95 protein-coding genes and 8 pseudogenes (2 of these 103 cut by a window edge) are annotated in these 115,343 nt (G+C 64.6%); 48 read left to right on the forward strand and 55 right to left on the reverse strand.

Annotated features, from left to right (window positions below):
- Both JWS14_RS41280 and JWS14_RS41285 read left to right on the forward strand, forming a co-directional pair.
- Positions 1 to 90: the end of a roadblock/LC7 domain-containing protein gene (locus tag JWS14_RS41280; protein WP_095869895.1), read on the forward strand. It extends 330 nt beyond the left edge of the window; the window shows 90 of its 420 coding nt (coding positions 331-420); its start codon lies beyond the left edge, outside the window; it ends in the stop codon at positions 88 to 90.
- A complete protein-coding gene (locus JWS14_RS41285; RefSeq protein WP_095869894.1) occupies positions 87 to 701 on the forward strand; it encodes a GTP-binding protein in 615 nt (204 codons plus the stop codon). The genes JWS14_RS41280 and JWS14_RS41285 overlap by 4 nt, the downstream gene beginning before the upstream one ends.
- A gap of 12 nt (positions 702 to 713) precedes the next feature.
- On the opposite strand, the gene JWS14_RS41290 is transcribed toward JWS14_RS41285, so the two are convergent.
- On the reverse strand, positions 714 to 4,187 hold the full coding sequence (locus JWS14_RS41290; protein ID WP_206016344.1) for a serine/threonine-protein kinase: 3,474 nt from the start codon (positions 4,185 to 4,187) through the stop codon (positions 714 to 716).
- A 703-nt stretch (positions 4,188 to 4,890) separates the two neighbouring features.
- Here JWS14_RS41290 and JWS14_RS41295 point away from each other — a divergent pair.
- Positions 4,891 to 5,883, forward strand: coding sequence for a hypothetical protein (locus tag JWS14_RS41295; protein WP_143548765.1), 993 nt, complete (start codon positions 4,891 to 4,893; stop codon positions 5,881 to 5,883).
- A 154-nt stretch (positions 5,884 to 6,037) separates the two neighbouring features.
- Complete coding sequence (locus JWS14_RS41300) at positions 6,038 to 6,844, forward strand: IclR family transcriptional regulator (protein WP_095869890.1); 807 nt, start codon at positions 6,038 to 6,040, stop codon at positions 6,842 to 6,844.
- Between the two features lie 6 nt (positions 6,845 to 6,850).
- On the opposite strand, the gene JWS14_RS41305 is transcribed toward JWS14_RS41300, so the two are convergent.
- Entirely contained in the window at positions 6,851 to 7,645 is a 795-nt protein-coding gene (locus tag JWS14_RS41305) for an IclR family transcriptional regulator (RefSeq protein WP_095869889.1), read from the reverse strand.
- Positions 7,646 to 7,751: 106 nt separating this feature from the next.
- On the opposite strand from JWS14_RS41305, the gene JWS14_RS41310 reads away from it, so the two are divergent.
- The 4 genes from JWS14_RS41310 (at position 7,752) to JWS14_RS41325 (ending at position 10,943) form a co-directional block, all read left to right on the forward strand.
- Positions 7,752 to 8,549: a 2-keto-4-pentenoate hydratase gene (locus JWS14_RS41310; RefSeq protein ID WP_206016345.1), complete on the forward strand. Its 798-nt coding sequence runs from the start codon at positions 7,752 to 7,754 to the stop codon at positions 8,547 to 8,549.
- Positions 8,546 to 9,352 (forward strand): 2-keto-4-pentenoate hydratase, encoded by an 807-nt coding sequence (locus JWS14_RS41315; protein WP_095869887.1) that lies wholly within the window; start codon positions 8,546 to 8,548, stop codon positions 9,350 to 9,352. Before JWS14_RS41310 ends, JWS14_RS41315 begins: the two co-directional genes overlap by 4 nt.
- A gap of 4 nt (positions 9,353 to 9,356) precedes the next feature.
- The gene (locus tag JWS14_RS41320; RefSeq protein ID WP_095869886.1) at positions 9,357 to 9,554 is read left to right on the forward strand and encodes a tautomerase family protein; all 198 of its coding nucleotides are present in this window, start codon (positions 9,357 to 9,359) and stop codon (positions 9,552 to 9,554) included.
- A 126-nt stretch (positions 9,555 to 9,680) separates the two neighbouring features.
- Entirely contained in the window at positions 9,681 to 10,943 is a 1,263-nt protein-coding gene (locus JWS14_RS41325) for an acyl-CoA dehydrogenase family protein (RefSeq protein WP_095869885.1), read from the forward strand.
- A 218-nt stretch (positions 10,944 to 11,161) separates the two neighbouring features.
- On the opposite strand, the gene JWS14_RS41330 is transcribed toward JWS14_RS41325, so the two are convergent.
- Positions 11,162 to 11,965, reverse strand: coding sequence for an alpha/beta hydrolase (locus tag JWS14_RS41330; protein ID WP_241031733.1), 804 nt, complete (start codon positions 11,963 to 11,965; stop codon positions 11,162 to 11,164).
- Between the two features lie 341 nt (positions 11,966 to 12,306).
- Here JWS14_RS41330 and JWS14_RS41335 point away from each other — a divergent pair, with 341 nt between their 5' ends.
- The 5 genes from JWS14_RS41335 to JWS14_RS41355 all read left to right on the forward strand — a co-directional run bounded on the left by JWS14_RS41335 (position 12,307) and on the right by JWS14_RS41355 (position 17,100).
- Entirely contained in the window at positions 12,307 to 13,185 is an 879-nt protein-coding gene (locus JWS14_RS41335) for an acetaldehyde dehydrogenase (acetylating) (protein WP_095869883.1), read from the forward strand.
- Positions 13,182 to 14,213, forward strand: coding sequence for a 4-hydroxy-2-oxovalerate aldolase (dmpG, locus tag JWS14_RS41340; RefSeq protein WP_095869882.1), 1,032 nt, complete (start codon positions 13,182 to 13,184; stop codon positions 14,211 to 14,213). Before JWS14_RS41335 ends, dmpG begins: the two co-directional genes overlap by 4 nt.
- A gap of 129 nt (positions 14,214 to 14,342) precedes the next feature.
- A complete protein-coding gene (locus JWS14_RS41345; protein WP_095869881.1) occupies positions 14,343 to 15,812 on the forward strand; it encodes an aldehyde dehydrogenase in 1,470 nt (489 codons plus the stop codon).
- Positions 15,813 to 15,889: 77 nt separating this feature from the next.
- On the forward strand, positions 15,890 to 16,642 hold the full coding sequence (locus tag JWS14_RS41350; protein WP_095869880.1) for an SDR family NAD(P)-dependent oxidoreductase: 753 nt from the start codon (positions 15,890 to 15,892) through the stop codon (positions 16,640 to 16,642).
- Between the two features lie 29 nt (positions 16,643 to 16,671).
- Positions 16,672 to 17,100, forward strand: a complete 429-nt coding sequence (locus JWS14_RS41355; protein WP_095869879.1) for a tautomerase family protein — start codon at positions 16,672 to 16,674, stop codon at positions 17,098 to 17,100.
- Here the strand turns inward: JWS14_RS41355 and JWS14_RS41360 are convergent.
- Both JWS14_RS41360 and JWS14_RS41365 read right to left on the reverse strand, forming a co-directional pair.
- Entirely contained in the window at positions 17,097 to 17,243 is a 147-nt protein-coding gene (locus JWS14_RS41360) for a hypothetical protein (RefSeq protein WP_179443365.1), read from the reverse strand. The genes JWS14_RS41355 and JWS14_RS41360 overlap by 4 nt on opposite strands.
- A gap of 82 nt (positions 17,244 to 17,325) precedes the next feature.
- Positions 17,326 to 18,360, reverse strand: coding sequence for a porin PorA family protein (locus tag JWS14_RS41365; RefSeq protein ID WP_241031734.1), 1,035 nt, complete (start codon positions 18,358 to 18,360; stop codon positions 17,326 to 17,328).
- A gap of 731 nt (positions 18,361 to 19,091) precedes the next feature.
- Between JWS14_RS41365 and JWS14_RS41370 the strand changes: the two genes are divergently transcribed.
- The 4 genes from JWS14_RS41370 to JWS14_RS41385 all read left to right on the forward strand — a co-directional run bounded on the left by JWS14_RS41370 (position 19,092) and on the right by JWS14_RS41385 (position 24,486).
- A complete protein-coding gene (locus JWS14_RS41370) occupies positions 19,092 to 20,273 on the forward strand; it encodes a thiolase family protein (protein WP_095869876.1) in 1,182 nt (393 codons plus the stop codon).
- 524 nt (positions 20,274 to 20,797) lie between these two features.
- On the forward strand, positions 20,798 to 21,883 hold the full coding sequence (locus tag JWS14_RS41375; protein WP_095869875.1) for a VOC family protein: 1,086 nt from the start codon (positions 20,798 to 20,800) through the stop codon (positions 21,881 to 21,883).
- Between the two features lie 254 nt (positions 21,884 to 22,137).
- A complete protein-coding gene (locus JWS14_RS41380) occupies positions 22,138 to 23,352 on the forward strand; it encodes a cytochrome P450 (protein WP_095869874.1) in 1,215 nt (404 codons plus the stop codon).
- A gap of 96 nt (positions 23,353 to 23,448) precedes the next feature.
- On the forward strand, positions 23,449 to 24,486 hold the full coding sequence (locus tag JWS14_RS41385) for an NADH:ubiquinone reductase (Na(+)-transporting) subunit F (protein ID WP_095869873.1): 1,038 nt from the start codon (positions 23,449 to 23,451) through the stop codon (positions 24,484 to 24,486).
- Positions 24,487 to 24,598: 112 nt separating this feature from the next.
- On the opposite strand, the gene JWS14_RS41390 is transcribed toward JWS14_RS41385, so the two are convergent.
- Positions 24,599 to 25,597: an AraC family transcriptional regulator gene (locus JWS14_RS41390; RefSeq protein WP_206016346.1), complete on the reverse strand. Its 999-nt coding sequence runs from the start codon at positions 25,595 to 25,597 to the stop codon at positions 24,599 to 24,601.
- 162 nt (positions 25,598 to 25,759) lie between these two features.
- Here JWS14_RS41390 and JWS14_RS41395 point away from each other — a divergent pair, with 162 nt between their 5' ends.
- From JWS14_RS41395 to JWS14_RS41425, 7 genes and pseudogenes are all read left to right on the forward strand, one after another.
- Positions 25,760 to 27,073, forward strand: a complete 1,314-nt coding sequence (locus JWS14_RS41395) for a cytochrome P450 (protein WP_095869872.1) — start codon at positions 25,760 to 25,762, stop codon at positions 27,071 to 27,073.
- Between the two features lie 24 nt (positions 27,074 to 27,097).
- Positions 27,098 to 27,409, forward strand: coding sequence for an EthD family reductase (locus tag JWS14_RS41400; protein ID WP_095869871.1), 312 nt, complete (start codon positions 27,098 to 27,100; stop codon positions 27,407 to 27,409).
- 82 nt (positions 27,410 to 27,491) lie between these two features.
- Entirely contained in the window at positions 27,492 to 27,815 is a 324-nt protein-coding gene (locus JWS14_RS41405) for a 2Fe-2S iron-sulfur cluster-binding protein (RefSeq protein ID WP_095869870.1), read from the forward strand.
- Positions 27,812 to 29,092, forward strand: a complete 1,281-nt coding sequence (locus tag JWS14_RS41410) for an NAD(P)/FAD-dependent oxidoreductase (RefSeq protein WP_206016347.1) — start codon at positions 27,812 to 27,814, stop codon at positions 29,090 to 29,092. Before JWS14_RS41405 ends, JWS14_RS41410 begins: the two co-directional genes overlap by 4 nt.
- A pseudogene (locus tag JWS14_RS41415) lies at positions 29,089 to 29,720 on the forward strand (MBL fold metallo-hydrolase). The gene JWS14_RS41410 and the pseudogene JWS14_RS41415 overlap by 4 nt, the downstream one beginning before the upstream one ends.
- 71 nt (positions 29,721 to 29,791) lie before the next feature.
- The gene (locus JWS14_RS41420) at positions 29,792 to 30,019 is read left to right on the forward strand and encodes a DUF3263 domain-containing protein (protein ID WP_095869868.1); all 228 of its coding nucleotides are present in this window, start codon (positions 29,792 to 29,794) and stop codon (positions 30,017 to 30,019) included.
- Positions 30,020 to 30,239: 220 nt separating this feature from the next.
- Entirely contained in the window at positions 30,240 to 30,611 is a 372-nt protein-coding gene (locus JWS14_RS41425) for a MarR family winged helix-turn-helix transcriptional regulator (RefSeq protein ID WP_241031843.1), read from the forward strand.
- A 774-nt stretch (positions 30,612 to 31,385) separates the two neighbouring features.
- Here JWS14_RS41425 and acnA read toward each other — a convergent pair.
- The 4 genes from acnA to JWS14_RS41445 are packed head-to-tail and all read right to left on the reverse strand — an operon-like array spanning position 31,386 to position 36,881.
- The gene (gene acnA / locus JWS14_RS41430) at positions 31,386 to 34,049 is read right to left on the reverse strand and encodes an aconitate hydratase AcnA (protein ID WP_095869865.1); all 2,664 of its coding nucleotides are present in this window, start codon (positions 34,047 to 34,049) and stop codon (positions 31,386 to 31,388) included.
- Positions 34,046 to 34,906, reverse strand: a complete 861-nt coding sequence (locus JWS14_RS41435) for a citryl-CoA lyase (RefSeq protein WP_095869864.1) — start codon at positions 34,904 to 34,906, stop codon at positions 34,046 to 34,048. The genes acnA and JWS14_RS41435 overlap by 4 nt, the downstream gene beginning before the upstream one ends.
- Complete coding sequence (locus JWS14_RS41440; protein ID WP_095869863.1) at positions 34,903 to 36,108, reverse strand: CaiB/BaiF CoA transferase family protein; 1,206 nt, start codon at positions 36,106 to 36,108, stop codon at positions 34,903 to 34,905. The genes JWS14_RS41435 and JWS14_RS41440 overlap by 4 nt, the downstream gene beginning before the upstream one ends.
- Positions 36,105 to 36,881, reverse strand: a complete 777-nt coding sequence (locus tag JWS14_RS41445) for an IclR family transcriptional regulator (RefSeq protein ID WP_095869862.1) — start codon at positions 36,879 to 36,881, stop codon at positions 36,105 to 36,107. Before JWS14_RS41445 ends, JWS14_RS41440 begins: the two co-directional genes overlap by 4 nt.
- A 164-nt stretch (positions 36,882 to 37,045) precedes the next feature.
- On the opposite strand from JWS14_RS41445, the gene JWS14_RS41450 reads away from it, so the two are divergent.
- The 6 genes and pseudogenes from JWS14_RS41450 to JWS14_RS51560 all read left to right on the forward strand — a co-directional run bounded on the left by JWS14_RS41450 (position 37,046) and on the right by JWS14_RS51560 (position 44,915).
- Entirely contained in the window at positions 37,046 to 38,449 is a 1,404-nt protein-coding gene (locus tag JWS14_RS41450) for an FAD-binding protein (protein ID WP_095869861.1), read from the forward strand.
- Between the two features lie 26 nt (positions 38,450 to 38,475).
- Complete coding sequence (locus JWS14_RS41455; RefSeq protein ID WP_095869860.1) at positions 38,476 to 39,822, forward strand: MFS transporter; 1,347 nt, start codon at positions 38,476 to 38,478, stop codon at positions 39,820 to 39,822.
- 30 nt (positions 39,823 to 39,852) lie between these two features.
- Complete coding sequence (locus tag JWS14_RS41460; protein ID WP_095869859.1) at positions 39,853 to 41,376, forward strand: aldehyde dehydrogenase; 1,524 nt, start codon at positions 39,853 to 39,855, stop codon at positions 41,374 to 41,376.
- Positions 41,377 to 41,664: 288 nt separating this feature from the next.
- Positions 41,665 to 42,857 (forward strand): annotated as a pseudogene (locus JWS14_RS41465) (thiolase family protein).
- Between the two features lie 236 nt (positions 42,858 to 43,093).
- On the forward strand, positions 43,094 to 44,251 hold the full coding sequence (locus tag JWS14_RS41470; protein WP_095869858.1) for an acyl-CoA dehydrogenase family protein: 1,158 nt from the start codon (positions 43,094 to 43,096) through the stop codon (positions 44,249 to 44,251).
- A gap of 286 nt (positions 44,252 to 44,537) precedes the next feature.
- Positions 44,538 to 44,915: an acyl-CoA thioesterase gene (locus tag JWS14_RS51560; RefSeq protein ID WP_338051777.1), complete on the forward strand. Its 378-nt coding sequence runs from the start codon at positions 44,538 to 44,540 to the stop codon at positions 44,913 to 44,915.
- A gap of 22 nt (positions 44,916 to 44,937) precedes the next feature.
- Here JWS14_RS51560 and JWS14_RS41475 read toward each other — a convergent pair whose 3' ends face one another.
- Positions 44,938 to 45,534: a TetR/AcrR family transcriptional regulator gene (locus JWS14_RS41475; protein ID WP_241031735.1), complete on the reverse strand. Its 597-nt coding sequence runs from the start codon at positions 45,532 to 45,534 to the stop codon at positions 44,938 to 44,940.
- A 69-nt stretch (positions 45,535 to 45,603) separates the two neighbouring features.
- Here JWS14_RS41475 and JWS14_RS41480 point away from each other — a divergent pair, with 69 nt between their 5' ends.
- The 3 genes from JWS14_RS41480 (at position 45,604) to JWS14_RS41490 (ending at position 49,801) form a co-directional block, all read left to right on the forward strand.
- A complete protein-coding gene (locus tag JWS14_RS41480; protein ID WP_373560072.1) occupies positions 45,604 to 46,512 on the forward strand; it encodes an oxygenase MpaB family protein in 909 nt (302 codons plus the stop codon).
- Between the two features lie 37 nt (positions 46,513 to 46,549).
- Positions 46,550 to 47,989: an aldehyde dehydrogenase gene (locus tag JWS14_RS41485; RefSeq protein WP_206016348.1), complete on the forward strand. Its 1,440-nt coding sequence runs from the start codon at positions 46,550 to 46,552 to the stop codon at positions 47,987 to 47,989.
- A gap of 285 nt (positions 47,990 to 48,274) precedes the next feature.
- The gene (locus tag JWS14_RS41490; protein ID WP_095870002.1) at positions 48,275 to 49,801 is read left to right on the forward strand and encodes an AMP-binding protein; all 1,527 of its coding nucleotides are present in this window, start codon (positions 48,275 to 48,277) and stop codon (positions 49,799 to 49,801) included.
- Positions 49,802 to 49,946: 145 nt separating this feature from the next.
- Here JWS14_RS41490 and JWS14_RS51565 read toward each other — a convergent pair.
- Positions 49,947 to 50,939, reverse strand: a pseudogene (locus JWS14_RS51565) (ATP-binding protein); the annotation flags it as partial.
- A gap of 9 nt (positions 50,940 to 50,948) precedes the next feature.
- A pseudogene (locus JWS14_RS51965) lies at positions 50,949 to 51,152 on the reverse strand (aminotransferase class I/II-fold pyridoxal phosphate-dependent enzyme); the annotation flags it as partial.
- A 26-nt stretch (positions 51,153 to 51,178) separates the two neighbouring features.
- On the opposite strand from JWS14_RS51965, the pseudogene JWS14_RS41505 reads away from it, so the two are divergent.
- Positions 51,179 to 52,200 (forward strand): annotated as a pseudogene (locus tag JWS14_RS41505) (IS481 family transposase).
- 632 nt (positions 52,201 to 52,832) lie between these two features.
- Here the strand turns inward: JWS14_RS41505 and JWS14_RS41510 are convergent.
- The 10 genes and pseudogenes from JWS14_RS41510 to JWS14_RS41555 form a co-directional block, all read right to left on the reverse strand.
- Positions 52,833 to 53,852: a dihydrodipicolinate synthase family protein gene (locus JWS14_RS41510; protein ID WP_095869855.1), complete on the reverse strand. Its 1,020-nt coding sequence runs from the start codon at positions 53,850 to 53,852 to the stop codon at positions 52,833 to 52,835.
- 65 nt (positions 53,853 to 53,917) lie between these two features.
- Positions 53,918 to 55,402 (reverse strand): NAD-dependent succinate-semialdehyde dehydrogenase, encoded by a 1,485-nt coding sequence (locus JWS14_RS41515; protein ID WP_095869854.1) that lies wholly within the window; start codon positions 55,400 to 55,402, stop codon positions 53,918 to 53,920.
- 10 nt (positions 55,403 to 55,412) lie between these two features.
- A complete protein-coding gene (locus tag JWS14_RS41520; protein WP_095869853.1) occupies positions 55,413 to 56,393 on the reverse strand; it encodes an ornithine cyclodeaminase family protein in 981 nt (326 codons plus the stop codon).
- Between the two features lie 243 nt (positions 56,394 to 56,636).
- Positions 56,637 to 57,829: pseudogene (locus JWS14_RS41525) on the reverse strand (thiolase family protein).
- A gap of 172 nt (positions 57,830 to 58,001) precedes the next feature.
- On the reverse strand, positions 58,002 to 59,021 hold the full coding sequence (locus JWS14_RS41530) for a fumarylacetoacetate hydrolase family protein (protein WP_206016349.1): 1,020 nt from the start codon (positions 59,019 to 59,021) through the stop codon (positions 58,002 to 58,004).
- A gap of 70 nt (positions 59,022 to 59,091) precedes the next feature.
- Positions 59,092 to 59,733 carry an MFS transporter gene (locus JWS14_RS51290; RefSeq protein ID WP_259376145.1) on the reverse strand — a complete coding sequence of 214 codons (642 nt, stop codon included), beginning with the start codon at positions 59,731 to 59,733 and terminating at the stop codon, positions 59,092 to 59,094.
- Positions 59,661 to 60,368: an MFS transporter gene (locus tag JWS14_RS51295; protein WP_206016350.1), complete on the reverse strand. Its 708-nt coding sequence runs from the start codon at positions 60,366 to 60,368 to the stop codon at positions 59,661 to 59,663. Before JWS14_RS51295 ends, JWS14_RS51290 begins: the two co-directional genes overlap by 73 nt.
- A 428-nt stretch (positions 60,369 to 60,796) precedes the next feature.
- Positions 60,797 to 62,035 carry an NAD(P)/FAD-dependent oxidoreductase gene (locus tag JWS14_RS41545; protein ID WP_095869850.1) on the reverse strand — a complete coding sequence of 413 codons (1,239 nt, stop codon included), beginning with the start codon at positions 62,033 to 62,035 and terminating at the stop codon, positions 60,797 to 60,799.
- A 1-nt stretch (position 62,036) separates the two neighbouring features.
- On the reverse strand, positions 62,037 to 62,363 hold the full coding sequence (locus tag JWS14_RS41550) for a 2Fe-2S iron-sulfur cluster-binding protein (RefSeq protein ID WP_095869849.1): 327 nt from the start codon (positions 62,361 to 62,363) through the stop codon (positions 62,037 to 62,039).
- Positions 62,364 to 62,381: 18 nt separating this feature from the next.
- Positions 62,382 to 63,680 (reverse strand): cytochrome P450, encoded by a 1,299-nt coding sequence (locus JWS14_RS41555; protein WP_241031736.1) that lies wholly within the window; start codon positions 63,678 to 63,680, stop codon positions 62,382 to 62,384.
- A 122-nt stretch (positions 63,681 to 63,802) separates the two neighbouring features.
- On the opposite strand from JWS14_RS41555, the gene JWS14_RS41560 reads away from it, so the two are divergent.
- Positions 63,803 to 64,768, forward strand: coding sequence for a LysR substrate-binding domain-containing protein (locus JWS14_RS41560; RefSeq protein WP_095869848.1), 966 nt, complete (start codon positions 63,803 to 63,805; stop codon positions 64,766 to 64,768).
- A 263-nt stretch (positions 64,769 to 65,031) separates the two neighbouring features.
- Here JWS14_RS41560 and JWS14_RS41565 read toward each other — a convergent pair whose 3' ends face one another.
- Positions 65,032 to 65,931 carry an ABC transporter substrate-binding protein gene (locus JWS14_RS41565; protein WP_166680756.1) on the reverse strand — a complete coding sequence of 300 codons (900 nt, stop codon included), beginning with the start codon at positions 65,929 to 65,931 and terminating at the stop codon, positions 65,032 to 65,034.
- A 130-nt stretch (positions 65,932 to 66,061) separates the two neighbouring features.
- Here JWS14_RS41565 and JWS14_RS50640 point away from each other — a divergent pair, with 130 nt between their 5' ends.
- The 4 genes and pseudogenes from JWS14_RS50640 to JWS14_RS41580 form a co-directional block, all read left to right on the forward strand.
- Positions 66,062 to 67,582 carry a bifunctional 3-(3-hydroxy-phenyl)propionate/3-hydroxycinnamic acid hydroxylase gene (locus JWS14_RS50640; RefSeq protein WP_218835159.1) on the forward strand — a complete coding sequence of 507 codons (1,521 nt, stop codon included), beginning with the start codon at positions 66,062 to 66,064 and terminating at the stop codon, positions 67,580 to 67,582.
- A 49-nt stretch (positions 67,583 to 67,631) separates the two neighbouring features.
- Positions 67,632 to 68,570: a VOC family protein gene (locus JWS14_RS41570; protein WP_095869999.1), complete on the forward strand. Its 939-nt coding sequence runs from the start codon at positions 67,632 to 67,634 to the stop codon at positions 68,568 to 68,570.
- 78 nt (positions 68,571 to 68,648) lie between these two features.
- Entirely contained in the window at positions 68,649 to 69,509 is an 861-nt protein-coding gene (locus JWS14_RS41575; RefSeq protein WP_095869845.1) for an oxidoreductase, read from the forward strand.
- Positions 69,510 to 69,931: 422 nt separating this feature from the next.
- A pseudogene (locus JWS14_RS41580) lies at positions 69,932 to 70,744 on the forward strand (IS481-like element ISRhosp6 family transposase); the annotation flags it as partial.
- Here JWS14_RS41580 and JWS14_RS41585 read toward each other — a convergent pair.
- Genes JWS14_RS41585 through JWS14_RS41600 form a run of 4 tightly spaced genes read right to left on the reverse strand, consistent with a single transcriptional unit; the run spans position 70,741 to position 74,718 of the window.
- Positions 70,741 to 71,694, reverse strand: a complete 954-nt coding sequence (locus JWS14_RS41585) for a fumarylacetoacetate hydrolase family protein (RefSeq protein WP_179443364.1) — start codon at positions 71,692 to 71,694, stop codon at positions 70,741 to 70,743. The pseudogene JWS14_RS41580 and the gene JWS14_RS41585 sit on opposite strands and share 4 nt — an antisense overlap.
- Positions 71,695 to 71,696: 2 nt before the next feature.
- A complete protein-coding gene (locus JWS14_RS41590; RefSeq protein WP_206016351.1) occupies positions 71,697 to 72,140 on the reverse strand; it encodes a hotdog fold thioesterase in 444 nt (147 codons plus the stop codon).
- Positions 72,137 to 74,116 carry an acetoacetate--CoA ligase gene (locus tag JWS14_RS41595; protein ID WP_095869842.1) on the reverse strand — a complete coding sequence of 660 codons (1,980 nt, stop codon included), beginning with the start codon at positions 74,114 to 74,116 and terminating at the stop codon, positions 72,137 to 72,139. The genes JWS14_RS41590 and JWS14_RS41595 overlap by 4 nt, the downstream gene beginning before the upstream one ends.
- Positions 74,113 to 74,718, reverse strand: coding sequence for a cupin domain-containing protein (locus tag JWS14_RS41600; RefSeq protein ID WP_143548761.1), 606 nt, complete (start codon positions 74,716 to 74,718; stop codon positions 74,113 to 74,115). The genes JWS14_RS41595 and JWS14_RS41600 overlap by 4 nt, the downstream gene beginning before the upstream one ends.
- Before the next feature lie 230 nt (positions 74,719 to 74,948).
- Between JWS14_RS41600 and JWS14_RS41605 the strand changes: the two genes are divergently transcribed.
- From JWS14_RS41605 to JWS14_RS41625, 5 genes are all read left to right on the forward strand, one after another.
- Positions 74,949 to 75,614: a TetR/AcrR family transcriptional regulator gene (locus JWS14_RS41605; protein WP_164060999.1), complete on the forward strand. Its 666-nt coding sequence runs from the start codon at positions 74,949 to 74,951 to the stop codon at positions 75,612 to 75,614.
- Positions 75,615 to 75,633: 19 nt separating this feature from the next.
- Positions 75,634 to 75,780: a hypothetical protein gene (locus JWS14_RS41610; protein WP_167114292.1), complete on the forward strand. Its 147-nt coding sequence runs from the start codon at positions 75,634 to 75,636 to the stop codon at positions 75,778 to 75,780.
- A gap of 10 nt (positions 75,781 to 75,790) precedes the next feature.
- Positions 75,791 to 78,109, forward strand: a complete 2,319-nt coding sequence (locus tag JWS14_RS41615; protein WP_095869998.1) for an ATP-binding protein — start codon at positions 75,791 to 75,793, stop codon at positions 78,107 to 78,109.
- A 226-nt stretch (positions 78,110 to 78,335) separates the two neighbouring features.
- Positions 78,336 to 79,301, forward strand: coding sequence for a LysR family transcriptional regulator (locus JWS14_RS41620; RefSeq protein WP_095869839.1), 966 nt, complete (start codon positions 78,336 to 78,338; stop codon positions 79,299 to 79,301).
- 666 nt (positions 79,302 to 79,967) lie between these two features.
- The gene (locus JWS14_RS41625) at positions 79,968 to 80,945 is read left to right on the forward strand and encodes a LysR family transcriptional regulator (protein WP_241031738.1); all 978 of its coding nucleotides are present in this window, start codon (positions 79,968 to 79,970) and stop codon (positions 80,943 to 80,945) included.
- A gap of 9 nt (positions 80,946 to 80,954) precedes the next feature.
- On the opposite strand, the gene JWS14_RS41630 is transcribed toward JWS14_RS41625, so the two are convergent.
- From JWS14_RS41630 to JWS14_RS41660, 8 genes and pseudogenes are all read right to left on the reverse strand, one after another.
- The gene (locus JWS14_RS41630) at positions 80,955 to 81,863 is read right to left on the reverse strand and encodes a dioxygenase family protein (RefSeq protein ID WP_095869837.1); all 909 of its coding nucleotides are present in this window, start codon (positions 81,861 to 81,863) and stop codon (positions 80,955 to 80,957) included.
- On the reverse strand, positions 81,860 to 82,933 hold the full coding sequence (locus tag JWS14_RS41635; protein ID WP_095869836.1) for a maleylacetate reductase: 1,074 nt from the start codon (positions 82,931 to 82,933) through the stop codon (positions 81,860 to 81,862). The genes JWS14_RS41630 and JWS14_RS41635 overlap by 4 nt, the downstream gene beginning before the upstream one ends.
- Positions 82,930 to 83,649, reverse strand: coding sequence for an alpha/beta fold hydrolase (locus tag JWS14_RS41640; RefSeq protein ID WP_241031739.1), 720 nt, complete (start codon positions 83,647 to 83,649; stop codon positions 82,930 to 82,932). Before JWS14_RS41640 ends, JWS14_RS41635 begins: the two co-directional genes overlap by 4 nt.
- Positions 83,646 to 84,443: an SDR family NAD(P)-dependent oxidoreductase gene (locus JWS14_RS41645; protein WP_095869835.1), complete on the reverse strand. Its 798-nt coding sequence runs from the start codon at positions 84,441 to 84,443 to the stop codon at positions 83,646 to 83,648. The genes JWS14_RS41640 and JWS14_RS41645 overlap by 4 nt, the downstream gene beginning before the upstream one ends.
- 51 nt (positions 84,444 to 84,494) lie before the next feature.
- Complete coding sequence (locus JWS14_RS41650) at positions 84,495 to 85,700, reverse strand: VOC family protein (protein WP_095869834.1); 1,206 nt, start codon at positions 85,698 to 85,700, stop codon at positions 84,495 to 84,497.
- Between the two features lie 2 nt (positions 85,701 to 85,702).
- The gene (locus JWS14_RS41655) at positions 85,703 to 86,722 is read right to left on the reverse strand and encodes a fumarylacetoacetate hydrolase family protein (protein WP_095869833.1); all 1,020 of its coding nucleotides are present in this window, start codon (positions 86,720 to 86,722) and stop codon (positions 85,703 to 85,705) included.
- A gap of 67 nt (positions 86,723 to 86,789) precedes the next feature.
- The gene (locus tag JWS14_RS50645) at positions 86,790 to 87,236 is read right to left on the reverse strand and encodes a nuclear transport factor 2 family protein (protein WP_420855174.1); all 447 of its coding nucleotides are present in this window, start codon (positions 87,234 to 87,236) and stop codon (positions 86,790 to 86,792) included.
- Positions 87,210 to 88,682 (reverse strand): annotated as a pseudogene (locus tag JWS14_RS41660) (aldehyde dehydrogenase); the annotation flags it as partial. The pseudogene JWS14_RS41660 and the gene JWS14_RS50645, both read right to left, overlap by 27 nt.
- Before the next feature lie 277 nt (positions 88,683 to 88,959).
- On the opposite strand from JWS14_RS41660, the gene JWS14_RS41665 reads away from it, so the two are divergent.
- Positions 88,960 to 89,070, forward strand: coding sequence for a DUF1059 domain-containing protein (locus tag JWS14_RS41665; RefSeq protein WP_241031740.1), 111 nt, complete (start codon positions 88,960 to 88,962; stop codon positions 89,068 to 89,070).
- A gap of 26 nt (positions 89,071 to 89,096) precedes the next feature.
- Here the strand turns inward: JWS14_RS41665 and JWS14_RS41670 are convergent, their stop codons facing one another.
- From JWS14_RS41670 to JWS14_RS41680, 3 genes are read right to left on the reverse strand one after another with little or no spacing between them, the layout of a single operon-like run.
- Positions 89,097 to 89,951, reverse strand: a complete 855-nt coding sequence (locus JWS14_RS41670; protein ID WP_241031741.1) for an HpcH/HpaI aldolase/citrate lyase family protein — start codon at positions 89,949 to 89,951, stop codon at positions 89,097 to 89,099.
- A 2-nt stretch (positions 89,952 to 89,953) separates the two neighbouring features.
- Positions 89,954 to 91,117, reverse strand: coding sequence for a CaiB/BaiF CoA transferase family protein (locus JWS14_RS41675; RefSeq protein WP_206016352.1), 1,164 nt, complete (start codon positions 91,115 to 91,117; stop codon positions 89,954 to 89,956).
- A gap of 43 nt (positions 91,118 to 91,160) precedes the next feature.
- Positions 91,161 to 92,369 carry an FAD-dependent oxidoreductase gene (locus JWS14_RS41680; RefSeq protein ID WP_095869830.1) on the reverse strand — a complete coding sequence of 403 codons (1,209 nt, stop codon included), beginning with the start codon at positions 92,367 to 92,369 and terminating at the stop codon, positions 91,161 to 91,163.
- A 115-nt stretch (positions 92,370 to 92,484) separates the two neighbouring features.
- Here JWS14_RS41680 and JWS14_RS41685 point away from each other — a divergent pair, with 115 nt between their 5' ends.
- Positions 92,485 to 93,444: a LysR family transcriptional regulator gene (locus tag JWS14_RS41685; RefSeq protein ID WP_095869829.1), complete on the forward strand. Its 960-nt coding sequence runs from the start codon at positions 92,485 to 92,487 to the stop codon at positions 93,442 to 93,444.
- Here the strand turns inward: JWS14_RS41685 and JWS14_RS41690 are convergent.
- The 8 genes from JWS14_RS41690 to JWS14_RS41725 form a co-directional block, all read right to left on the reverse strand.
- Positions 93,408 to 94,622, reverse strand: coding sequence for an NAD(P)/FAD-dependent oxidoreductase (locus tag JWS14_RS41690; RefSeq protein ID WP_095869995.1), 1,215 nt, complete (start codon positions 94,620 to 94,622; stop codon positions 93,408 to 93,410). The genes JWS14_RS41685 and JWS14_RS41690 overlap by 37 nt on opposite strands.
- A gap of 5 nt (positions 94,623 to 94,627) precedes the next feature.
- Positions 94,628 to 95,440, reverse strand: coding sequence for an HTD2 family dehydratase (locus tag JWS14_RS41695; protein ID WP_095869828.1), 813 nt, complete (start codon positions 95,438 to 95,440; stop codon positions 94,628 to 94,630).
- Positions 95,437 to 96,828 (reverse strand): MmgE/PrpD family protein, encoded by a 1,392-nt coding sequence (locus JWS14_RS41700; RefSeq protein WP_095869827.1) that lies wholly within the window; start codon positions 96,826 to 96,828, stop codon positions 95,437 to 95,439. The genes JWS14_RS41695 and JWS14_RS41700 overlap by 4 nt, the downstream gene beginning before the upstream one ends.
- Positions 96,825 to 98,021, reverse strand: coding sequence for a cytochrome P450 (locus JWS14_RS41705; RefSeq protein ID WP_095869826.1), 1,197 nt, complete (start codon positions 98,019 to 98,021; stop codon positions 96,825 to 96,827). Before JWS14_RS41705 ends, JWS14_RS41700 begins: the two co-directional genes overlap by 4 nt.
- Positions 98,018 to 98,209 (reverse strand): ferredoxin, encoded by a 192-nt coding sequence (locus JWS14_RS41710; protein WP_095869825.1) that lies wholly within the window; start codon positions 98,207 to 98,209, stop codon positions 98,018 to 98,020. The genes JWS14_RS41705 and JWS14_RS41710 overlap by 4 nt, the downstream gene beginning before the upstream one ends.
- Before the next feature lie 185 nt (positions 98,210 to 98,394).
- Entirely contained in the window at positions 98,395 to 98,679 is a 285-nt protein-coding gene (locus JWS14_RS41715) for an antibiotic biosynthesis monooxygenase family protein (RefSeq protein WP_095869824.1), read from the reverse strand.
- Positions 98,676 to 99,143: a flavin reductase family protein gene (locus JWS14_RS41720; RefSeq protein ID WP_240960373.1), complete on the reverse strand. Its 468-nt coding sequence runs from the start codon at positions 99,141 to 99,143 to the stop codon at positions 98,676 to 98,678. Before JWS14_RS41720 ends, JWS14_RS41715 begins: the two co-directional genes overlap by 4 nt.
- Positions 99,144 to 99,213: 70 nt before the next feature.
- Positions 99,214 to 100,413 (reverse strand): acyl-CoA dehydrogenase family protein, encoded by a 1,200-nt coding sequence (locus tag JWS14_RS41725; protein ID WP_095869822.1) that lies wholly within the window; start codon positions 100,411 to 100,413, stop codon positions 99,214 to 99,216.
- A 288-nt stretch (positions 100,414 to 100,701) separates the two neighbouring features.
- Between JWS14_RS41725 and JWS14_RS41730 the strand changes: the two genes are divergently transcribed.
- Complete coding sequence (locus JWS14_RS41730; RefSeq protein WP_095869821.1) at positions 100,702 to 101,643, forward strand: NAD(P)H-binding protein; 942 nt, start codon at positions 100,702 to 100,704, stop codon at positions 101,641 to 101,643.
- A gap of 237 nt (positions 101,644 to 101,880) precedes the next feature.
- Positions 101,881 to 103,221: an MFS transporter gene (locus JWS14_RS41735; RefSeq protein ID WP_241031845.1), complete on the forward strand. Its 1,341-nt coding sequence runs from the start codon at positions 101,881 to 101,883 to the stop codon at positions 103,219 to 103,221.
- Positions 103,222 to 103,663: 442 nt separating this feature from the next.
- Here JWS14_RS41735 and JWS14_RS41740 read toward each other — a convergent pair whose 3' ends face one another.
- From JWS14_RS41740 to JWS14_RS41775, 8 genes are all read right to left on the reverse strand, one after another.
- Positions 103,664 to 106,942, reverse strand: a complete 3,279-nt coding sequence (locus tag JWS14_RS41740; RefSeq protein WP_095869819.1) for a protein kinase domain-containing protein — start codon at positions 106,940 to 106,942, stop codon at positions 103,664 to 103,666.
- A gap of 358 nt (positions 106,943 to 107,300) precedes the next feature.
- Positions 107,301 to 108,143 (reverse strand): bifunctional 5,10-methylenetetrahydrofolate dehydrogenase/5,10-methenyltetrahydrofolate cyclohydrolase, encoded by an 843-nt coding sequence (locus tag JWS14_RS41745; RefSeq protein WP_095869818.1) that lies wholly within the window; start codon positions 108,141 to 108,143, stop codon positions 107,301 to 107,303.
- A 34-nt stretch (positions 108,144 to 108,177) separates the two neighbouring features.
- A complete protein-coding gene (gene purU / locus JWS14_RS41750; RefSeq protein ID WP_095869994.1) occupies positions 108,178 to 109,050 on the reverse strand; it encodes a formyltetrahydrofolate deformylase in 873 nt (290 codons plus the stop codon).
- Positions 109,051 to 109,132: 82 nt separating this feature from the next.
- On the reverse strand, positions 109,133 to 110,503 hold the full coding sequence (locus JWS14_RS41755) for an aminomethyltransferase family protein (RefSeq protein ID WP_206016353.1): 1,371 nt from the start codon (positions 110,501 to 110,503) through the stop codon (positions 109,133 to 109,135).
- 64 nt (positions 110,504 to 110,567) lie between these two features.
- On the reverse strand, positions 110,568 to 111,566 hold the full coding sequence (locus tag JWS14_RS41760; RefSeq protein ID WP_241031742.1) for an NAD(P)H-binding protein: 999 nt from the start codon (positions 111,564 to 111,566) through the stop codon (positions 110,568 to 110,570).
- 897 nt (positions 111,567 to 112,463) lie between these two features.
- On the reverse strand, positions 112,464 to 112,994 hold the full coding sequence (locus JWS14_RS41765) for a winged helix-turn-helix transcriptional regulator (RefSeq protein ID WP_241031743.1): 531 nt from the start codon (positions 112,992 to 112,994) through the stop codon (positions 112,464 to 112,466).
- Between the two features lie 154 nt (positions 112,995 to 113,148).
- Positions 113,149 to 114,885, reverse strand: a complete 1,737-nt coding sequence (locus tag JWS14_RS41770; protein WP_095869815.1) for an FAD-dependent oxidoreductase — start codon at positions 114,883 to 114,885, stop codon at positions 113,149 to 113,151.
- 47 nt (positions 114,886 to 114,932) lie between these two features.
- A protein-coding gene (locus tag JWS14_RS41775; protein WP_095869814.1) for an oxidoreductase crosses the window boundary here: on the reverse strand, positions 114,933 to 115,343 show its 3' portion. Its footprint extends 804 nt past the window's final position; the window shows 411 of its 1,215 coding nt (coding positions 805-1,215); the start codon falls outside the window, past its right edge — the gene reads right to left on this strand; its stop codon occupies positions 114,933 to 114,935.

Below are 115,343 nucleotides of genomic sequence, written 5' to 3' on the forward strand. Positions count from 1 at the left end.
ATCGGACAGGTCGGTTACGAGATGGCGGTCCTGGTCGAACGCGTCGGGTCCGAGGTCGAGGCCAGGCCCCGTTCGGCAGCGCGGTCATGATCCCAGCGGCACTACCGCCGGCCGGTACTCGTGGGCCGAATCCCTTACCTGCGCGTGTCACCTCGGCCAAGATCGTCATCACCGGCGGATTCGGTGTCGGGAAGACCACGCTGGTCGGATCGGTGTCCGAGATCGTTCCCTTGCGGACCGAGGCGATGGTCACCGACACGAGTACCGGGATCGACAGCGTCACGGCAACCCCGCAGAAGGTCACCACCACCGTCGCGATGGATTTCGGGCGCCTCACGCTGGCAGAGGATTTGATCCTCTATCTGTTCGGAACGCCGGGCCAGCACCGGTTTTGGTTCATGTGGGACGATCTGGTGCGCGGAGCGATCGGAGCGATCGTTCTGATCGACACCCGTCGACTCGACGACAGTTTCGCCACTGTCGACTATTTCGAATCGCGTGGACTTCCCTTTCTGGTGGCGGTCAACGAGTTCGACGAGGCCCCGCGATACCCCCTGGACGACATCCGGGCCGCGTTGGCGGTCACGGCCGACGTGCCGATCATCTACGTTGACGCACGAAGCCGCGCTTCGGTCCGGAACGCCCTTCTCTCGATTTCGGCATATGCCCTGCAGGCGTTGACCAATCCCGTGTCCTTCTGACCACTCGTTCGGTCAGGTCGGCTGTTTCCCCAGGTCGGCGAGATACTCATCCAACTCGGGTGACACGACGGTGCCCGCGCTGTCCTGGAGATGTGTCCGGAGACGTCGTGCCAACCGGCTCACCGCCGGTCCGGCATCGAGCAGAGGCCGGATCAGCCCGAGTCGAGCGCACTGCTCGGCGAGCGGCAGCAGTTCCGCCCGCGCGGTGTCCTCTCGTCCCGCGGCGGCCAAGGTTTCCACTTGCAACAGGGCGGCGTTGAGGAATGCCCTCGGGCGGGCTCGTCGGTCGATCGACTCGACGAGGGCGTGCGCCCTGTCGTATACGGGCCCGAGGTCCTGCACGTGGGGGTGTGAGGCCAGTGCCTCCCGGATCGCCGAGTCCTCCGCCATTTCCGAGGTGAGGACGGCGATGCCGTTGTCCCGGCTGCGGTGGTGTCGACTCTCGCGGTCGAGGTCCGGGGTACGGGACGCAGACTTTCCGATCCCGGCTCGGACGCGTTCGTTGTCGATCCGCGCGGCTAGTCGGGGAAGGCGCAGTTGTTGTGCCAGTCGGGCGCCCTCGTCGAGACGCGACTTTGCCGCGTCGTTCTGTCCGAGCAGGTACTTCAGTCGTGCACCCGTGCCATAGGTGGCCAGCATGAAGTCGACGGTGCCGCCCTCGGCACCCAAGGTGTGACTGCGGTCGAGGAGACGGTCCGCCTCCGCGAGGTGTCCCTGTTCGTACAGCAGGTCACCGAGTAGGGCTGCGGTGAGCCGGGTGCCGTAGCCGAGACCCTCTTCGGCTGCCAGATCCATGGCGTGCCGGAAGCTGGCCTCCGCGGCCGGTAGATCGAGTTGTTCTCGGGCGGCGACGCCGGCCATGCAGTATCCGTAGATGACGCTGAACGGACCGTTGGAGCGCCGATGGTAGGGCAGCGCCCATTTCTGCCATCGCCGAGCTTCGTCGAAGTCGAATCGGTAGATCGCGTGGAAGGATGCGACGTCGGCGGCTCCGCACAACACCCAGGGTCGCAGTGTGCTCGCGCGTGCAATGCATCCCTCGACTGCCTCGTCGAGCCCGTCGATCTCGTCGTCGAAGACGGTGACGGTGGCTCGGATGAAGGCGGCCTCGACGCACATATCCGCTACCGCGCTGTCGTCGCCTCCGCTGGTCAGTGCGGCCTCCGCGACGGAGAGAAATTGCTCGGCGTCGCGGGGGTGATGCAGCAGCGCATGCGCCCAGGCGAGTGCGATCTGCAGTCGGGGGTGATCGGTGGTCTTCTTCGTCGGCAGTTTCGCGGCGAGACCGAGTAGTGTTCCCATTTGCGACCGCTCGAGCAGGTCCATCGCCGCGTTCTCGACGAGTCCGATGGCGTCGTGCTCGTCACCGGCGAGGAGGTAGTGGTCGACTGCCTGGCTGAGAAGATCCCGGCCCGCGAACCATCCGCCTGCTTTCCGATGGAGTTCGACCACACGATCGGGGTCGTCGCGCGCGAGGCGGCGTTGGAGAAACTCGGCGAACAGGTGGTGATAACGGAACCACTCCCCCTCGTCGTCGAGTCGGCGCAGGAACAGATCACGTGCCTCGACGTCCTCGAGGGCGGCTTGCCCGTCCTGGTCGCCGGTGAGTGCCCGCGCCAGTCCGCCGCAGGTCTTCTCGGTGATCGAGGTCGTGAGCACGAAGTCGAGCGTGTGTCGATCGAGACTGCCGAGGACATTCTCGGCGAGGTACTCGCCGATGGCCCGGTTCCCCCCGGACAGGTGGTCGATCAGCTCGCGGGGGTGCGGGTGATCGCGCAGTGCCAGCGAGACCAGTTGCAGAGCCGCCGCCCACCCATCCGTCGACTGTTCGAGTTCGACGATATCGGGTTCGCCCAGATCGAGACCGGTCCGGTCGACAAGCAGCTGTGTCGACTCGCGGACATCGAACCGCAGTGCTGCGGAATCTATTTCGACGAGCTCGTTGTGCACACTCATCGTGCTGAGAGGAAGGCCGAGCCGGGTGCGGCTGGTGACGATCAGGTGCAGGTGGTGGCAACCGTGTTCGAGTAAGAACTCCAGTGCCGACCGCGTGTCGTCGTTGCTCACGCGGTGCCAGTCGTCGATGACGAGGGCCACGTGTTGGTCGGCCGAGTGCAGCTTGTCGATCAACGAGGTGAGCACGTACCGCTCGCGGCCGGCGCCGTGGACTTCGAGTTCGCGTACCAGTTCCCGACCGAAGGCCGGTTGTGCGACGGCGATGGACTCGATCAGGTGGGTGAGGAACCAGATGAGCGTGTTGTCGTCATTGTCGATCGTCAGCCAGGCGGTCGCCACACCGTCACTCCGCAATGCCTCCAGGCGTTGGGCGGCCAGTGTGCTCTTGCCGAATCCCGCGGGTGCATGAATCAGCACCAGGCGCCGGCGACCGCTGCCGCGCAGTCGCTCGAGCAGGTGCGTACGCGCCACCGCTGCCCCCGGTGTAACCGGCGGGCGGTACTTGGTGGAAGCGCTCGGTGGTGGGGGGAGATCTCGACGCGTCCCGTTACTGCGGCGGTATCGAAGATAGTCCGACACACCGACCTTGATCTCGTCCGTGGGTCGGAAGGGACGGTCGTCGTCACCGACGAGTGGAAGCGGAATGTCCGCCATGGCGAGGCCGATGTGTTCGCCCGCCTCCCGCAGCGCCCCGCCCAGGTTCGCAGCGGTCCTGGGGCGTTCAGCTGGGTCCCGGGCCATGGCCGACTCGATCACCTCGCACACGGCCTCGGGAACTCCCTGCTCGCGCAGATCGGGCAACGGCTCCGAGCCGATGCGCAGGAGCTGGGCGAAGACCTGTTCCCCGCGGCGTCGGGCATAGGCCGGCCGGCCGGCGAGTGCGGTGAACAGTGTCGCACCGAGTCCGTAGACGTCGGTGACGGTGGACGCGTCGGCGCCGCTGAGCAGTTCCGGGGCGGTGTAGGCGGGGGATCCGGCGACCAGGCCCTGCGTGGTCTCCTCACCTCCGGTGATGCGGGCGATGCCGAAGTCGGTCAATTGCGGTTCAGCGTATTCGGTCAGCAGGATGTTGGCCGGTTTGACGTCGCGATGCAGCACTCCCCCGCGGTGCGCGGTTTCGAGGGCGCCGGCGAGTTTGACGCCGACGGCCAGTGTCTCGGCGGTCGTCAAGGCACCGTGGTGGGTGATCCAGGAGTCCAGGGAGTCGCGGCGGTGGAACGGCATCACGATGTAGGGGCGTCCGGTGTAGGTGATGCCGGCTTGCAGGACGTGGACGATGTTCGGGTGCCCGGACAGTCTCCCCATGGCCTGCTGCTCGCGCAGAAAACGTGCGCGATCCATGTGGTCCGGATCGGGGCTGAGCACCTTGACGGCAACCAACCGGTCGAGCGCTGGTTGGCGGCATCGGTACACGATGCCGAACCCGCCGCGGCCGGCGATGCTGGCGTCCTCGAAGCCTTCGGCCGCCAGCTCCGCGACGATGTCCGCATCGACCTGGCGTTGGGTGTTGTCGGTGGGGTCGTCCGGCATGGCTGGCCCTCAGCGCGCCGTGACCGGTTCGTCGATGCGCCGCGCCCCGGCTGACCAGCTCCTGCCCATGGGGTCTCCTCGCGATGCGACTACCCCATTCTAGATACCGCCGACCTCGTTGGCGCCGAAAAACGCCTGGTGATGCCGAGAGATAGCGATGCGGCAGTATGCGCACCCGAGGACAACCGCGGCGGTTCCGGTGACGCCGTAGGCACAGTCCGGAGAACGAAGACCGTCGTGCGACAACGACGCGGACACATCCGACCTGCACAGAAGGCTGAGCTGGAGCAGTGTGGTTCCGCTGAGCACCAGGTATGGCCCCATAATCCGTCGCGGGGGGATTCGGGCGGACACTACTACGAAGGTGAGCAGGCTGAACACCACCAGACCGAGGCTGATCAGTCGGCCGGTCGTGACCGTGCCGAGCAGTCCCGCCGCTGCCGCGGCGGATGCAAATGCCGTGCAGATCACCTGGGCCGGCGACCAGATTGGAGGAATCAGTCGATCCGGAACGTCGTGTGCTTCCACTGTCTGGTCCCTCCCGGCGCGATAGAGGTCGTAGGTCTGGTCACGCTACGAAGGTGGTCCGGTGATCGGCACGCCCGAGTGGCTTTGCCGGCTTTTTCGGTGTGATTGGGCGCAGTTGTCCTGGATAGCCGAATCCAGGCCCGAGATGTCGGAGCAACGACACAGAGTGTGTGGCATGCAACACTCTTCGGTAGTTCTGATGAGCGGCTGCGGTTCGCAGCGGCGAGCGCCCTCGGAGTACCGCCGCGTGGCGGTGCTCGGTGGTTATGGGGGACGGGACTTCGTCGAAAGCCTCGCCGATCGGTGCGGGGGCGGGTTGACGGTCGACGTTGTGGTGTCGAACCTCGCCGAGTCCGACCTGCGGTGCCACGGCGTGCCGCGCGCGGATGTTCGCACCCTCGTCGTTCCGGATGTGAGGTCGATCAGTCGGGGTGATCTGATCGCCCGATATGACGCCGTGGTGTATGCGTTCGAGTCGTTCCGTGAGCGTGTGTTGCCGATTTCCGGCGCCGAGTTGCCCGGCAGTGTGTGGGCCGGTGATATCGCCAATGATGCTGCGCAGCTGATGGTGTGGGAGCAGGCGGTGGTGGTCGGCTCGGGTGAGCGGGCGTGCGCCGCAGTCCGAGGTCTCGCCCGGGCAGCGGAGCGCGGCGCTGCCCGCGACATCCTCGTACTCGGCGGTGCCTCGCGTAACCACCGGACCGTGGTCGACGACGTGCCTACTCGTTTGGACGGAGTCTCGATCACCGTACGCAGCCACGACCAGTTGCTGGGTATCCGAGGACGCGACCGCGTGGAGGAGGTACTTGCCGGCGCCCTCGACGGGGCCACACGACGTCGTCCGGCTCAGCTGGTGGTCAATGCGACCGGCGAGCTTCCAGCGGTGCTGGCGGGGCTGCGAGTGAACTCCTCCGGACTCATCGCGAACGAAGCGGGTTGTGTCTCGGCGACCTGGCACGAATTCGTTCTCGGACCGTTGCAGCATCCGGGGGTGTCAGGCGGCGCAGACGCGGTGACCCCGAGGATGCTGGCACGCACGGTCGCCGAGCGACTCGGCGACTGCCGCGGCCCCTGGTCCGCGGTCGACCCGTTCGAGTGGCTCGAGTTCCGGCATGGTGCAGGGAAGATCGCTGCACCCACGCGACGGCATTCCGCACTCGCGAGCTGAACTGGCCAGATTGCGACGCCAGCAAGTCCGATTTACGCAAAACCCTCGGCATGTGCCGGTCACCGGCACATTCGGTTGGACCTGCGTGTGAGCTGCCACACATACTCGGGATGCGACGGCACCCCATGCGGTCGTGACAGTGAAAGGAAATGTTGTGGCGCCTCTCCAAACGGTTCAGAAGATCGGTCCCGTGCTGGATTTGTTCACCGTGTCCCGTCCTGAATGGGGTGCGTCCGAAGTCGCCGAGGCCATCAACGTGCCACGCTCGAGCGCACACGCACTGCTGTCTTCTCTGGTCGAGACCGGTCTGTTGCAGTGCCGTAACCGCGGCCGCTACCGCATCGGCTGGCGGGTGGTGGAGCTGAGTCAGACACTCAAGGGCACCGTCGACGTCCGCTCCTGCGCCTCCCCGATTCTGCAGGATCTGGCGCACAAGTACGGCGAGACCACCCACCTGGCTGTCATGGAGCGGTATCGGGTGCTCTACGTCGACAAGGTGCTCGGCAACCATGTCATCAACGTCGCCGGCGCCCGGGTCGGTGCCCACCTCGAACCGCACTGCAGCGCAGTCGGCAAAGTTCTTCTCGCTCAGTGCGACCCCGGTGAAGTCGAACGCAACATCACCAACAAGCCACTGCGGCGACTGACCCCGTCAACGATCATCAACCCGGCCTCCCTGGCACAGGAGTTGCGGTCGGTGCTGCGGTCCGGGTGCGCCTTCGACGCCGGCGAGGCGGTCCAGGAAGTTCACTGTGTCGCGGCCCCTGTCCGGGACGAGATGGGACTGGTGGTCGCGGCGGTGAGCATGAGCGTGCCGGCCAGCCGGTTCGTGCCGGCTCAGGCCGAGTTCAAGAGTGCGGTTATCGCTGCCGGCGCCGAGATCTCCCGGGCGATCGCGAACTCCACGGACCCCGTGGTGCGCACCGAGCGCGACGATCCGACGGTCGCGGCGGCGAGCTGACCTATCTCAGCCCGACCGCATCGACAGGTACCGCGACAAACTCAGGGCGGCGGTCCGCACGGCGGCGGCCGAATGGTCGAGGTTGATGCGAGTGTGCCACCCGGACACCGAGATTCCGGCTACGACCTGGCCTCTGAGCCCGAAGACCGGGCTGGCCACACACGCGACCCCGGCCCGCGATTCCTCCAGGTCGTAGGCCACTCCGCGCTCGCGGATTCGGGCCAGTTCGGCGGTGAACAGCCCTGGGGTGATGATGGTCCGTTCGCTGAGCCGGGGCAGGCCCGTGTCAAGGATGTGCTCGACGACGGTCTGGTCGGAGAAGGCGAGGATGGCCTTGCCGATTCCGGTGCCGTGTGCGGGCCACCGGCCACCCATCCGGGTCGGCAGGGGTGGGGAGTTCGGGCTGTGCAGCACCTCGAGGTACACCACGCAGTCATCGTCGAGCACCGCGAAGTGGACGGAGTGGCCCGTCGCCTCCTGCAGGTCGGCCATGAACGGGCGGGCCGCCTCGCGGAGGTCGCGTTGGCGGGGAACGTGCTGACCGAGTTCGAACAGTTTGAGCCCGAGCCGGTAGCGGGTGCCCTCGCGCTCGAGCAGTTTCACCGCATGCAGCGCCTTGAGCATTCGCTGCACGCTGGACTTGGGCAGGCCGCAGCGGCGGGCGATCTCCGAGACACCGAGGGCGGTGTCGGCGGCGCCGAGGGTGTCGAGCACCGCGACCGCACGGACGATGGAACCGGCGTCGCCGGCGGGGATCCTCCCGGAGGTTCTGTGCCGTTCATCGGCACAATCGTCTTGCATAACGGCCCATAGTGCCCGAGGGTGGGAGTTCAGTGCAACAGGTCACATCCCCCGCGGAGCTGCGACAAGCGACGCGGGGCGCTTCCGAGGAAAGCCCGAGGTCTTCATGTCTTCCGACCAGGTACAAGGCGCCGCGCAGCGGCTGCTGGAGGCGTACCGCAGCGGTACGCCGATCGATCCGCTGACACCCGAGTTCGCGCCGGCGGAATTGCCTACCGCCTATCGCATTGCGCAGGCACAGGTCGAGCAGTGGGAGAAGGACGGGGACACCGTCAAGGGGCACAAGGTCGGGCTCGCGTCCGCCGCGATCCAACGGCAGATGGGGGTGGATCAGCCTGACTTCGGCCACCTGACGGCGAGCATGTTCCACCTCGAGCACCAGCCTATTCCGGCCGCGACCTACATCCAGCCGCGGATCGAGCCGGAGACCGCGTTCGTCCTCGGCCGGCCGCTGACCGGGCCGGGAGTCACTATCGCGGACGCTGTCCGGGCCGTGGAGTTCGTCCTTCCCGCCCTCGAGATCGTCGACTCCCGGATCCGGGACTGGAAGATCGGCATCTTCGACACCATCGCCGACAACGCCTCCTCCGGTGGGGTCGTCCTCGGGAGTCGTCCGGTGCTGCTGCGGGACGTCGATCTGCGCCTGACCGGCTGCACACTGCACATCAATGGCGAGCTGGTGGCGACCGGCGCCGGTGGCGCGGTGCTCGGCTCCCCGCTGAATTCGCTGGTGTGGCTGGCCAACACAGTCGGCCCGCTCGGGGTGACCCTCGAACCCGGCCACGTGGTGCTGCCGGGGTCGATGACCAAGGCCTTCCCCATTTCGCCGGGCGATTCCATCGTGGCCAACATGAGCGGACTCGGCAGCGTGTCCGCCATCCTCGGAGAGCGAGCAGAACAGTGACCAGCAACCAGCAGACCAGCGAACAGCGCTGGAGCGCCGGCCGCATCGCCGACATCCTTCTCGACGCCGAGGCCACCACCACCTCACGGACCTCGCTGTCCGCCGAGTGGCCCGGCCTCACATTGCCCGTGGCCTACCAGGCGCAGGACATCGCCCTCGCCGCCCGCAAGGCCCGCGGCGAGCTCGTCACCGGGATCAAGCTGGGGCTGACCTCCCGGGCGAAACAGCGGCAGATGGGGGTCGACGCTCCCTCCGTGGCCTGGCTGACCGATGTCATGGCGTTACCCGCCGGTGACCCGGTCCCCCGCAACCGCCTGATCCACCCGCGCGCGGAGCCGGAAATCGCGTTCGTGATGGGCCGTCGGCTGGCCGGACCCGGAGTCACCGCAGCCCAGGCGTTGACGGCGGTCGATCATGTATTCGGGGCGATCGAGATCATCGACAGCCGCTACGCCGGGTTCAAGTTCACCCTCGAAGACGCTGTCGCAGACAATAACTCGTCCGGCGTGTACGTCACCGGACCGGTGCTGCGGCGACCTGAGGATCTCGACCTCGCCCTCGAGGCGTGCTTGCTCGAGATCGACGGACAGATCGTCGACACCGCGACCGGCGCCGCCGTGCAGGGTCACCCGGCCGAAGCACTCGCGTTCGCGGCCAACACGCTGGCCGAGCGGGGGCACGCCATCGAAGCCGGATGGGTCGTGCTGACAGGCGGAATGACGGACGCCGTCGCGGTCGAACCGGGCGCTCGCGTCGCCGCCCACTTCACCTCGCTCGGTTCGATCACCATTTCGGGAGGATAACCGCATGCCGTTCATCGACGTGACCATCGGACTGGGCCGTTCCCCGGAGCAGATCCGGTCACTGATCCACGAATTGACAGAGGCCGCGCACCGGGCGATCGAGGCGCCGAAGGAGAACATTCGGGTCGTGGTCCGCGAAGTCCCGGAGACGCACTGGGCCGCCGGTGATGTGACCATCGCCGAACGGCGCGCGGCACCCTGATCGGAGTGGCTGGACAATGCTGATCGCCGGACGGGCGTCGATCAGCATTGCCGACACTGCGTTGTCCGCGGCGGCCGGGAACCGTAGACCAGTAGAGACACCACCGTCTTTCCTCTGGGAGCCCCCGTGACCACAATTCATGCCGTCGACGCTGACACCGACCTCGACATCTTCGATCCTCCGCGCATCGCCGACCGGCTTTACCACGACCTGCTCTCCCCACCCGAAGTCCAGCAGGTTCGGCGGCGGGTACGACGGATCGCCGCGGACACCATCGCCCCGATCGCGAGCCGCATTGCCCGCGGCGACGAACGGATCGACGGCTTCCCCCGCGACGCCTTCGACTCGCTCGCCTCGGCCGGAGTGTTCCGGATCCCCTTCGACGGCGACGTCGGCGGCGACGACCTCACCCACCGCGCCACCGCGACCGCCGTCGCGGTCGAGGAACTCGCGTACTACTCCAACAGCGTCGCCGCGATCTTCGACGTGCACTGCATCCTCGCCGGCAACGCCGTCAATCAGGGCACCGCCGCGCAGCGGCAACGTTGGCTCGCCCCAGTGGTCGCCGGTGAGATCGTCGGATCGTTCGCCACCAGTGAGCCCGGTGCCTCGAGCGACCTGTCCCCGGCCGCCGTCACCACCGAGGCCACCCCGACGGCCACCGGCTGGGTGCTGCACGGCCGCAAGCGGTGGATCACCAACTCCGCCGTCGCCTCGTTCGTGGTGGTACTCGCCCGCACCGGCAATCGGCTCAGCACCTTCATCGTGCCCACCGATACTCCGGGCGTCACCATCGGCACCCCGGACCGCAAGCTCGGCAACAAGGGACAAATCACCGCGGACGTCATCCTCGACCAGGTGCACCTCGACGCCGAGGCGCTGCTCGGCGAGGAGGGCTGCGGACTCAAGATCGCGTTGCAGACCCTCACCTACGGCCGGATCGGTATCGCCGCGGCCGGGGTCGGAATGGCCCAGGCGGCGTTCGACCACACCGCTCAGCACCTCGCTCGGCGACACGCATTCGGCGGACCACTAGCGAGCAAACAGCACTGGCAGTTCCTGATGGCGGACCGGGCAACGGCCATCGAAGCCGCCCGCGACCTGTACCTCAAGGCGGCGCTGCGGCTCGACTCCGGGATTGCCTTTCCCGAACCGGAGGCCGCGATGGCCAAACTGCGCGGGACCGAGATCTCCGTCGACATGGCCCGCGACGCCGTGCAGGCCTTCGGCGGGCTCGGATTCACCCAGTCCCTCGGCGCGGACGACACCGACGGACCGGTAGAGGCGTTCTACCGTGACAGCAAGATCGGCGAGATCTACGAGGGCGCGAACGAGGTCCAGAAGTGGGTGCTCGCCCGGCAGATCTTCGGACGCGAGATCACCGGCTGACCACGACCCGACGGTGCCGACCCCGGTCGGCATCGTCGAGGTCGCATCCGAACATGCCTGGGCGACTCCGACAATCGGTGCCGAGTGAACCCGACGCCCCTCCACCGGGAACGAGGGTGCTGGTGTAGTCGCCACGGCGTCGGCCGGGTGAGGTCACATCTCGGTGTAGTCGGTACCCGGTCGCGGGCTTCCTCACCTCACGGTGTGCGAGCGAGCCTTCAACTGCGGAGGTGGGCGTTCAGAAACGCCGCGGTGATGCCGAGGTGGTCCGCCTGGTCGAACTCAGGGCCCTCGTGACCGGCACCGCCAAGGACGAGAAGGGTCGAGCGTGCGCCGGTACTGACGAGCGCATCATGCAGCGCGTGACTCTGTGCGGACAGCGTGATCCGGTCGCGGTCTCCGTGCGCGATCAGGAAGGGCGGCGCAAGCGCCGTCACCCGGCTGAGCGGGCTGGCGTTCCAGGAGGCATCCGACGGTGACGAGACCTCGGCTTCCCCCAGCAGGGCGCTCTCGAATGGGGGTGGCAGAAGGTGACTTTCGATCCAACTTCGTCCGGCGTTGGCGGCGAGATCGGACGGGCCGAACCAGTGGACGACAGCGTCGACGCGGCTGGACTGATCCAGATCGTCGCCGACAACTCCTTCAAGTTCCACATCTCCGTGGGTCAGACCGACCATCGTGGCCAGATAGGCACCCGCTGACGCTCCCCACGCCCCGATTCGCTCGGTGGACAGCCCCAGCTCCGTTCCGTGCGCACGTAACCACCGCACGACCGCCTTGACGTCGTGAATGGGATTCGGGTACGAGCCGTGGGGCGCAAGCCGATAGTTCGCGGAGACGACGGCGATACCGTACGAAGCCAGCCGGGACAGACGCTCGTCGGCACCGTCCTTTTTGTCACCGAGCTGCCACCCTCCGCCGTGCAGGTAGATCACTGCCGGCGGATTGTCGATCTCGGGCCGGTACACATCGACGGCGATCTCGAAACCGTCCACTTCGGCGACTCGCAGATTGGATCGCACTCGCACATCGTTCATGAAGGCCCTTCCAGGGTCAGGTCGGCAACTCGCACACCGAGTCCCTCACAACGCGATCGGATACTCGATGTCTGCCTGCTGGGTCTCTATTTCACGCCCGCCGCCGCTCGCTCTCGCCAGGTCTCTCGTTTAACCGACTCGACCGCCGCTCGAGAAGGGGTGCTGTTCGGTTATTCCGACCATGCACGCCCGCACCCGGGTTTCAGTGGTTACCTCGAGGAGGACTTCGGTGAAGTACGCGCGCAGAACGCCACGCGCGGTATGCCACCGCGTTGACAACGCACCAAGTTCTGTCCCTATAGGCAGATATGAGCGAGAGGCACACAATGAGTCGCAAGAGCGCCGCGATTATCGGCTCCGGCAACATCGGTACAGACTTGATGTACAAGCTGCTGCGGTCGCAGACGATCGAACCCCGATACATGATCGGTATCGACCCGGACAGCGAAGGATTGGCCCGGGCCCGACAGGAAGGCCTCGAAGCCTCCGCCGGCGGACTCGACTGGCTGCTCGCTCAGCCGGAACTGCCGGACTTCGTCTTCGAAGCGACCTCGGCGAAGATCCACGCCGCCGCGGCGCCCCGCTACGCCGAGGCCGGGATCACCGCGATCGACCTCACCCCGGCCTCCGTCGGCCCGTATGTGGTCCCCGCGGTCAACCTCGACGCGCACCTGAGCGCCCCCAACGTGAACATGGTCAGCTGCGCCGGCCAGGCCACCATCCCCATCCTCTACGCCATCAACGAGGTCGCCGACGCCTCCTACGGCGAGATCGTCGCCGCCATCGCCTCCCACAGCGCCGGTCCCGGCACCCGCCAGAACCTCAGCGAATTCAGCGAAAAGACCGGGAAGGCCCTCGCCCAGGTGGCCGGCGCCGACCATGCCAAGGCGATCTCGGTGATCAACCCGGCCGAGCCGCCGATGAACATGCGCGACACCGTCTACGCCAAGGTCCGCAACCCCGACCCGGCCGCCATCGAGCGTGCCGTCATCGACATGGTCGCCAAGGTCCAGCAGTACGTCCCCGGCTACTCGCTACGTCTGGTCGACGTCGACGGCGACCTGGTCACCGTCATGCTCGAGGTCGTCGGCGCCGGCGACTACCTGCCCACCTACGCCGGCAACCTCGACATCATCACCGCCGCCGCCGTCCAGGTCGCCGACGTCATGGCCCAGCAGAACCTCGTCCAGGGAGCAGCACAGTGAGTAAGAAAGTCACGATCGTCGACACCACCTTGCGGGACGGCATGTCCTCCGTCTCGCACCAGTTCACCCCGCAGAACGTGGCCGACATCGCCCGCGGGCTCGACAAGGCCGGAGTGTCGACCATCGAAGTCGCGCACGGGATCGGTCTCGGCGCCTCGTCCATCCAGTACGGGTTCGCCGCCGCCACCGACCCGGACTACGTCCGCGCCGCCGTCGACGCCGTCGAGAACGCCGACATCGCCGCCCTGTACGTCCCCGGCATCGCGACCCTCGCCGAACTGCAGAAAGCCATCGACGCCGGCATCAAGACCGTCCGCATCGCGGTGCACTGCACCGAGGCCGACTGCGGGCAGCAACCCGTCGAGTGGGCCAAAGAACAGGGCCTGAACGTGATGACGTTCCTGATGATGAGCCACAAACTCGAAGCCGAGCCGCTGGCCGAGCAGGCCGCCAAACTCGACTCCTACGGCGCCGACGTCGTCTACGTCGTCGACTCCGCCGGCGCTATGGTGCCCCGGCACGCCGGAGACCGGGTTGCCGCCCTGCGGCAGGCGATCACCGCGGACATCGGGTTCCACGCCCACAACAACCTCGGCGTCGGCATCGCGAATGCGCTCACCGCCGCCGAAAACGGGGCTACCTTCATCGACGGGTCCCTGCGCGGGCTCGGCGCGAGTGCCGGCAACGCGCAGACCGAGGTCCTCGCCGCCGCCTTCGAACGGGCGGGCTGGGACACCGGGGTCGACCTGTTCACGCTGATCGACACCGCCGAACACGTCGTCGCACCGCTGATGAAAGAACCGCAGATCGTCGACGAGACCGCCCTGATCCTCGGATACGCCGGTGTGTACTCCACGTTCTTCCACCCCACCAAGCGGGCCGCCAAGAAGTTCGGAGTCCCCGCCCGCGACATCCTCATGGAACTCGGACGTCGCGGGGTCATCGGCGGTCAGGAAGACATGATCATCGACGTCGCCTCCGAACTCGCCGGCCGCACCTACGAGACCCCGGCACTGGCTCGTTTATGACATGGCCCATGGCAAACACCGGTCGTAGGCTCGTAGGTCACAGGAGCCGGAATATGACACCGCACATCGCTGCGCCGACGGCAGGTCGAGAAATCAACGCCGTCCCGACCTGATCCCACAGGAGAAGACATGACTGCAGTACCCGGAATAAGCGACGTCAAACACCTCATCGGTGGTGACTGGCGTCCCGCCTCGGACGGTGCGACGTTCGAAACCCGCGACCCGCACGACGACTCGCTTCTCGGCAACGTTGCCCGAGGAACTGCCGCCGACGGCGCCGACGCCATCACCGCGGCGCGCAAGGCGTTCGACGAAGGTCCCTGGCCGCGGATGTCGCCGAAAGAACGGGCGAAGATCCTGCACGCCGTCGCCGACAAGGTCGACGAACATCGTGAGGAACTGTCCCTGCTCGAAACGCGGGACGGCGGCAAGGGAATCAACCAGGCACAACACGCCGAGATCCCCCGAGTCGCGCACAACCTTCGGTTCTTCGCCGACTACGTGGCGATGGCCGCCAACGAGGCGTACCCGGACGGCGACCTACTGTCCTACACCCTGTATCCACCGGCCGGTGTCGTCTCCGCGATCAGCCCCTGGAATGCACCCTTGATGCTCGCGACGTGGAAGATTGCACCCGCGTTGGCGTTCGGCAACACCACGGTCCTCAAACCCGCACCCCAGACACCACTGACCGCCAACCGGTTCGCGCAACTCGCCCTCGAAGCCGGCCTGCCCGAGGGCGTGCTCAATGTGGTGCACGGATTCGGCGGCGAGGCCGTCGCAGGCCCGCTCACCTCGGATCCACGTGTCGATCGGATCACCTTCACCGGTTCGAGCGCCACCGGGGTGAGGATTCTGCAAGCAGCCGCACCCAACCACACCCCCGTGTCCGCGGAAATGGGCGGCAAGTCCGCGAACATCGTCTTCGCCGACGCCGACCTCGACGTGGCTGTGCCGATGTCGATCCGGGCGATCTTCGGCGGCAACGGGCAGGTGTGCCTGTCCGGGTCGCGTCTGCTGGTACAGAATTCGATCATGGGCGAGTTCCTCGACCGGTTCACCGAGGAGGCGAAGAAACTCACTGTCGGAGACCCGAAAGACCCGGCCAACTTCCTCGGCCCGCTGATCGAGCAGAAGCACCTCGAGAAGGTGCACGGCTACGTCGAACTGGCGCAGGAGGAGGGCGGCAAGGTCGTCACCGGTGGGTCGCGGCTCACCGACGATGCGCGGGCGAAAGGATTCTACTACCCGCCGACGGTGATCACCGGGCTCACCAACGACTCGCGCACCGCGCGCGAGGAAATCTTCGGTCCCGTCGAGACCGTGCTCGGATTCGACACCGAAGACGAGGCACTGCGCATCGCCAACGACTCGCCGTACGGTCTGGCAGGAATTCTGTTCACCGATAACCTCAACCGCGCGCACCGCATGGCGGCACGGTGGAAGGCCGGCACGGTGTGGATCAACACGTTCTTCGAACGTGACCTTCGGTTGCCGTTCGGTGGTGAAGGCAGCAGCGGTCTCGGCCGTGAGGGCGGCCAGTACTCCCGCGAATTCTTCACCGAGCCACGGGCCGTCACCATCCGCCTGCGAAGCTGATCACCTGTCGACCACGTGCGGCCGGAGCGGAATCCCACCGCTCCGGCCGCACGTCTTTCCCCGAGGAGAGCCCTGCCGTGACTACACCCGATCTGTGCGTCGTCGTCGGCGCGACCGGTGCGATGGGCACCGATATCACCCTGCGCTTGGCCCGCCGCGGGCTGCGCGTCCTCGCGGTCGCCCGCAGCGGCGACGACCTCGAGAAACTTACCGCAGCCGACGAGCGCATCATTCCCTGCATTGCTGACATCGCCGACGACAGCGCGATCGAATCGATCTCCGCGCAGGTAGATTCGCCTGTGCGTATGGCGCTGTTCGCCGCCGGCCTGCCGGTGCGAGGATCCGCCGACACCATCCAACCCGGCGACCTGGCCATGGCGACGAACATCAAGGTGGGCGGTCTCGTCCGTCTGTTGCACGCGGTCCGCGGCCATCTCGTGGACGGTTCCCGCTTCGTCACCATCGCCGGCTCCCTGGGTCTCGAACCCGGTCCGCTCGATGCCGTGCCCGGTACGGCGAACGCGGCCGTCCTCAACCTGATGCGCCAACTCAGTGCACTGTACGGGCCCAGAGGCGTCACCACACATACGATCGCGCCCGGACCGGTGGACACGCCACGGCTCCGTGCCTTCATCGACACCGAGGCCACGGAAACCGGACGGGATCCGGAACAGATCTGGGAGCGGTACCGCGCCAAGACCACCCTCGGACGGTTGCCCACCCTGGAAGAGATCGGCTGGGTCGTCGAAACGCTGCTCGCTCCCGAGGCCGCGGTCCTGCACGGCTCGGTGATCAATGTCGACGCCGGAACCCGCCACGGAATCGCCTGACCACCACCCACTGAAAGGACCCGCAACCCATGCCTGTCGCACACTTTCATCTCGCCGACGGCGCCTACCCCGCCGAGCAGCACCGAGAACTGCTCACCGCGGCGAGTCGGTGCTATTCCGAGGCCCTCGACTCCCCGATTGAACGGGTCCGCGTCTTCATCGTCCGCTACCGTCCCGACGATGTCGCGGTCGCGGGGACCACCGTTGCAGAGGGTGCCCCTGCAGCGCCGTACTTCACGGCGATCGTGCTCGCCGGCCGCCCCGCCCGTCAGCGACAGGAACTTGCCGTGCGGTTCACCGATCTGATCGTCGATGTTCTCGGCGCCCAGCGCTCGCTCGTGCGGGGGCAGGTCATCGAGGTGGACCCGGCGAACTGGACGATCGCGGGTAACCCTGCCGCTACGATCCGCGCCGGGGAGATCGCTAGGCGCGCCGGCGGGGCGCAGACTCCGAACTAGCCGATCTCCCACCCTGCCCGAGCGGCGAGACGGTCATCGGCGCCGAACACGAGGTGATCGATTTCGCGGGTCGCCTCCACCGCCTGCACCGCCTGCGAATGGAGCGCCTGGGTACGGCAGTGCTGTACCCAGGCGCTCCGCATGGCTCAGGAGACTGACCGTTGCGGGCCGAATTACCAGGTCGGTCGGATCTTCCGGCCCTCTGCATGGCCCCATCTCGGGTGGCTAGCGGACTGGCGTCTCCTCGTGTGAGACGGGCGCCAGGGCGGCCGGACGTGGACCGCGGCGGAGGAAGCCGGCTGCGAGCGCCAGCACTCCCAGCACCAGCAGGACGAGGGGTGCGATCACGCTGATCAGATTGAGCTGAGTACTTGTTTTCTCCGCTGCCGCCGCGGCATCCGCGATCGACTGGTCGGTGAGCGCGGTGTCGATCGACATGACCGGCGTGAGGGGAAGCAACCGGCCGTTGACGTCGATGTTGGCGATGATCTGCTGGCTGAGGTTCGCGTCGATCGGCGTGCCCAGGGTTTGGTCCGCGGCGAGGTTGATCCGGTTGACCGCGGTGTAGCTGAACGGGACGGGATCGGGAAGCTGCTCGAGTGCGCCACCGAGGCTTTGCTGCACGTCCGGCGGCAGCAGTGGCGTAAGAGAGCTGACCAGCGCCTTGGGCAGTGCTGGCGGTAGCGTGCCCGCTATGGCGGGATCGCTCAGCGCCCCCTTTACCTCGACCGTGTAGTTGAGAACGTCACGCCCGGACACTGTGCCCGAGTCGACGTACGTCATGGGGACTGTCGTCTTCGTGGCTGAATCGTAGTAGCGGTAACTCGCCGACGGGTCGGGGTGCAGTGGCAGGGCGATGGTCATTCCGCTGTGTGGTTCCACACCGTCTTGCGGTTGCCCGGTCGCCGCGTCCATCGTCTTTCGATCGACGGCGTAGGTGTGGTTGGACGGGACCGCCTGGCCGGCCACCTCGAGGGTGACGTCGTCGTGTGCCACTGCGGTGTCACCATCGGTGCTGGATACGTAGATGTGACGGTTGATGGTCACGGGAACACCCGAGGCAATGACGTTGGGGATGTCCCCGGCTTGTAGCGCTTGAGCATTGAGCAATGTGCCGGTGCCTTCGTACACCGGGTTGACGTCGAGGTCACCGGGCAGCTTCGAGAGTGAGGGCACCAGCACGAACCGTAGAAGGGCTGCTAGGGCGATGAACGCTACTCCTAGTGCCACAAGAATTTTCGAAGATCGTCTGACAAGCATCGACCGTTCCTTCGTGTACTCGTTCGGTAGATGAGGGGCGTATTCAAGAAGGCGTTGGACGGACGCGGCAAACACGTGCGACCCCATTCGATCGTGTTGCAGCTGCGGACCGCGTTCTGTCGGTACGCCGGGATACCTCACCCGTGATGGTCACCGCGGAACACTGCCGAGGATCGGCCGATGTCGTCCAGGGTCGTTCGCATATTCCGATCAAATCGGCACAGCGCGACAGCCATTGCTGTGATGCCGGACACAACAACTCGATGTTTGTGATCGAGCGAACAGCGGTCAGGCGTACATGCCCGATCGTTTCCACGGTGCGAACAACCGGGGCCCTTACCGATGCTGTTGTTCCGATATCCCGACTCAGGCACTTCCCGCCCGGTTCGCGCCGCACACTGAGCGACCGGTAGCTAGGTAATCCTGAGTTCGCCAGTGAGGGGAGGCCGTTCGTGGACAGGTTCGATACAGCGATCATCGAGTTCGCGTGCCAGTGGTTGCCGTATGGCACCCCACCATCCGACGAGCTCATCACCCGGTTCGGAATGACGACTGGGAGGTACGAACAACAGCTCGCGCGGATCCTCGACGACTATCCATTCCAGTTGCCTGTCGAAGACAGACGACGACTCTGGCTGCAGTTGGCCGAAACCCGACAATACCCATAGCGGCAGGGGCCCCGATCCCCCGACGAATCCCTCATCCAATCCATTTGAAAGAACAGGTTTTCCATGAATTCTGTTGAACCGATCGTCGTTGTCGACGGCGCGAGGACCCCGATCGGCAGCTTCGGTGGCGCGTTCAAGGACGTGCCCGCCCACGAACTCGGTGCCACCGCCGTCAAGGCCGCGCTGGAGCGTGCCGGCGTGCCGGGCGGCGATATCGACGAGGTGGTGATGGGCTGCATCGGTCAGGTCGGACCGGACGCCTACAACGCCCGCCGCGTCGCCCTCGCCGCCGGACTTCCCGAGAAGACCCCCGCATATACCGTCAACCGGCTGTGCGGGTCCGGTCTGCAGGCCGTGTGGTCGGCGGCGCAGCAGATGCGCTGGGGTGGGGTGGACTTCGCCCTCGCCGGCGGCGACGAGAGCATGTCGCGGATGCCGTTCTACGACTTCTCCGCCCGCTCCGGCTACAAGCTCGGCGACCGCACGCTCGTCGACGGCACGGTCGCGATTCTGACCGACCCGTTCGGTGGGGTGCACATGGGCCGCACCGCGGAGGCCGTCGCCCGCAAGTACGACGTGAGCCGCCGGCAGCAGGACGAGTTCGCCGTCGAATCCCAGCGCCGCGCCGCCTCCGAGGCCGCGAAGGCCGCGTTCGCCGAGGAAATCACCCCGGTCGAGATCGGGGGCCGCCGCCCGAAGACGATCGACGTCGACGAGCACCCCAAGCCCGACACCACCCTCGAGACCCTGGCGAAGCTGCGGCCGGCGTTCGAGGAGGGCGGCTCGGTGACCGCGGGCAACGCGTCCGGGATCAACGACGGCGCCGCGGCCCTGGTTCTGGCGACGCAGTCCGCCGCGCAGGAGAAGGGTCTGACCGGGCTGGTCACGCTGGAGGCCGTCGCGACCGCGGCGATGGACCCGAGCCTGATGGGGTACGCCCCCGTTTTGGCGCTGGCGAACCTGTTCGAGCAGACCGGCACCACCCCCGGCGACATCGACGTGATCGAGCTGAACGAGGCGTTCGCGTCGCAGGCGGTCGCGGTGATCCGGGACGCGAAGCTGAACCCGGAGAAGACCAACCCGTACGGCGGCGCGATCGCGCTGGGTCACCCGGTCGGCGCGACCGGAGCCATCCTGAGCCTGCGCCTCGCGAAGGACCTCGTGCGCCGCGACCTCGAACTCGGCATCGTCACCATGTGCATCGGCGGCGGCCAGGCCCTCGCCGCACTCTTCCGGCGCATCTAGAACCAGTGCGGGAGGGCATACGCCCCCGAACTCCTGAGCGCGAGGATACGGGCCACGGACTTCAATCCGCGATGGGCGATGGGCGGAGAAACCTCGGCGAGGCGCGCGAGCGCCTCAGCCCTTCCTCGCCCGCGTAGCGAACTCGGTGGACAACCGGAACCAGGCTCGGCTGTACGCGCGGACTGCTGTTGCGAGTGGGGTCATCTGTGCTACCGGGCCCGGGAGGCCAGAAAACGCAATCTAGCGCCGCGGACATCCGCGCTACGCAGAGTTGCCCAATCTCCGAACTATGACGAGGTGATTTTCGTCGCTTGTTCGGCAATTCTGGATTGTGTAGCGGACAGCGGGTGATTCGGATCATGCTCGTGACATCGGACACAAGCTGATACCTAATCGGCAAGCACCCGAAGCGCCAGACAACGCCACTCCGCACTGGTCCCGGTCGCCGGTGGGGCACCCCACCTCACGGCGCGGGCGGTCAGCGGACACTGCCGATCTCAGGCAGGCAACAAAGGAGACGACCTATGAGTGACCCTCGGTTCGAGATTTCCCATCTCGCCCGTGCCGAACTGCTGAGCCCCAAGCCGCAGGAGACGGTGGACTTCTTCACCAAGTTCCTCGGGATGTACATCACCCACACCGAGGGGCAGTCGGTCTACCTGCGCGCCTATGAAGACCCCTATCAGTGGAGCCTGAAGGTCACCGAATCCACCCAGGCCGGACTCGGCCACGCCGCGCTGCGCACCAGCTCCCCGGAAGCGCTCGAACGCCGGGCAGCCTCGCTCAAGGACGCCAACGTCGACGGAGCGTGGCGCGAGAGCGACTTCGGGTACGGCAAGACCTTCACCTACCAGTCCCCGGACGGGCACAACCTGGAATTGCTGTGGGAGGTCGAGAAGTACCAGGCCCCGCCGGAGCTGCAGTCCAAGATCCTTACCCGCCCGTCGAAGAGACCGCTGCAGGGCATCCCCGTCAAGCGCATCGACCACCTGAACTTGCTCGCCAGCGACGTCAGCGCGGTGAAGAACTCCTTCGAGCGCCACCTCGGGTTCCGGACCACCGAACGCGTCGTCGACGGTGACACCGAAATCGGTGCGTGGATGAGTTCGAACATCCTCGGCCATGAGGTGGCATGTTTGCGGGACGCGCAGGGTGAACGGGGCAAGATGCACCACCTCGCGTTCTATTACGGCACCGGCCAGCACAACATCGATGCGGTGGAGATGTTCCGCGACTACGACATTCGGATCGAAGCCGGCCCCGACAAGCATGGCATCACCCAGGCGCAGTTCCTCTACGTCTTCGAACCCGGCGGCAACCGCATCGAGCTGTTCGGTGAGGTCGGGTACCTGCATCTCGATCCCGACGGTGAGACCAAGACCTGGCAGATGTCCGACATCGGCACCGGGCTGGCGATCGGCGGGACGAAGCTTCCGTGGGAGACCTACTTCACCTACGGCACCCCGAGCCCGCTCTCGCTCGATCAGCACATCGAGAAGTATGCGCACTTCGGCCCCGGCGGCCCCGGCCCCGACGCGGCGGCAGCTGAGCAGGCGGTCCCGGACGAGATCGACCAGTCCCGCGCCGTCGCCGGCGCTCCGGCGTCCTGATACGCACGTGGGTGTGACCGGAGTTCTGGTCACACCCACGTGATCCACCTCGGTGTGCCGATAAGCGGCACAACTTCTTTGGACTCGCGAGGGCTGGATCACACACTGTTCGGCGGGGCTGTGCAGGTCGGGATCGTCGATCGACGCCACCGCACCTCACACCTGAACCCATCCACTTTCGCTCGGTCGTCGGTTCACACGAGTGAATCAGCGCGAGTCCCCACTGCACGCGGGCCCGAAGCAGAAGGAGCACCATGACTTCCACCCAGAGTTTTATCGACGAGATCACGATCGAAGAGCTCGAGACCGACCCCTATCCGTTCTACGAGCGTCTGAGGAAAGAGGCCCCTGTAGCCTTCGTCCCGGCGCTGGGCATGTACATCGTGTCGACGAAGGAACTGTGCGCCGACATCGCCAAGGACGCCGAGAACTGGCCGGCCGTCATCTCTGCGGCCGGAGGCCGCACCTTCGGACCCGGCGCACTGCTCAACACGAACGGCGACGAACACCGCAAGCTGCGGGACATGGTCGAACCGCACCTGCAGCCCTCAGCGGTCGACAAGTACATCGATAATCTGGTGCGCCCCTTCGCACGTCAGCGACTCGCCGAGATCGAGAACGACGGAAGCGCCGACATCGTGGCTGCGTACTGTGAGCCGGTCAGTGTTCGTGCTCTCGGCGATCTCCTCGGACTCGATGACGTCAGCACCGACAAGCTTCGCGAATGGTTCCACAAGCTGAGCGTGTCCTTCACCAACGCCGCGGTCGACGAGAACGGCGAATTCGCCAACCCGGACGGGTTCATCCCCGGCGACGAGGCCAAGGCCGAGATCATCGCCCACGTCGATCCGAAGATCGACAAGTGGATCAAGGAACCCGATCACACCGCGATCTCCCACTGGCTGCACGACGGTATGCCCGAAGGGCAGACCCGCAGCCGCGATGTCATCTACCCCAACCTGTACGTCTTCCTCCTCGGAGCGATGCAGGAGCCGGGGCACGCGATGGCGACCACGCTGGCAGGACTGTTCACCAAGCCCGAACAGCTCGAACGTGTCGTCGACGACCCGGCGTTGATCCCCCGGGCGGTCTCGGAAGGCATGCGCTGGGTGGCGCCGATCTGGTCTGCCGTGGTCAAGCGCGCCGCGCACGAGGTCGAGGTCGGTGGCGTGACACTGCCGGAGGGGTCGATCGTGATGCTCTCCTATGGCTCGGCCAACCAGGACGAGAACGCCTACAACGCCCCGACTGAATTCGATATCGATCGGGCCCTGCTTCCGAACATGACATTCGGTGGCGGAAAGCACGCCTGCGCGGGTACCTATTTCGCTAACTCGGTTATCCGGATCGGCCTGGAGGAACTGCTCGAGTCCATTCCGAACCTGGAACGCGACGAGGCTCACGAGGTCGATTTCTGGGGTTGGGGTTTCCGTGGACCGAAGCAGTTGTTCGTTAAATGGGAAGTGTAACGGAATCATATTTCCCGAGGTCCGAAGTGTCCGGTCCGGAGATTAATGGATCGGGCACTTCGGGAGCATTTTTATTGGATTGGAGCACTGCCGGAAATGGCTAATAACTACACGGTCCGTATCCAGGGTAAGAATTCGGACATCACCGTTGCCGAAGACCAATCCATCCTCGATGCGGCGCTGCGGGCGAACGAATGGCTTCCGCACTCGTGCACCCAGGGCACCTGCGGCACCTGCAAGCTCAAGGTGCTGTGCGGGGAGGTACGCCACAACGAATCCCCCGAGTACACCCTGACCAAGGACGAGCGCGCCGAAGGTTTGGCTCTCGGCTGTATGGCGACCCCCTGCTCCGATCTGACGGTCGAACCGATCGGCGGAGCCGGGGACGACGGAATCCCGCACTTCCCACTGCGTGATTACGAGGGGACGGTGTCGGTACTCGAGGACATCGCTGCGAATACCCGGCGGCTGGTGGTCGAGGTGGATACGCCGATGCTGTTCAATGCCGGTCAGTACGTCGAGTTGATCGTCCCCGGGCACAACGTCGGCCGGCAGTACTCGCTGGCCAATCCGCCGACGGAGACGCGGAACCTGGAATTCCACGTCAAACTCACGACCGGGGGTCTGGCCACGGATGGGTGGATTTTCGGGCCGATGCAGGTCGGTGACCGCATCTCTCTGCGTGGGCCGTTGGGCCAGTTCAACCTGGTCAAACAGCAGGACGAGGCCGCGATCTTGATCGGCGGTGGGACCGGATTGGCGCCGTTGAAGTCGATCGTCCAGCATGCGCTGGCCGAGCGCCTGGTTCCGGAGTTGTATCTCTACCACGGCGGACGCCGCCAGGAGGATCTGTACGACGTCGACTTCTTCCGTGGCCTCGCACAGGAGCATGAGCACTTTCACTACCGCCCCGCGCTGAGCGAGGAACAGTGGGACGGGGCCATGGGCATGGTGACCGATGTGGTGCTTGACGACTTCTCGTCGTGCAAGGGCATGAGCGCCTACCTGTGCGGACCGCCGGCAATGGTCGAGGCTGCGGTCAAGGCCCTCAAGCGACGTCGGATGGCGCCCCGGCTGATCTTCCGTGAAGAGTTCACGATCGCCGCACCGAACCTGGCCGCCGTGGGGCAGTAGCCACGACGCGCCCTACCCCTCCGGATCAAGACGTTGGCGCTGACGGATCCGGACGGCACCGATCCCGCGGAAGTGAATGGACACGATCACTTCCGCGGGATCGTCGTCTCTGCTACCGGAACGGCACCGTGCGCAGGTCCTCCGACGGACTCACTCCGAAGGTCTCCTTATACTCTCCGGCGAACCGGCCGACGTGCAGGAACCCCCACCGCTGTGCGATCTCGGTGACACCTTCGTTCGCCGGGTCCGCCTTGAGCAGGTCTTTGCGCGCCTTCTGCATGCGGATGATCTTCAGCTGCCGCATCGGCGTCGTACCCAACGAGTTCTGGAACCCGACCTGCAGGGACCGCACACTCACCCCGACGTTCTTGGCGACCTGCGCCACCGTTAGGGGCTGCTGCGCGTGCGCCTCGAGGTAGTCGACGGCGAGCCGGACAATTCCTGGCAGGGCGGGCTTGGGTTCGTACAGCCTTGCCCTGTAGTCGTGTTCGGCCGCGACGAGAAGCCCGCTCATCAAGCACTCGGCCATCGGCGTCGAGACGATGGGATGCAGCGCCAACGCCTCGGGACTGTCGAGTTGATGAGACAGACCTTCGACCAGTGAGAGCCATTGACGGCCGACGACGGTGTCCAGATCGAGGTCCATGCCGAAGACGATCGGGTCGACGATCTCCGTCCCCAACCGTGCCGCGAGTTGATCCTCGAGTGCCCGGCGATCGATCTTCAGGGCCAGCACCGGGGTCGGATAGGGCGAGGCCCACCCACGCAGCAGGGTCCGTTGGTCGCACCGGTAGACCGCGGCGCGGTGGGGGGTCGCCACGGTCCGGGCACGACCCGACCCGGTGACCAACTCCCCCCGCATCGGGATGTTCACCTGATAGGAGTCGCGCAACTCGTTGGTGAAGATTTCCACCTCGGTCGAATAATCCAGCCGGCCGAGCGTGACGGGACCGAACGAGGCTGCAGTCATTCGCATCTGAAAAATATGCTCGTCCCCGAGGACGCGAACCTCATGGGGATAGTAGAGATCGCTGCCGATGGCCCGCGCCTCGTCGATATCGTCGGAAAGAAACGTCTTTGTGCCGTTTCCGCGATCCGGGTCTTCGCTCATCTACTTTGTCGGTCTCTCTGGTCTGACTAAATCGAGAACGATTCAGTTATTGCGCCAATTGGCTATATTGTTGCGCTCACAGGATAGCGCGTCATGTGACCTGAATCATACGCTCATGAGGAATCACTCAACAGCTCCTATATCCAAATTTGGAGGAGACGAATGACCGTCGATCACGCGCCGGAAGGCGTGAAAAGCCCGACCGGATGCCCCGTTTCAGGTATGGCGGCAGGCTTCGATCCGTTCCAGGGCGCCTACCAGGTCGATCCATCCTCGTCGCTGCGGGACGCCCGCAAAGAAGAGCCGGTGTTCTACAGTCCACTGCTCGACTACTGGGTGGTCACGCGCTATGAGGACATCAAGCAGATCTTCAAGACACCGTCGGTGTTCTCCCCGTCGATCACTCTCGACCAGATCACCCCGATCAGTGACGAGGCGCTGCAGATCCTCGGCAGCTATCAGTTCGCTCCCGGCCCGACCATCGTGAACGAGGACGAGCCGATCCACACCGAACGTCGCCGACTGCTGCTGCAGCCGTTCGAAGCCGAAAACGTCGCCACCCTCGAACCGAAGATCCGCGAGGTCGTCAACACCTACCTGGACCGGGTCATCAAGGATGGCCGGGCCGACCTGATCGGCGATCTGCTCTACGAAGTTCCCTGCATCGTCGCGCTCATCTTCCTCGGCGTGCCCGACGAGGACATCGAGACCTGCCGCCACTTCGGGATGCAGCAGACCCTGTTCACCTGGGGACACCCCACCGGAGACGAACAAACTCGAGTCGCTACCGGGATGGGGAAGTTCTGGGAATTCGCCGGCGGCCTGGTCGACAAACTCAAGGCCGACCCGAATGCGAAGGGGTGGATCCCCCATGCGATCGAGATGCAGCGGCAGCACCCCGACCTCTTCGACGACAACTACCTGCAGAACATCATGATGAGTGGTGTGGTGGCCGCGCACGAAACCACCACCAACGCCACCGGTAACGCGTTCCGCACCCTGCTCGAGAACCGCAGCTCCTGGGAAGAAATCTGCGCCGACCCCACGCTGATCCCCAAGGCTATCGAGGAATGCCTCCGCTACAGCGGATCCGTCGTTGCCTGGCGCCGCAAGGCCGTGGTGGACACCACTGTCGGCGGAGTCGATATCCCGGCCGGCGGTCGACTGCTGATCGTCATGGCGTCGGCGAACCGCGACGACTCGATGTTCCCCGAGCCCGACGACTTCGACATCCATCGAGGAAACGCACGGCGCCACTTGACGTTCGGCATCGGCAGCCACACCTGCCTGGGCGCGACGCTGGCTCGGTTGGAGATGAAGGTCTTCCTCGAAGAGGTCTCGCGACGCCTGCCGCACATGTCACTCGTTGCTGGACAGGAGTTCTCCTATCTTCCCAACACCTCGTTCCGGGGGCCCGAGCACGTGTTGGTCGAGTGGGATCCCCAGCAGAATCCTGTGCCCGTCGACCGGCCCTGACCGACCCCAACGAAACGAGACTCCATGTACCGCGTCACCATCGTCTACAACCAGCCCGCCGACCCGGCCGCCTTCGACGAGCACTACAGCTCCAAGCATTTGCCTCTGGTGCAGCAGATCCCGAGCGTCAAGCGGTTCGCCGCAGGCAAGTGTGAATCTCTCGACGGCAATCCCCCCTCGGCGTATGCGCTCGCGCAGCTGTACTTCGAGAGCAAAGAAGAGGCCGGGCAGGCATTCGCCTCCCCTGAGGGACAGAATGCCGCCGCCGACGTCGCGAACTTCGCCTCCGGCGGAGTGACGATGCTGTTCAGCGACGAAGAGACTGTTCTGCCGTGAGTCGGCGGTGGGGTGCCGGCTCGACTGCCGGCACCCCACCTGAGTTCGTCATTACTGCACTATCCGTGAAAGAGAGATAGACGTGCCTACCGTCACCTACGTTCACCCTGATGGAACCAAGCATGAGGTCGAGGTTGCTACCGGCAAAAGGGTCATGCACGGCGCCATCGGCGCCGGAATCGACGGCATCGTCGCCGAATGCGGCGGCCAGGCCATGTGCGCGACGTGTCACGTCTACGTGGAGAGCCCCTGGGCGGACAAGTTTCCCTCGATCTCCGAGGAAGAAGACGAGATGCTCGACGACACCGTCAGCCCCCGCACCGATGCCAGTCGCCTGTCCTGCCAGCTCGTGGTCGGCGACGACGTCGACGGCCTGATCGTCCGGCTTCCGGAGGAGCAGGTATGAGTGTCGACCGCATCGTCATCATCGGTTCCGGGCAGGCCGGATTCGAGGCAGCCGTCAGTCTGCGCAGTCACGGATTTGCCGGATCGATCACCCTGGTCGGTGACGAGCCGGGTGTGCCCTATCAGAGGCCACCGTTGTCGAAGGCGTACCTGCACTGTGACCCTGATCGGGATTCCCTTGCGCTGCGTCCGGCCCAGTACTTCGAGGACCACCGGATCACGCTCGCGTGCGGTAAGCCCGTCGTCCGCGTCGATCGGGATGCGCAACTGGTGGAGCTGATCGATGCCACCGTCATCGAGTACGACCATCTGATCCTGGCGACCGGTGCCCGCAACCGGCTCCTGCCGGTCCCCGGTGCCGACCTTCCCGGTGTGCACTACCTGCGTACCGCCGGCGAAGCAGAGTCCCTCACCTCGAGCATGGCCTCGTGCTCGTCGCTGGTCGTGATCGGGGCCGGCTTCATCGGTCTCGAGGTTGCCGCAGCGGCCCGTAAGAAGGGCCTCGACGTGACCGTCGTCGAGGCGATGGATCGGCCGATGGCCCGCGCACTGTCGCCGGTGATGTCGGACTACTTCTCCGCGGCGCACACCGAACACGGTGTGCACATGCGGCTGTCGACAGGCGCGAAGACGGTCTTCGAAGCCGACGGCCGAGCAGCGGGGGTCACCACTACGTCCGGCGACGTCATACCCGCCGACGCAGTCGTCGTGGGTATCGGTGTCGTACCCAACATCGAGCTCGCCGTCCTGGCGGGCCTGCCCGTCAACAACGGCATCGTCGTCGACGAGTACCTTCGCACACCCGACGAGAACATCTCTGCGATCGGTGACTGCGCCGCCTACCCGATTCCGGGAACAGCCCGTTTGGTGCGACTCGAATCCGTACAGAATGCGGTCGATCAGGCCCGCTGCCTCGCCGCTCAGCTCACCGGAACCAGCATCAACTACCGGAGTGTGCCGTGGTTCTGGTCCGAGCAGTACGAATCGAAACTGCAGATGGCTGGGCTGACCGCGGGCGCGGACACCCACGTGGTTCGCGGTTCCGTCGACAGCGGGGCGTTTTCCATCTTCTGCTTCCTCGGCACCCGGTTGCTCGGAGTCGAGTCGGTCAACAAGCCCCGCGACCACATGACGGCACGAAAGATCCTTTCCAGCGGTATGCCGCTCACCCTGGAACAGGCAGCCGACACGGACTTCGATCTCAAACTGGCGATCGCCCGACACAAGGACGAGGTTGCTTCGGCCGAAGTCGGCGAGCGTCAGGTGGTGGCCTCATGAGCGGAAGGTTTCGGATACAGCGGGTCGTCACCGAGGGAACATTCGCCCTCGACGGCGGAGAGTGGAACGTCGACAACAACATCTGGCTGATCGGTGACGACCCCGACGTCGTGATCGTCGACGCCGCCCACGCCGCGCAGCCGATCATCGATGCGGTCGGGGACCGGCACGTGAACGCCGTGATCTGCACGCACGGTCACAACGACCACGTCACCGTCGCCCCCGAACTGGCCGAGCGCGTGCACGCCCCGGTGCTGCTGCACCCCGGCGACGACGTGCTGTGGAAGATGAGCCACCCCGACGCCAATTACTGGCATCTCGAGGACGAACAGCGATCGCCATCGCGGGCACCGAGATCCAGGTGATCCACTCGCCCGGTCACTCGCCCGGGTCGGTGTGCCTGTACCTGCCCGAGGCCGGGGCACTGTTCTCCGGCGACACCCTGTTCTCGGGTGGCCCCGGCGCCACGGGCCGGTCGTACTCGGATTTCCCGACCATCATCGGGTCGATCCGCGACCGGCTGTTCACTCTTCCCGAAGAAACACTCGTCCATACCGGTCACGGTGACGGAACCACGATCGGCACCGAGGCCCCACACCTCGCCGAATGGATCGCGCGAGGACAGTAAGCAAACCGGAGTTCCCATGGTGTGCCGCATCACGACGCACTCTGTCATCCACCTCTCAAGCAGGAGACGTTATGAATTCGGAAGAGGCAGCCATGCTCGAACTGGCCCGAATTTGGGCACCCTACGGGGGTGCTCAACCGGGCGACATCCTCGTCGAGTTCGGCATCAGCCCAGCAACATTCTACGCGAGGATCACCCGAATCCTGCGCACCATCGCGCTACGGAACATGCCGCTCGCCGAGCGACATCTGATCCAGGAGAACGCGGCACGCTACTCCGTTAGTCCTGTCTCCGTGTAGGAGCGGGAAGATGGAGACACGTCACCACCCGTCGCGGTTGGACCGCCGCAACAATCCCGGGTTCGCACGCGGCGCGCGCGAAGGGCGTTCAGCGGACGCGGAAGAGGCACCACCGGTGAAGCACCAGTCAAATTCGGAACGCGGCAGCGGTGACGGACAGGACCTCGGTCCGAGTCTCCTTTACGCGATCAAACAGTTGGAGTTGGCCATACGGTCACGGATGGACACGATCCTGCGCCCGGCCGGCATCACGGCGCTCCAATACACCGCCCTGACGGTCTTACGTCGCTGCGATGGACTCTCTTCCGCCGAGCTGGCCCGCAATTCCTTTGTCACAGCGCAAACTATGGGCGAGATGATCATCGCGCTCGAGAGTCGAGGTCTGGTCAGTCGGCGGGTCGACCCCAGCAACCGCCGGCAAATGCTGACGAGTGTCACGGCGACCGGAGTGGGGCTGCTCGATTGCTATCACGGGGAAGTCTCGGCACTCGAGGAACAGATGGTCAGTCAGCTCACCCCCCGTCAGCGTGGAACGCTTCGTGAATACCTCATCTCTTGCCGTGCTGGATTGACCAGAACTGAAGCGCATTGATCGATGCACTGAGCATCCGCGGACAGAGGACTTTGATGACAACAACCCGAACGGAGCGACATGCTCCGTCGTCACCCTGTTCTGGTTGACGGGTCGCGATTCTCTGTATAGCGCAGATCCGCAGCCCGCACGGGACAGGCCGGCGCAGCTCACGCCCATGCCACCGATGCGCCGTTGATCATTCGGCGGATTGCATCAGTAGCCAATCGCGGTGCGCGGCGACGAAGCTGGAGATCGCGCCGAGGACCGCACTGAGGTCAGGCCGGCCGCAAGAAACGGGATGGGTGTCACCGATCCCATCCGCCCGGGAGCTCCGTCGGCGCCGAGAGGCGAATCAGACCCGGGCCGGAGACCCCGAGTGGACAGAGGTCGAGGACATCCTCGAGCAGCAGATCTGGCGGCAGATCTGGTTGACGGTTTGTCCGGACGTGGGCCCCATGGCGGCGCGCCCGAAGAGAAAATCTTCGTACGGTTTGGGATGTCACCGTCACGGGTTCAAGGAAGAACTCTGCGAAATTGTTGATCAAATCGAGAGGAAGATCGATGAGCAACCTTAACCCTGGAGTGCGATGTCGTGTCCGATTCCGGCGACGACTGATCTGCCCTGCGACTCCCTCACCCGTCCACTCGCCCAGAATGACCTGCGGGAACTGTTTGATTGAGGGCTTCTTACCTGCACAAATCTACGACAAACGACACAACGTGCAGGTTCCCGGCGATTCATGATTGGAACTTGTCTCATCGACCAGGTAGCTCCACCATGACCGTGCCACCTTAGCTCTCAGACAAACCGGTCCAGGGAGTGTTGGCTGCGACCGTGTCGAGAGAATGGATCGCGGGCGTGAGTAAATGCGCGATCAATCCGCCTGCACGGATCCAGTCGGCCTCGACTGCCGTGTCGATTCGTGCTCGGCCCGAAAACTGCTGCACGCCAGTCGTGGCACGGGCGATCACGCGCACCGCGGGCTGAGTATGCGTGCAGCCCGCGAGGCCGGTGATGTCGAATTCCGCGGTGCCGTCGAGCTCGTCTGGAGACAAATCCGGACATTCGATGGGCAGAACGCCCATGGCGACCAGATTGGTACGGTGGATTCGTTCGAAGCTCTGCGCGATCACCGCCTGGATTCCCAGGAGTCTGGTCGCTTTCGCCGCCCAGTCACGGGCGGACCCGGCCCCGTAGGAGTGCCCAGCGACCACGATTGTAGAAACGCCGCGATCAGCGTAGATCGCCGCTGCCTGATGGACCGGAACGATGTCACCATCAGGAAGCACGCGGGTCCACGCGCCTTGCCTGTCGGGGACGAGTTTGTTCTCGAGCCTCGGGTTCGCGAAGCCCCCTCGCAGCATTACGTCGTGGTTGAGTCGGCGGGCGCTGTAGCTGCCAAATTTCTCGGGCGGAACACCATGGCGGGCGAGCCATCGACCAGCCGGCGAATCCGAAGTGATGCGGGCGACCGGTGAAATGTGATCGGTGGTGATGCCGTCGCCGAGCAACAGCAGCGGGCGAGCAGCCACGACGTCCCCGGTTCTGACGGGTCGGGTTAGTGCGGCGTCAGCGAACGGTGGGCGTCGGATCGAACCGGCATCGCCGTCCCACTCGTAGTCGTCTCCGCCCGCGGGTGGCAGGGACTCCCATTCGGTGGTGGTGAGCGGCACGGGTCGGGCGGGGCCGAGCGAGAGCGACCTGCTGTCGTTGGCATTGACAAGTAGGTCGATGTCCTCGTCCGATGGCCAGATCTCGTCCAGGAAAACGGGGCGCCCGGCGCGGTCGGTGGCCAGTGGTTCGTCAGTGGGGTTGATCGTTGTTCGTCCGGCGATCGCCATCGCCACGACCATCGGCGGCGAGGCGAGGTACGAATGCGCGACGTCGGGGTGAATGCGGCCCGGAAAGTTTCGATTGCCCGAGAGCACGGCGGCGACCGACAGGGACTGCTGACGTATCTGCTCGGTGATCGCCGGGGCGAGGGGTCCGGAGTTGCCCATGCAGGTTCCACAACCGAAACCGGCTATGTGGAAGCCGAGTTCGTCGAGCGCTGTCTGCAGTCCCGCGGACTGGAGCAGTTCTGCGGTCGCGCGCGATCCCGGGGTCAGCGAAGTCTTGGTCCAGGGTGCTCGTGTGAGGCCGCGCTCGACCGCGTTTCGGGCCAGTAGCCCCGCCGCGACCATGGCCTTCGGGTTGGAGGTGTTGGTGCAGCTGGTGATGGCGGCGATGACGATGTCCCCGTGGTGCAGCGTGCCGGTGCCGTTCGCGCCCGTCGAGCCCTCGGGGGGCACTGTGTGCGCCAGTTCGCTTGCAGTGAATGTCTGATGCGGGCGGGAGGGGCCGGCCATGGTGCGGTCCACCTGTGCCAGGTCCAGCTCGAGTACCTCATGGTAGTCGGGCGTTGGCAGATCTGGTGTGTAGAGCATGTTCTGGGCGGTCAGGTAGGTCCGGGCCAAGGACACGGTTGCCTCGGGTCGCCCTGTGGTGGCGAGGTAGGTGAGGGTGCGGTCGTCGGCGGGGAAGTACGCCATCGTGGCCCCATATTCCGGTGCCATGTTCGCGATGGTGGCCCGGTCGGGCACCGACAGGCGAGTGAGCCCGGGACCGTGGAATTCGACGACTCGTTGCACCACACCGTGGGCTCTGAGCATGGAAGCGAGGGTGAGCGCGACGTCGGTGGCGAGGACGCCGGGCTTCAGTGCACCGCTGAGGCGAACACCCACGACGGCGGGGACCGGTATCAGGATTGGCTGGCCCAGTGCGGCGGCGATTGCTTCGATGCCGCCGACTCCCCAACCGGTGACGGACAGCGCGTTGATCATGGTGGTGTGGCTGTCGGTACCGACGACGGAGTCGAACCGTGCGAGCGCGATGCCGTCGTGGGTGCCGACCGAGATGACGTCGGCGAGGACTTCCAGGTTGAGTTGGTGGCAGATTCCGATACCCGGGGGCACCACCCTCAGCGTGGGAAAGCGGGTCTGTGCCCACCGCAGGAACCGGTATCGGTCACCGTGACGGTGGTATTCGAGTGCGAGGTTGGTGGCACCGGCGTCGGCGGTTCCGGCGGCGTCGAGTTCGAGGGCGTGGTCGACTACGAGATCCATGCGCCGCCGAGGCGAGACGGTGGCGGGGTCGAGGCCGAGTGCCGTTGCACGCTCGTGCAGGGTGATCATGTCGGCGAGTACCGGAATTCCCGAGGCGTCTTGAAGCAGAACGCGTTCGGGGGTGAACGGAATCGACGTGGAGTGATCGCCGGCCACGAGCGCTCGGACATGATCGGCGATGACGGTGCGGCCGTCCTCATGCCGCAGCACGTTTTCGACGAGCACCCTGGTGGCGTAGGGAAGGCGGTGCAGGGCACCCGCACCGCCTCGTTCTGCGGCGGTGAGATCGATGAACTGTGTGGCGGGGGCGCCGGGTAGGTCGCGGAGTGCGTCGAAGGAGTCGAGGGTCATCCGTGTGCCACCGGTGCCCGCTCGGGAACGCTCCTCGGCGGTGCACCGGTGTAGGTCGGCAGCAAAGGTGGGGGGATCGGCCCTTTGATCCGGCGCCCACCTTCGCGTTCTTCCCATGAGTGCGAGAGGATCCCGACGGAGCGGGACAGGATGAACAGGCCTCTGCCGAGTTCGGGGGCGAAGCCGAGTTCGGCGTAGATCACGGCGGTCGCCCCGTCGATGTTCATCGGGACGGGCCGAGCTCGCCCTGCTGCCAGTTGTCGCTCCAGTTCTTCGGCGATCTGGAGGTAGTGGCCGTCGATCACGCCGGCCTCGACCTGGGTGTGGACTGCAGACAACAGCGGGTCCCGGCGTGGGTCGCGCGGATGGAAGCGGTGGCCGAATCCCGGGATGTATCGGCCTGTTGCGCGGTGGTCGGCGATCGTCTGCGCGGCCACTTCTTCGAGGTCGCCATCGGTGGACCGAGTCCGGATCTGTTCGAGTAGTTGCATGCATTGTTGGCCGGCGCCGCCGTGGATGTCGCCGAGGAGACCGACACCGGTGGAGATGGCCCCGTGTAACCCGACACCGCAGGTGGCGGCCATTCGGGCCGCGGCGATCGACGGTGCTTGTGGACCGTGGTCCACGGCGGCGACGAGGGCGTGCTCGAGCAGTTCGGCTTGGCCGGCACTGGGGAGGTCACCGCGGACCATCAGCCAGATCATCTCGGGGAAACTCACCTGGCCGATCATCTGCTCGATGGGGTATCCCCGCAGCCGGATGATCCCGGGCTCGATGTCGGAGACGGCGGTCGACCACCAGTCGGTGACCTCCCGGCTCGACGTCCGCTCGAGGGCGCTTTGTCGGGCGGTGCTCATATCGCGTTCTCTTCCCGCAGGCGGGTGATGTCCGCCGGCCTGTAGCCCAGCTCGGTGAGAATCTCGTCGGTGTGCTGCCCGAGGGTGGGGGGCGGAGACTCGGGTGAGACGCGGCGGCCGTCGACATGCGTCGGCAGACCCAGTACCCGCACCGCACCGCCGGAGGCTGCGGGTGAGTCGATCGTGGTGACCAGCTCGCGGTGTGCGACCTGATCGGATTGCAGTGCCGTCGGCACCGAGACGACCGGGGCGGCGGGGACTCCCGTGTCGAGCAGGATCGCGTCCCACTCGGCTGCCGTTTTCGCTTTCAGCGAGGTTTCCAGTTCTTCCCGCAGCACGTCGCGGTGGCGTTTGCGGTCCTCACGGGTGCGGAACCGCGGATCGTCGATGAGCTCTTCACGGTCGAGAACCTTGCACAACGTCTCGTACTGTTCCTGCTTGTTCGCGGCGATGTTGAGCGCCCCGTCGGCGGTGCGGAAGGTGCCCGACGGGGCCGAGGTGATGTTCTCGTTGGCCATCGGGGCGGGCTCGCGGCCGGCGATGAGATGGTCGGAGACCACCCATCCCATCGAGGTGAGTGCGGCGTCGAGCATGGAGGTGTCGAGGAAGGCACCTTCGCCGGTCCGGCGTTGCCGCAGCAGCGCAGCGGTGATCGCGAACGCCGCTGCCAGGCCACCGAAGCTGTCGCACACCGGGAATCCGACACGCAGGGGCGCGACCTCCGCCGTGCCGGTCACGCTCATGATGCCGGACAGGCCCTGGACGACCTGGTCGTAGGCGGGTCGTCCGCGCATCGGGCCGGTCGATCCGAATCCGGACACTGCACAGTAGACGAGTTTGGGGTTGAGCTGGCGTAGCCGCTGCCACCCGAACCCGAGCCGTTCGAGCACCCCTGGCCGGAAGTTCTCGACCAGCACGTCCGCGTCGGCGACCAGCTTCTCGAAGACTTCCTTTCCCCCAGTTGTCTTGAGATTGACCGTGACGGAGCGTTTTTCCGAATTCTGGGCGAGGAACGAGACGCCGAGGTGTTCGGCGCTCAGATGAGAGTCCGCGCCGAGTTGCCTTGCCAGATCACCGGTTCCCGGCGTTTCGATCTTGATCACGTCGGCCCCCATCAGGGCCAACTGGTAGCCGGCGTACGGTCCCGCGAGCACATTGGTCAGGTCGAGGACACGGACGCCTTCGAGCAGGTTCGCGGTCACAGGAATACCTCCACGCTGCCGAGTCCGACGGCACTGATTTCGGCGGCCGCGGCGGTTACCGCGTCCACGTACCGGCCCACCCGGTCGGCGGTGAACCGGGAGGTGGGTCCGCTCGCCGACAGCGCGGCTATCACCCGGCCGTCCGAGGAGACGATCGGGGCCGCGACCGCGGACGCGCCGAGTTCGCGTTCGCCGTGGGTGACCGAGTACCCCGCCTCCCGGATACCGGAGATTTCCCGCTGCAGCGGCTCGAGCTGCAGGTCCGGCCGTGCGTCGACGAGGCTGCGCACCACCTGGTCGGGGGCGCCGGTGAGCAGGATCTTGGCGGCCGCGCCCGTGGCGAGCGCGTACGGCACGCCGACTTCCACGACGCTGCGCACGGTGGTCGTTCCTTCGACCTGCGCGATGGACACGCGGTTCAGATCCTGACGGATGTAGATGTTGACCGTTTCGCCGCAGGAATCGACCAGCCGCGTCATGATTTTGCGTGTTTCCGTGCTGACCTCCCACATGGACTGCGCCAGGGTCACCCAGCGCAGGAACCCGGCCCCCACGCCGAAGGTCGAGTCACCGCGGTCCGCGATGAGTCCTAACGAGTCCAATGTCGAGAGCAGACGCACCACGGTGGTTTTCGGCAATCCCGTGGAGGCCACGAGCTCGCGCAGGGTGCGAGTGGGGTGTTCTACGTCAAACAGTTCCAGCACCTCGACGGCGCGGGCGATGCTGCGCACGCCTCCGTCGGCTCGTGTGGATGCGGTCTCAGTGTCAGCCATGCCACTCACGCTAAACCATTCTATGGTTTGTGTAAACCGAATAGCGGGTTGACTCCGGTTTATCTTCGTGCTTCGATCGGTGACACAGCACACAAACGCTGCCTAGCGGGTTTCGTGAACCGCGCAGTGGTCGATCGCGACAGTCGTAGAAAGAAGGAAAGTCCGTGAGTGGAGAACAGGTAGACCTCGTCGTGGTGGGCTGCGGAGCCGGTGGCCTGGCAACCGCGCTGCAATTCCTGCAGTCCGCTCCGAGCGGGCGGGTCCTCGTTCTCGAACGCACCCCGAAGAGCCAGCGAGGCGGAAACACCGCCTGGACCGGTTCCTTCTTCCGGCTCGAGGAGGACGGCGCCCCCGCGGCCGACTTCACCTCCCGGATGCTCGAACTCAGCAAAGGCAAGACCGACGAGGCCATCATCGCTCGACTCGCCGAACTCGCCCAACCGACCATGCACTGGCTCAACGACAACGGTGTTCCCACGAAATCGGACATCACCTATTTCCTGACGTCGAAAGGTCCCCGCTTGATGCCCGCTGGGGGCGGCGCGGCCATCGTCGAAAACCTCGCGGCAAGGCTGGAAGAACTCGGAGGCACGATCGCCTATGAGACGACCGCGCAGAGCCTGATCCAGGACGAGCACGGCGCGGTCATCGGAGTCGAGGCGGTCGACGGTGCGGGCGAACTGCGGCGCGTGCTGGCGAGCACCGTGGTCCTGGCCTCCGGCGGTTTCGAGGGAAGCGCGGCCCTGCTCGACCGGTATCTCGGCGACCGCGGACACGAACTCTCCCCCATCGCACCGGGCGGCCGCTCCAACCAGGGCGAAGGCCTGGAGATGGGGATTCGGGCCGGTGCACTAACGGACGGGCAGTTCGATCGCTTCCACGGCGAACCCGTCGATGCGCGCACCCGATCCGCGGAAGCCCTCGTCATGGTCTACCCCTACGGAATTCTGGTCGACCACCACGGTCGGCGGTTCGTCGACGAAGGCTCGGACACCCCGGACAACACCTTCGAGTCGGTCGCCTACCGCATCTGGGCCGACGCCGACCAGTTCGCCTACGTCATCGCAGACCAGAAACTCATGCGCCACAACATCGCCCGGGCCGTTCTCACCGACCGCGAGCCCGAATCGGCACCGACGCTCGAAGCCCTCGCCCGCCGACTCGACCTCGACCCCGACGTCCTCGCCGACACCGTCAGCACGTACAACGCCGCCGCGACACCCGGGCCCCTGGACGTGACCTTCCTCGACGGGGTGGCAACACGGGACCTCGACCCACCGAAATCGAACTGGGCGCGCCCGATCGACGAACCCCCGTATGCGGCATGGCCGGTGACCTGCGCGATCACCTTCACCTTCGGCGGACTCAAAACCGACGACAAGGCTCGGGTGATCGGCCGGTCCGGCCAGCCCATCCCCGGATTGTTCGCCGTCGGCGAGGTCGCCGGGATCTACCACCACAAGTATCCCGGGGCCACCTCCGTGCTCCGGGCACTGGTCTTCGGCCGGATCGCCGGCACCAGCGCCGCGCACCGGATCGCCGCACCCGCACCCGCTACCCACCAGTGAACGCACCTACCCCAGCAAGAGGAATCATGGCCACAACCTCACCAGCTAAGACCGGTTCGAGCAGCACCCCCAGGCGAGCGGCGATCGCGAGCCTGGTCGGCACCACGATCGAGTGGTACGAGTTCTTCATCTACGGGCTCGCTGCGGCGCTGGTCTTCGGCGACCTGTTCTTCCCCGGGGTCGACGAACACAGCGGCCGCCTCGCCTCCTTTGCCACTCTCGGTGTGGCATTCGTCGCCCGACCCCTCGGCGCCGCCATCTTCGGGCATCTCGGCGATCGCCTCGGTCGCAAATCCACCCTCATCGCCACCCTCGGAATCATGGGTACCGCCACCGGTCTGATCGGTCTGCTCCCCTCCTACGACTCGATCGGGATCTGGGCGCCCATCCTGCTCATCGTGCTGCGTTTGTTCCAAGGGCTCGCAGTCGGTGGGGAATGGGGTGGCGCCGTCCTGATGTCCGTCGAGCACGCACCGGCCTCGAAGGTGCGCCTGTACGGCTGCGCCCCGCAGATGGGTAGCCCCCTCGGTTTGGTCCTCGCCACCGCGGTGATGTCGGCCGTCTCCACCCTCCCCGACGACCAACTCCTCGACTGGGGCTGGCGAATCCCCTTCCTGGCCGGGTTCGTCCTGGTCCTCATCGGTCTCGCCATCCGCCTCGGAGTAGAAGAGTCCGAGCAGTTCCGGGAGATCAAGGCAACAGGCGAGACCGCCCGGCTGCCGATCGGCGACATAGTCGCTCGCGCCAAGAAGAGCCTGGCGATCGGTATCGGACTGCAGGCCTCGGTCAACGTCGTCTTCTACATCATCTCTGTGTACTTCCTCAGCTACGCCACCAAATCACTTGACCTCGACCGCAACACCGCACTGCTGATGGTGATGGCCGCGGCGGTGATAGACCTGGCAGCACTGCCGTTCATGGCATCGCTGAGCGACAGGATCGGGGCACATCGCGTGTTCTTCGCCGGTGCTCTCTTCACGATCGCCGCGGCCTTCCCGTTCTTCTGGTTCCTGCGCGCAGAACAGGTCCTGCTGACCAGCGTCGTCGTCATCGTCATGATGGTCGGCGCGCACGCCACCACCTACTCGGTGGTCTCGAGCCTCATCGCGGACCAGTTCGATACCAAGGTCCGCTACAGCGGCACGGCCCTGAGCAACGCGCTCGGCGGACTGATCTTCAGCGCGCCGACCCCGTTCATCGCCGAAGCCGTCGTCGGGAACGGAGGAAGCCGATGGTGGCCCCTGGCTCTGATGACCGTCGCCGCCGCCCTCGTCTCCCTCGTCGCCATCGCAGCGGCCCCCCGACACCGCCTGGTCGCCGAGACCGACGAACCGGGAACACCGGTACCGGCGCGGACCACCACCCCTGCCTGACCAACGATGATCCATCCGGAAGGACCCCACATGACTGCCACCGATGCGAACGCTGTGACCACCGCAGGCGGTGAGACCGAGCGATACGACATGCTCATCGACGGGGCCTGGCGGGCCGCCGCCGACCACGCCACCTTCGACTCGATCAATCCGTTTGACGGCCAGCCGTGGGCGCAGGTGCCCACCGCCACCACCGCCGATATCGACGCCGCCGTGGCCGCAGCCCGCCGAGCGTTCGACGGCGGCCCCTGGTCACAGTCCACACCACTGCAGCGGGCAACACTGCTGCGCAAGTTCGGCGACCTGATCCGCGACAACGCCGACGAACTCGCCCGCATCCAGGTCCTCGAGAACGGCAAGCTGATTCGCGAAGTCGCCGGGCAAACGCTCGCCCTCGCCAACCACTGCTACTTCTTCGCCGGGGTCGCCGAAAGCCCCACGGGGGAAACCCTCGCCAGCAGTGTGCCCAACATGCAGGTCTACACCGTCCGCGAACCGATCGGCGTCATCGCCGCCATCACCCCCTGGAACAGTCCCCTCGCACTGCTGCTGTGGAAGCTGTGCCCAGCACTGGCCGCCGGCAACACCGTCGTGATCAAGCCCTCCGAAGTCACCCCCGTCTCTACTCTCGTTCTCGCCCGCATCGCTCAGGAAGCCGGCTTCCCCGACGGAGTGATCAACGTGGTCACCGGAGCCGGACCGGCGGGCGCCGCATTGGCAGCGCACCACGGCGTCGACAAGATCGCCTTCACCGGATCCACCGCAGTCGGCAAGAAGATCGCCGTCACCGCCGCCGAACGCCTCGCCCGCGTCTCCCTGGAACTCGGCGGCAAATCTCCCAACATCGTCTTCCCCGACGCCGACCTCCCCAACGCCGTCAACGGCGTGATCTCAGGAATCTTCGCGGCCACCGGCCAAACATGTATGGCCGGCTCGCGCGTCCTCGTCCACGAAGACATCTACGACCAATTCACCCAAGCCCTCACCGAGCGCACCTCGCAGATCAAGCTCGGCAACCCCCTCGACCCGGACACCGAAATGGGCACCGTCGCATCGAAAACCCAATTCGACAAGGTGCTGCACTACATCGAAGTCGCCAAGGAAGACGGCGCCCACCTGGCGACCGGCGGCGCCCGCCCCACCGACCCGGCCTTGAGCCGCGGCTTGTTCATACAACCAACCGTGTTCACCCACGTCACCAACGACATGCGCATTGCCCGCGAAGAAGTCTTCGGCCCTGTGGCCGTCGTCATCAAATTCACCGACGAAGACGACGCCGTCCGCATCGCCAACGACACCGAATTCGGACTCGCCGCAGGCGTATGGACCCGCGACGTCGCACGCGCACACCGCATGGTCAAACGACTCCGCGCCGGAACCGTCTGGGTCAACAACTACCGCAAGACCAACTACGTAGCCCCCTTCGGCGGCTTCCAGGAAAGCGGACTCGGCCGCGAGAACGGATCCCACGCCATCGAGGAGTACACCGAGCTGAAAACCGTGTGGATCGACACCGGAAACACCATCACCGACCCGTTCAACCCACGGGCATAAGAATCCAATAATTCGAATGTGGAATACACGGTTCGACAACGGCAGTGCCGCGAATGTTCGCATGCACTAGGGGGAGTCGGCGGAGGCCCCACAACGCTCTGACCGTCTGAAGCGGCATCGACGCTCATGATCTGCATCGAAATTACCACCGCATCCGCTGATCAAAGGGCTGACGCGAGCGACCCGATCTCGAGACGGCACTGGCCTGTACCACCCCATTGCGATCCGGTGTTCGATCGACCCGGCCACCTGACCGCAACCACTTCCTCCTCCTCGAAAGGGAACATCATGACCAACGCTGTCATCGTGGACGTCGTCCGCCTCGCCTCCGGTAAGGGCAAGCCGGGTGGTGCGCTGTCGGGCACGCACCCGGTCGAACTGCTCGCGCACGTGCTCCGCAGCATCGTCGAACGCAACGGCATCGACCCCGCACAGGTCGACGACGTCATCGGCGGCTGCGTCGGGCAGGCCGGCGAGCAGGCCCTCAACATCTCCCGGACAGCGGTGCTGTCGGCCGGATTCCCGGATTCGGTTCCGGCCACCACCGTCGACCGCCAGTGCGGCTCGAGCCAGCAGGCGGCGCACTTCGCCGCGCAGGGCGTGATCGCCGGCGCCTACGACATCGTGATCGCCTGCGGTGTGGAGTCGATGTCCCGCGTTCCGATGGGCACGACGACCATCGGTCAGGACGCGTCCGGCCCGGGCATCGCCGCCCGCTACCCCGAGGGACTGGTCAACCAGGGCATCTCCGCCGAACTGATCGCCGCCAAGTGGAAGTTCGACCGCGACACCCTCGACGCGTTCTCCGCGCAGTCGCATCAGCGGGCCGCCGACGCATTGTCGAAGGGCTTGTTCGACAAGGAGATCGTCCCGATCTCGGTCACCAACGCCGCCGGTGAGACGGTGACCCACACCGCCGACGAGACCGTGCGCGCCTCCACCACCGCCGAGGGACTGTCCGGGCTGAAGTCGTCGTTCTACTCCGAGAAGTACGCGGCCCGGTTCCCCGAGGCGCAGTGGCACATCACCCCGGGCAACTCGTCGCCGCTGACCGACGGCGCGTCCGCGGCGCTGATCATGAGCGAGGAGATGGCGTCGAAGCTGGGACTGACGCCGCGGGCCCGGTTCCATTCGTTCGCCGTTGCCGGTGACGACCCGGTCTTCATGCTCACCGCGCCGATCCCGGCGACCAAGAAGATCCTCGCGAAGTCGGGGCTGAGCATCGACGACATCGACGCTACGAGGTCAACGAGGCGTTCGCGCCGGTGCCGCTGGCGTGGGCGCACGAATTCGGGGCCGACCCGGCCAAGCTCAACCCGTGGGGCGGCGCCATCGCGCTCGGGCACGCACTCGGCTCTTCGGGCACCCGCCTGCTGAGCACCCTGGTCAACAACCTCGAGGCCACCGGCGGACGCTACGGCCTGCAGACCATGTGCGAGGGCGCGGGCATGGCCAACGCCACCATCATCGAACGCCTCTGATGAAAGCCACTTCGGGCTTCCCCCGTTGTGCCCGGAGAAGCCGACGCCCCGACACCCTGTCGTCTTCGCGCATCACAATCCGCACGATCGACGACCGACGTGCCGCGGGCTGCGGGCTGCGGGCTGCGGGCTGCGGGCTGCGGGCTGCGGGCTGCGGGCTGCGAAATTCTGATCCGTGTACGACCCACCCCTCCTCCTCCCGTCAATCCCTGAACTACTGATCTTCCGGAGAACCGATGCAGCGCACTTTTTTCGACACTGACCACGAGGCCTACCGAGAGGTGGTGCGGGAGTTCCTCACCCGCGAGGTGGAACCGCACTACGAGCGTTGGGAGACCGACAGACTTATCGACCGTTCTGCGTGGCTCGCTGCCGGTAGATCGGGCATCATCGGACTGGCGGTGCCTGAAGCCTATGGCGGATCGGGGGTCACCGACTACCGATTCAGGAATGTTGTCTCCGAAGAGATCGCCCGCACGGCGACCACGTCGTTCGGTGGTGGCATTGCCACCCACGACGACGTGGTGATCCCGTACGTACTCATGTTAGGCACCGAGGAACAGAAGCAACGGTGGCTTCCCGGCATGGCCGCCGGCGAGCTGATCGGCGCCATCGCGATGACCGAACCCGGAATCGGAAGCGACCTACAGGGCATCAAAACTACCGCGGTGCGCGACGGTGACGACTGGATTGTCAACGGTCAGAAGACGTTCATCAGCAACGGCATTCACTCCGACCTCGTCATCGTCGTCGCCCGTACCGACCCGAGCGCCGGTTCCAAGGGCTTCTCGCTGCTCGTCGTGGAGCGGGGCATGCCCGGCTTCAGCCGTGGCCGCAAGCTGCACAAGGTCGGCCTGGCCGGTCAGGACACGGCGGAGCTCGTGTTCGAGGACGTGCGGGTGCCCACGAACAATCTGCTCGGCACCGAGGGGAGCGGCTTTATCCATCTCATGGAAAACCTTCCCCTCGAACGTATGTCGATCGCGGTCATTGCGATTGCCGCCGCAAAGGCCGCGTACCAGTGGACCCGGGACTACGTGTTCGAGCGCAAGGCGTTCGGCAAACCGATCGGCGATCTGCAGAACACCCGGTTCGCGCTGGCGGAGATGCTCACCGAGATCGAGGTGACCGAATCGCACATCGACCGGTGCGTACTCGCCTTGAACGCAGGCGAACTCACCGCCGTCGACGCGTCGAAGGGCAAGTGGTGGGCCAGTGAACTGCAGAAGCGTGTCGTCGACCGCTGCGTCCAATTGCACGGCGGCTACGGCTACATGATGGAGTACCCCATCGGCCGCGCCTACGTCGACAGCCGCATTCAGACGATCTACGGCGGAACCACCGAGATCATGAAGGAAATCATCGGCCGAGAAATTGCAGCGGCCTCCGCATAACCGGCAGTGGATGCCATGGTTGGCCGGTGGGGACGCGGCCCGGCGACGGACTCAACGGCCATGGCTAATTCAGGCCAGGCGCCGTGCAGCAAGGAGAAGGCTCTGGCATTGCCGCTCTTTCACCACAGATCCAGTGCGACATCCGTTGTCGACGCGAGGCAGATAGCAGAGGAGAGATGTGTCCACCCTGGAGTCACTGGTGGCAACGACCGCCCGTCCCCATGTAGAGCGGTATCGTTCAGAGCTGTACCCGATAAGCAATAGTTGCACGGCTCGATACGCCGATATGGACCCCAACGCCCACCTCAACAATCTAGCGTTGGAATCGCTTCATGAAGACGCTCGCGCTGTATTGACCCGGCAAGCCTTTCCCGACACGCATGATCCAGCAGGCCGAAAACAACGCTTGGTCACTTCCCAGAGTGTCGTACATTTTCTCGCCGAAGCGTATTGGCCAGCCACGATCGACACGTGCGTCGGCGTCGGACGGATAGGCCGAACCTCGTTCGTGGTGTCCTCGGCGCTGTTTCACGCGGGGAACTGCATCAGCCTGTGTGACGCCGTCATGGTGGCGGTAGGTAAGGACGGACCTGTTTCAATGCCCGCCGTAGCGCGAAGGACGCTCGAGAACTTGCGGCTTCGAGTCCGAGTGGTCGGTTCCTGACCGAATCCTCTGCACCCTTGCCTTACGACAGGCCCTGGTCGAGTACGGTTTGAAAAGCCCATGCGAGCGCCTCTCTGGAGCGATAGGTGCCGCTCTCGTATCCGACGAGCAGGTACATCGACACCGTCGCGTTACGCTCGGCCAGCTCCCGGTCATTCGTTGCTTCGAAGTGGGCGTCGGCGATGAAGCGTCGTCGCTCCTCGTCCACTTCGATCTGGATGGCTTGGACGTCCGGGTCATGGGCCGCCCATACACGGATCGCGGCTTCGGACTCGTGTGGCAGGCGCAGGCCGATGTCGATCAAGAACTTCAGGCGCTCGGCAGGATCGGCGATCTCCCGGGCGCTGCTGATGAGGCGGCCGCTCTTTTCCGTGCGCCAGTATTGAATCAGCGCGGACGTGTACTCGCCCCAGTTCGCGAACGCGTGGTAAAACGAGCCGGTTGTCGCCCCGACCGCCTCGCACACCGTCCCCAGCTTCAAGCCGGCATGCCCTTTTCTGCCGAGCACGTCCAAGCCGGCCTCGAGGTAGCGCAACTGGGCACCTCTCGTAGGCACTTTTTTCTTCTTGGCGTGGTGAGAAGTCACGCCTTCTTTTACCAGGCGCGCGGTCCTGATCATGCATCACCCTTCCGGCAAGTGTGACCTCTTGCACAAAAGCGTAACTCAACTTACGCTTGCGCACGAAATATGAAGGAGCGTGATGTGAGCAAGCCCAATCGCAACAACGGCCTGGACCCGGAAACCGAGTTCGCAGAGATTTACCGCAATCTGGCCACCTACGAGTTCCCCTGGGACCTGAATCAGTCCCTGAGCTTTGCCCTGTTCCGCACCTATGCGGTCCCGAGCGTCGGCAGATTGCTTGATCAGACCGGAGCCTTTACCCAGAACACCCAGAAGCGCTACGACGACACCTCGATCCTGCTCGAGGTTCCCCTACTCGAGGGTTTCGACAGCCCTAACGGAAAAGCAGCGATACAGCGCATCAATCAGATGCACCACATGTACGACATCTCGAACGAGGACTTCCTCTACGTCCTCGCGACGTTCGTCGTCGTTCCCCAGCGATGGATTGAGAACTACGGCTGGCGGCAACTTACGGGTGACGAACTACTCGCCTCGGTTCGCTACTACCAGGCACTCGGCCGCCACATGGGGATCAAGGACATTCCCGCCACGTACGCGGAGTTCGCGGCCCTCATGGACACCTACGAGGCCGCACACTTCGCGTTCGACCCCGGCGCGCGCCGGGTCGCCGACGCGACCATGAACCTGCTCGCGTCCTTCTACCCCGCCGTCGCCAAACCCATCATCGACATCTTCAGCCGGTCGCTGATGGACGAACCGCTCCTGGCGGCGTTCCGCTACCGAAATCCCGGGAACCTCGCACGGCGCCTCTCGGCGGCCGGACTGCGGTTACGTGCCCGCTTCGTCGCCGCTCTGCCCCCGCGCCGCACGCCGCAGTACGTCCACACGATGCCACGTATCCGCAGTTACCCCAACGGTTTCGACGTCAAAACCTTAGGAACATTCGCCCCCGGGTGTCCTGTTCCGCACCGTCACTCGCCCCAACCCGACACGACCACCAGTCCAAGCTGAACCACCCATCCTCTTCACTTCAGAGCCAGGAGACTCCATGGGACTCGACCGCCCACACCTGTTCATCAACGGTGAATTCGTCACCGGCACCGACACCCCTGTGGACGTCGTCAACCCGAGCACCGGCAAGGTCCTCGGAGCCGCCGCCACCGCCGGCGTCGCAGACATCGACGCAGCGGTCACCGCGGCCAACGACGCACTGACCGGTTGGTCCGCCACCCCGGCGCACGACCGCGCCGACATTCTCGACCGCTTCGCCGCCGCCCTCGCCGCACGGGGTGAGGACACCGCAACGCTGTGCAGCCAGGAGAACGGCATGCCGATCACCTTGTCGGCATCGGCCAACGGACTCGCCCCGGCGGCACTGCTCGGCCTCTACGCAGGCCTCGCCCGAGAACTCACCTGGGTCCAATCGCGCCCGAGCCTCACCGGAACAACCGAAATCCGTCGAGTGCCGGTCGGCGTCGTTGCGGCCATCTCCCCGTGGAACTACCCCCAAACGTTGGCGATGATGAAGATCGCGCCTGCGCTCGCGGCAGGGTGCACGGTCGTCTTCAAGGCCGCCCTCGAGACCGCCCTGGACGCTTTCGTCTTCGCGGATGCCGCATTGGAGGCAGGGCTGCCGTCGGGTGTGCTCAACATCGTCCCCGCCGGCCTCGAAGCCAGCCAACACCTGGTCGCGCACCCGGGCATCGACAAGGTCGCTTTCACCGGATCAACTCCGGCCGGTCGCGCTATCGGCGAGGTCTGCGGACGCCTGCTGCGACCGGTCACACTCGAACTCGGCGGCAAGTCTGCCGGCATCGTGCTCGACGACGTCGATCTCGACGTCCTCGCCCAAGGGCTCTATGCTGCCTCGTTCCCCAACAACGGCATGACCTGCTACGCGAGCACCCGACTGCTCGTGCCCGCGAACCGTTACACCGAGGTCGTGGACACCGTCACCTCCGTGGTGAAGTCCTTCACAGTCGGAGACCCACTCGATCACGACACCCTGATCGGCCCGATGGTCACCGCAAACCATCAAAAACGAGTCCTGAACTACATCGAGACTGGCAAGTCGAGCACCGCCCGACTGATCACGGGCGGTGACGCAGTCACCGACCTCGACGGCTACTTCGTCGCTCCGACCGTCTTCGCTGACGTCGACAACAGCGACACCATTGCCCGAGAGGAAATATTCGGCCCCGTCCTGTCAATCATCAAATACGACGACGACGCCCATGCCATCCAGATCGCCAACGACAGCAAGTTCGGTCTGGGTGGGACAGTATGGTCCACAGACCCCGACCGCGCCGACGCCATCGCCCACCAGGTCAAGACCGGTACCGTCGGAATCAACTCGTACACCCTCGATCTCGGATCCCCCTTCGGCGGCGTGAAGGCCAGCGGACACGGGCGCGAACTCGGCCCCGAAGGTATCGACCCCTACCTGACCTACCAATCCGTCTACAAGACCTCTGCAGTCACCGGTTGAGCAACACACGGACCGACACGGCCACCGAGGTAACGCCCCATTACTCGCGCTGCCGTGGCATCAATGCCTCACCGGGACCGCGGCCACCCCGTCGTCAGTCGGCACAGCGGCGAATACATCCTTCCGGATTTCCAGTCGAGGCAGCGGGCCGGTGATCAGCCGCACGGGCTTTTCGACTGAGGATTTCGACGCGCCCGCACTTCCTCCTCAACACGCCGAAAGGTGAAGCACGTGCACCAGATCGAATTCTCCGACCAGCCCGGCCGCGCCCGGCGATCGCACTGGATGAACCATGTCGAACGCCACGCCGCCACCCTCAGTGACCGCGCCGCGATCCGGTTCGACGGATCGACCACCACATGGACCGAGCTTCGGAACCGGGTGCGTGCCTTGGCAAGGGCCTTGTCCTCACGAGGCATCGGCTTCGGCGACCGAGTAGCGATCATCACCGGGAACCGTCCGGAGTTCATCGAAACAGTGCTCGCTGCAAACCTTCTCGGTGCCCTTGCCGTTCCGGTCAACTTTCGGCTGACCGGACCAGAAACCGCCTACCTACTCGCCGACTCCGGCGCAAAGATCGCCATCGGCGACGAGCTGGGCACCCCGATCCTCGTGGCCGCCCTGAAAGACCTTCCCGAAAGCCCTCGGCTCGTCACCATCACCCACCCCACCAACGGATTCGAGCTCTACAGCGACCTCATCGACGAGACGAACACCGCGGCGGCGGCTCCGCTACCAGACGTCCCCGAAGACTCCCCCGCCCTGATCATGTACACCTCCGGCACCACCGGACGCCCCAAGGGCGCCGTGCTGACCCACCTGAACCTGCAGGCCCAGGGCGTCACCGTCACACGGGCCTTCCAGTACATGGACGAAGACGAGGTCAACCTGATCGCCTCCCCACTGTTCCACATAGGCGCAATCGGCTCCGTCGTCCCGACCCTCTTCGTCGGCGGCACACTCGTCCTCCATCCCACCCGAGCATTCATCGCCGACGCGATTCTCGACCTGCTCGAAAACGAAGGCGTCACCAGCGTGTTCTTGGTCCCCACCCAGTGGCAGGCACTGTGCGCAGAACCCGGCATCGCCACCCGCAACCTCGAGCGGCTACGTGTCCTCGGTTGGGGCGCGGCGCCGGCGAGCGACACACTCCTGCGCCGGATGGCCGACACCTTCCCCGACGCGATGAACGTCGCGCTCTTCGGCCAAACCGAAATGTCCCCGGTGACGTGCGTGCTCCACGGCAAGGACGCGATCCGCAAACTCGGCTCCGTCGGCCGGCCCATCGCCGCGGTCACAGCCCGCGTGGTCAATCCGAACATGGAAGACGTCGAACCGGGTGAAGTCGGTGAGATCGTCTACCGTGGCCCTGGATTGATGCTCGGATACTGGAACAAGCCCGATGCGACGGCCGATGCCTTCCACGGCGGCTGGTTCCACTCCGGTGATCTCGTCCGCGTAGACGAGGACGGCTTCGTCTACGTCGTCGACCGCGCAAAAGACATGATCATCTCCGGTGGCGAGAACATTTACTGTTCCGAGGTGGAAAACGTACTCGCAGCCCACCCCGATATCGTCGAGGTCACACTCATCGGCCACCCCCACCCCGTGTGGGGCGAAACACCGGTCGCCTTCGTAGTCCCTCGGGGTCCGGCCGCCGCGCTCGACATCACTTCCGTTCGCGAATGGGCATCAGCATCCCTCGCGAAGTACAAACTCCCCACCCAACTCGAGGTGATCGACGCTCTCCCCCGCAACGCGTCCGGCAAAATCCTCAAGAACACCCTGCGCAAGCAGGGTCAGCACTCATGAACTGAACGGCATACATCGCCAGCTTCCGACCGGTCCTCGCGAGAGGACCGGCCGGGGACACGCGGTACTCGATATGGACAAACTGTGCTCAAACAAACTTCACCCCTCAGTGCCGATTTCCCGGCCGCACACCTTGAGCTCACCATTAGCTTCGGGCGAAGCGGGCGATGTCCACAGCGAACGCATCGAGCATTTCCGGGGTCAGGGTCGGACGCATCGCACTGATCACCCCCAATAGTCCTCCGTACCGGCGTGACAACGTCCCCCTGTTCGACACTGCACTCGAACGTCGTCTGCGCGACCATCCGTGCCGCGTGCGCCACATCCGCGGGAGTAAAGCCCGCCGACGCGGCCACCAACGCCGGAACAGCTCCCACAACGCATGCCGGGCCTGCTCATCCGGTGCCCCGATCGGCAACACGTAATCGAACCGACCACGCCGCAAAAATGCGTCATCGAGGTCACGCACCGAGTTCGTCGCGCACACCAGAAGCCGCCCAGCCCGCTCCCGGAAACCGACGATAGATTTCAGCAACTCGTCCACCACTCCTACCGAATCCGACCCTGGCCGGCGCCGGGCCGCGACACCTCCTCCACCTCGTCGATGAATACGACCACATGATCGAGTTTGGCCATCGACCCGAACATCTCCCCGATCCCCGCCGCCAAACCGCCCCCATTCGAGGCCAACCGTGACGGAAACAATTCGACGAACGGCCACCCCAACCGGCTCGCGATCGACCGCGCAAACGTGGTCTTCCCCTTCCCTGCGTGCCCGAACAGCACCACCGCCCGCGGCGGCACCACCCCATGCTCGGCGGTGAGTACCGACCGCGACAACGGCAGCACGATCCGCCGCTCGATCAAAGTCTTCTCCTTGGCCATCCGGGCGACCTGCCGCCACAGACCTGCCGGTGGGACCGCACCACCGAGCCGGGCCAGCACTTCCGCGATCCGCTGATACCGTCCCCACCTTCTCGTAATAGGTGATGCCTGCCCGCGCGGTGAAACCGGAATTGGCCAATGCCGCCGCACCTGTCTCCCCCTCGGGCAACAGTGCGCTCATCCGCCGCACCCCCCTTGCCAGCAACCGGTACTCCAGCTCGGCGATCAGAGCGCTCCCCAGTGAATCGTCCCGGGTTACACGCGCGAGCGATTCGAGTTCGGACCTGGTGTGCACGGTGCCCGTGGGGTTGTGCGGGTTGCAGAGTAGGACGACGCACCGACCGACCGCCGTCTGCACTCGTGCGATCGTGTCCCCGATGAGGTCGATGTCGAGACGGCCCGCCCGGGTGAGCGGCGCCACACCGATGTTCCGGTCTGCGTGCGAGACGTACGAGAAGAAGGGCGCGTAGACCGGGTGGTCACGATTACGGCATCACCAGGGTCGGTGCTGACGCGGAGCACCTCGATGATGCCGGTCATCGCCGCCGACTCGTCGAACGTTGCCAGACCCGTCCCATCGCCCACGTCGCTGCCGAGATGGGCATCTCCCGCGCCTGCGCCAGCAAATGGGTAACCCGCTTCCGCGAGTTCGGGGAACTGGGACTGCTGGATCGCCCGAGCGTGCCCCACCACCAACCAACCGACCGCCACCCCCACCTCGGTGGTGGCACGGATCGAGAAGCTGCGCCGCGACAAGAAATGGTCCGCCCGCCGCACCGCCCACGAACTGAGCAGTGATGGCACCACGATCGCCGTGCGCACCATCAGCCGACACCTGGCCCTCCTCGGATTGAACCGGCGCAAGTTCCTCGACCCCACCGGTGAGAGCAACCGTGAACCAAGGCGAATCGTCGCCCGCTGGCCGGGGCTTATGGTGCACGTGGACGCGGGTGAAGGTCGGGCGGATACCGGAAGGGCGGTGGCTGGCGTGCCCACGGCAAGCGCTCTGACCAGGCGAAGGCCGTCGAACGCGCCAAGGCTGCCGGAGCCCGCGCCGGCTACGTGTACCTGCACTCCGCCGTCGACGGGTTCTCCCGCCTTGCCTACACCGAGGCTTTGACCGATGAGAAAGCCTCCACGGCAATCGGATTCATGCATCGAGCCCGGGTGTTCTTCGCTGCACACTTCCGTCGGCCACATCAATCGGATCGTCACCGACAACGGCTCATGCTACCGCGCGAAAGACTTCGCCAATGTCCTGCACGGCGCGCGCCACCGGCGAATCAACCCATACACCCCACGGCACAATGGCAAGGTCGAGCGCTACAACTTCGATCCTGTCCGAGGAATTCCTCTACGCCCGAACCTGGACCAGCGAGCAGCAGCGCTCACGAGCTCTCGAAGTGTGGAACGTGCACTACGACTACCATCGACCTCACACTGACGCCTGAAACCGGCCACCCGCGAGCAAGTTCCACGCCGGTGTCACCAACGTTATGGCCTCATCCAGCTAGAGGACTCTTGTTATGCGCTCGCGGCAAGGGCCAGCCACCGTGCATTGGCTCGTGCGATGGCACAATTCGTAAGGATTTGTTGGATCGATGTCGCGCGGCGGGGTGCGATCAGACTGACGCACGCAATCGCAGCATGAAGGACATGCAACGGCATTTCGACTACTCCTAGGTCTGTGGCGAGATCCCAAGTCGGTACATCGACTACTCCGTGAATGCCGACGGCCCGCGTCCCGAGGCTGGCTACAGGTCAGAATGCTGCTCGCCAGCCTCTATGAAACCTTCAACAACAAGGGTTCTGAAGCACGCGAAACCCACATCAGTGTGATTCGGGTGTCAACGATCTGGAACTGAGGGTGTTCGCTTCGATCCCCTTCCGGGGACCTCTGGCGTTGATAAGCTGACCGGACCGAAAGGTCGTCCGTGGATAGTGGGTCAGAGGTTGGAATATAACTGGTCGGTCAAGTAGCAGCTTTCGAGCGATGACGTCGCCGACCAGGGCGGTGACGTCATCGCCTTCGACACTCAGTTCACGCACCCAGGCCAACAATTCGATCGACGGTGCTCCGCCGGAGTACCGCACCAACGTCGATCGAGGAATCGACCGGAGCCACTTCCCTCTACTGGTTCCGCGGTCAGGCGGGGTTGCGGCCGATGAAGAACTCTCGGAACGGATCCATACTCGGCTCCAGTCCGGCGTCGATCAAGCCCTTGCGCAGCGCGGCCATCTGGTGGTCATGGATGCGCTGGGTGGGTTGCCGCAGCGGGCCGCCGTTGTAGCCCTGCAACCACCCCTGAAACTTCCACGCCTGGCGGTTGAGGAACGATCCGCCGTGCATTCCGTTGAATAGTCCGGCTTTGACCTTGCGCGCAGGATGCAACTGCCAGTAGATCTCGGTGGCGTCATCGTATTTGCCGTCGCGCAGCAGCTGCATCACACGCGGAATCATGGGTCCGAAGTATTCGTGATCGCTGGTGGCCGAGAGCTGGATGGGAATGACTTGCGAGAGCGGGATCAGTTCGCCTTCGATGGGGATCGAGATGACGATCTCCTCACCGAAGAGGCGATGGCATTCGATCGCGCTCTGGATGCTCGGGAAGCCGCCTTCGGCTTTTACCACCGCGAGATTGGGGATCTCGTCGATCATGCGGCGAATGAGGCGGGTGGGGATATCGGACGGATGAATGCGGCCGCTGAAGCCCCAGATCACCATCGGGAACAGGATGATACCCAGGTTCGTCGCGTCGGCGACGGCCTTGGTGTAGTCGAAGATCTCCTGCTCGGACTCCGGGTAGAAGTTCGGCGGGTAGGACAGCAGCACTAGATCGGCGCCGGCCTCCTCTGCGCCCCGGACGGCTTCGATGTTCTGCTCCAGATCGTTCCAGCTCGCGTGGTGGACGATGTAGAAGTCATCGCCGGCCTCGTCCTTGGAAATCCGCAAGAAGTCCAGGTATTCCGGCAGGGTGATGCTGATTTCCGAGATACCGAGACTGCCAATGAAACCGTGTTCCTTGGCGAGGCGGATATCGTGGCGAATGCCTTTTTCGTTGATGCGGCGGAGGTCGTTCGTGAACGATGGAATTGTGCAGTTGACGGCGCCGACGAGCTTCTCGCGGGCCCATTCCCGGGCTTCGGAGCGTGTGTAAACAGCCATGACGGGCGTTCCTTCCGATTTTCGATCAATTGATTTCGATGTGTTGGCCGGTTGAACGGCTCCGGTCAGTTCGCGCCGCTGCCCGCCCACGCGAGGTACTTCATCTCCATGTACTCGTCGATGCCGTAGATCGACCCTTCCCGCCCCAGGCCGGACTGCTTGATGCCGCCGAAGGGCGCGGTTTCGTTGGAGATCAGGCCGGAGTTGATTCCGACCATGCCAGCTTCGAGGGCCGCCGCCACACGCCAGATTCTCTCGGCGTATCGACTGAAAACATAGGCGGCCAAGCCGAATTCGGTGTCGTTTGCCTGCCGGATCGCATCCGCCTCGTCGGTGAACGGGATCAGCGGGGTGATCGGGCCGAAGGTCTCTTCGCGGGTGACCTTCATACCGGCGGCGACATCGGCCAACACCGTCGGCTGGTAGAACTGCCCGCCCCGGTCATGTCGCGCACCACCGCACACCACACGTGCGCCGTGGGCGACGGCGTCGGCCACATGTTCTTCGACTTTGGTGACAGCAGACTGGTCGATCAGCGGGCCCAGCATGACGCCCGGCTCGAAACCGTCGCCGACCGGAAGGCCGGAGACCCGGTTGGCCAGCTCCGCGGTGAACCGCTCGTAGATGCCGGTTTGCACATATACCCGATTGGCGCTGATGCACGCCTGACCGGTGTTGCGGTACTTCGCGGCGAGCACACCCGATACGGCGACCTCGAGATCCGCGTCGTCGAAGACGAGTACCGGCGCGTTCCCTCCGAGTTCCATCGATGCCTTCTTTACCGTCGCCGCCGACTGCTGCAGCAGCAGCCGCCCGACCTCCGTCGACCCGGTGAAACTCACCTTCCCCACCAACGGGTTTCCGGTGAGTTCCGCGCCGACCTCCCCCGCCTTGCCGAGCACCACGCTGAACACACCCGCCGGCACCCCGGCACGAGTGGCCAGCTCCGCGAGAGCCAGGGCGGTGAGCGGTGTTTGCCCAGCAGGCTTGACGACCATCGTGCAACCCGCGGCCAGCGCAGGAGCAACCTTGCGAGTGATCATCGCTGCGGGAAAGTTCCACGGCGTGATCGCGGCGCACACCCCGATCGGCTCCTTGAGCACCAGGACGCGGTTCGCGGGATCGGGTGCCGGGAAGACATCGCCGCGCACACGTTTAGCCTCTTCGGCGAACCATTCGATGAACGATGCTGCATATGCGATTTCACCGCGCGCCTCGGTTACCGGCTTGCCCTCCTCGAGGACGATCAACCGCGCCAGATCCTCGGCGTGCTCGTTGACGAGGTCAAACCAGCGCCGGAGGATCTGGGCGCGTTGCTTGGCGGACCGGGCCCGCCAGCCGGGCAGGGCGCGGTGTGCTGCGTCGATGGCCGCGGCGACCTGCGGACGGCTCAGCGAGGGCAGGTCGGCCAGCTGTTCACCGGTCGACGGGTTGGCGATGGTGAAACGCCCGGATTCACCGTTTTCAATCCACTGTCCGTCGATATAGGCCGCAGTGCGGAACAGGGTGTGGTCCGCGAGCGTTCGGCTCCCGGTGGCAGCAGTGCTCATGGTGCGTCCTTTACTTGTGAACCGGTGGGATGCGGATGGGCAGTTCGGATCCGAGCCCGGACGTGCGGGCGGCGTCCGCGCACATAGCGGCGACGGCCAAGTCCTGAACGGCGGAGCCGACGGACTTGTACACGACGATCTGTTCGGTGGTCGTGCGCCCAGGGTGCCTTCCGGACACGAGGTCGGACAGCGCCGCGATCCGGTCGGTGACGTCGATGCCCGCCTGCGTCGCGGCGATGAGATCGCCACTGTCGTGCAGTACTTCTTCCAGGACGTCGGCGATGACGACGTCGGCGCGTGCGATCACATCCGGATCGACCTCGCGCTGCTCCCGCACGGTCGATCCGATCGAGACGACGGTCATTCCCGGTTCGAGCCACGCGCCCAGCAAGATCGGCGATTCGTTATAAGATCGCGCCGCGCAGATCACCACGGATGCGCCCGAAACCGCTGCCTGAGGTGACTCGGCGGCGATGATCGACGTGTCCAGATCGGCGAGTTCGTCGGCGAAGCGCGCCCGGCTCTCCGCTCGCGGGCTGTACACACGCACGGCTTCGAGCTTGCGCACCGCCGCGAGGGCGCGAACATGTTTCTTCGCCTCGAAACCCGAACCGATGACCGCAACCGTGACCGGTCCGGGTGCGGCCAGCAGGTCGACCGCCAGCGCCGATGTGGCCGCGGTGCGGTAGCCGGTGATCGAATTGCCGTCGAGCAGCGCCACCAGTTCCGCGGACTCCTGATCGAACAGGGAGATGAGGTACGAGAACTTGCGCACGCCGATCGCGCCGGCGATGGTCTTTACGCCCATCAACCCGCCGCTGCCCGGCGCGCCGCTCATCGACCGCAGGAACGAGGTGCCGCCGCGCGCAATGGTCCGGGCCGGGAATCGAGCATCGTCGGGAGCCGCCCGATAGGCGTCACGCAACGCGGCGATGGCCGGCGTCCAGTCGAAGGCCGATCGCACCGCGGCGTCGTCCAGCAGGAGTGTCAATCTTCTCCCCTTCCTTTCCAGAAGGTTGCGATACTATACGGATCGTATCGTATTGGGTTGTGGGTTTCTAGCCCCAGACTCACCACCGTCGGCTGACGACCGGAGAGCCCAGGGTCATCCACCCATCGAGGCGTAACTAGGAAGCACTGGGCTTCGGTGCCGACTTCCGGCGGGCGGAGGTGTCCGTGGTAGCGGACAGCCCTGCCGGGGATCGGACGGTGCGGGACTGGTCCTCCGCCCCGGTCAGATGCGTTCGATGATGGTGGCGTTGGCCATGCCCGCGCCCTCGCACATGGTCTGCAGGCCGTAGCGTCCGCCGGTGGCCTCGAGGTTGTTGACCAGGGTGCTCAGCAGGCGGGTGCCCGAAGAGCCGAGTGCGTGCCCGAGCGCGATGGCGCCGCCCCACGGGTTGAGCTTGGCCGGGTCGGCCCCGAATTCGTGCGCCCACGCCAGCGGCACCGGCGCGAACGCCTCGTTGACCTCGTAGCGTCGATGTCGTCGATGCTCAGCCCCGACTTCGCGAGGATCTTCTTGGTCGCCGGGATCGGCGCGGTGAGCATGAAGACCGGGTCGTCACCGGCAACGGCGAACGAATGGAACCGGGCCCGCGGCGTCAGTCCCAGCTTCGACGCCATCTCCTCGCTCATGATCAGCGCCGCGGACGCGCCGTCGGTCAGCGGCGACGAGTTGCCCGGGGTGATGTGCCACTGCGCCTCGGGGAACCGGGCCGCGTACTTCTCGGAGTAGAACGACGACTTCAGCCCGGACAGTCCCTCGGCGGTGGTGGAGGCGCGCACGGTCTCGTCGGCGGTGTGGGTCACCGTCTCACCGGCGGCGTTGGTGACCGAGATCGGGACGATCTCCTTGTCGAACAGACCCTTCGACAAGGCGTCGGCGGCCCGCTGATGCGACTGCGCGGAGAACACGTCGAGGGTGTCGCGGTCGAACTTCCACTTGGCGGCGATCAGTTCGGCGGAGATGCCCTGGTTGACCAGTCCCTCGGGGTAGCGGGCGGCGATGCCCGGGCCGGACGCGTCCTGACCGATGGTCGTCGTGCCCATCGGAACGCGGGACATCGACTCCACACCGCAGGCGATCACGATGTCGTAGGCGCCGGCGATCACGCCCTGCGCGGCGAAGTGCGCCGCCTGCTGGCTCGAGCCGCACTGGCGGTCGACGGTGGTGGCCGGAACCGAATCCGGGAATCCGGCCGACAGCACCGCTGTCCGGGAGATGTTGAGGGCCTGCTCGCCGGCCTGCCCGACGCAGCCGCCGATGACGTCGTCGACCTGTGCGGGGTCGATGCCGTTGCGTTCGACAATGCTGCGGAGCACGTGCGCGAGCAGTTCCACCGGGTGCGTGCCCGACAGCGCACCGCCGGGCTTGCCCTTACCGGAGGCGAGGCGGACGACGTCCACGATGACAGCGTTCGTCATGGAATTCCTTTCGCGCCATTCACTTGTACTTGGTGACGGCGTGGGTCTCGGACAGACATGCATCCTGATTGAGTGTGGGGCTTGCCGGAGGCCGAGGGGCTCGTAAGAGTCCGGCGGAAGGTACCGCCCCCTGCCAGCACCCCGGCCTCCGGCTCGGCACCGCGTACGTCGTTCAGTTGACGTCCTGGACCTCGAAGGGATACGGCCGCGGCTCAGGCCACCACGGGGCCTTCTCGCGGGTCTTACTGATCGGTGACCGCAATGTGCCAACGGACTCGAGTTCGAGTTCCACTACGTCACCGGGTGAGAGTGTCTTGCCGAGTTCGAGTCCAGACCCGAATCCCAGAGTGCCGGAACCGATTATGTCGCCGGGCTGGAGGTAGTCGGCGATCGAGACATATGCGACCAATTCGGCGGGGGTGTACACCATGTCCTCGGCGACGCAGGAGGACCATAGTTCGCCGTTGACCCGCACGGATCCCGTCAATCCTTCGATGGACGAGACCTCATCCATGGTGGTGATCCATGGGCCGATGCCGTAGGCGAAGTCCTTACATTTCTGCGGGCCCATGCCGATCGCCATCTCTGCGCCCTGCACGTCTCGCGCGCTGAAATCGTTGAAGATCGTGATGCCGAAGACGTGGTCGAACGCATCGTCCGGCGTCAGATTCCGTCCTCGCCGGCCGACGATGTAGCCGATCTCGAGCTCGTAATCGAACGCGTCCGTGAAGTCCGGGTAGGGAATCTCTTCGTTGTGCCCGTACACCGTCGCGGTCGAGCCCTTGAAGTACCCCGGAATTTTGTAGATGTTCGGATTGGGCAGCGCGTGTGCGACCTTCTCACTGAAGTTGACGATGTGCTGACTGAAGGTCAGCCCATCCCGGATCACCGGGGAATCCACCGCTGCACACCACTGGACCTCGAGTAACGGCAGTGATGCGTCGTCCGCGGCTCCGAGTGCCTCGTGCGCAGCATCCAGAAAGACATCGCCGCCACCGATCGCGGCGGCCATGCTGGACGGAAAGATGGAGCGGGCAATCTTCGACGCGCGCTCCGGCTCCGCACACGAGCGTTGCAGCGTCAGCGCATATGCCTGCGCCAGGTCGATCACCCTTTCGGTATCGGGCTGCACCGCGACGATTCGTGCGCGCGGACCGTCCGGGGTCGGTCGCACCACCCTGCCTAGCTTCATTGTGGCCTCCTAGTTTGTTCCGTAATCCTATACGATACGTCTCGAACCGCAATAGGTTTGATGACATCATCTACAACTCCGTTTCGGCGGGTTGCGGGATGAGAGAAGCCGGCGAAGTCCGCGGAGTGGGCGTCGGCAGTGTGGCGAAGGCACATGCACACATGGCGGCCAATGCTGCGCACAGGATGAGTGCTGCTGAGTACGTGCCGAGGGCATCAAACAACATCCCGATGAGCAATGGCGAGATGCCTGCCGCGATGACGAAGCCCGTGTACATCCAGGAATATGCTCGGGCGTATCCCGCGAGTGCGAAGTACCGAGCGGTGAAGAAGCCGATCATGTCGATCTCGCCGCCGATGGCCAGCCCCAAGGCAATGGCGGCGAGTGGAGCGAAAGCGACGCCTCCGACGATCAGGAAGCATGTACCGGCAGCACTCAAGGCGCAGACCCCTCCGGCAACCAGTCCCGGGCGGACATGATCGAGCAGAAATCCCACCATGACCCGACTTCCGATGACAGCGAATCCGATCAGGGACGCCAAGGTCGCGGCCTGCGACGGCTCCACATCCATCGACCGCAACATTGGAACGAAATGTGTGAGCAAGCCCGTGAAAGCGAATGACATCACGAAGAACGTGATCAACAATCTCCAGAAGCACCGGTCTCGACGAATCGCGGCGAAAGTCGAGCGGGCACGCACGGGAGCAGGCACATCGAGTTCAGTGCACTCGGCGAGGTCGTCGTCCTCCCCCGAGTGGCCGTTGCCGAGGGCTCTTTCAAAAAGGCGGGCACGGGAGCGATACCGCTCGCGGCGATCACAGCGAGCACAAGAAACCCTGCGCGCCAACCATATTCGACAATGACGCCATTGACGACGAGCGGAGCGACGGCCGCGGCGACACCGATCCCAGTCATCGCGAGTCCGAGGGCAAACCCGCGCGACTTGACGAACCACAGGCTTACCGTTCGCGTAAATCCGACCGGGCCGGATGCGCTGGCGAGGAAGCCGAGTGCGAACATGACCGCAAGGAAGACGGGGACGGTGTCGACGATTGTCGCGAGGGCAAGGTATCCGGATGCGAAGGACAGTTGCCCGAAAACAATGACTCTCCTCGTCCCGAAGCGGTCGATCGCGCGCCCCGTGCATACCGTTCCTGCTGCGACCCCCGCGCTGACCAGCAGCAGACCGAGACCGTACGAGGTCTTACTCAGTCCGATGGCGTTTTCGAGGTCGGCCGTGAACAAACCTATTGTGTACAGCAGCAATCCGGAGATGCCGACCGCCGACCCGAAGCCAGCGATGACGATAGTTGGCCATCCGCGCCGGATCTCTTCATTACTGACCATGGGCACACACCTTCGACAGGGAGGGAAATCGAGCATTGGTATTTCGAGACGAGCGGGGATCGCTTCGTGTAATTGGCGTCACATCGCCTGCGGGCTATCTCAACCTATCCCACGGAGTTCGTAAATTTCATGCACCCGTGGAACTTCCACGGTTGAACGGTAGAAGCTGCCCGCAAGGGATGGCGGAGGACCACGCCGAACCAGCGGCGCCGTTCGTTGTCGCTCCGTGGGCGGTCCGCGTGCCGCTGAGAGCTACCGAAGGTTCAGGTGCCGATCCGTCGAAGGCTCCGGTGCGGCGCGCTCGGCTCTCTCGAACCGCAGTTGAGAGCTGTTGTGGCAGCGGGTTTGCGAAACGCCGGGAGCGCAGGACTGTGCGCGGGTGCGACACGCGGGTGTGTCGTAGTTGGGCGGGGTGGTGCAGGGACTGTTCAGCCTGCGGAGATCGCGGCGGATCGCGCGGAGAGCGATTTGAGATCGAAGCCGGCCCGGGTCAGGTCGGTCAGGCTCGGCCGCCGCGGTGCGGACAGTACTTTGCGGGCGGCGAGGTGCACGGCGGGCTGGTTCACCGATTCGACGGCGACGAGGACGTCGTCGCGGAAGCGGAAAGTGGAGAACTTTCCGGTGGTGGGGTCGGTGGGGACAACGGTGCGATCGGTGGGACCGCCGACGCCGGCGATCTGGATCTTGCAGCTGCCTTGGTGGCTCCAGAACCACGGGAGGTCCTGGTAGCCGGTGGGGGTCCCGGTGAGTGTGGCCGCCAGGGCCCGGGCCTGGTCGACCGCGTTCTGCACCGATTCCCGCCGAACCCTGGTCCCGGCGTGTGTGCAGGGAAAGCTGACGCAGTCGCCGATCGCCCAGATGTGCTCGTCGCTGGTGCGTAGGAATTCGTCGACGTGGATGCCGTTGTCGATTCGCAGGTTTGCGGCGGCGGCCAGATCGGTCTGAGGGTCCGCGCCGATACCGATGACCACGAGGTTGGCGGGGAAGCGGCGGCCGTCGTGTCCGACGACGGCGGAGACACGTCCGTGGGCGTGTTCGATCGCCGACACCTGCACGTCGAATTGAAAGTCGATACCCGCGGCGCGGTGAGTGACGGTCAGCTGGTCGGTGGTGGCATAGGTCAGGGCGCGGGCGAGTGGCCGGGGACCGTATTCGACGACGGTGACGTCGATGCCGCGCCGGGCCGCCGCGGCGGCGAATTCGAGTCCGATGAAACCGGCGCCGATGACGACGGCGGCCGTCGCGTGGTCGAGGTCGTCGTGGAGGAGGGTGGCGTCGGCGGCTGTCCGCAGGTAGTGCACCCCGGGTCCCTGTGCGCTGGGAAGGGTGAGGCGTCGGTTGCGGGAGCCGGTGGCCAAAACAAGGTCGTCGTAGTGCATCCGGGTGCCGTCTGCGCACCCGATGGTGCGGGTGCGCGGGTCGATTCCGGTGACAGCGGTGCCGCGCCGCAGGTCGATCTCGTGATCGTGATAGAACTCGGTGCCACGCAGCGGCAACGGTTGCGGATCGCCTTCGGCGAGGTAGTCCTTCGACAGTGGGGGGCGTTGGTAGGGCAGTTCCGATTCGGCGCTGAGCACCGTGATCGGGCGATCGTGGCCGCGGGTTCGCAGGGAGTCGGCGAGCTGGATCCCGGCATGGCCCGCGCCGATGATGATCGTCGCGCTCATGTCAGATCTGGCTTTCCGGGAGATCGACCTCGAGACCGTCGAGGGTGGTGGTGACGAGGATCTGGCAACCCAGACGGGACCGCTGCGGGGCGCGGGCGGTGGCGGTGCAGTCGAGCATCTCGTCCTCGTCCTCGCCGACGTCGGGTAGATCCGTCAGATGCGCGGAGCGGATGTAGACGTGGCAGGTGGCGCACATGGCCTGTCCGCCGCATTCGCCGACAATGCCGGGGATCGAGTTGGTGACCGCGGCGCGCATCAGGGATGTGCCGTCGGGGACGTCGAGGACGTCGCTGCGACCGTCGGGCTGGTGGAAGGTGATTTTTGGCATGGAGGTCTCTCTCTTTTCTCAGTTGTCCCAGGTGACCGGGAGATCGGTCAGTCCTCGGAACACCCATCCGTCCCATCGGGTTTCGCGGGTGGTATCGACGCGCAGGGTGGGGAAGCGCTCGTAGAGCAGGGGCACCGCGATCTCTCCGACGGCGCTCTTGGCCGCCCAGTGGCCAGCGCATAGGTGGACCCCGCTGCCGAACGCCAGGTGTGGGCGGCGTGGGCGGGAAATGTCGAACACCGTGGGATCGGCGTCGAAGTAGCGTTCGTCGCGATTGGCGGAGCCGACCACCACACCGATGGCGGCACCGGCGGGCAGGCGCACTCCCCCGAGCACCACCGGGCGGGTGGTCTGGCGGGGGTACATGCCGATCGGCGACAGCCAGCGCGCGGTCTCGTCGAACACCGCCGGCCACAGCGAGCGGTCCACGGATACGTGCCGTTGCTGGTCCGGATGCCTCGACAGCGCCCACACCATGTTGGTGATCATGTGCTGCGGCTCGTTCATTCCCCCGGTGATGGTCAGTTTGACGTTCGCGGCCACCGCCTGCCGAGGCAGTCCGCTGCCGACCAGTGCCGAGGTCATCGACTCATTGGGATGCTTGTCGTAGAAGGGAATCAGGGCATCGAGCAGGGCGTCGACCTCGGTGCGGGCCTGCTCGCAGCGGACCCAGATGTCCGGATCGTCGAGCAGGTTGCCGGTGCCGGCGATGAAGGCATGAGACCACCGCCGCATGTCCTCGACATCGACATCCGGCAGCCCCAGCAGATCGATCAGGTTCTGTGATGCCACCGGTGCTGCGTAGTCCCGGTTCAGTTCGGCAGCCCCGGGACCGGCATCGGCAAGGACGTCCAGATAGGTACGCGCGTTGCGGGTGAACACCTCGGACCATACGGACTTGACCATCTTCGGACGCAGGGTGGGATTGATCGTCGATCGTTCGGACGCATGGTCGGGATCGTCCTTGCGCAGCATCGGATGCCCACCCAGCGCGCGCAGCATGGTCGCGCCGCTGCCCCCGACATCGGCGGTGTAGGTCTGCTGGTCGCACTCGATCTCGTGGCATTCGTGGTAGCTGGTGACCAGGTACTTGTTCACGGCCGGGACCCACGCCACCGGCGCCTCGTGGCGAAGACGCCGGTACGTCGGGTACGGGTCGGCGGCAAGTTCACCGGGCGCCACCCAGTCGACTTCGGGTGCCGGGGGTAATTCAGCCGGGTCGACGGTGCCTCTTTGCGGAAGTGCGCTCTCGCCGGCGGAGGCCGGGGCGTGGGTCACCGGACAGGACATTGGCCGCGTGGCTGCCGTGTCGGTCATGTCGTTCTCCATCTTGTGCGTGTTGTGCACCACATTGGGGTTGAGACTTAGTTCACATCACCGAGTAATTCTCGTAAAGTGATCAAAAATGGCAAATATCTTCAGTTGAACGGAAGTTTCAGATGGGTCAGCTCACCGTCCGCCAGCTCGAGTTGTTTTCCGCCCTCCCGCGATATGGGACGTTGTCGGAGGCTGCGGCTGCGTTGCACATATCCGAATCAGGTCTGTCACAGGCGGTTTCGGAGGTAGAGCGAATTGTGGGGGAGCAACTGTGCGTGCGTCGCAAGGCGAAGGGTTTGCAGCTGACGCCGGCGGGGCAGTACTTCGCCCATCGTGCGCGTCATCTCGTCGACGAAGTGTCCTCCCTCGTCGGTGATCTCGCTGCCACGCGTGGGGAGATCACCGGCCCCATTCGGGTCGGTTGCTATGTAGGGTTCGCCGCCACGGTGCTGCCGCCGGTGCTGGCGCACTTCGCAGGCGCACACCCGAAGGCCAAGGTCGGGGTCCGGGTCGGTGGGGACGACGAGCTGCTGCCGTCACTGGCCGACGGCACCTTGGACTTCGCGGTTCTGTACGACATGTTTCTACCCTCGGACCTCAACAAGCGGGTGGTGTACGAGACCGAGGTCATGGCCGTGCTGCCGGCCGACCATCGACTCGCCGACCGGATCAGCGTGGCCTTGCACGAGCTCGCCGAGGAACCTCTCGTTCTGCTCGACTCGGCGCCGAGCACGGCCAACACCCATCGAATCTTCGCCGAGCAGGGGGTACAACCCACTGTCGGCACCGCCGTTCCCACAATCGATCTCGTCCGGGCTCTGGTGGGGCGAGGAGTCGGATACGGCCTGCTCATGTCCCGTCCCAACTCTCCCGACACCACCTCCGAAGGACGACCCCTGGTGACGCGACCGCTCACCCCTCGTGCCGGCCGCACCAGCGTGGTCGCGACCTGGCCCCGGCACATGACCCTCAGCCCGCGGGCACAGGTCTTCCTCGATCATCTCGTGCACAGCTTGTCCCGGGCCGGGGAGTCATCGCATCAACACTCCGATGCGCCCGACCCGATGTCGGCGAAAGTCACTCCGTGAACCCGTCTCTCGTATACCCACTCCCCCGTCAGACGTGCTGCGCAGACCGCCGACATCTCTCGGACACGTGGACGCGGGTTCGCGCCAGTTTCGGTTCGGTGGCACCTGCAGCGTTCCCGGTGCGCCCCGGTGAATCGCAGAGTGCCACTGGCGCGCGCCGACCCAGCGCACACACGCCGCCGCGATCTGCACTCGAGGGCACGCCGGCCATTTTCTGCTTGCCTCGGCGGCGTCCATTCGACCGGTGTCCCGGATTCGGACCGTCAGAGCGGTTCGCAGCCGTCCTCGCGGTTGTGTATCGGCACGAGCCCGGCGGCCTGCAGCGGGCGGAGGTCGATCAGATCACCGGCCTCCGGTGCACCCTGGACGATCATGCCGAGGTCATCGCGCAGCTGGGCGAGCGCCCGAATGCCGATACCGGAGGGGGCCAGGGTCTGCGGCACCGCGGCGAGAGCAGAGGCGACCGCAGCCTGTCCGAACCCCGTGGCGAGCAGTTCTTGCTCGACCTCGGATGCCGCCGCCTGTTGCATCCACCGGTGGGCCGCGGCCAAAGCTCGGAGATACCGGACAATTTCGTCCATTTTTCCCGAGAGGACCTTTCGGGTGGACACGATTCCGAGGCCGGGGTAGGACGGCACCAGTTCCGCTATCCGCATGGCAACGGTCATCCCCTGATCGCGGCCGATCTCGTCCAGCGGCGGCGCCAGGAGAGTCACGTCCGCCGTGTTGGCGATCAGTGACTCGAACCGTTCGCGCACGCCACCCACCTCGACGACCTCGTACTGGTCTTTCGTCCGGCCGAGCCGCGCCATCATCGAGTACGCGACGATGGCGAAGCCGTTCGTAGGGGCGTCGACCGCCAGACGAATCACGTCGAGACCATCGGTCGATAGCAATTTGGGCCGAAGCGTCAAGGCAAGATCGGTGGTCGTTTCGATCTGGGCTATCACCGCGATGTCCGAACCCGTTGCATTCCAGGCGAACAGGTTGTCTGTCGCGGTGATGCCGACATCCGCTCGGCCTTCGTCGAGTTCCCGGCGCTGTTCGTGGGAGGACCCCACCAATTTTGTCTCCACATCGACGCCCGCTGCGGCGAACAGCCCCCGATGCTGCGCCACCGCCACGACCGGGGGGACGACGAACACCGACTGCTGCACCGTCATCGACTGTGCCTCCGTGTGAGTTGTTTCGAAGCCCTCGTACATATCGCTACAGAAAGTGATTGTGATCCACATCGCATGGGGTTAGAGTACGGAAATCGATACGAGACGTCTAGTACAGCAAGGAGCTCACGTGTCTTGGGATTACGAAGTGGTGGTCGTCGGCGGCGGCCCCGTGGGGGTGGCCGCCCTCGCTCTTCTCGGCCAGGCCGGGATCTCAGCGATCGGGATCGAACGCGAAAGTAGCGTGTGGCCACAGGCTCGGGCGGTGCACTTCGATGGAGAGACCCTTCGCGCATTTCAAGCCCTCGGCCTGGGCGAACAGGCGATGGCTCGATGTAAGCCGATGACGGACTTCCGCATGGAGAATGAAGCACGCGAGACGCTGTTCTCACATCCAACGGGGAAACTCGGAACACAGGCATGGCATGACGACGTCATGTTCCATCAGCCCGACATTGAGGTACTGCTGCGCAGCGAGGTGGACCGCCAGGCCGGCGTGTCACTTCGCTCGGGGACCACCTTGACCGATCTGGAGCACATTGCCGACGGGGTTCGCTGTGTGGTCACAGACGCCGAGGGCTCTACGGAGACCCTCACCGCGCGATGGGTCATCGCAGCTGATGGGGCTACCTCGACGGTGCGGCGACTGCTCGATGTCCGGACCGAAAGCCTCGGTAGCGATGATCCGTGGCTGGTCGTTGACGGATTACTGGACGGGGAGCCTGACATCAGTGGCGACATGGTGTTCCTCGGTCATTACAGTCGGCCGGCACTGTGGGTTCGCCTTCCCGGCAAGCGGGTCCGGATGGAGTTCAAGGTCATGCCGGACGATGATCCCCAGGAGATCACCACCGCGGCCGCCATCGAGCGCATCAGCCACGGCGTTCTGCCGACGGACCGATTCACGCCGGACCGGGCCGCGATCTATACCTTCCGCGCACGGGTTGCCGAGCGGTGGCGTGCGGGCAATGTGTTCCTCGCCGGGGACGCCGCCCATCAGGCTCCGCCACTGTTCGGCCAGGGACTGTGCGCCGGCATGCGCGATGTCGCCAACCTGATCTGGAAGCTGAGTCTGGTCTCGCGGGGTCTCGCCGACGTGGACCTGCTCGACACCTACGAGAGCGAGCGGCGCCCGCACGCCCATTACTGGGTGGAGCAGGCGGCGACGATGGCAGGCATTCTGCAGACCACGGACCGCAAGACCGCCGAACATCGCGACGCCTACGTGCGCGCGAACCCCGGTGCATCTGCACCCCCGTCGCCGGCGCTCGGTCCCGGCTTGCATACCGCCGAACTCAACGACAGTGCGGGCCGACTTTCCCTGCAGCCCCGGCTGTCCGACGGAACACGCCTCGACGATCTGGTCGGCGTCCGGTTCCTCGTCGCAGCACCCGAGGACATGATCGCCGGGTTGTCACCACAGCTTCAGGGGGCGCTCACCGGTGATGGCGAGACCGTGGTGCTCACCGACCCGGAGACGTTCTCCGACCTGCTCGCCTCGGTGAATGGCAAGGCCGTGGTCCTGCGCCCGGACCGGTACGTGCTCGGTGTCGCCGACACGTGTGAGGAGCTCGGGCTACTGCTCGAACTCGTCCCCACCTTCAAAGCGGCGCTCGCCCCCGCCGTCCAGGCCGCGCCCCTGCCACAGTGACGAGCCCTTGCCCGTCACTGCCCTGAACTGGTACCCGAAGGAGATTTCCGTGTCATTCAGTCCGATCACCCACCTACGTCACGTCGACATAGCGGTCCCCGAATACGACAAGCAGGTCGCGTTCTACGGCAACAACTGGGGCCTGACCGATGTCGGCGGCGAAAGCAATTTGACGTACTTCGCGGCCGAAGGCTCGCCTGAGCAGTACATCGTGCGTGTCAGACGCGCCGACGAGAAGCGACTCGATCTCGTGTCGTTCGGCGCAGCAGACCCCAAATCCGTCGATCAGCTCGCCGACCGCCTCGGCGGTGCGAACGTCGCGCTGATCAGCGAACCCGACATCTTGCAGACGCCCGGCGGAGGCTACGGATTCCGGTTCTTCGACCTCGAAGGTCGCGTCCTCGAAGTTTCCGCCGACGTCGAGACCCGCACACACCGCAAGATCGAGGAACGTGAAGCCATTCCCGTGCGACTGTCGCACGTGGTTCTCAACTCGCCTGAGCCCGAGAAGATGTTGGCCTGGTACGTGAAGCACCTCGACTTGCGTCTCTCCGACACCCTCGTCCATCCTCACATGGGTGGGCTCATGTGGTTCCTGCGCTGTGGACCGCAGCATCACAGTATGGCGATCGCCCGGTGCCCCCATACCGCGCTCAATCACGTGTCGTTCGAGATGCGTGGGCTCGACGAATACATGCGCGGTAGCGGACGGCTCATTCGAGCCGAGGTCCCGAAGATCTGGGGACCGGGCCGACACCGCGCCGGCGACAACACCTTCACCTACTTCCACGATCCCAACGGCAACACGATGGAGTACACCACCGAACTCGAACTTCTCGACGAGGACACCTGGCACCCGAGCCTGTACGACACCAGCGAACCGGAGACCTCCGATGAGTGGGGCACCGCCGACTCAATGAACGAATGGATCAGCAAGCAGATGTTCAACGATCCGGACAAGGGCCTGTTCCAGGCACCCCCGGTATAGGGGCCTCGCGTACCGACACCGCAGCCCGGGCTACCCGGGCACCCGCAAGGAGCCCTCCGGTCGCGTTCGCACCCCACGGTGACGACAGATGCGACCGGAGGGCCTCCGTCGGATTTCTCGCCCATCGATGCGGCGTACACACCGATTGCTCCGAAATTCGTCGCACCGAAGAGAACATCCGCAGTCACGACTGCCACAGACGTCACCGGAAGAATTTATGACAGACTCCGCCCGGGCCTTGTTCGTCCGAGCGAAGGGCTCTTCCAGCCACCGAGTATCAACGGACTCGAGATCGCCAACCGCATCGTCATGGGTCCGATGGCGGTCCTGCAGCAGCACAAGGGCGGACGTCCGAGCAGACAAACGATTGCGTTCCTCACCGAGCGCGCCACCGGCGTCGGCATGATCATCGTCGGAGGGTCAGCGGCCACGTCACGAGGAGTTGACGAGGCACCGTTCCGGCCACTGCTCCGTTTCGACTCCGACGATCTCATCCCCGACCTGGGGCGGTTCACCGCCGCCGTGCATTCCCACGGGACCGCGATCTTCTCCCAAGCCTTCGCCGGATTCGGGCGGATGGGAATGCCAGGCAAGGACCGGCCGATTCTCACCGCAAGCCCGAAGAACGTTCATATGACCGAGGACCGCCTCCCACCGGGAACCTCACCGGCGGGAGGCGGGGCAGTCGGCGATGTCCCGCTGTTCCTCAGCAGCACAACCGATCCGCAGACGGGTGCCGACGCGATCGTATCCGGCCACGGAGATGCTCTGATGCTTGCCCGGCAACTCCTCGCCGATCCCGAGTATGCCAACAAGGTGCGCGACGGAAGAATCGACGAGATTGTCATGGTGCGACCACCAAAACTCCTGCCTGCGGTGGCTGATCGACGTTCCCGTCCGCTGCCACCAGAACCTCCGCACGGGTCGGGAAGGGCGTGAGCCGGGTGCGCGGCCCCGCTCCCCCGCATCGTGAAACGCCCCGCGGAAGACGCTCTGATCTGGTTGACCGGTTCAGAGCGGGTCATGGCTTGGCGAGCAAGATCGCCTCCAAGAATGAGTCCGCGGGGTCAACGGTGGGATTCACACCTCCGGCCCTCCACCGTCGGTGAGTGAGATTGTATGTACGAGAATGGGTGCGGGTTGCTCGTCGAGCGAGCCCGCACCCATTTGCATACGTCAACCCGCAGCGGTGAGGCGATCAACAGCGTGGCGTACATGGAAACGGCCGTCCGGACGCGTTCGCATTCGAGCTGACGAACCTCTTAATTTTAATGTCCACGTTTTCGTAGCCAACGCAAGCACCCGGCCTCCTCCGGCGGGCAGCTTCCGCGGCGACTAGGTGTACTGATCCAACGTTGGTGACGTCACGGCCACATCGCAGCCCGAACCAGACCCCGACGCGCACCGAGCGGCGCATCATCAAGGTCCGCGTCATCCGCCGCTGGGGTCCGGCCCGGATCGCGTATCTGCTGGGTCTGAATGTTTCGACAGTGCACAAGGTCCTGAGCCGGTACGGGTTGGCTCGACTGCGGTGGCTCGACCGCCCGACCGGACGGGTGATCCGTCGCATGCACTCACCGCACTGCGGCGATCTCGTTCATGTCGATGTCAAGAAACTGGGCAAGATCCCCGCCGGCGGCGGATGGCGGAAGGTCGGTCGCTCGGCAGGCAGCCGCAATGCCCGGGCCGACAAAAGCAGCGGCGAGGTCGACAAGTACTACCGTCCGGTCCGCGGCTACCACTTCCTGCACACCGCGATCGACGCACACTCACGGTTGGCCTACTCCGAACTGTTGGGCGACGAACGCAAAGCCACCGCCGCCGCGTTCTGGCTACGCGCCAACGCGTGGTTCACCGAGCACGGCATCACGGTCGAAAAGGTGTTGACCGACAACGGTTCCTGCTACCGATCACACGCGTTCCGAGACGCACTCGGTGAGATCAAGCATCGCCGAACCCGCCCCTACCGACCCCAAACCAACGGCAAAGTCGAACGCTTCCACCGCACCCTGGCCGACGAATGGGCCTACGCCCGCCTCTACACCAGCGACCGCGAACGCTGCGACGAGTTCCCGCGATGGCTGCACACCTACAGTCACCACCGAGGCCACACCGCACTCGGCGGCCAACCACCCGCCACCCGCGTACCCAACCTCCCAGGTCAGTACAACTAGGCGTCGATACAGCGGGTGCGTTGCATGCCCAGACCATCGATCTCGCATTCGAGGACGTCCCCCTGGCGGAGGTACCGGCCCCAGTGCGAGCCGTTGCCGGGCGGGGATCCGGTGATCACCATGTCTCCGGGCTCGAGCTCGACGAAGCGCGAGATGTAGGAGATCAGTTCCGCGGGGCCAAAGACCATGTCGCCCGTGGTGCTGTCCTGCATGGTGTCACCGTTGAGGCGAAGCCGGATACCCAGGTTCAGTGGGTCTGGCACGAAAGCTGCCGGAACGAGCCACGGGCCGGTCGGGTAGAACGTCGGGAAGTTCTTCGCCCGCATCCAGTCCGTTCCCATCATCGCAATATCCCTGCGCGGAACCAGGCTTCGTGTGGTGAGGTCGTTGCAGATCGTGTAGCCGGCGACGTAGTCGAGTGCGCCGGCCACCGTGACGTTGTGAGCACGACGACCGATGACCACGCCGAGCTCGAGTTCCCAGTCGTGGTCGGACCATCCGGTAGGAAGAAGAATGTCGTCGTACGCGCCGCTGATCGCCGAAGGGACACCGGTCCACACATACGGTTCGCCGTGCGCTTTGCGCTCGTCGATGTCGTGGCCGGCCTCCTCGGCGAGCTCCTCGTCCGTCAGTCCGGCGGTGCCCAGCTTGTGCGCTACCGCCATCTGGATGATGTGCTCGCGATAGTTCGCTCCGGCCCCGTAGATCTGGCCCGGCCGGGTCACCGGCGGCAGCGTTCGCAGTTCCGACGCGGGTGTTCCGGGCGTAGTGGGTGAGACCGCGGCCTCGGCCAGTGTCTTGAACGCGGAGTCCCAGTCCTCGAGTAGCGCGGCGGTCGAGTCATAGGCTGTGAATGCACTGATGTCGTACACGTCGTCGTCGACTACCAGTCCGGGGAATGGGCCGTTGCCGGCGTCGAAGGTCCCCAGTGTGAATCGTTTCTGGTCCATCCTCATCTCTCTTCCGATTGGTCGGCGGTTCGGCTGCCGACCGCACTATCCGGGCGGCGCAGGACTGCCCCCCGGCCGCGGTATTCCGCGACGACACGAGGGCCGCTGCGGACGGTGACGTCGACCAGGGAGTGCCGACCGGTGTGGTGCCGGACGATTGCCTCGGCCACCAATTCCTCTCCGACGTGTGCCGGGGTGTAGTACTCGATCGACGCACCGGCGGTGGCTGTTCCGGGTGTGCGGCTGTTGGCGGCACACGCGAAGGCGCTGTCGGCGAGGACATAGATCACCCCGCCGTGGGCGATGCGGTGGCCGTTCGCCACGGACTCATCGATCACCATGTGCAGTACCGCCCGCCCCTCCCCCGCCGAGAGCACCTCGATTCCGAATTCGGCCAGGCTCGAATCCTGCGCCAGCAGCCTGCGGACCGGCTCGGTGATCGTCATGGCACGCTCACCTGTCGCTGTCGTATCGTGCGGTCACGGATCTCGATCAGCACCTGCGCATCGTCGACCGAACCCGGGTCGACCACCTGGTCCACGGAGTGCCCGAGCAGAATCCGCTTGACCGGAACCTCGAGCTTCTTGCCCGTGCGGGTGTGCGGAATCCGCGAGACAACAATGATGTCGTCGGGGACGTACCGTGGTGACAGCGCCGCACGAATCGCGTTGCGGATGGCCGTGATCGCGGCTTCGGGATCGGTTCCGGTGTGCAACTGCACGAACAGCGGCATGTAGTAGCCGTCGGTCTCCTCGACACCCACCACGAGTGCCTCCTCGACCTCCGGCAACGCCTCGACCACCCGGTACAGGTCCGCTGGGCCCATCCGGATGCCGTTGCGGTTCAGTGTCGAATCCGATCGTCCGACGATGACCGAGCTGCGATCGGTATCGAATTCGACCAGGTCTCCGTGGCGCCACACACCGGCGTACGTCGAGAAGTAACTCTCGCGGTAGCGCGAGCCGTCGGGGTCGTTCCAGAAGTACAGCGGCATCGACGGCATCGGGCTGGTGATCACCAGCTCGCCGGGTTGGCCGACCACCGGGTGGCCGGCGGTGTCCCATGCTGCGGCGGCAACCCCGAGCGCAGGCGGCTGGAGGCGTCCCAGACGCACCGGTTCGGTCGGCGCGCCGCCGAGGAAGATTCCGGCGATGTCGGTGCCCCCGCTGACCGATGCCAGCCACACCGGCCCGACGGCGTCGTAGACCCACCGGAATGCGTCCGGTGCCAGGGGGGAGCCGGTGACCTGGATCATTCGGAGCGCGGAGAGGTCGTGGTCGGTTCCTGGGCGCAGCTGAGCGCGCATACTGGCGTGTGTGTAGGCAGCGCCGAGGCCGAGCATCGACACCTTGTTCTCGGCAGCGACTCGCCAGACCCGGTCGATGTCGGGATGGGCGGGGTTGCCGTCGAGGAGAACGATGGTGGCCCCGCGCAGAAGCCCAGAGACGAGCATGTTCCACACCACCCAACTGGTGGTGCCGACGACGAACAGCTTGTCTCCGGGGCGAAGGTCGGCGTGCAGGGTCAGGGTTTTCAGGTGCTCGAGGACGACGCCGCCGTGTCCATGGACGATCCCCTTCGGGATGCCAGTGGTGCCCGAGGAGAACAGCACCCACAGGGGATGGTCGAACGGTAGTTGGTCGGCTTCCCATTCGTGCTCGGCGGCCACGACGTCCTGCCAGGAGTGCGTACGCATCGACGTGGCCGGAACACCCGCAGCGGTATCGACCCAGACGATTTCGCGCAGGCTCGGCAGTTGAGCGACGATGTCGGCAAGGACGTCACTGCGATCGAGACGGCGGCCACCGTAGGTGTAACCGCTCGCCGCGATCAGCACGACGGGTTCGAGTTGCTGCAGCCGCGAAACGATGGCGCCGACGCCGAACTCGGGCGCGACGATCGACCACACCGCCCCGACCGAGGCTGCGGCGAGAAACCCGACCACCGCTTCGGTGCGGTTGGGCAGGATTGCAACCACGCGGTCGCCGTGCTGGACCCTGGATTGTCGCAGGAACGCGGCGAGGGCGCCGACTTGCCGGCGGAGCTCGTGCCATGTGGTCGTCGTTGTCGTACCGTCCTCGTCGATGGCCACAATGGCCTCGTCGGCGTTGTCGTGGTCGGCGAGCGCATACGAGGCGTAGTTGACCGTCGTTCCCGGGAACCATCGCCCGCCGGGCATCGTGTCGGGCACGACAGGTTCGCCGTCCGGGGTGTCGACGACGATGCCGATGTAGTCGGCGAACGCGCGCCAGAACGCATTCGGGTCGGTGACCGACCAGTGCCACAGTGCGTGGTAGTCGTCGATCGTGCCCGGCGTCACGAGACCCGATGTGGTCAGCCAGGTGACGAATCTGGTGAATTCACTGCCCTCTGTGCGGGCCTGATCGGGGCACCACAGAACGTCCCCCGGTGTTTCTGTCACGACGACTGCCCCGCCAATTCGCTCTGGGTGTCGTCGGTCGATACCGGCAAGGCGCCGAACAGAAGGAACGCCACCCGGCAGTTCTCGTCGGTTCGGTTGGACCAGGCATGCGCGGTGCCGCGCTGGACGATCACGTCACCGGCCTCGAGCCGGCACTCGCCCTCATCGAGAAGTAGCCAGATCTCGCCCTCGATTACGACGGCGAAGTCGATCGAGTCGGTCTTGTGGAACCAGAAGTGGCGGTTGCCGCTGTGGGTCGCTTCCTCTCGCGCGTGGTCGCCGCCGATGTCGGAGAATAGCTGGTCCTTCCCGGCCTTTTCGTACACGCTGTCGGGTGGGAAGTCGGCGACGCGGAAGATCGTGCCACCCAGTTCCGGGTACATCGGGATCTCGGCGTCGACGGAAGCTGGGTCGAGGCGGCCGTCGTTGGACACCGGTCCCGGTTCGGTGGCCCACACCTGCGCGGCGCCGAATCCGGGAACCGTCGGTGACCTGAAAATGTTGGGGGCCTTGCCGTCGGCAAGGACGTATGACCGGCCCTGCTCGTCGACCGCCGTCACCACCCGACGAATAGAGGCGGTTCGCGCCTGAGGCTGATTCATTGTGTGCTGCCTTTCTGAAATCAGTTCACTGCCTGAGTGGCGAATGGGTACGGCTTTTCCTCGGGAGCCACGACGCGACCTCCCGTTCTCCGATGGGGTACGCAGGATTCGATTCCGTCGAGTTGCGTCCCGGCTCGCGTCGACGATCGAGCTCGAGACCGACCGTTTCCGAGGGTTCCGGTTCAACCACTCCTTCCAATTCAATTCGATACGTACCGTACAGCACTGTGGTGTCCATCACCAGCGCCAGTGCAAACCACCACCACGAGGCCAGGGCCCGGGTAGTTGCGATCCGAGACGGACCGGATAGCATTTCGGGCATGGCCGTACGGAGTGAAGCAAGCCGCAAGGCGGTCCTGCAGGCAACCATGGAGTTGCTCAACGACACCCCACCTGGGCCGGTGTCGCTGCAGAAGCTGTCCATCGAAGGCATCGCCAAGCATGCCGGTGTCAGCAAGATGACGATCTATCGGTGGTGGCCCAGCAAGACGGCTGTAGTCATCGATTCCTTCCTCGACAACCACGTGGCGCAGACCCCGATCCACGACGAGGGTCCAGCTATCGATGCACTGCGGGCACATCTGGCGTCACTCGCACGCGTCTACAGTGGGCCGGAGGGGCGACTGATCGCGCAGCTCATCGCAGAGTGCCAGCATGATCCGGCAACCCTCGAGGAGTTCAAGCAACGGTTCTGGAAAGGACGCGCCGACGCCGCAAGGCTTTTGATCGAGCGCGCCGTCGCCGAAGGTGCCGTGCGGGATGACATCGACCCTGATGTCGTCGCCGAAATGCTCTACGCTCCAATTTACTTCCGACTTCTGTTCCAGACCGGGGACCTGGACGAGGAGGCCACCGATGCCATGGTCGACGCCGCCCTGAAAGGCATCGGCAGGTAGGAGGAGGCGCAAACATTCCGTGGCCTCGTTCTTTGGCGAAACCGTGTGGGAGCAGGACGACGTTCGGCACCCAATGCGGCACCCCCTTGCAGGCCTGAAGGCCACCGATCTGGCGCTGTCCGCGCTCGACTACGCCCTGCTCACTGCGCTGTCGGCGCTGGAGTAAAATGCCCGAGATGGGTAGGCAAGTCTCGCGGGCTCGAGCACTGACGCCACCAGCGGCGGAATTGTTCGGGCGCCAGCGCGAGCTGGCGAGCGCACGTGAACTTTTTGCTTCTACCCGCCTCGTTACACTCACCGGACCCGGGGGCGTGGGCAAGACCGCTCTGTCTGCGGCGTTGTCCGCCAAGCTCGACCGGGCATTCCGAGACGGCGTATGGTTCGTCGAGCTGGGCGCGCAACGCAGTTCAGACACTGTAGCCGAAGCCGTGGTGACACAAATCGGCCTGAGCGCATCGGCCAGCGTGGATGCCGAAGAACAGCTCCGGCGGCATGTGGCCGATCGCTCAATGCTGTTGATACTGGACAATTGCGAGCACGTCCTTCCCGGATGCCGGCGATTGGTGTCCGCGCTCCTCGCCGCCTCCGCCGAGCTGCGAGTATTGGCTACCAGCAGAGAGCCATTAGGAATCCGAGGCGAGCGTGTAGTCGCCGTTCGCCCGCTGGAAATCCCCCCGAATCATCGCGGCCTCACCGCCGACGAACTTTGCGAGTATCCGGCCGCGGCCATGCTGAAAGCCCGGGCCAAGGCGGTCAACGATCAATTCGAGATCACCGACCGGACTGCGGCGGAGATCGCACAGCTGTGCACCTATCTGGACGGAATGCCGCTGGCTATCGAACTCGCTGCTATGCGGCTGCGATCGCTGTCGGTGCACGAGCTGCTGACTCACATTGACGACCGATTCGCACTGTTGACCTCGGGTGACCCCACCGCCGCGCCGCACCACCGGTCTTTGGATGCCCTGGTGCGGTGGAGCTATGACCTATGCTCCTCCACCGAACAGCTGCTCTGGGAGAGAATGGCCGTGTTCAGCGGCAGCGTCGATCTTCCCACGATCCGCGCCGTGTGCGGGCTCCCTCCACTGCAAGGAACCAAACTGTTCGACGCGCTCGATGGCTTGGTATCCAAGTCGATTGTTCTCACCGAGACGACGCACGGCGACATGCGCTATCGGTTCTTGGAAACTCTGCGCGAGTTCGGGCGGGCCCAAGCCGGGGCCGGCGAAGACTACGGTCGCGTCCGGCGTGCCCACACGGAGTATTACCGAACGTGGGCGAGCAGAGCCGCCGAGAACTTCTTCGGCCCGCGCCAACTCGATATGGTCCAGCGGTGGGAGTCTGACCTCACCGACCTCGAGTTAGCCTTTGACCATCTCCTCCACGCGGCTCCGGGCTCTCATGGCGCCCTGGAGCTCGCTGCGGACCTCCGCTTCTTCTGGATGAATGGCCATCTCCGTGAGGGTCGCCGCTGGCTGGAGCGTGCCCTTGCCAACGATATGACCGTCTGCGCCGAGCGTGGCAATGCCCTGTGGGCAGCGGGGTGGATTGAGGCGCTGCACGGCGAAACGCATACTGCCCGGGAGCTTCTTGACGAAGCGGACACGATCGCCCGGAAGATCGGTGATCCGCGAATTGCTGCGCGGGCCGCGACGTGGACAGGATTGGCCGCGTTGATCACCGGGGATTTCGAGGTTAGCCGCTCATCTCTGGAAATGGCTTACACCGCCCACCTCGAGCACGCGGATGCCGAGGGTCTGCTGATGACCTTGTTCCTGCTCGGATTCGTCAGGAGCATATCCGGAGATCATGTAGGTGCCACGGACGCCGGCCGGGAAGCCGTCGAACGAAGCGAACGTCTGGGCGATACTTGGGGCCGCTCCTATTCGCTGTGGATGTTGGGATTCGACGCGTGGACGCGTCAGGACCTCGATGTCGCTGAGGAGTACGCCGAGCAGAGCCTCACATTGCGATGGGACTATCACGATGACTTCGGCAGTGCAGTCGTCCTCGATCTGATGGCAGGCATCGCGCTGGACGACGGCGATCCCAAGAAGGCGGCGAAGATGTTGGGCGTCGTCGCTGAACTGCTGGCCATTGTCGATACTGAGGTACCGGGCATGCTTGGCTCGCGCTATCAGGCGATCAAATCCGCCGTCCAGGATCGGCTCGGGGACGACCTGTTCGCCCGCCATCACGACATCGGTCGGCGACTGGACCGCGGTCAGCGGATGCGCTTGGCGCTGGGGTCGGTCGCCGCCGTCCCATCGGACCCGACGGACACGGTGGCTGCGGCTGGCTTGCTGACGCCGCGGGAAACGGAGGTAGCGGCGCTGTTGGCGGAGGGTCTCAGCAATCGTGCCATTGCCGGCAAGCTGGTGCTCTCTCCGCGCACAGTCGAGGTTCATGTCGAGCACATTTTGGCCAAGCTTAGCGTCAAATCACGCACTGAGGCCGGTCTGTGGGCAGCCGCCGCCCTCGGCAAGAAGGCGTGACGCGCGTCCCCGGATCGGTGTCCCATGTCACAGGGTACGTAGATGCCCAATTACGTAGCTTCTAGGTGTTCCCACGCTGTCACGGACATGCCGCGCGGGGGAAGGTGGAGTTCCCATCCCGAGGACCCAGGTGCGAGGGATGGTCCTAATTGTCGACTGGAACCCCAGCGCTGGACCACCGGTAGGTATCCGCCAGCGACGGCGTTCTCCCCTAGGCAGGTTCACCATGCAATTGCGCGAGCTTCAGTGGTTCACGACGCTGGCCGAAACCGAGCACATCACGGAGGCTTCGATACGGTTGAATATCAGCCAGCCGACCCTGTCGCGGGCGTTGGCCCGAATCGAGCGCAAGCTTGGAGTGCAGCTTTTCGACCGCCACCAGAACCGGCTGCGACTGAACAGGTACGGCAAGCTCTACCAGGCCCACGCGTTACGGGCACTGAACGAGTTAGACCGTGCGGAACAACGGATCGCCACCCTGGTCGATCCGGATCGAGGCTCGGTGTCGCTTGGGTTTGCGCATTCCTTCGGTGGGTGGCTGATACCGGATCTGCTCATGAGGTATCGCGGTGTCGCGTCAAGTACGTCCTTCGAATTACATGGGGGTGCTTGCGATTCCGTGGTGGACAGTGTGCGGCAGGGGAAAATTGATATCGGCTTCGTAGCTCCTGAGCCGGCCGCGGACGATCTCGTGTGGATACCGCTCGGGCATGAGGCCCTGTGTTTGAGGGTTCCCGCGGGCCATGCGTTCGAGGGCCATGACCATATCGCGATGACCGATGTCTCAGACGAGCCAATGGTCGCACTGAAGGCTGGACACGGTCTACGCCAGGCCACGGACCGCCTATGCCGGGAGGCGGGGTTCAGGCCTCGCATCGCGCTCGAAGCCACCGAACTTCCCACACTGCATGCCCTTGTCGCGGCCGGACTGGGCGTGGCGGTCGTGCCCGCCGCCCCATCGGGACACCCGTCCGCCACTGGTACCGTCCCGCTCAGCGACCCGACTGCGTTCCGGTGCTACGGGGCGGTCATCCGCAGGCATGGTCCGAGTAGCCAGGCCGCACGGCGTTTCCTGAAATTCGTCGCCGGTGTCTCGGCGATTCCGGCGCGAGCAGACCGCGCGCCGTCCGAAGGAACTCCGAGACGGGTGCTGCGGCCAGCAGTACCTGGCGCCTGGCCGGTGTCGGCTTGAGTACCGAATACGTGTCGTGCCCGAATGAGGGACCGCTCGGGGAGCAAATTTCCGCCGCGGCGCGCGGCTTAGGTCACCTCTCCGCCGTGGGATCGGCGACGTTCCGCGAGCGGCACGTTCACGTCGCAGTCGATCTCGTCGACGGTGGCCATCATCCTGCCTTCACGGTCGGATACGAACGCAGCCGGACCGCTCCGGACGCCTCATCCCGAATTGCGCCACCCGGTGACGAACGAACGCAACGATTCCGTGCCCGCGATCTGCAACTGGCCACGGACGCGTACGCAAGGAGGCTGGTCGACCACGCGCAGGCATCCGCAAATCGGCCCTTCGTGCTGCTCGACGTCGAAATTCTGCTCGCTTCGACTGCGCGGAAGGCGCGGCTGGCACTTCGAGAACTCGAATTGGCGACCCCCTCTAGTCCGACAACCTTGCGATTCGTGGGAACAGCGAGTGGTCTCGCATGTTTGGCCGCGGATATCCGCACAGCGGGAGTCGCAGATGGGGTCACGCTTCTCCCTCTCTGGAACGCTGGCACCGTGGAACTTCTTGCCCAGGTGACGGTTCCGGAACTTCACCGTGCAGGCTTCGTCAACTTTGACACCGCGAGCGCGCTCGTTGCGACCTTGGGCGGAACCACCTTGGGGTAGGCGCTGTCCGATCCGAGTGGACACGCGGTTCGTCTGCGGGTCGTGGACACCGATACGCCTTTGGCGCTATGAGAGGAAGTGCTTTACAACCATGGAATTACGTGAGCTTGAATGGTTTGTCATCCTGGCGCGAACCGAGAACGTGACCAACGCCGCCACACATCTCCACATCAGCCAGCCGACTATGTCGCGTGCACTGGCGAGAATCGAACGTCAATTGGGCGTCAAGTTATTCGACAGGAATCAGAACCGGATCCGGCTGAACAAATACGGTGAGATCTACCGGGCCCACGCGGTCAGAGCAATGCAGGAGCTCACCCAGGGCGAAGAACGGATCCGAACTCTGGTGGATCCTGAGCGCGGAGTGGTGTCCCTCGGATTCCTCCATTCCTTCGGATCCTGGCTCGTCCCCTCCCTGTTGGACCAATACCACCTGGTTGCACCGCTGACCACGTTCGAACTCGAGGGAGGGGCCGCGGACGCCATAGTTGACGCCGTGCGAAACGGCCGGATCGACGTCGGGTTCGTCGCACCTCGACCAAACGCGGAAGATCTGGCCTGGGTGCCGCTGGGCCGAGAACTTCTCTGTCTCGAAGTCCCGCCCGGGGACGAATTCGCCGATCGCGAGTCCATCACCATTGCCGAAATTGCTGGGCGGCCAATGATCGCTCTCGGCCCGAGCTACGGGCTGCGCCAAGTCGTCGACCGCCTCTTCGACGAAGCCGGCCTTACTCCCACCATCGGTATCGAAGCCACCGAATTGTCCACGCTGCGCGCACTGGTCCGGCACGGCCGCGGCATCGCCATCGTGCCGGTTCCCCAGGCCGATCAGCAGTCACCGACGGTCACGATTCCGATCAGCGACGCCAACGCATTTCGCTTCTACGGCGCGATCACCCGGAATTACGGGCCGACGGGAACCCCAGCGAGAGCATTTCTCGAATTCGTGACGGGCCACTTCGCCAGCTCGGATATCGACCGAGAGGACGAGTGACCCTTACCATCAGGTCCCGGGGGGGAGGACGATGTCGAAGGTGACGTCGCTCCACGAGCCGTTCACCACGCGCCCGTCGGGAGTGGGTCCCGACGGGTGACGCTCGAACGCCTTGATCAACGACTCCTTCACGCCGAACACGGCATCCTTCCAGCCGATCTCGTCACCGTCGACGAAGATGTGAGTCACCAAACGCCGTAAGCCAGGCGCAGTCACCATGAAATGCAGGTGACTCGCGCGCATGGGGGAACGACCTACGGCCGAAAGCATCCGCCCCACCGGACCGTCGTGCGGAATCGGATAGGGAGTTGGAGTCATACCCCAGAATCGAAACTCCCCGCTGTCGTCGGCGAAAAGGTGCGCACGTGCCGCGACGCGGTCGTCGCCGTACTGCACGTCGTACTGCCCGTCCTCATCCGCCTCCCACACCTCGATACGCGCGCGGGGAACGGGTTTACCGTGAACGTCGCGGACACTGCCGGTCACCCAGCACGGCTCCCCCTTCGCGCCGAACGACATGTCCTGTCCAAGTTCGATTCGGGGTGAACCTTCCACGAAGAACGGGCCGAACACCGTCGCCTCGGTGGCGTTCGCGACCGATGGATTGTTCATTCCGATCACCTGCATGGACAGTCCGAGTACGTCGGACAGCAGAATGAACTCCTGCCGGGTGTCCGTACACGTCTGGCCCGTTTCGGTGAGGAACGCGATCATCGTGTTCCATTCGGCTTCGGTGAGCCTGACCTCGCGGGCTGCGGCATGCACGTGCCGAACCACCGCCTTCATGACTTCTTTCAATCGGGCGTTCGGCGATTCGCCGAACGAGCCGAGGACGGTGTCGACCAGTGCCTGCTCACGCGCGGCCTGCTCGGTCGACGGGTTCAGCTCGGCGTTCGCTCGCTCCTGCTCGATCGTCATACTCGCTCCTGCTCATCGATCGGGTCGCCCGCCCACGCGGCGGCGAGAAGAGTGCGCAGATCGGCCAGCGCGACCGGGCGCGGGTTAGAGGCAGGAACCGCCGCGATGATGCGCTCGGCGGCGGTGTCGATGCCGTCCTCCGGCATACCCAACTGTGAGAGAGAGTCGACGACACCCAGGTCCCGGCGGAGGTCGTAGAGCCCGCGTGCAGCCGACGAGCCACCGAGGGCGTCCGACACTCGGCGCGCTGCATCGGGCGCGGCGGGGCCGTTGAAGTCCATCACGTAGGGCAGCACCACGGCATGCGTGTCGGCGTGTGACAGCCCGAATGCACCACCCAGAACGTGGCAGATCTTGTGATGCAGCGCGCTGCCCGCCGAGGCGAACGCCACGGCCGCGAGGTAGGCCCCGTAGAGCGTGGCCTCTCGCGCGTCAAGATTGTCAGGGTTTTCGGACATAGCCCGCAAGCCGGGAACGAGCGCACGGAGGCCCTCGGTGCCAAGTGCCGTGTCGATCGGGTCGGCACGCGGCGCCCAGAAAGCGTCCACCGCATGGGCGACGGCGTTGAGCCCCGACGCCACCGCCAGTCGGGCGGGCAGCGAGGCGAAGAGAGCCGCGTCATAGACCACGACTCGGGGCAGAACTTTCGGATCGGATCCGGTGGTCTTGCGATCCCCGTCCGTCTGTCCCCACACGTCGGTGGCTTCGGAGCCGGCGAACGTGGTCGGGACGGCAACGATCGGGATCCCAGTGTCGCGGGCAACGAACTTGGCGAGCCCCGTCGACGAGCCGCCGCCGATGCACACGACCGCGTCGACAGCCTCTAAACGCGCGAGGTCGACAGCAGCGCGACCGTTCGCGACCGGCACGTGCTGGACGACATCGTCGATCCGAGCCACGACCGGTACCCGGTGAGCCATCTCGTCCGCGAGGCTCGTCACGAACGAATCAGCGACGAGCAGCACGCGCGACGCGGACAGGTCCCCCACGGCCGAGACGATGTTGTCGACCGCTTGCCCGCGGGCGAACAGCACCCGTTGCCCGAGTGTGGTGTGGTCGAACTCGATCACAGCCCCGTCCTCGCGGAAGTGACCTGGCGCGACAGCCAGGACAGCAGGTGCGAAGCCACGGCGTCCGGCGCTTCGAGAGTCGAGAGGTGGCCGACCCCGGGGAGGACGACCAGTTCCGCATGCGGGACCGAGTCGACGACTTCGGAACCGAGCGCGAGCGGGGTGATCGCGTCGTGTTCACCCACGATCACGAGTGTGGGCACGTCGAGCGTAGCGATTTCGGAGCGCCGGTCGCGTCGGTTCGACACGGCCGTCTGCTGTGCGATGAACACCTCGTCACCGAGATCTCGCGCCATCGTGGCCGCGGCTTCGGCGACGTCCGGCCGCTGCGGGGCGACAGCGCTCGAAATCATTGTCACCGCTTCGTCGAATTCCCCTGCTCGAACTTTCTCGACGAGGCGCTGGGAATTCGCGCGCCGATCGGAATCGGCAGCGATTGCGGACGAGTTGAGCAGTACCAGGCCTCGCACGCGACCCGTTCTCCGGAGCGCGATCTCCAGTGAGACGTACCCACCCATGGAGTTTCCCACGAGGAAGAATTCCTGCGGGCTCTGCTCGAGTACGCGGTCGGCCATGTCCTCGATCGAACTGCCGTGACCGCGCACCACGACGCTGGTTACCTTGTCGCCGAGGATGTCGGCTACCGGCCGCCACGAGCGAGCGTCCGATCCCAGCGCCGGAACGAATACCAGGGGCACGTCGAGCACGTCGCTCATGATGCAGCTCCGTCGACCGCGAGGATGCATCCCGACGTGAAACCGGCATGTTCGGACACGAGGTATCCGACTGCGGCCGCGATCTCCGTACCGGTTCCTGTGCGGCCCAGTGGAATAGCTGCGCGTGTCGCGTCCTGCGTCTCGTCGGACAGCGCCTCGAAGATGGTCCGCACCCGGCCGGCGGTCGGTAGAACCAGACCGGGCGAGACCGCGTTCACGGTGATGCCCGTTGCGCCGAGGTCTTTAGCCAGCTGCTTCGTGAAGCCGTTGATCGCAGCCTTCGATGCGGCGTACGGCAGCCGGGCACCTACGGTGCCCGAGGGACCTGCCAGGCCGTTGGCGACCGCGGACGAGAAGTTCACGATCCGGCCGTAGCCGTGTCGCAGCATGAGTGGCACTGCCTGTCGGCTGCAGAGGAAGGCGCTGGTTACGTTGTTGTCGAGCACCCGCCGCCAGACGTCGGCGCCGAGGTCGTCGAGCGAGCGCACCGGATCCGTTCCGCTGCCTCCGGCGGTGTTGACCAGTGCGTCGAGACGGTCGAACCGCTGGTCGATCTTCTCGAACGCAGCGACGACGGCTACCTCGTCGGTTAGATCGACCGCTAGCGTGAGCACCTCGACGCCGGACACGATGGTCTCGATCTGCTTCTTCGATGTCTCGAGCCCGTCCTCCTGGATGTCCAGGAGGACGACGGAGAATCCGTCTTCGGCGAGTTGCTGCGCGATTTCGGCGCCGAGTCCCTGCGCTGCACCGGTGACCGCCGCGACTCGCCTCTCAGCGTTGTGCTCAGGCACGTACTTTCCTCACTTCGTGATGACGATGAATGGTGATGGTCGGATGCGTGGTCACCCGAGCGGACCCCAGAACGTTTCGCCGCCATAGGTATCGGACATGGGTTCGAGCGTCTCGGGCCAGACTCCGGGTTCGACGCGGCGTCGGCTCTCAGGTGAGCGCACTGTGCCGTCCCACCCGACCTGCTCCATGTAGTAGTAGAGCTGCATCACGTGACCGTCCGGCGCGACCGCGTGGATGGCGTAGTCGATGCCCGGGTGAATCTCCTGCGGCAGATCGATCAGCTTGACGCCGCGTTCTTCGAGGAAGGTCTTCGCGTCCCGCAACTGCTCGTACGAACCGAGCTGGACGCCGAAGGACAGCAGGGTCGTGTTGTCGCTCAATCCCAGTGCACTCCGGACCTCGAGCGGGAAGAGTGCGATGCTGTGGTGTTCGGTGTTGGCGCGCAGAAAGAGCACGCGGTGACCCTCGACGGTCGACTCCTCGCTCTTCACCAGTCCGAGCGTTTCGGTATAGAAGTGTTCCGCCGCATCGAGATCGGCAACGAAGATGCTGACCGGACCGATGCGGACCGGTTTGAAGGGACGGGCGAGCAACACTCCGCCGACGTCGTAGGTCTTGGGTAGCGTGTCGATCCAGCGGTGCCCCGAGGTGAGGTCGATGCCCTTTTCCTCGGCTTCCTCGAGCTCGCTCGCCTCCGACTTCGTGGGAAGCGCGGGATGTTCGTTGGCCCAGGGCCACATCACTTCCGGCTTGCTGACGCCGTCCCAGCCCACCTGCTCGATGCCGTACTCGAGTTCGTTGGTGTGACCGGTGGGGTCTGGGAAGTAGGTGTGCCAGTTGGAACCGGGGTCGCGGCCGTACCGCTCGATCGTGGAGCCCTGCTCCTCGAGCCACAACCTAGCCTGCACCACCTCACGCAACGATCCTGCCTGCCAGGTGATCTGGTTGACCGTGATGTCGTCCCGAGCAGGGTTGTCGTTCTTGTCCACCCACGAACGGGGCATGAGCACCAGCGTGTGGTGGTCGCTGTTGTGCCGCAGGAAGTAGATCTTGGTGTCGGACAGGCCGTCCAACCACACACCGGGATCGTACTTCTGCAGATCGAGCATGTCTGCGACCACGAAGCCGAGGACATCACGGTAGAAGCCGACGGCTGTTCCGGTGTCAGTGACGCTGATGCCGAAATGGTTGAGACGACGAATTTTGAATGGTCGGTCGTACGAGACACCACCGACCGAGTATTTCTTCGCGGCCATGACTACTTCTTCCCGCCGCGCGATCCGGAGATCGTGTTGGTGATGGAGCCCAGTGCGGTGGAGCTGACCTCCACAACATCACCCGGGTTCAGGAAGAGCGAATCGTCCGCGAACTTCCCCTCGGCGTCGCGGGTGCTGGAATCGACGGCCGTCCCCTTGGGCGTCCCCCCACTGATCAGATCCCCGGGGAACAGCGTCGAATCCCTGGACAGGTACTCCCCGAGCGAGGCGAAGCTATGGATCATCGACTTGGTGTTCCCGCTCTGCCGAACCTCGCCGTTGATGCGTGCTTCCACCGGGATGTCCTGCGGATCCAGGCTCTCGTCGACGACGATCCAGGGACCAACCGTTGCGGCGCCATCGAAGTTCTTCGAGTACTGGAAGTCCGGTCCGAACGAGACGTTATCCCTGATGGACCAGTCGTTGACCAGCGTGTAACCCCAGATGTACGAACCGAAGTCGTTGGCCGCGATGTCCTTGGCACGCTTACCGATCACGACGGCCACTTCCGCCTCGTAGTCGAGCAGGTTGGTCCGGCGCGGGTAGGCCAGGTCGTCACCGTCGGCCGAGACGACTCGCGGGTCCTTGATGAAGTACTTCGGACCACCGGACACCAGCCGGTCGAGGGTTGCCTTGTCACTCCCGTTAGAGGTGTTGTCGGCAGCGGCCTGCATGTGGTCGGCGAAGTTGGCCAGTGCGGCGAAGATTCGCGACTGCCCTTCGATCGGCGCGTGCAGCGTGACTGCGTTCAGGGGGAACACGAGCTGTTCGCCGTCGACGCCCGTCTTGTCGCTGTCCTCCGACAGGAAGTCGAGCGCCGTGTTTGCACCGGCGAGTGCGTCGTCCCCCTGCTCGATGAAGGAATTCAGCTCGGCTGGCACCTCGTGCGCCGCTCGCGCCGCCGGACGCACGCTGTCCGTGCGCTCGGTCAGATATTTGGCGTACGCACCGTTGACGTCGACGACGTCATCGCCCACGACAACGCCGACTCGTCGATTCGGACCGAAGACTGCGATCTTCATTATGCTCCCTGTGATCGTTTGATGCTTGGTGTGGTGGTGCTGACAGACCCGGGGTCACTGCCACCGATTACGGCGTGCGGCTGGACGGATCGACACCCACGTCGTTGAGCAGGCGCCCGCCGTCCGGGGTCAGACTGTAGATCGCGAGCCGAGTGATCTTGCCGTCTCGAACGGTGAAGAAATCTCCCAGTACGATCTGCGAGCCGTTGGCGTTCAGGTCGATCTCCACTGACACGTTCTCCCCGTCGACGACGGGTGTCCTGGGCGAGGGGATCATCTTCCCTGCCTTCAAGCCACCTTCGTACATGCGTCCGATAGCTTCCGCGCCGGAGAGGGTGCCCGCTGCGTTATGCAACAGGGCATCCGGGGCGAACAGGTCCGCCACCGCGGCGGCGTCGCCGGCGGCGACACCGGCGAAGTACGCGGCGACGACCTCGGCGGGGCTGGATGCCGTTGCGTTCCGGGCAGCTCCGGCCGACGTGGTCGACTCCAGGTACCGCGTCGAGGCGTACACGGACTGGTACTCGAGGTAGGGATCGAGGCCCTCGGGGCCGAGTTCTCGTCCGAGGCCGGAGTCCTTGAATCCTCCGAAGGGTGCGCCGAGATCAAGGGTGTAGTAGTTCAGGCCGATCGTGCCCGTGCGGACCTGACGAGCCACTCCGAGGGCGCGATCCTCGTCAACGCTCCATACGGATCCACCGAGGCCGTAGTTGCTGTCGTTCGCCATTCGGACCGCTTCGTCGTCTCCTTCGAACGGGATCAGAGCCATGACCGGACCGAATACCTCTTCGCGCGCCAGACGGTCGGAGTTGTCGACATCGGCGAATACCGTGGGCTGGACGAACCATCCTTGATCGAGACCGTCGGGCCGACCACCGCCCGTCACCAGGCGTGCGTTCGAGTTCTTCGCGATGTCTATGTAGCCGAGCACCTTGTCTCGGTGGGTGGGGGTCGCCATGGGTCCCATGGTTACCGACGGGTCCAGCGGGTCGCCCAGTGTGTACGAGTCGGCGAAGTTCGCGACGGCATCCACCACTTCGTCGTAGCGCGAGCGTGCGATGAGGATGCGTGACTGCGTCGTGCAGGTCTGGCTGTTGTTCAGGAACGATGCGTTGTCCAAGCCCGCGAGGAAGGTCTCGAGGTTGGCGTCCTCGAGGACGATGGCCGCGGACTTTCCGCCCAGTTCCAGAGTGGAACGGCGAAGCAGCCGACCGCACTCCTGACCGATGATGCGCCCTGCTTCGGTCGAGCCGGTGAACGCGATTTTGTCGACCAGAGGGTGTGAGACGAGCGCCGCGCCGGCGTCGCGGTCGCCGAGGACGATGTTGAGGACACCGGGCGGCAGGCCCGCCTCCTGCGCTGCATCGGCGAATACATATGAGTCCAGCGCAGTCTCGGGGGACGGTTTGAGAACAACGGTGCACCCGGCGGCCAGCGCCGGCGCAATCTTGAACATCGCCAGGGCCTGCGGGAAGTTCCACGGAGCGATCGCACCGACGACGCCCACTGGCACGCGGCGGACGATGGTCGATCCCGCCTGGCTCGGGCGGACCGATTCGAGCGGCAGGTTCTCGACGATGTCCGCGTACATGCGCAGCAGAGCCCCCGGGGCTCCGCCGTTCAGTGCCTGCGACAGCCCGAGAATCATCCCGTTTTCGCGGCTGACGAGCGTTGCCGTGTCAACCGCTCGGGCGTCGAGGGCGTCAGCGAAAGCACGAAGCACGGTGGCGCGCTCGGCAGCCGTGGTTCGGCCCCATGGGCCCTCGTCCAGGGCCCGACGGGCGGCGCGAACGGCTGCGTCGATGTCGGCCTCGCTCCCGAGCGCGGCCACCCCGATGCGCTCGCCGGTGGCAGCCTCGATCTGGTCCCGGAGTTCTGTGCGCACCGGGTCGATCCAGGTGCCGTCGATGAAGAAGCGGGTGCGGTCGAGGCTGCTCGGCCGGTCGACGGTGACGGACATAAGTTCTCCTTGCTGCGAGGTCGCGTGATCCCGAACTTCGGTGTCGGCGGGCGCATACGGCCGGCTTGTCGCCTGCACCGGCGAGATCCCGATCACTGTCGATCCTGTGCTGACGTGCCCGTCATCGCAATGCCAGGATGTTCCCCGTCCTCATACTCTGGACGCATTGTCGCTGGTTGAGCGATATGGGAGGACACACCGAGACCTGACCGCCGGTTATTGTCGAGACATGACGGGTGAGAGAAGACGCTACGTGCAATGTCCGTGCGGGGAGCTCATGGAAGGGCGCACCGACGACCTTCTGGTCGACGAGGTTCAGCACCATCTGCGCGAGCAGCATCCGCATCTCCGGTACGACCGCGACCAAATCCTGTCTATGTCGTACTGACCGGCGTCGTACCGACCAGCATCGTCTCAGTCGACGTGGGGGGTCGGGGCGCCCGCAGCGCGCAGAACCGCGTGGGCGCGGGCCAACACCGGCGCGTCGACCATGAAGCCGTCCACACGCACCGCCGCACCCGACGCAGCGGCGTCGACGATCTTCCGTGCGTGAGCGACGGCGATGTCGCTGGGGTGGAAAGCCGTACGGCTCGGCTCTACTTGCGACGGGTGGATCAGCAGCTTGCCGGCCATGCCCAGTTCGATGGCATAGCGGACGTCGTCGGCGAGAACCGCACCGTCGTTCAGTGCCGTCGTCACCCCGTCCACCGGTCCCGGCTTGTTCGCCACTCGTGACGCGAGCACCAGCTGTGACCGAGCGTGGAGCATCGCGATACGCGTTGGTTCCGCGCCGAGATCCACGGCGTAGTCCAGATGGCCGAACGCCAGCCGTGCAACGCCCGGGTCGGCGGCAATCACTCCCGACCGGTCCACACCGACCGCGGATTCGATCAGCGCGATGACGGGGCACCGGAGTCGCTGGCGGAGATCGAGATACCGGACGGAATCGTCCGCCTTGGGGACCATGACAGCGGTGAGTCCCGGCAGATCCGACAGTGCATCCACGTCGCCGATGTGCTCGGGGTCGCCCACCGAGTTCACGCGCACGCATGCGCGTCCGCCCTCGGACAACCACCGCACGACCTCGGTTCGCGCTGTGGCCTTGTCTCCTCGTGCCACCGAGTCCTCGAGATCGAGGACTATGACGTCCGCCCCGGTGGCGAGCGCCTTGTCGAACCGGTCGCTGCGGTTCCCGGGAACGAACAGAAACGTCGTGGCCTCCTGCACTCGCGCCGTGGTCTCCGCGAGCGCGGAGACACTTGTCGACACGGTCAGAACCCCGCCGGAACCGTGGATTCGGGTGCGATCCCGAACTCCGCCAGAATCGCCTCGGTGTGCTGCCCAACGTCCGGGATCGGACCCATGACGGGGGTCGAATCGGACATGGTGACGGGTGGAATCAGGGCGCGCAACTCCCCGACCGGCGACTGGTAGGTGCGCCACCTGCCCCGCGCTTCGAGCTGCGGATGCTCCGCGAGACCGTCCATGGTGCGCAGCAGAGCGTTGGCGATACCCGACACTTCCAGTAGCTCGGCCACCCGCTCGGCCGTGAAGGCTTGGAAGACCCCCTCGATAACGGCGCGCAACTCCGCGTTGTGCTCGACACGCAGGGAGTTGCGCACGAAGCGCTCGTCTCGCGCCAGCTCCGGCGATCCGAGGAAGGTGCAGAACGTCGCCCATTCCCGTTCGTTCTGGATGCCGAGGAAGACCTGGTTGCCGTCGCCGCACGTGAAGGGACCGTATGGAGCAATCGCCGCGTGCCGGGCTCCGGTGCGGGAGGGGGACGCGCCCCCGTATATCGCGTAGTTCAGCGGAAAGCCCATCCACTCCGACAACGCTTCGAGCATCGACACCTCGATCGTGGCGCCCTCGCCGGTGCGCTCCCGTCTAATCACGGCGGTGAGCACACCCGAATACGCGTACATTCCCGACGCGATGTCGGCGATGGAGATACCGACCTTGGACGGTTCGTCCTCGGTACCGGTGATGGATACCAGGCCAGCTTCGCACTGGACGAGCAGGTCGTACGCCTTCTTCGACGAGTACGGCCCACCCGTTCCGTAACCCGAAATGGACACGTGGATCAACCGCGGATTCCGAGCACGGAGCTCCTCGGCGCCCAACCCCAGCCGATCCGCCGCCCCGGGGGCGAGGTTCTGAACAAAAACGTCGGCCCGGTCGACCAAAGCCTGCACCGCTTCTCGGCCCTCCGCACTCTTCAGATCCAGGGCCACGGACTCTTTGGACCGGTTCAACCACACGAAATGACTGGCGAGGCCGTTGACGGTCTCGTCGTAGCCTCGCGCGAAATCACCGACGACCGGTCGTTCGATTTTGATGACGCGCGCGCCGAGGTCGGCCAATTGTCGTGTGGCGAAGGGAGCGGCGACGGCCTGCTCCAACGACACGATCGTGAGTCCATCAAGAGGATTCATGTTGCAGTTCTTTCGTTTCGAGTGGCGTCCGAGGCGGCGCGTCCTACACGGACGAGAGCAGAGACGGACTTTCGAGGGTCTTGGTGAAGTACAGAACTTCTGCGGCGAATTCTGGGTCGCGAGACATGCGCCGGAACATCTCGAGGTCCTGGTCGCGCGTGACGGGATCCGACGAGTGGAAGAGCAGCTTCTTGTTCGACGATGCGCGCGGACTCGCCTTGTCCACGAACGCGGCCCGACGCTGGTCCGCGTACGCGGTCAACACCTCGTCGTCGGCGCGGTGCTGCGCCACTGCCCCGAGGCCCTCGATGAGCGCGTAGGAATCGAACAAGCCCATGGTCAGCCCCAGTCCGCCTGTGGGATTGGTCGCATGCGCGGCGTCGCCGGCAAGAAGCACCCTGCCGGCTCGAAACGACGACGCGGAACGCTGGTGCATCCGATACGGCGATGCCGCGACCACCTCGGTCCGGGCGGCCACTTCGGGTCCGAACACGGCGGACAGGAACCGCGGCATGCGTTCGTCGATGGAATCGGCCGGAAGCGAGGCATCCTCCATATAGGTGTAGCGCCACATCCCGTGATCGCCGGACTCGTCGATCTTCGCGATGATTGCCCCGTAGACATCGTCGACGTAGAACGTCGACTGGGCCCAGCCGTCGCGGTCGTCCGGGAAGCGGACGTTCGTCGCCACGAAGCGCTCCGGCCACGTCATACCTTCGAAGCCCAGGTCTAACGTGCGTCGAACGGCCGAGCTCGCACCGTCCGCTCCGACCAGCCACTGCGACCGGAGAACCGTGTCGCCGTCCACGCCGCGCACGGAGACGGTCACGCCCGACTCGTCCTGATCGATGCCGGTGACCTCGTGGTCCCACAGCACCCGCGCGTTGGCGAACGTGTCGAGCTCCTCGAGGATGACTTTGGCGAGCGCACCCTGCCCCAGATGCAGGTTGTACGGTCGTTCGACCTTGCCGTTCAGGGCAGCAAGCCCGTAGGAGATGATCTCCCCGGTGTCTCGAACCCGATATGCATAGTCCTGCTTGAGGAAGCCCGCCCCACATGCCTTCTCCAACAGGCCGAGCCGTGACAGACCGTCCAGCGTCGACCAGTGGTAGACGATCGCTCGCGGTGTGTCCTGCAACGCGGGCGCACGCTCGACCACCGATACACTGATTCCGTGCTGGGCCAAACCCAGCGCGGTCAGCAAACCGGTCGGCCCGGCTCCGACGATTGTTACCTGCTGGTCTTCTTGCACGATTCCTCCGTACTGCGTTCACGACAACTCTGGGCTGTCGCTCCGATGTTCACGATCCTTTACTCGGCCCCGTAAGGCCAATACCATTGCAGCACCGTTGCCATACACTTGGCGCATGGACATCCGGAGCGTCAAATACTTTCTGGCCGTCGCGGATGCGGGGTCCATCACCGAGGCGGCGCGCATTCTGCACCTCTCGCAACCGCCTCTCAGCAGCGCGATGACGAAGCTGGAGGCCGAGCTCGACGTTCGCCTGCTGGACCGGCACCCTCGCGGTATCGCCCTGACCGATGCGGGCCGCTATCTGCAAAGCGCCGGCCGGCGGCTCGTCGCCGAAGAACAGAGAATCACCTCCGCGCTTCGGTCAATGGGGCAGGGCCTCGAGGGCGATCTTCGGATCGGCGCGGAGCCGATCGGGATGTGGCGGGTCGTCAGTGCCGCAGTTGCGGTCTTCCTCGCCGAACACCCGCGCATCACACTGGAGCTCACCGATGCCAATCCCCAAGTGCTGCTGGAGAACCTGGCTACCGGGTATCTCGACCTCGCTGTCGTGCCCGTTCTCGCCGAGGAGCCGCTGCCGACGATCAACGATGTCGCGTTCTCCATGACGATCATCGCCCACTCGTCGCTGACTCTCGTCGTGCCGCGCTCATCGTGGCTCGCGACGCAGGACCGAGTGCACCTGTCCGACCTCCGACACGAACGGTGGGTCCTTCCGTCGCGGTTACCGGGCGCACGGAGCTTGTCCCGGCTGCTGGACGACCGGTTCGCAACAGCAGGAGGCAGCCCGGCGTCGGTGATATCCGTGCCTACCGTCGAAACGGCCGCCAGTCTCGTTACTGCCGGTGTCGGGGTGTCCGTTCTGAGTCGCGAGCTGGCCGAACAGCATCCCGGCGTGGCGAAAGTTGCCGTCGAAGAGGGATGGCCGGACCTTCCGCTCGGCGTGGTGAGCCGCCGAGACGGCGTCATCACCCCCGTCGCCGAACGGTTCGGCGACATTATCCGGAACCTCGATAACCACGACCCCACCAGCCCGGATCAGACGAGCGAGGACCCGACGGGTAGCATTCCCTGAACTGTGTCCCAGCGGGTTTCGCGTCGCAGCATCGCCCGAATCCTGACGAATTCCGCGCGACGTTCGAATGCCAACACTCCGGTCACGGTGTCGCCGAGCTTGTACACGAACAGCGAACCGCCCGGTTCCTTACTCGCGACGATCTCCTCGGCACCGGTCAGAAACCCTGAGAACTGGATGCGGACACCGTGTTGATCCGACCAGAAGTACGGAACGGTGACGCATTCCACGGGCGGCAGCCCGGACACCGTATTGGCAGCATTCGTTCCCGCGACACGCCCCTGCTCCGCAGCGTTGGTCCAGTGCTCGACGCGCATCGAGGTACCGAACCGACCGTTCGGCCAGCGCACGAGGTCACCGGCCGCGTACACACGATCCGCTGCGCGCAAGTGCGCGTCGCACTCCACACCGTTGTTCAGGGTTATTCCGGAATTCTCCAGCCATTCGGTCGACGGGCGCACGCCGATACCGACGAGGATGACGTCCGCGGGTACGGTGTCACCCCCGGCGAGACGGAGCACGCGGCCATCCGAACTGTCCTCGACGCCGACGACCGCGTCACCTAGGCGCAGTGTCACTCCCGACTCACGGTGCAGGGCTGCATAAGCCGCCGCAACCTGGTCGCCGAAGCGCCCGAGGGGTTTCTCCGCGAGGTCGACGATCGTGACATCGCGGCCGTCCTTGACCAACGTCGCCGCGAACTCGCCGCCGATGAATCCGGCTCCGATCACAGCGACTGACTTGGTGTGATCGGACACCGCGGCACGCAAGGCTTGTGCATCCTGGAATCGCCTGAGCGCGAACACGTCCGGCAGCCCGCGGAACATCTCCGGGAAGATGGGATCGCACCCGGTGGTGATGACGACGGCTCCATACTCGACCTCGCCGTTCGACGTGACGACGCGGCGTCCCGCCACGTCCAGTGCGGTGGCACGGGTGTTCAGAGCGAACTCGACCCCCCGTGCGCGCAGATCCGCCACGGACGGATACGTCAACGCCGCGAGATCCAGGTCGTCGCCGAGCCCGATCTTCGAGAGCGGAGGACGCTCGTATGGGGGATGCGCTTCGTCGCTGACGATGGTGACGCCGAGGTCGGGCGCATGCCGGGTAACGGTCTCGGCCGCGCGGATAGCGGCGACCGATCCTCCGACGATGAGGACGTCCGTTGTGGTGGACATAGCGATCAGCTCCCCGTCACCGTACTGGTGGCGCACACGACACCGGCGGCGCTGTGTGCTTCGGCACCGCGTTCCAGGCCGTCGACGTGCGGAACCACGGTGAAGGTCTGCGGGCGGGTCATCGGCGACACCAAACGGTATCCGAATGTTTTGCCCTGCAACGAGATGTCCTGTCGACGCATGTGCTCGGCCATCATGAAGGCTAGCAACGGCCCATGGATCACCAGGCCGTCGTATCCCTCTCGGCGGCACCAATCGAGATCGTAGTGAATGCGGTGCGTGTTGTAAGTCAGTGCCGAGAAACGGAACAACAGTTTCTCGTCGACGGCGAGGGACAGCGTGGGGCCGTTCACCTGGGCCGACGACGGAGCAGGCGTGGGAAGCGGGGTCGACCCTCCCTCGCGGTAGACGATGTCCTGCTCCTCGCGGATGATCAGTTCACCGCCCTGCGTGATCTCCTGCAGAACCGTGACGAGCGTCAGGGCGCCGGTGCGTCCCACCTTGTCCACGGACTTGGCAATGGACGTCACCTTCGTGGCGGGCTCGCCGATACGTAGACTGCCGAAGGCGGTGACGCGGCCACCACCGAACATCCGGCGGCGTCCACCGCCGGGAGGCGCGGGGATACCGACAACGGGGTGGCCATCCTCACCGAGGTCGCTCTCAGCGTCGCGGGGAAGCAGGTGGAGCCAATGCCAGATCGGTGGCACCGTGTCACCGATCGCATGAGGAACATCGATGTCCAGCAGCGCAGCCATCGCCTCAACCGGTTCGGCCGAGATGACCTCCGTGCGTGCGATCTTGTCTGGGGAAGTCATGGGGTCGGCACCCTTTCGGCGGCGAGAACGGACAGCAGTTCGGACAGGTTGGGTGCGTCGTCGAGTGCCTCGACGGCGGCCACCAACCGGGAGGCGATGTCGCCTCCGAGAGGTTCGAGCAAGAGCGTTGCCTTCGCGACGACCTCGTCGTGTGTCATCGGGTTCTGAGCGGACCCACGTGCATACGTCGGGTTCCCGGCCTCGACGACGAGGGTTTCGCCGTTGGTCAACTCGATGTCCAACCGGGGTCCGTCCTCGATCTCGATGGCGTCGTCGACGCGCATGGAGACCTTGGCGAAAGTCGCGGCGATCCGCGGATCGTTCAGCCGTGGTGGGTCGTAGTCATCGAGTCCCAGGGCGCTTGCGCACAGCGCGAGGCTCACCGCGTAGGGAAGGCTGAATTGGGCGTCGAACACGGTGCCGATCGGGTACACCGACAGCATGTTCACCGCGGTCGTACCTGCAGTGATCACTATGGAGCGAACGTTTTCCGGCGTCAGGCCCCGATTCGTCACGAGGTCCTTCATCACGTCGACGGCCGAATGGCAACCGCGGCAGCACGCGTAGGGCTTGAGGTACGACGAGGCGACGTTGAAGTCCGTCCCCAGTCCAGTCAGCGCCCGATCGGTATGGCCGGTGCCGCCGGCGATAACAGCGTAGAGGCCGCCCCACTTCGCTTCGAATATTCGCCGGGGGCCGGTGATTCCCCCGGTCGCCAGCACGGCGGCGTCGACACCCGTCTCACCCGCTTTGCCCGGGTGCAGACGCTTGGTCAAGGCACCGTCGTCGATGAATGCCCACACCCCACCGGTGAACGATCCGGCGATTCCCAGTGCATCGGCGAAGGCATTCTTATCCGCGTCGAGGCATTTCGCTGCCGCTGCCGCCGCGGCGAAGCTGCCCATCGTGCCGCTCGAATGCCATCCTCGGTCTGTGTGTGCTGCGAATCCGCCGACCGCTTGCAGGGTTCGATACCCGATGTCGTAACCGGCGACCGTGGCGGCGATGACCTGCCGACCGGTACTCCCTGCTTTTTCGGCCACCGCGAGCGCCGCGGGCAGTACGGTCGACCCCGCGTGACCGGGCCCGCCTCCGTCGTCGAAATCTCTGGCGTGCGCGGAAGTTCCATTGACCAGGGCTGCGTGCGCCGGGGTGAGGCGTGTGCCGGTCCCCCACACCAGGCTGCCGGCATCGCCGGCCGAGAAGCGTGACAGCGCGTCGACGACACCGCTCACTTCGGGAGTTGTCGTGCCGACCAGGGCGACGGCCAAGGTATCGAGGATGTGGTCCTTGATTCCGTCGACGACGTCTTTCGGCAGATCGTCGTAGCCTGTTCGAGCCCAGAACGTCGCGAGCCGCTCGGTCAGCGACGGGGAGTCGCTCGTCACGATGTCGTCGCCGTCGTTGAGGGATTGAGGTCCACGGCCAGAGATCCGACCAGCCACCTGCCGCCGGCGTGTCCGATGTCGGTTCCGTTCTCCACGACTCTGGCATGGGGGTAGTGGTTCAAAAGGTAGCGCACCACTTCTTCCATCTCGACCTTCGCCAGGCTCTGACCCAGGCATCCGTGCAGACCGGTGCTGAACGTCAACGGCTGGTTTCGCTCTCGATCGAGGTCGAACGCGTTGGGCTGCGCGAAACGCTCTGGATCGCGGTTCGCCGACCAGACGGCGACGTGCACGTCGGACCCGGCGGGAATGACCGTGCCGTCGAGCTCGATGTCGACCGACGCGATCTTGCTGACGATGCCGGGGCGGGGGTACAACCTGCAGGCCTCGACGACGGCGGCCGGGATCAGCGACTGATCCTCGACGAGCCTGGCCCATGCCGCCCTGTCACGGAGCAGCGTCCATACCACGAGACCGGTCTGGTGTGCCGTGTTCACGGAGCTGGCTTCGAGCATCGCCGTCGCTTCGCTGAGCAGTTCCTCGGAGGTCAGTTTTCCTTCGGCCTCCTGACGAATGAGGAAAGACAGCATGTCGTCACCGAGTCCGGCCTGCCGCTTGCGCGCGATCAGGTCGCCAAGGTAATCGAACAATTCGTCGTAGGCCTTGAGTATTGACTCGGTAAGACTCGGATCCCTTTGCAGTAGAGCAAGTGTCCGCGCAGACAGACTGGCCACGACAGGGGCGTCCTCGGCCGGCGCGCCCGCCAAGTGGCAGTACACCCTCGCGGGGATCTTCTGGTCGACGGCCGCGTGGAAATCGACAGGTCCGGCGGCGTCCTTTCCCGGATCGATGTCTTCGAGGATGCCGCGCAGGACCGCGCGGATGTCTTCGACCGTGGTGGGACCCATGAAGCGCGCCAACGGGGTTCGGAGCCGCATGTGTCGGGGGCCTTCGGCCATGATCAGACTCTTGGCACGGAAGTCATGGACGGGCCCGTCGGTGATGCCGAACTGTTCCATCAACGTCAGGGCGGCATTGATGAAACGGGTGTCCCGAAGAACCTTGGTCGCGAGGTCGAAGTCGAGAACGGCGTATCCGTAGTCGCCCTGTACGAGCGACGCGCCGTCCGCGGAACCACCGGTGTGGCTGGGCGAGTCGGGTGCAAACGGGTCGAAAGCGTGAAGTGTGCTCATGCGCGCGAGATCGCCCCCATCGGGCAGCAGAGGATAACTTCGTCGAGATCCTGGTCCCGGTCGGCCGGCACGGTCGTCGCGACCTGCTCGAGTAGGCCGTTGTCGGCGATCTGGAACACATCGGGCATGAGGGCGGCACAGGTGCCGTTCGCGTCACACCGCGCGAAATCTACTTTGACCTCGATCATCGCGAGAATCCTTCGTGATTGGGATGGCTGCGACCGTTGCGCCTGAGCTGCAGGAGCGGTCGGTATGTCGTACACCACATTCTTGACCCGGATGAGCTATCCGACAAATATCAATATGGCGGACCGGTCATAGCTTTTGCGTATGCCAGGGCGCCACGCGAGACCGCCCCGACGGCGCGGCGGAGTCAGTGCTCGTAGTGCGTGACCCGTGGTACGGCAGCGCACAGCGGCTGAATCAACTCGCGGACGCGCGTTCCGGCAGCGGACGCGGCGAACAACTCGGTGTGATCCTCCACGCGGTTCCACAAAGCGCGAAGGAGATACGTCTCGTCCCGATCCACGCTCCGAGACAAGGTTGCCTCCGAGCATCCCGGCGCTGCCAGAAGCAGCGACCGGATCTCGTCGAAAGCTGCCTCGAGATCGCCGCCGGCTCCCGGACGGAGCTGGATCTCGAGGTGCTCGGAGATCACGCCTCCACCGACCGGCCGGCAATTGCCGACATGTCGACGAAACCGCCCCGCAGGAAAATCAACGGCTCGTCGATTCCCTGCTGAATGAGATCCTCGACTTCACCCACTACCTGCAGGTGGTCACCGATGCGGTCGACGCGGTGCGGCGAGCACTCCACGGTGACGATCGCGTCCTCAAGGAGGGGCACTCCCCGATCTGAGGGCTGCCACACCACACCGGCGAAGCGATCCTGCCCACGTCGCGAGAACGCCCGACACACATCTCCGCATCCCGACCTCAAGATGTTGATTCCGAAGTACTCGGCTTCAGCCAGCACCGGCCAGGTCGTGGAACCCTGGTCCACGTAGAACGCGACCAACGGCGGGTCGAGCGAGACGGAGGTGAAGGTACCCACCGTCATTCCGGTGGGTCCCGCGTCGGTCATCGCGGTGATGATCGAGACGCTGGTTGGGACGTGACTCATGACCCGTCTGTAATCGGCTGGGCTCAGCACATCGGACACCTTCCCTTCGACGGCGGAGGTCATCGTCATCTCACAATCCGATGGTCGGATCATCGTTTCCGAGGAGCTGACGTCCGTACGCTTCGCGCCCGATCTCGGGTGTCACGAGTGCGTGCCGGGCCGCGGTCTCGCTGTCGCGCCACACCCGTCCGAGCACGTTGACGTCGGCGAACGAGCCGGCACCGTTCGCGGTGAGGAGGTAGTCGATCTCTTCTTTGACCAGCTCCGCCACCACGCCTGTGTCGTTGCGGATGCGCGCGAGCACCTCCAAGTTGGGCAGCTGGTGGCTTTCGGCGGCGGTGTCGATGTCAGAGCACATGCCAGCCATCAACATCTCGGCAAGGCGCAGCTTGGTGGCCGCCTTCGCGACACCGATCTGGTGGGTAGGCGACTCCTTGGCTTGGCGGTAGGCCGTGTACGCGACCGGCTTCAGCGGAAGCTTCGCGCGTGTCAACTCGAGGGCGTGACGTCCCAGTCCGATCTGCGGCGCAACCAGAATGCCGGCGGCAACGGCGTTGAAGGGCATCGATGCCGTCCGCTCCTCGGTGAACGGAGAGCGGAAGTTCGACGCGAACATGTCTTTCACTCGCTGCACGCGGTACTCCGGGACAAAGTGGTCCTTGACCACAACGGTGTCGCTACCCGTTCCCTGCATGCCGGCGACGAACCACGTCGGTTCGATGGTGAAGGCTTCTGCGGGGACGAGCGCCATTCCCTGCTCACCATCCTCCAGCGTGATCGTCAGGCTGGCCCACTGGGCGGCGAAGGAGCCCGAGGCGTAGGGCCAGCGGCCGCTCATCAGGTAGCCCCCTTCGACGGGCTCGCTGCGGTCACCCGGGGAGAAGATCCCGCAGATCCTCGCGTTCGGGTTCACCCCGAACACATCTTCCTGCGCCTGCATGGAGAACGTGCTAGCGAAGCCGGTCGCCACCATCATGAGTGCGGTGACCCAACCGGTCGAGCCGTCACCGCGGGCGATTTCGGCGGTCACGTCGACCGCAGTCTTGAACGACGCTCCCTGGCCTCCCCAGCGCGTGGGAACCATGAGATGGAACAAGCCCGCCTCCGAGATTGCGTCGATCACCTCGGGTGCGATGTGGCGGTCCTTGGTTCCCTGTTCCGCGTACTCGCGGATGAGCGGGACGAGGGCCGCAGCCCGGGCGACGAGGTCGGCATCCGAGACCTGGATCTTGTCGCGATCCGGCAGTTCCGTGCTGGCGAGCTGTGCCATGTTATGTCTCTCTTCACTCGGTAGGACGCGATCAGGCTGCTGCTAGTGACTGCGATCACGTCGGACCACACCAGCATGTGATGCCGACCGCCTCGTCGCAATGGCACAAAGTTTGCGGACCTCATACGCCAAACACATCGGCTGCGGTCGATACTCACCGCGCATGACAACGACGACAATTTTGGATGTGGACCCACGCCACAGACGGTGGTCCGATGTAGCTTGCATCACAACCAGTTTGAGCGAAGGCGGCCCAGCGGATCAGGGCCGTGCATACGAGGAGTGCACATGAGTCGAATTATCATCAGCGGAGCATCGGGTGACCTAGGCCGGAGGGTAACGGGCCTATTGCTCGCAGCCGATCCGCACCGGGAGCTGATCCTCACCACCCGCACACCGGAGAAACTGGCTGGCCTCGCTTCCGACACTGTGCAGATCCGGCATAGCGACTACCAGCACCCAGCCTCTGTCCAGGAAGCCTACGTAGGCGGCGACACACTCTTCCTCATCAGCGGCCTCAACCTCGGACGTCGAATTTCCGAGCATCGCGGCGCGATCGAAGCAGCTCAAAAGGCAGGCGTCGGTCACATCGTCTATACCTCGGTCGGCGGTGTGCAGCCGGGCAATCCTGCGCTGTCCGCTATCGACCACCATCAGACGGAGTTGGATCTCCGCGCGTCGGGGCTCAAGTACACCATTCTGCGGAACGCCCTCTACGCGGAGATCGTCAGCAACATCCTGGTGGCACCCGCCGTGCCGTCAGGAATCTTGGCCCAGGCAACCGGGGATGGGCTTCTGGCTCCCGTTGCGAAGGGCGACGTCGCGCGTAGCGCTGCCGCCTGTCTCATGGACCCCGCCCGCCACGTCGGCGCGGTCTACGAAATCACAGGCCCGGAATTGCTGGACTTTCATCAGATCGCAGCCCTCGGCGCGCAGATCCACTCGACACCGATCGAGTATCAACCGATCACCGAACGCGACCGGCTGGCATTCTTCGACTCGATCGGGATTCCCCGCACCTACGATCCGAACATGCCCCCTAGCCCGGACGGGCACCTATGGGCCAGCGACGAACTTGTCTCCGCCGAAGTGGCTGTCGCACAGGGCTACCAGGCTCTTCTGAGCCATCACGTAAAGCAAATCACCGGGCGTGCCCCAGAGCCGCTCCGTTCCGTAATGGAGCGGGTGCGTGAGGTCCGCTACGACAAGATCGACGCCGCCATCTCCTGAAAACACGGGTCTCGGCACCACTTTCTCTCACCAGATGTCCGTCACCTTCGGCTCGCCCGGCGGCAGCATCCGAGCCGGGCGGGGGCGGCCGGCGCACCGCGGCCCGCGACTGTCTCCCGCCGCCGTTGCCTCCGGTTCGAGCGATCACTACGCAGCAGCGCGCGCCCTCGAACTCCCCACAAGGAAGGCACCATGAGCTCACCCGTCGATCCGACCCCACTACGACCAACTCCCAGCATGGACCCGCCGCTCGTCACCGACGCCGACACGAAGAAGAAGGAGATTCGACGAGTGGTGCTGTCGAGTTACCTCGGCAGCACCATCGAGTACTACGACTTCCTGCTTTACGCGACTGCTGCGGCGATCGTGTTCGCGCCCGTCTTCTTCTCCGATCTCACGCCTGTAGCCGGCACCATCGCATCCCTGGGGACGTTCGCCGCCGGATACCTCGCGCGCCCGCTCGGCGGCATAATTTTCGGTCACTTCGGGGACCGATATGGCCGAAAGTCCATGTTGCTCGTCTCGATGACGGTGATGGGCAGCGCGTCGTTCCTGATCGGGCTCGTTCCTCCTGCGTCAGCCATCGGCTCTTGGGCCGCGATCATTCTCGTCCTGCTACGCGTGAGCCAAGGCATCGCCATCGGAGGCGAGTGGGGCGGCGCCACACTGATGTCGCTGGAACACGTCGGTGGACGCGGACGCGGATTCGCCGCGGCATTCACCAACGCGGGAGCACCCACCGGTTCCTTGCTGGGCACCATCGCACTCGCGATCGTGGCCGTGCTGCCCGAGGAGGACTTCCTCCTGTGGGGCTGGCGCATCCCGTTCCTACTCTCCGCTGTCCTCCTCGCGCTCGGTCTCTTCATCAGAAGTCGAGTTTCGGAGAGCCCAGTCTTCAAAGAGGCTTTGGCGCGGCGCACAGAGCGCGATTCCGCCACTGTCCCGGTCACGCCGCCGCCGCCGCCGCTCATGAGCATCCTGCGCCGTCCGAAGAACGTCGTCCTCGTGGCCGGGGGATGCATGGCCAGCGTCGCGATACAGATCATGTTCGCGACATTCGCCATCGGCTATGCCACGAGGTCGGGTGCTACACGGTCGGACGTCCTCATCGGTTTCGCGATCTGCCAATTCATCGCCATCTTCGCACTGCTGGGATTCGCGCGCCTCTCGGACAGAATCGGCCGTCGGCCGGTCATGTTGGCCGGCCTCGCCGGGTTCGCGGTGTTCGTCGTCCCCATCCTGTCCATGCTGTCCTCCGGGAACGTGGTACTGGTAGCACTCGCTTTCGTGTTGGGCTTCAGCGTGTTCCAGTCGGCGACTTTCGGGCCGATGGCTGCGTACATCGCCGAACAGTTCGGCACATCCGCTCGGTACACGGGTGCCTCTCTCGGCTACCAGGCAGCCACGCTCCTCGGCGCGGGTTTCACCCCCGTAATCCTCGTGTCGTTGCAGGCTGCTACGGACGGCAGCACAGGCCTGGTGGCGGCTTACATGATCGCGCTCGCCGTGGTCAGTTCAGTGTTCATTGTCCTGACGAAGGAGAGCAAGGACCGAGACCTGGCGACATACCAGCACTGACCTACGCGACACATACGGACGAAGGGCAGGCACTCCGCGGTCGGCCGAGAGCGTGCCCTTCGCGTTGTCTGGCGCTACCCGGTCCCGCGAGCACTATCGCAGTCACGTGCCGCTCCTCCTCATACGAGCGTGGAAGTGGGAACCGGAGGCCGCGATTCGAATGCGCGTATCCCCATGTCACCACATGCCCGAGCACGACCAACAATCCAGGACCAGACTCTAGCCCGTACGTTATGTACTCGGTGCCGAGAGAGCCAGTGAGGTAATTGGTGCCACCAACCCCAATGACACCGCGGATTCCGATCTAGGGGCTTGACACAGGAGGACGTGCGGTGTTGTAGCCGATTCATCTGCGCTACGCGACAAGCGCGTTCGACCGCGGCATCGTCGATCTTGTCTGTACGCCAGGCCGGCATTCAGCAGTCCAGTGTCGGTCGGTGGTTCAGGAGGGCCTATTGTGCGATTCGACGACCCATGCCGCGATCTGTGCGCGTGAGCCGAATCCCAGCTTGGTCAGGATGTGTTCGACATGCCCCTGCGCGGTGCGTGGCGAGATGACAAGGCGAGCAGCGATTTCCTTGTTGGTCAACCCTTCGGCGACCAATTCGGCGACCTCATGTTCCCGCTTCGTCAGTTTCGTCGAGCTAGGAGCGGATATCGATGTCGGCGGAACCTGCTCGCCCAGCGCGTAGGCGACGGCAGCGTCGAAACCGAGTGCCCCACCGCGCTCGTGGGCCGTGGCGAACGCCTGCCCGCTCATCGCCTGGCGGGTCTGCTTTTCGCACTCCTCCTGGTAGACCACCAGGGCGGATACCACCACTGTTGGACTTCCCACCGATCGGCTCAGCTGCTCTGCGGCTCCCAACAATACGGCCGCACGGCGGGGGTTGTGTTCCTCGGCTGCGATCCATGCCAGCGCTTGCAGACACCAGCTGGTGCTCAACCAGTCTTTAACTTTCCGACCGAGTTGCAGTGCCTGCTCGAGTAGCCGTACCGCTCGCGCGCGGTCATTGTGCCGCCAAACCGCAACAGCCAACGCCCACAATGCATACGACCGATACACGAATTCTCCCCGCGACTCGGTGATCGCGAGGAGGCGCTCGTAGCATTCGATGGCCCGCTCCGTATCGCCCAGTAGTGCGTAAGTCGTTCCAAGGGGGCCGAGAGCAATGACTTGGAAGGTGAGGTCTCCCTGTGTGGCTTCCGCCTCGATGGCATTCTCGAAATGCGAGCGTGTGCCGGGAAGATCTCCACTGAACAGTGCTAAGGCCCCCGCGGCCAGATCGAGGTGAGCGTGTAGCATCGGGTCGGTCGTCTGGCTGGCGAGAGTGCGACACTCCTCTACCAAGGCGGCCTGGGCGCGAAGATCGCCCTGCACGCCGGCCAGGAGGCTGCACGCAAAGAACGCCTTGGCCCTGTCTCGGGTAAGTGCGCCGGTCTGACAGGCGAGGAGGCGCTCGAGCCAGCGCCGCCCCTCGCTGAACAACCCCCGGGTATACCAGTAGTGGTAGAGCGCGGCTGCGATGCGAATTCCGGCTTCGGGACTATCGGACGCCGAAAATTCAAGCGCCTCTCGCAGATTCGGCTGCTCCAGCGCGAGTCTGTTGATCCACGCGAGTTGTCGGGGACTGATCCAGTCACCTTCAGCTTTGATCACCAACTGCTCGTACCAATCTCGGTGTCGGCGGGAGAGTTCGGGATATTGACCGGTCTCGTGCGCCTTTTCGCGGCCGTAGTCGCGCACGGTATCGAGCATCCGGAACCGTACCGTGTCGCCCGACTCCACCCGGGTCACAATCGACTTGTCGACCAGGCCGGTCACGGTATCGAGTAGCGCCTCCGATGTCAGGGTACCGCCGCACACCTGTTCTGCAGCATCAATTTCGAAGCTGCCGGCGAACACTGACAGCTGAGCCCACACCCGTTGCTCGACCGGCATACACAATCCGTGGCTCCAGTCGATGCACATCCGTAACGCCTGCTGCCGTGAAGGTAAGTTCCGGCTGCCGCGCGTTAGCAACGCGAGACGGTCCGTCAGCCGCTGCTCGATCTGCTCGGGCGTCATCACCCGCATCCGGGCCGCAGCCAATTCGATCGCTAGGGGCAACCCGTCCAGGCGCCGGCAGATCCGGGCAATGGTGACCTTGTTGGCCTCGGTGACTGCGAACCCCGGGACGGCGGCGGCTCCCCGTTCGGCGAACAACGTTACCGCGTCATTGCGGGGCAGCCCTCTGGGCAGGTGATCGGGATCCGGTACAGGCAGCGGCGGGATCAGCTGCGCCACTTCCCCGCCGATGTCGAGTGCTTCACGGCTGGTCGCGAGGATCCGAAGCTCGGGGCAGCTGCGTAGCAGGGTTTCGGTGAGCTCGGCCACCGCATCCACAATCTGCTCGCAGTTGTCCAGTATCAGTAGCAGTTTGCGGGGGACGAGGAAGTCGACGAGTACCTCGTGTATTGGTTTCGTCGACTGGTCGCGTAGTCCCAACGCACTCGCCACCATGCCCACCAACAGTGACTCGTCACGAAGCTCACCTAGCTCGACCAGGCACGCACCGTCAGGGAAATCGGGCTGCAGTTTGGTGGCGACCCGCAACGCCAGCCGGGTCTTGCCGACCCCACCGATCCCAGTCAACGTCACCAGTCGCGAGGTCGACAGCGCGTTCTTCGCCTCTGCTAGTTCGGTGCGGCGGTCAACGAAGCTGGTCAACTCCAGGGGCAGACGACCTGTGGGGGACCCCCGGCGTCCGGCTAACGTATCTGTTGCCGCGGGCAAATGTGTGCGTATCGGCGGGCTACTTTCATGTTCTTGTGTCACTCCCGTTTCGGTGCGCAGGGCCATTTTGTCGACCGCGAACCCGTGGTGAAGCTGGGAAGTCTCGAGTTGCTGACCCAGTTCCGCGACGGACGGACGACGCCCCGGGTCTGCGGACATGGCAACTTCAATAATCGCACCGACATCGTGCGGAACGCCGTGCTCGCAGGGATCCGGGACGGGTTCTGTGGTGATCCTGAGAAACTGGGCGACCAATTGCTCTCCGCTCCGGCGCTCGAACGCTGCGTGCCCGGTCATCGCGGCGAACAGTGTCGCACCGAGACCGTAGACGTCGGCGGCCGGACTGGCTGGTTGGCCGGCCACGACCTCGGGGGCGGTGAACGCCGGTGAACCCGTCACAATGCCCGCAGTGGTCTCGAACCCGCCAGAGATGTGGGCGATCCCAAAATCTGCCAGCGCCGGCTCACCGTAGTCGGTGAACAGGATGTTCCCGGGCTTGACATCGCGATGAAGGATTCCCAGTTGGTGCGCGGTCTCCAGGGCGCCCGCTACTTTCACTCCGAGCCGCAGCGCTTCGTCCAGTGGAAGCGGTCCGCGACGTCGGATTTGCGCATCGAGAGAATCCTGGGGGTAGTACGGCATCACTATGAAGGGGCGACCGTTGTCGGTCACACCGGCGTGGAGAACGTTGACGATATTGGGGTGTCCGGTCAACCTTCCTGCCGCGCGCTGTTCGCGCAGGAACCGTGCCTGATTCTCCTCGTCGAGGTCCACGGTGAGGACCTTCACCGCTACGGTGCGGTCGAGCGCAGCCTGCGTGCAGCGGTAGACGACGCCGAACCCTCCGCTGCCGATCTCTTGGGCGTCCTCGAATCCGGCAGCAGCCAGCTCCGCCGTGACCGAACCGGCCACGTCGCGCTGCGTCGCGAACGGATCGACATCAGTCATCGATTACATCGATTCATCCCGCTCGAGGCACGGCCAACGAACGCCACATTGCTCACCTCTCGACGATGTTCCCCCAGGATATCGCCGATCCCACGAGCCGAGGCGTCCATCTCAGTTGTGTGGTCCCGTTCGGAACGCGCCGGCGCCGGATTGGCCTGAGTAAGCGATGACCTCGATTCTTGAACAAGCCGACCTACCGCACTGACGTGGACAGCGTTTTGCAGTGCGCGGTTCTCGCGCTGCCGCATGACAACGACGACGACAACCAGAATCGGCAAGGCGCGTACAGGTCGGCGCAAGAACGAGGATTTCCGTTCCGGCAGTCGTCTCGCTGCACGAGAACACCCGGACAAATCGATCAGCTCATGGAGCGCTCTCGCGCGGCGCGGACTGTCTGCTCCAACAGCGTGGTGATGGTCATCGGGCCGACGCCCCCTGGCACAGGCGTGATGTATGACGCCTTGCGAGACGCCGAGTCGAAGTCGACGTCACCTTTGTTGTCCGCGTAGCCTGCGTCGATCACGACAGCACCGGGTTTGATCCACTCGCCTCGGACCAGTCCGGGGGACCCCACCGCCGCCACGACTAGGTCGGCCGACTCGACGTGGGAGCTCAGATCCGCAGTGCGTGAGTGACAGTAGGTTACCGTCGCGTCACGAGCCAGCAGAAGCATTCCCATCGGTCTGCCGAGGATCGGGCTGCGACCTATCACGACTGCGTGCCGCCCACTGAGTGCAATGGCGTACGAATCGAGCAATCTCATGATGCCGCCGGGGGTTGCGGATTCGAAGCCCGCGGTTCCCAATGCCATGGCCGCGAACGAGTCTCGGGTGACACCGTCGACATCCTTCGCCGGATCGATGGCGTCGAACGCAGCGCGTTCGTCCACTCCGGGTGGCACCGGGTGCTGCAGAAGAATCCCATCTACATTGGGATCTTCAGACAGCGCCCGAACTTCCGCGCAGACAGCATTCGTGCTCAACCCCGCGTCGAGATGCACTCGGCGCGATTCGATACCGACCTCGGTGCAGGCAGCGGCTTTCATACGCACGTAGGTGTGCGAGGCGGGGTCGTCGCCGACCAGTACCGTCGCCAGAACCGGACGCCGACCGAAGTCCCTCGAGTATTGCTGTGCCTGGGTCCCAAGCTTTTCGCGCATGACTCGCGACACCTCGCGGCCGTTCAGCAATCGGGCCGACATGCCGACTCCCTCTCCTACCGTGGTTAGACGAGAATCAGAAGACAACGGTCTGGTTCCCGTCTCTGATTACCCGGTCCTCGCAGTGCCAGGCAACGGCGCGAGAAAGCACCTGGCGCTCAACGTCCGCACCTCTTCGTTGCAGCTCAGCTGCAGTCTCCACGTGCGAGACCCGCACGACGTCCTGCTCGATGATCGGCCCTTCGTCGAGGTCCTCGGTCACGTAGTGGGCCGTGGCGCCGATCAGTTTGACGCCTCGATCTTTCGCCTTCTGATACGGCCCCGCACCGATGAAAGCGGGCAGGAATGAGTGATGAATGTTGATTACCGGCACTCCCACCTGTTGTAAGAAATCACCGGACAGAATCTGCATGTAGCGAGCGAGGACAACGAGATCGACGTTGTCGGTGAGAAGCTTCAACTGCTCCGCCTCCGCCTGTGCCCGTGACGCCCGGTTTACGGGGATGTGGATGAACGGAATGCCGAATCCGCGAACGTCGTCCCCGAGATCGGGATGGTTCGCGATGACCATCCCCACGTTCATGTGGATTTCGCCACGACGCTGCCGCCATAGGAGGTCGAGGAGGCAATGATCCGTTTTGGACACCATGATGGCGACGCGCTTCGGCTTGCGAGCTTCAGTCAACCTGTACGACTGTCCCAACATGCCTAGAACGTTGTCGAGTTCGTCGGACAGGGACGGAATCTGTGCCGGTAGGTCCTCCAAGTGGAACGTCGTGCGTTGGAAGAATCTGCCGCCGGCAGGGTCGGTCGAGTGCTGGTCCAGTGAGACAATGTTCGCGCCGTATTTCGCGAGCAAGGACGAGACCGCCGCGACGATTCCCTGACGGTCGTCGCCTTGCACGATCAAAGTGCCGAGGTCGACCACGTCGCGACTGGTTCGTGACATCGTGCTGTTGTCCTTTCGTGTGAAGTGGTCGTCGCCGCCAGGATCGTGTGACGGGACGAGTAGGTCGGAGTCGGTCATGCACTCAGTGCGCGACGACTCCTGACGGAAACGACTCCAGATCGACATCCTTGTTCGCCGGGAGGTCGAGGTAGGGGAACCGCTCCACCGTCGCGCGAATCTGCTTGATTCGTTCGCCGTGGTTGCCCCAGTGCAGGACGACTTCAGTGCCGATCTCGGCGATTTCCATGTCGATGGTGGAATGGGAGATCATCTCGCGGAAGTAGTAGGAGTAGACGGCCAGCGATGATATACCCACCTGCTTGCCGTCCTTGGTGACGATGTCCGCATGGTCGCCCGCTGGTGATTGCGGCGTCGTCGGGAACTCGAAGTGCCGGTATTCCTCCCCGGGCTCGAACTGCGACGCGAACACGTCGAGTACGTCTTCCTTGTTCCACCTGAGGACCACCGTCTTGCGGCGCGGTGCGGCAGCCTCCGCCTCGAGGGCTTCCCGGCCCAGGAAGTCGTGGTCGAACTTCGCCATCCATCCCCAGTTGACTTCGAAGGGGGTGCGGAGGCGCGCCGTGATGTCGGTGGGATTTGCGCTCCCACTCAAGTGGCCGCTCACCTGCTTGGGCGGCAGAGCAGCTCCGAAGAGGGGATGAGAGACGAATTCCGGGTCGGCGAAAGCAGCAGGGAGGAAGGTACAACCCTGCTGAGGGAAGCCACCCTCGGTGTGATTCACGACGTAAGTCCGCCATCCCAGGCGCGTGATGTCGAAATCCTCGCCCGCCCGGTACACGGCGTCGAACACCGCTGGTCCGTGTTCGAGGGGTCCACGCACCTCGTAAGCGAGGGTCCCCGACATCCCGATTCGCGACAGTTCGATTTCCACCGTGGCATCGATTCCGGGTACCTGGATTCGCCGAATGCCCAGGAATTGCAGGGAGCGCAACGATTCACCCGTGAGGCGTTCGAGTATCTGCAGCGACTTCGGGCCCGCCACCTGAAAGATGAAGATGTCCCGCATACCGATTTCTACGTCTAGTCCCAGCGACGGGGCCTTGAAGAGGGCCCAGGGCATCGCCGCGAAATGGCGATACGAGTCCTCGCTGTCGCGCACTGTGAGACCGTGATTGGCGATGTATCCGTTTTCGTCGAGCATGACGAGGTGCTTGGACTTGCCTATGGGCCATTTGTCGACGTTGTTAATACTGAGCCGTGAGAGCAAGGCCCGCGCGTTGGGTCCACTGAAGGTGAACTCGGGGATGCCGCTGAGATTCGACGCGATGTACGCGCCGGTCTTCCACGACATCGATTCTTTCTTCCACCCGTCGCCTTCCCAGATATGGAGGCTACCTAGGATGTTCAGGTAGGTCGGCACGTCGGGGTAGGAAGGAACGTCACCGACGGACGCTGCTCCGGGGCCTTGCTGGACCGCATGGTCGACACTCATGGCGCTATTACTCTCTTTCTGAACGCACTGACGTGATATGTGGTTCCGCTCGGGGTGCGAGCGGTCAGGACGCCGAACCGATTCGGTCGTACGGGGTGTCCTTTACCTTTTCGAGGACGGATCGCAACGGCGCGGGCGCCTCCCCCGTGATCTGCTCGACATGTCCGGACAGCAGTGCTTGGTAGCCCTGGGCCACCGCCAGATCGGCCGACACCAGCTCGTCGCTGGCCCACATGTGGCCTTCGGCGCTGGGGGGCATGTTCGGGTCGTACGTCCGCGGGAGACCGACCGAGTCGAAGAACCGCAGCCGTTCCTCCTCCGATACCGGCTTGTAGGCGATCTCTGTGCCGAAGACCTCGGAACCAAGTCGGACAATGTCGTCCATGCTCAACAGTTCAGGACCGGTGATCTCGTAGACAGCGCCATCGTGGTCGGCGGGGTCGGCAAGGATTGCGGTCGCACAGCGCGCGACGTCCACCTTGGAGACGGGCGCTAAGGAACCGTGGCCGGTGGCCATTTCGAGTACGCCGTCGCGTGCGGCAGGTGCCAGCCAGATCGCACTGACGATCTCCGCGTAGAGCGCATTGCGCAGGATCGTGTACGACAGTCCGCTCGCCCGGAGATCGAGCTCGGTCTGGTAATGGTCGATGGCTGAGAGCGCCGGGTTGCCGGGTTGTACTCCGCCGACCGATGTGTAGACGATATGGCGTATCCCCGCCTTCTCCGCGGCGCGGATCGCATTACGGTGTTCCGTTGTCCGCCGCCCGAGATTGAGCCCACTGATGAGAAACAGGATGTCTCCGCCGTGGTACGCCTCGTCCAATAGCTCGGGCTTCTCGTAATCGCCCGTCCGCACGCTGACGTTCGGGCCGCCTGCTTCGATTGCCTCGGGCGATCGAGTCACAAGTGTCAGGTTGCACAGAGGAGCTCTTTCGAGGAGCCCTTGCGTCACGCGGCGAGCCAAATCGCCCGAGGCTCCACTGATGACAATTTGGGTCACATCTTCCTCCGGTTGTAGATCACGAATCTTTGTCCATGCGGTGCGGCTTGACGGGGTCAGCATGAGCCGGAGTCGAGCGAGGCACGTTGCAAGCTTCGTTGCTGGGAGTGACGTGGGCAATAGCACGAAGTTCTAGCGAACCATGTGTGAGATGCATGATCGAGACCGCCGAACCGCGGGCGTCCAGGGCCGCCTCAGGCACTGATCCGGGGACGCCACGCAAGGTGGGTCGTATCCGGTCGACGCTATCCGGGGCTGCCTCAGCCGGTGCCGCTCTCCGAACCAATCGATGGCTGACAGCAAGAGACCCCACCTGCTGAACCGTGACGCACCGCTGGTGAGGTCTCACTGCCGCCAGTCGCCCAAGGCTGCGGCAGGCGAACGGCGGGGCCTCAGCACCAACCACGGTGAGCCCGGAATCGGTGCGCGGCCGGCCTATCCGCGGCGAGCCGCCACCGCGACCATTTAGGATAAAGCTTTGACTGTCCGCTGCGTCGCACGCCTACTTCAGGAATGGTCCTTACGATTCGGGTCCGCACGAGCACCACTGGGGCGATTCGATTCCTCATCGACGGAGGTGTGCACGCCGCCCCGAATAGCAACCACTCCAATGATCACCGCATCACCTAGCAGGACGGTGACCGTCGCACCGAGGACAGCGTTGTCGTAAGCGTCTCCCAACAAAACACCCGAGGGACTGCAACGGCGCTCGCGACCACACACGCATTCCACAACCAGCGATAACGCCTCACGCACGGACTGTAACTGAAGGGATCCCCTAGTTGGAGCCCTGGTCGTTGTGGCGTGCGTCGCAGGAACTCTCGAAGGGTCGTGCAGGGTTTCTACGCCCGCTATGCGGTGTTGATGCGTCGCGACATGATTGCCGATACCCGGCGCCTCGATGGTCTACTCGCCGAGAACCAGAAGCGGATAACCCGTGGAGGCCGGGGTGGATGACGCTCACACTTCGCCTGCGCCGCCATCGTGGTTAGCTGCATCGTATTCTGCACGTGCGCAATTGATTTGGTCTGATCGCGCATATCCCCACTCGATCAGGTTCATCACTAGGTCGGACAGACTCCGACCTAGTGGCGTGAGGTCATACACCACGTGCTTCCGCGCGTCGGCGACCACGGTCCGGCTTAGTAGTCCATCGCGTTCGAGCATCCGAAGATTGTGAGTAAGTATTTTCTGCGACAACGGATGTGACGGGTCCATTGTGTCCAGTAGCCGCTGAATCATCGACGGACGCAATGGTCCGACACGTAATATGACTAGGAGCCAGTTTCTCCAGTAATTGCCAACGTGACCTACGATGCCCACAACCGGCGCACTGCGATTCCAAGAAAATTCGACAAGTAGCGCCGCTACGAATCCGAATATTTCCTCGGATTCGTCGGTTACCGCAGGTGCTTGTTGGAGAATTTCACGAATCCTTGTCATCATCCGATCTACTGCGGAAAGCCGGTGCGATTCATAATCCGCGCCCATAGGTTACTCCCTTTAGACCGACGCGATCTCTCGGGCGATTTTGGTCCCGCACGAGACTGTCTCGATTGGAGGAACTATGGGCCAACGTCGCGTGTCAGTATCGATTCATGCTAACACGCAACGCTGACCGTAGCTGCTGAATCCGAGTGACTATCTAGCTGTTTTGGCTGGTCGTCAACGTATCTGCAGTGTACCGCGCACGAGCAGCTTCAGTATCGCGCGGTGCCTCCTGCACTACACTTTCGGCGGCGAGGTACGCAAATGTGGCGGCGGGCCCGAGTGTGCTCCCTAAAGATAAGTAGCCATCACCGGCTATTGATGCAACACAGTTTCCGGCCCCATACAACCCTGGAATGACGGACCCGTCCGAACGCAAGACTTGGCTGTTCGAATTCGTCTTGGGCCCTCCGTTGGTGTCCAGCACCATCCCGCAGATCAGCACGCAGTAATATGGCCCGGTCTCGGCGAATGGAAACATTCCCGGATTTTTTTCGTTACCTGGCCTCGGGATGCCATGCCAGTCGTATTCGGACATGTTCTCGCAACGGTGGAAATCTTCGTCGACACCAGCGCGGGCGAAGCCGTTGAATCTGTCGACCGTCTGCCCCAGTTGCTCGGCGAAGCCAGGTGCCAATTCGAAATCACCGATGACAGAGGTGAGACTCTTCAAGCGCGCCTCGATGCGCTCGGTGATCTCCTCCCATGTCTGACCTTCGATAATGTAAGGCTTAGGGGTGCGAAACTTATCCCAGAACAGGGTCGGCTTGGTGTCGTGGGCGACGTAATCGTCGTAAACCATAAATAGAACCCTGTTCGGATAGTCGCCGTTCTTGTCGCGGTCCCATATGACGCGGTTTCGGTCCTGGTACACAAGCTTCTCGTTGACCACCCTGTTACCATTGCGATCGACATAAATCATGCTGTCTCCGGGCGGAACGGGAATACCTTTATCCTCGTTCACGCGATTCATGGCAGCCTTTTCCAAGATGTCCTCGTACAGCCAGCCATTCTGCATGTGAGCGAGTTCAGCTCCGGCCTCGCGCGCGATAGGGATGAAATCACCCTGTGCGGTGGCAACTGCGCAACTGCTGTAAAGCGGCCCGCGCCAGTATTCATCGATCAAATCCGCGTTATGTGCAAAGCCACCGCTAGCGAAAACCACCCCTCGTCTCGCGTAGATGGGATCACCCCACGTCCCCCCAACTCCGACGGCTGCACCAGTTTCATCTTGCAGCAGCCGCTGCACACGATGATCTGTGCGCACCTCGATACCCCGGCTTCTAACGGCTACCCCCAGTTGATCGACCAAATCTGCTCCAGGTGCAGCGGAGCCGTCCTCTCGCGCTGGTCCTAGATGCCGGAAAAATCCTTGAATAGAGTTATCCAATTCCGGGTGATAACTGACAATGGCTGGATACCGTTCCGTAAAGGATGGCCAGGTGGTGACCCGGAAGGCACCTGCCGCAACCAGCGCATCAATCGCGTTCGCGGCGTTGTCGTAAAACGCGCCTATTGTTTCCCACTGCCACTCTTCTGCGCCGTAGTATTCGGCATCGGCGTCATACTGGTCGGGATGCGCGACCTGGACCACGTAGCGCAAGACGCTATCTCGATCGTCGCGAATTCCTAAGACGTGCATAAGTGAGTTGTCTGGAATCCACATCGCCCCGCCGGACTTGTAAGTTGTGCCGCCGACTTCATCTGATGCCTCCAATAGAAGGACCTCGGCACCACGATCGTGAGCCAAAATTGCAGCACACATTCCCGCCATTCCGGCACCGACAATGATTACATCGAACTCATCTCGATCAGTTGTCGAGAAACCAGTAGGTCGGGGCGGGGGATTGAAAAGCCCTTCCATCCACCAGTACTTCGGCGTCCCGGTTGTCACAATAAAACTCCTAGGGTTTGACAATATTCACATAGTAGGCTCATCGATTAATCCTTCTTTCGCGACTGGTCCACGAGTTGCCCCTCATGCGAGTAGCTTTCGTATGCCTCGGCCAAATCGCGATATTTTCGAAAGTCTCGTAAATTCGAATAGTCGGCCCTGCGTACGCGCTCGACGAAGTCCGGATTCGAAATCTGCGCCCTACCAACCCCGATCATGTCGAAGTCGCCGGCCTCCAAACCGCGCCGTACACGGATGATGTCATCCTCCACCTGCAGTACGGGGTCTTGGTTGTCGAAGACATCACTCGCGAGATCGGTGGACAACCCGACGCTGCCGATCGTCATGACCGGGCGATCTGTCATTGTCTTCACCCAGGAAGCGACACTCCGTCTAGAGTCGAGTTCCGGCCAGGCGACAGCGTCGAATCTGCGAGCCGACACATGAAAGACGTCGGC

Origin of the sequence: Rhodococcus koreensis (genome assembly GCF_017068375.1) — a bacterium.
GTDB classification, from domain to species: domain Bacteria; phylum Actinomycetota; class Actinomycetes; order Mycobacteriales; family Mycobacteriaceae; genus Rhodococcus_F; species Rhodococcus_F koreensis.

Coding starts and splice junctions, on each gene's coding strand:
- JWS14_RS41285 (WP_095869894.1), top strand. CDS start 87: ATGATCCCAGCGGCACTACCGCCGGCCGGTACTCGTGGGCCGAATCCC.
- JWS14_RS41290 (WP_206016344.1), bottom strand. CDS start 4,187: ATGCCGGACGACCCCACCGACAACACCCAACGCCAGGTCGATGCGGAC.
- JWS14_RS41295 (WP_143548765.1), top strand. CDS start 4,891: ATGCAACACTCTTCGGTAGTTCTGATGAGCGGCTGCGGTTCGCAGCGG.
- JWS14_RS41305 (WP_095869889.1), bottom strand. CDS start 7,645: ATGCAAGACGATTGTGCCGATGAACGGCACAGAACCTCCGGGAGGATC.
- JWS14_RS41310 (WP_206016345.1), top strand. CDS start 7,752: ATGTCTTCCGACCAGGTACAAGGCGCCGCGCAGCGGCTGCTGGAGGCG.
- JWS14_RS41320 (WP_095869886.1), top strand. CDS start 9,357: ATGCCGTTCATCGACGTGACCATCGGACTGGGCCGTTCCCCGGAGCAG.
- JWS14_RS41335 (WP_095869883.1), top strand. CDS start 12,307: ATGAGTCGCAAGAGCGCCGCGATTATCGGCTCCGGCAACATCGGTACA.
- JWS14_RS41345 (WP_095869881.1), top strand. CDS start 14,343: ATGACTGCAGTACCCGGAATAAGCGACGTCAAACACCTCATCGGTGGT.
- JWS14_RS41355 (WP_095869879.1), top strand. CDS start 16,672: ATGCCTGTCGCACACTTTCATCTCGCCGACGGCGCCTACCCCGCCGAG.
- JWS14_RS41360 (WP_179443365.1), bottom strand. CDS start 17,243: ATGCGGAGCGCCTGGGTACAGCACTGCCGTACCCAGGCGCTCCATTCG.
- JWS14_RS41365 (WP_241031734.1), bottom strand. CDS start 18,360: ATGCTTGTCAGACGATCTTCGAAAATTCTTGTGGCACTAGGAGTAGCG.
- JWS14_RS41370 (WP_095869876.1), top strand. CDS start 19,092: ATGAATTCTGTTGAACCGATCGTCGTTGTCGACGGCGCGAGGACCCCG.
- JWS14_RS41375 (WP_095869875.1), top strand. CDS start 20,798: ATGAGTGACCCTCGGTTCGAGATTTCCCATCTCGCCCGTGCCGAACTG.
- JWS14_RS41380 (WP_095869874.1), top strand. CDS start 22,138: ATGACTTCCACCCAGAGTTTTATCGACGAGATCACGATCGAAGAGCTC.
- JWS14_RS41385 (WP_095869873.1), top strand. CDS start 23,449: ATGGCTAATAACTACACGGTCCGTATCCAGGGTAAGAATTCGGACATC.
- JWS14_RS41390 (WP_206016346.1), bottom strand. CDS start 25,597: ATGAGCGAAGACCCGGATCGCGGAAACGGCACAAAGACGTTTCTTTCC.
- JWS14_RS41395 (WP_095869872.1), top strand. CDS start 25,760: ATGACCGTCGATCACGCGCCGGAAGGCGTGAAAAGCCCGACCGGATGC.
- JWS14_RS41400 (WP_095869871.1), top strand. CDS start 27,098: ATGTACCGCGTCACCATCGTCTACAACCAGCCCGCCGACCCGGCCGCC.
- JWS14_RS41410 (WP_206016347.1), top strand. CDS start 27,812: ATGAGTGTCGACCGCATCGTCATCATCGGTTCCGGGCAGGCCGGATTC.
- JWS14_RS41420 (WP_095869868.1), top strand. CDS start 29,792: ATGAATTCGGAAGAGGCAGCCATGCTCGAACTGGCCCGAATTTGGGCA.
- JWS14_RS41425 (WP_241031843.1), top strand. CDS start 30,240: ATGGACACGATCCTGCGCCCGGCCGGCATCACGGCGCTCCAATACACC.
- acnA (WP_095869865.1), bottom strand. CDS start 34,049: ATGACCCTCGACTCCTTCGACGCACTCCGCGACCTACCCGGCGCCCCC.
- JWS14_RS41435 (WP_095869864.1), bottom strand. CDS start 34,906: ATGAGCACCGCCCGACAAAGCGCCCTCGAGCGGACGTCGAGCCGGGAG.
- JWS14_RS41445 (WP_095869862.1), bottom strand. CDS start 36,881: ATGGCTGACACTGAGACCGCATCCACACGAGCCGACGGAGGCGTGCGC.
- JWS14_RS41455 (WP_095869860.1), top strand. CDS start 38,476: ATGGCCACAACCTCACCAGCTAAGACCGGTTCGAGCAGCACCCCCAGG.
- JWS14_RS41460 (WP_095869859.1), top strand. CDS start 39,853: ATGACTGCCACCGATGCGAACGCTGTGACCACCGCAGGCGGTGAGACC.
- JWS14_RS41470 (WP_095869858.1), top strand. CDS start 43,094: ATGCAGCGCACTTTTTTCGACACTGACCACGAGGCCTACCGAGAGGTG.
- JWS14_RS51560 (WP_338051777.1), top strand. CDS start 44,538: ATGGACCCCAACGCCCACCTCAACAATCTAGCGTTGGAATCGCTTCAT.
- JWS14_RS41475 (WP_241031735.1), bottom strand. CDS start 45,534: ATGATCAGGACCGCGCGCCTGGTAAAAGAAGGCGTGACTTCTCACCAC.
- JWS14_RS41480 (WP_373560072.1), top strand. CDS start 45,604: ATGAAGGAGCGTGATGTGAGCAAGCCCAATCGCAACAACGGCCTGGAC.
- JWS14_RS41485 (WP_206016348.1), top strand. CDS start 46,550: ATGGGACTCGACCGCCCACACCTGTTCATCAACGGTGAATTCGTCACC.
- JWS14_RS41490 (WP_095870002.1), top strand. CDS start 48,275: ATGAACCATGTCGAACGCCACGCCGCCACCCTCAGTGACCGCGCCGCG.
- JWS14_RS41510 (WP_095869855.1), bottom strand. CDS start 53,852: ATGGCTGTTTACACACGCTCCGAAGCCCGGGAATGGGCCCGCGAGAAG.
- JWS14_RS41515 (WP_095869854.1), bottom strand. CDS start 55,402: ATGAGCACTGCTGCCACCGGGAGCCGAACGCTCGCGGACCACACCCTG.
- JWS14_RS41530 (WP_206016349.1), bottom strand. CDS start 59,021: ATGAAGCTAGGCAGGGTGGTGCGACCGACCCCGGACGGTCCGCGCGCA.
- JWS14_RS51295 (WP_206016350.1), bottom strand. CDS start 60,368: ATGGTCAGTAATGAAGAGATCCGGCGCGGATGGCCAACTATCGTCATC.
- JWS14_RS41545 (WP_095869850.1), bottom strand. CDS start 62,035: ATGAGCGCGACGATCATCATCGGCGCGGGCCATGCCGGGATCCAGCTC.
- JWS14_RS41550 (WP_095869849.1), bottom strand. CDS start 62,363: ATGCCAAAAATCACCTTCCACCAGCCCGACGGTCGCAGCGACGTCCTC.
- JWS14_RS41555 (WP_241031736.1), bottom strand. CDS start 63,680: ATGACCGACACGGCAGCCACGCGGCCAATGTCCTGTCCGGTGACCCAC.
- JWS14_RS41560 (WP_095869848.1), top strand. CDS start 63,803: ATGGGTCAGCTCACCGTCCGCCAGCTCGAGTTGTTTTCCGCCCTCCCG.
- JWS14_RS41565 (WP_166680756.1), bottom strand. CDS start 65,931: ATGACGGTGCAGCAGTCGGTGTTCGTCGTCCCCCCGGTCGTGGCGGTG.
- JWS14_RS41585 (WP_179443364.1), bottom strand. CDS start 71,694: ATGGACCAGAAACGATTCACACTGGGGACCTTCGACGCCGGCAACGGC.
- JWS14_RS41590 (WP_206016351.1), bottom strand. CDS start 72,140: ATGACGATCACCGAGCCGGTCCGCAGGCTGCTGGCGCAGGATTCGAGC.
- JWS14_RS41600 (WP_143548761.1), bottom strand. CDS start 74,718: ATGAATCAGCCTCAGGCGCGAACCGCCTCTATTCGTCGGGTGGTGACG.
- JWS14_RS41615 (WP_095869998.1), top strand. CDS start 75,791: ATGGGTAGGCAAGTCTCGCGGGCTCGAGCACTGACGCCACCAGCGGCG.
- JWS14_RS41620 (WP_095869839.1), top strand. CDS start 78,336: ATGCAATTGCGCGAGCTTCAGTGGTTCACGACGCTGGCCGAAACCGAG.
- JWS14_RS41630 (WP_095869837.1), bottom strand. CDS start 81,863: ATGACGATCGAGCAGGAGCGAGCGAACGCCGAGCTGAACCCGTCGACC.
- JWS14_RS41640 (WP_241031739.1), bottom strand. CDS start 83,649: ATGAGCGACGTGCTCGACGTGCCCCTGGTATTCGTTCCGGCGCTGGGA.
- JWS14_RS41650 (WP_095869834.1), bottom strand. CDS start 85,700: ATGGCCGCGAAGAAATACTCGGTCGGTGGTGTCTCGTACGACCGACCA.
- JWS14_RS41655 (WP_095869833.1), bottom strand. CDS start 86,722: ATGAAGATCGCAGTCTTCGGTCCGAATCGACGAGTCGGCGTTGTCGTG.
- JWS14_RS41665 (WP_241031740.1), top strand. CDS start 88,960: ATGGAAGGGCGCACCGACGACCTTCTGGTCGACGAGGTTCAGCACCAT.
- JWS14_RS41675 (WP_206016352.1), bottom strand. CDS start 91,117: ATGAATCCTCTTGATGGACTCACGATCGTGTCGTTGGAGCAGGCCGTC.
- JWS14_RS41685 (WP_095869829.1), top strand. CDS start 92,485: ATGGACATCCGGAGCGTCAAATACTTTCTGGCCGTCGCGGATGCGGGG.
- JWS14_RS41690 (WP_095869995.1), bottom strand. CDS start 94,622: ATGTCCACCACAACGGACGTCCTCATCGTCGGAGGATCGGTCGCCGCT.
- JWS14_RS41695 (WP_095869828.1), bottom strand. CDS start 95,440: ATGACTTCCCCAGACAAGATCGCACGCACGGAGGTCATCTCGGCCGAA.
- JWS14_RS41705 (WP_095869826.1), bottom strand. CDS start 98,021: ATGAGCACACTTCACGCTTTCGACCCGTTTGCACCCGACTCGCCCAGC.
- JWS14_RS41710 (WP_095869825.1), bottom strand. CDS start 98,209: ATGATCGAGGTCAAAGTAGATTTCGCGCGGTGTGACGCGAACGGCACC.
- JWS14_RS41720 (WP_240960373.1), bottom strand. CDS start 99,143: ATGAGTCACGTCCCAACCAGCGTCTCGATCATCACCGCGATGACCGAC.
- JWS14_RS41725 (WP_095869822.1), bottom strand. CDS start 100,413: ATGGCACAGCTCGCCAGCACGGAACTGCCGGATCGCGACAAGATCCAG.
- JWS14_RS41730 (WP_095869821.1), top strand. CDS start 100,702: ATGAGTCGAATTATCATCAGCGGAGCATCGGGTGACCTAGGCCGGAGG.
- JWS14_RS41735 (WP_241031845.1), top strand. CDS start 101,881: ATGGACCCGCCGCTCGTCACCGACGCCGACACGAAGAAGAAGGAGATT.
- JWS14_RS41740 (WP_095869819.1), bottom strand. CDS start 106,942: ATGACTGATGTCGATCCGTTCGCGACGCAGCGCGACGTGGCCGGTTCG.
- JWS14_RS41745 (WP_095869818.1), bottom strand. CDS start 108,143: ATGTCGGCCCGATTGCTGAACGGCCGCGAGGTGTCGCGAGTCATGCGC.
- purU (WP_095869994.1), bottom strand. CDS start 109,050: ATGTCACGAACCAGTCGCGACGTGGTCGACCTCGGCACTTTGATCGTG.
- JWS14_RS41755 (WP_206016353.1), bottom strand. CDS start 110,503: ATGAGTGTCGACCATGCGGTCCAGCAAGGCCCCGGAGCAGCGTCCGTC.
- JWS14_RS41760 (WP_241031742.1), bottom strand. CDS start 111,566: ATGCTGACCCCGTCAAGCCGCACCGCATGGACAAAGATTCGTGATCTA.
- JWS14_RS41765 (WP_241031743.1), bottom strand. CDS start 112,994: ATGGGCGCGGATTATGAATCGCACCGGCTTTCCGCAGTAGATCGGATG.